Source organism: Gilvimarinus algae, from assembly GCF_030518215.1.
GTDB lineage: Bacteria > Pseudomonadota > Gammaproteobacteria > Pseudomonadales > Cellvibrionaceae > Gilvimarinus > Gilvimarinus algae.
Map to the genome: position 1 here is coordinate 1 of NZ_JAULRT010000060.1, position 115,343 is coordinate 115,343.

Genomic DNA, 115,343 nt, shown 5'->3' on the forward strand with positions numbered 1-115,343 from the left:
TATGTGCTTGACGGTGTCGGGCTCGATCCGGCCAAAGGGCTCTATAACTTTACCGGCGTGACCTTCAACGGCGACTTCAATTTCGCACCCGGCGCGGGGCAGGTGGGTGAGCTGTTTTTTGTTGCGGCTAACGCCACAGGCAGTGGCAGTGGCGCCAACCTGAATAACATCGCCAGTGTGGCGGCGGCACAAGCGCAGGCCACCTCCGGTGATCTGACCACCTTTGTGTTTATTAACGACGGCAATGCGGTGGACTTTACCGCTCTTGCCGGTAATACATTTACACTGAGCAACGGACAGGTAATTGCCGGGTTTGGCAATAGTGCGGAATACGGGTTGGTGGTGCCCGCCAATTTGATCGGCAACTTTGGCGATGTATCTTTTACCGATCCAACCGGTAATGGTGCAGCCACGCTGACCAGCACAGGTGCTCCAGCCATTACGCTCGCCGACGATAACTTGATTAGAGATGTTAGCATTGGTTCTGCCACCGTGAGCGGCAATGGCTTTACCGACCTGACCATTACCGGCATCACCGCCTCCGGCAATGCCACCCACTTGTTTGACTTTACCAACGCCGCCGGCACCATCAGCATCACAGACAGCACCTTTAATCTGACAGGTGGCTTGTTGAATGTTGATGGCGGCAACGCCAGTATTACCATTTCGCAGGGCACAGGTACTGCTCTGTCGGCTACCGGACTTGCGGTGGCCAACACCACCGGCGGCAACGTTACGATCAATGATTTTACCCGCGTAGCAGCGGCGGGCACGGCCTTTACTCTTGACGCCAACGCCGGCGCCGTGACCCTCAACAATCTCGTGGTGACTCGCCAGGCAGGCGATCTGGTGTTTGCGATCGATAGTACCGGCCCCAGTAGCGGCGACATCACGCTCACCGGAACGGCATCGGCTACCAGTGCCGACGGCGAACTGTTAAGTATCGGCGCGGGCGCGCGCGATATTGATCTCTCTGCTCTCGATTACACCGGTACGGTCAGCGGTAGCGATGTGCTGGTGGATATTGCTGGCCAGACTGGGGGCACTATTACCCTTGGTAATCTCACCAGCACCGGCAGTACGGGCGCAGGTCTTGTTCACTCCAGTGGTACCACCGGCGGCAGCCTGGTGCTGGGCGATATTACCGCCTCGGGCTTTGACAGCACCGGCAGTTGGTTGGTGGATCTGAACGATCACACCAATGTCACATTGGGTGCTCTGGATCTGGCGGCGCTGAATGGCGATGTACTCAGCGTTAATGGCAGCAACTTAACCACGGGCAATATTACCCAGTTGACCACACAAGGTGGTCAGGCGCTCAACCTGACGGATGTGGCTTTGGCCGGTAACTTTACTGTGGATTCGCTGACCAGTACCGATAGCACCAGCACTGGCATAACCCTAAACGGTGTTGGCGGCGCCAACTTGACCTTTACTTCTGCGAGCATCAGCGGTGCAGATGTGAGGAGTGTGAGCCTTGTCAACGCCAACGGAACGATTGATTTTGGAGGCCTCAGCAGTATTTTTGGTACCGGGGGAACCGCCTTGCACATTGACGGTGGCAATGTGGGCGTTACCTACAGCGGTGCGGTGACTCAAAATGGCGGCCGGCTACTGAATGTAGTGAATACCGTCGGTGGAAGCGTGACTCTGTCCACTGGCACCTTCTCCAACCCTGGCGGTACCGGTATTAACATTGCCAACTCCGCGGCCAGTGTTAATGTGTCGGGAGTGGTTACGCTCGGAACCGCGTCCATGCCTCTTTCCGATACGGCTATAACCATTAACAATTCATCCGGCGCTGTTACCGTAGCGGGCGCCAGTATTGAGTCTGGAGCGGGCGATACTGGCCTTAGTATCACCGGCGGCAGCGGTACAGTTACGGTTTCGGGCACCATGAATCACGATGACGGCGGCGCTTCGGTGACCATCAGTGGCGGCACACGGGCGGTTAATTTGTCGGGCCTGGCGATTACCAATACCAATACGGCCACAGGTAACGTCATTGACGTTGACGGCACAGCGTCCGGCGCGGTCGATTTCGGCACCGTGGCCATCACCGGTGCTTCTGGTACCGCGGCGGTGGATTTGACCAACAGTGGCGCCATTTCGTTTGATGATTTGGATATAAGCGGCAGCGGTCTCGTGGGGCTCAACGCCAGCACACTGGCGTCGCTCGCCATTGACGCCGGAACACTGAACATTACCAATGGCTTGGGTGTGGATATCAACGCAGCCGGTGCGGGCTCGGTTGTGGTGCTGGATTCAGTCACGGTGAATAATAGTGCCGGTGGTGCCATTGATCTGACCACCAATAGTGGCAGCTACACCTTTACCACGGTTGATCTCACCACCACAGGTGGTATTGGTTTTAATGCGAACAATGCCGGGCAATTAACCGTGGGCGGCGGTAGCGTATCTACGACCAATGCCCGCGGTGTGGACTTTAACGCTATGGCGGCAGGCTCCAACGTCACCTTCGGCTCTGTGACGGTGAATAACAATGCCGGCGGCGGTGTCGAGTTGACCAGTAATGCCGGTAATTATCAGTTTAATGGTCTCAGTATTACCAACACCAATGGCACGGGTTTTATTGCTGACAACAGCGGCAATGTGGGTATTGCCGGGGCAACCAGTTCCATCAATTCGACAACCGGTACCGCCTTGTTCGTTAACAACACCACAATTCTTGCTGGTGGACTTAACTTGCAGTCTCTCTCTTCAAGTAATACCAATCATGGTATTTACCTGAACAATACCGGCAGTGGTGGTTTAACGGTGAGTGGTACGGGCACCACCGTTGGCTCTGGCGGTACGATTGCCAATACCTCAGACAGTGGTATCGCCTTGATTGATGCCCGCAACATTAACCTTAATGGCATGATCATCAATACCACGGCCAATCACGGCATCAGTGGCAGCGGAGTGACCGCCGCCACTCCCGGCAGCAATGGCAATGCCTTCCGCTTTGCCAATGGTCGTATTCTCAATGCTGGTGATTCTCTGGAAGATAACGGCATTTATTTCGGAGAGGGCCTTGGAGCTAACAATATCGCTGACCAGTTCACGGTGGATACGGTGCTGTTTGATAATTACTTTGAGAACGGCATTTACTTGGAGAACGGGTCGACCAACACAGATGTCGACATTATCAATGCCCAGTTCCAAAATGCGGCCGATGCCGAGAATGATCAGGCGATTCTAATCAACAGTTTGTCCGGCTCCAGCGCGTCCTTTGATGTGTCGATCACCGGTTCTACCTTTGGCACGCCTGTGGGCAGTGGCACGGCGGGTATCTGCTGCTCGGGCCTTAATTTTAACGCCCAGGGATCGGGCACACACAATCTGGTGGCTCAGAACAATACCTTCCAGAATGTGTCTTTTGCCTCATCGGGCCAGGGTATCGTCGCCTCCACCGCGCAAACCGCCAGCATGACGGTCAATATTACGAATAACAATTTTATTGATCTGGATGCGGCAAACGTCGCCCTGAGTATCCTGGACAGCTCCGATATGAGCGGTGTGATCAACGACAACACCTTTACCGGCAATACCATTCACGGTAACGCCATCAGGATCGTGGGCGATGGCGGGCCTTCGCAAACTGGTGTGTTCAGTGGGGTGTTTACCATAGACAACAACACCATCAACGCCGATTCACGGGCCATTGTCGTATTGTCCCGCGATGCGACTGATGCAAATGCCAGAGTGCACGTGAATATCACCAATAACAACATAACAGGTGTGGCCAGTGGCGGAGAAGTGGTGGAGCTCGGTTCTCAGGATAATGCCAGCCTCTGCGGCAATATCACCGGCAACACCATTACAGAAACGAGCGGTAGTATTTTTGATGATATCGGCATCCTGCCCAACAGTACACAGAGCATTCAGATTGCTCAGGCAAGTGCGGCGGCAATCTCGGGCGCTAACAATGGGGCAACCGTATATGAAGGCTCAGGCGGTACCATTACTTATAACAGTTCATGTCTCACACCGTGATAACCACTCAAAGGAGAGAACTCAATGTCAGAACCGTTTTTAGCCGAAGTCCGAATGGTGGGCTTTAACTTTGCCCCAAGAGGGTGGGCGTTTTGCGATGGCCAGATATTGCCCATCAATCAGAATCAATCGCTGTATTCGCTGTTGGGGACGACTTACGGCGGTGACGGCAGGACATCGTTTGCGTTGCCGGACTTGAGAGGACGCACACCGATTCATGTGGGCCGAGCGGATAGCGGCACTGAACACAGGCTAGGTAACAAGTCAGGCGAGGAAACACACACACTGTCGGTTCCGGAGCTGCCTGAGCACCGCCATATCGCGATGGGCGCTGCTGCCGAGAGTACCGTGTCGAGTGTCTCCAGTCCTGGTGTGAATGTGATGGGCTTAACAGGCAATAACATATACGGCCCTGACGCGGGTGCACCAGTGTCTTTAAAGTCCGACACCATTGCGCACGTGGGCGGTAGTCAGGCGCATGACAACATGATGCCGTATCTGGCCGTGAACTTTTGCATCGCTATTCAGGGCTTGTTCCCGTCGCGAAACTAATAAGGAGAAATTAAAATGTCCGAACCCTTTGTTGGTGAAATTCGCATGTTCGCGGGTAACTTCGCCCCTCGCGGCTGGGCTTTCTGTGATGGCCAGTTACTGGCGGTGTCGCAAAATGATGCATTGTTTTCTTTGCTCGGTACGATTTATGGCGGTGATGGCCGCACCACCTTCGGTTTGCCGGATTTACGCGGCAGGATTCCTATCCATGCAGGGCACGGCCCGGGATTGTCGGAGCGCCGCTTGGGCGCAAAAAGCGGCGAAGAGAATGTGACGCTGACGACAAACCAGATTCCCTCTCACACCCATCAAATGCAGGCCAGCAACGAGCTTGCCACGGATAAATCGCCGCAAAATAATTTGGTGGCGAGGACTGCGCCGGCGGTGATCGATATTTATAACCCCGATGGTCCACCGGTTGCTCTCAAGCACGACGCTGTCACCTCTGTCGGCGGCAGCCGCTCGCACACGAACTTGCAGCCGTTTTTGTGCGTGCACTTTATTATCGCGCTTTTCGGCATTTACCCATCTCGTCATTAAGGAGCACCTCATGTCTGAACCATTTATTGCCGAAATCCGAATCTTTGCTGGTAACTTCGCTCCTCGTAGTTGGGCTTTTTGCAATGGGCAGTTGTTGCCGATTTCACAAAACACAGCGCTGTTTTCTCTGATTGGCACCACCTACGGTGGCGATGGCAGGACCACGACGGCGCTACCAAACATGGAGGGGCGTGCGCCCATGCAACCCGGTCGAGGCCCTGGGCTGACTGATCGCCGACTGGGGCAAAAAGGCGGTGTAGAAACCGTGACCCTCACCGAAGCGCAAATGCCCAACCACACGCACCAGTGGCAGGTTTCCCCACGAGAGGGTAACGACAACGATCCGGGGCCGAACCAGTATATCGGCGGGGGGTCGTCAGAGCAGAGTATTTACAGCCCTGATGCTAATCTGGTGCCCCTCGCGGAGAGAGCTATGCCCGCAGCTGGCGGCAGCCAGGCGCACAACAATATGCAGCCCTTTTTGGCCATGAACTTTATTATCGCGCTGCAGGGTTTATACCCTTCGCGCTCTTAAGGTGATGGACAAGGTTTCTCTGGCTGAAATGACTGACGCAGACCTGCCGTTTATGCGGCAGGTCTACGCCAGCACGCGCCAAGATGAAATGGCAATGACTGGCTGGCCGCAATCGAAAATCGATGAATTTTTGGCCATGCAGTTTATGGCGCAGCATCAGCACTACCAGCAGTACTACCCGCAGGCGAGTTTTGATGTGATTGTCTGGGCCGGCCAGCCGGTCGGGCGCCTCTACGTCGATCGCACCTTTGCCGATATCCGTATTGTCGATATCGCCCTCTTGCCTCCCTACCGGGGCAAGGGCATCGGCGGCTATCTTCTGGAGCAGCTGTTGAGTGAGGCTCGCGACCAAGGCCGTGCTCTTGCCATTCACGTCGAAAAAAACAATCCGGCCATGTCGCTTTACAAAAGGCTTGGCTTTGTCAAAACCGAGGACAAGGGCGTGTACGATTTTATGGAGCGCCCGCCCCAGCCATTGGAGGAATACAGTGAGTGAGTTAACCCACAGTGCGTTTAAACAGCATGAGAAAACCGCGTTCACCCTCAAAGGCGCGCCCAAAAGCACCGAGCTGCACCTGGACGAGGTAGCAGAGGCGCCCCACACACCCGAGGGTTATGAGAGCTTTTCTCTGGTGTTTGCGTGTAAAGATGGCTTTCTAGAGCAGGCCACCTACACCCTGGAACATCCCGAAATGAAAGAGATGGATGTGTTTCTCGTGCCCATTTCCCAAGACGGCGATACCGTCTATTACGAATCGGTGTTTAACATCCAGAAGTGACCCTCTCTGGCCCCAGCCGCTACTGGCCGGGGCTTTCCACTGTCCTTGCACCCCTAGCTAAAGATGAGCAAGTAAAGTTTCCTTGACATAATGAGCTGCTCCGCCTAAAGTAAAGTATACTTTACTTAATGACAAAGGAGATCGACAATGGCTTCAACGAAATCAACCCAGGCGGGGGTGTGTGATTCCTTCGCCTCGCGCATGCTGAAAACGACACTGGTGTTTCTGGTGTCCTGTTTTATCTGGACGGCATCCTTTGTTCTGGTGGATAAGGCCCATCTGGTGGGCTGGCTCGCTTCGGGTAGCACTTTGGCCATGGCGGCAATTGTGGGCTGCACGCTACTTGGGTGCGCCACTATTTTTACTTTTATGCGCCACTTGGCGGCCATGGATGAGCTGCAGCAAAAAGTGCAGTTGGCGGCCATGGGGTTTTCACTGGGCGTGACTCTGGTGGGCGCTTTTACCTACTCGCTGCTTATCACCACGGGCTTTGTTGGCGATCCCGATATTGAGACACTGATCCTGCTGTTGACGGGCAGCTATGTGTTCGCGGTTGTCGTTGGGCAGGTGAAGTATCGATGAAAAACCGGTTGAAAGTGTTACGCGCCGAGCGCGATTGGACCCAGGCTGATCTCGCGCAGGCGCTCGAAGTGTCCCGCCAGACGGTTAATGCCATCGAAAAGGGCAAGTTTGACCCCAGCCTGCCACTGGCGTTCAAGCTGGCCAGGTTGTTTAAGGCGCCAATCGAGTCCATTTTTTTCGAAGATTAGTCACCCCGGCGCCCGTCACTCTTTCAGCAGCGCGCTTTAGCCAAGTGCAACTGACAGGTTCACTATGCGCGCTTGCTTGAAAGTGGGACGCCGCCAAGCTTGCAAGCGGCTAGAGTAAAGTCCCCAACAATAACTAAGACCCAACAATAATCAAGAAAGGGACTGACCTATGAAAACCGTCTCTCATGTGCGTCGAGTGTTCAGCCGCTGCCTGCTGATCTTACTGGCTACTACGGGCTTGAGTGGCAAGGCCACCGCCGCCACCGTCGATCTTTTAGTGCTCTACGATAATTACTCTGCCAACTACTTTGGCGGCGATCCGCAAACGGCCATGAACAACTGGGTAGGCCAAATGAACGCGGCGCTGGCAGACAGTCAAATTGATGTTCAGCTGCGTTTGGTCGGTGTCCGTCTTAACCAACAGGGCGGAGCCAATCAGGGAGAGGTGCTGAACAACCTGCGTCTTAACCAAAACGCCATTAATTTGCGCAATCAACTGGGTGCGGATTTTGTGTCGCAAATGCACACTACGGGCGCCTGCGGCGTCGGCTACGTAGCCGTGGACGCCAACTGGACCTGGAACGTCGTCCACCCCGGCTGCGGCCCCATGGTTATGCTGCACGAGCTGGGCCACAACATGGGGATCAATCACTCGCGCAAGCAGGGCGATACCAGTGGTGCGCGCTTTCGCTATGGTGTGGGCTACGGTGTGCAAAACGTGTTTGTCGATATCATGGCCTACGAGGGCGTGTTTAACACCACCCGCGTGAACCGCTTCTCCAACCCCAACCTGAATTGCCGTGGCTACCCCTGCGGCATCCCGGTAGGCCAGGCCAACGAAGCCTACGCCGCCCTGGCGATTCACAATGTCCGTAATGAAATTGCCGGCTTTCGCGCCACGGCCGGTACCAGCGGCCCCGTGCAGCTGGCGCAGCACTGCGACTACGGCGGCTACCGGGTGGGCTTGACGCCCGGTCAGTACACCCTCGGCCAGTTGATGAGCAAGGGCGTGATCAATGATGATATCTCGTCACTGCGTGTGCAAAACGGTTACCGGGTCGAACTCTTCCAGCACGATAACTTCACCGGCAACATGCTCGTGCGCACCGCCGACGACAACTGCCTCGCCAACGAGGGCTTTAACGACGATGTCAGCTCGGTACGGGTGTCGGCGGTGGGTGGCTTTAACCGCACCATCCAGGCGGAAACCTACTTCGCCATGAACGGCGTGCAGTTGGAAAATACCACCGACGCCGGCGGTGGCCAGAATGTCGGCTGGATTGATAGCGGCGACTGGATGGCCTACAACGCCATTACCTTTCCCTCATCCGGCCAGTACACCGTTGAGTATCGCGTTGCCAGCCAAAGCGGCGGCGGGCGCTTGTCATTGGATCTCGATGGTGGCGCCACCTTGCTCGGTGAGTTGAACGTACCCGCCACCGGCGGCTGGCAGAACTGGACGACCATTTCTCACACTGTCAACGTCAACGCCGGTACCTACAACCTTGGCTTGTTTGCCCAGACCGGCGGCTGGAACCTCAACTGGATTCGCATTCGTCAGTAGCGCAAAAGCGGCCTTCGGGCCGCAACAGACCGCGCCGGTTTGTGGACCGAGCAAACCGGCGCTCATAATCATCAACGTGGTTTTCCCGCCGTGGTCACGCGGGAACGTATGAGTGAACACACTATGAAGTACCTCTACCCTGTGCTCGGCCTTGTGCTTTTGCTCCTGTGCCTCTGGCTTGATCAAGCGTCTGGGCCTGCGGCGCCCGCCAGCGCAATGGCCAGCAGCCCCTCGTCCGAAGCGGCTTCGCTCTCGTCCACAACCTCCGCCGCGGTGAGCGAGTCGGCGCAGCGCCAGTCAGCGAGCGCCTCAGACAGGGCGCAGGTGGAACTCAACCAACGCATCCAAACCATGCAGGCGCGTCGCCCGGGCGAGCGCTTTGATCCCGAACAGGTGCGCGACGCACTGGCGCGCGATACGGCCTGGCGCGAGCCGGACTCTGATATCAGTGCCGACATTCCGCTTTCCGAAGAAGAACTCTACGATGGCCGGCAGCTGATCCAGTTTGACCGCTTGAAACTCGAAACCCTGTTGCCAGGCGACACTCTGGATATTGAAATCAGCGATACCGGGCAGCGCTACACCGCCATCATTGAGCGGGTGCAGCAGCACGACTATCACAGCATCAGCTGGTATGGCCGTATCGAAGGCAGTGACGGTCAGTCCTACAGCGTGAACTTCACCCAGGGGGAAAACCTCACCCTCGGTGGCCTGGACACCCCCGATGGCAACTACCAGCTCCAGGCCCATGGCGACAGCGGCTGGATTGCCTCCAGCGGCGCGCTGTTCAAAATTCCCGAAGACGGCAGCACCGACGCCATTTACCCCAGTGACGTGACTGATCATCAGCATTGAGTCGCCTAACGGCGATAGAGTCGGTATTGAATCAAACAGCGGTATGGGCCTCTTTGAACAAGAGAGCGCCTCGGTCTCGAATAAATACTAAGAAAGCTCTCAACTCTTGAACAACAAAACTCTGATAATGCAACGGTTGAAATTTCCGGTGGCGCTAGGCTGCCTTTTTCTGATCAACGCGTGTGCCTATAAATTGGCTACTCAGCCAGACACAACCAATACAGCGTGTACGAAAACGATCACAAAAGTACTAACCATCAATAAAAACACCGAACTTCCTGAGGTTTGCAACAACAAGGCACTAATGGATGCTTGCTTAAAAATTCTAGGCTTTGAAGATCTTTCAAAAACCGCCATGTATTCAATAATGGTTGTCAATAATACGGTCCACCTTGTCAGAGCGTTTGGCTGCTCCATTGACTAGAATCTAGATTTTTGTTCGAGATCGGTGGGCTATTCTAGCGCTGATTTTCCGGCATTTTGGTTGAAGCTTCTAAAGGCTTTTGTTCGGTCGGATAGTCACTGTCAAGTTTTAATCTCTTAATGCCATTTGAATAAAATTAAACAAGGATATTAAATGAAGAGACTTTTCAGAATACTAAAATGGATGATCATAGCGGCAGTAACTTTGCCGGTTCTTACTTTGGGCTATATGGCCTACATTGTGCATTCGTTTGATGACGAAACATTGCCTGAGAACTATGGAAAAGTCGCCGTGAACCTCTTTATGGCTGAGAATGATAGTCAGCCTTTGATTGTTGGGTTGGGCGGTGCTGAAGGTGGAGATGGATGGGCTGGTCCTCACGGCGAAAAACAGCGAAGCATGCTGAAAGACAATGGTTACGCTTTTCTTTCTGTCGCCTACTTTGGAGCGGAGGGGACCCCTGACAGCCTTGATCGAATATCAGTCAACGGTGTCCACAACGCGGTAATGAAAGCAGCCGAAGACCCGCGTATCAATGAAAACTGTATTGCTGTTATGGGGGTTTCTCGTGGTGGTGAGCTCGCTTTGCTGTTGGGAAGTTACTACAAGGCGTATAAGGGGGTCGTTGGCATAGTGCCAGGCAGCTCTGTTTTTGCAGCAATGACACCGGCAATGACAACGCCGGGATTTTCCTATAACGAAAAATCGCTGCCTTTTGTCCCCGTTCCGTGGAGCGCAACCCCGGCTTTACTCTCGCGTGATTTGCGTGGTGCTTTTGAAATAATGATGAAAGATACGGAAGCCATGCAAGCCGCCGCTATTAACGTGGAGAATATAGCGGGTCCGGTACTGTTCATTTCAGGTAAGCATGATGAGCAGTGGCCCTCCATGGAAATGTCTAAAATGATGATGGAGCGGCTAAACTATTCTCAATTTCCTTACTACAAGCGGCACCTGGCCCTAGAGGGCGGGCACAGTGAACATCACGACCACTTCGGTGAAGTGATGGTCTTTCTCAATCAGCAGCTTCGAGCCCAGCCTGGCTGTGCCCGATCGCACTAGCTGAGTTTCATCCAGAGTCCCTATCATCGTTGTAGTCCGCCCTTGATTATCGGCCTGTGGCGAAGGGCTCTGCCCTGATGATTACAAGACCGGCGCGAGGCGTATAAACCAGTGTTGTAGCCCTGTGTTATGCCGTGAATTTGAGCGCTCGTACGCTTCGTCAATTTGGCAAGCGTGCATTTCGGTTTTCAATGTTCAGAAAAAACTTTATAGTCACCGACTTAACCAGTTGGAAGGCCGGTGAACAAAACTGACCCGTGCGCGAGGCCAATGCGCACGCACGCTTTGCATTCCCTTCCCAGAAGAAACAGTGGAAATAGCTAGTAAGCTCGGTGCTTGTGCAATGCCCTGCAGCGGTTTCAAGCAGTGATGTTGCGCATGAGCATAATTATTTGAATGTGGAAATAGGCGTTCCGAGAGGGTTGATGCGGCTTCTTTTAAGTTTAATTCTTGGTTTGCTCTGGTCGCAGAATGTCAGCGCCGATGATGTGCTTGGAAAGCTGAACCTGAAAGCAACCACTGGGGCGGCGCCAGGGTATGTGGATGATGCCGGCTGTGGCACTTGTCATAGCGATAAGTTTGAGAGCTATCAACATGTGGGCATGGCCCAGTCTCTCCGGCGACCTGAAATTGCCCGTCCCATGGAACGGTTTGGAGAGGTCTTCTATCACGCCCCATCACAACGCCATTACCAGATGGACAAAACCGCGGCCGGGCTTGTCTTTAAGCGCTGGCAGCAGGACGAAGACGGCAGTCGATTCAACGAGTTTTCGGTGGACGTAGACTGGATACTCGGTTCGGGGAACCGGGCGCGGTCGTATTTATTTCAGACCGACTGGGGCCAGTTGTATCAATTGCCGTTGGGCTGGTATTCCGAATCCGCTTCCTGGGGTATGTCGCCGGGTTTCGAGTCGGCTCAGCATCCCGGTGTGCAGCGTCAGGTCAAACGCCAGTGCCTGTTTTGCCACAATGCTTTTCCCGAGGTAGAGGCGGGCAGTGATCATGTGGCCAGACCCCACCGCTTCCCGGAACAAATGCCGCAAGGGACCGGTTGTCAGCGTTGCCACGGGCCCGGCGCTGCACACATCCGTACGGTGCTGAATGGCGGTGATCAGCAGGCGATTCGCCGCGCCATTACCAATCCGGCCAGATTGCCGCCGCTGGAGCGGGATTCGGTCTGCTTTCAATGCCATATGCTGCCGGCGGTTTCTCTGGCAGGATTGCGGCGGTTCGAACAACCGGATTACGCCTTTCGCCCGGGGCAGGCCCTATCCGAGTATCTGGTGCACATGGATATCATCGAGCCAAACAGGCCTGTCGAGGAGCGCTTTGAGATCAACCACCATGGCTATCGGTTATGGCGGAGTGATTGTTATCAGAAATCGGCAGGTGCCCTGGGTTGCGTATCCTGTCACGATCCGCACGTGAAGCCCGAGTCCGCTGCGTTTCGGGAGCAAGTTGGGGGCGTTTGTGCCGATTGCCATGCGCAGGAGCAATTGGACAGGGTTCATGGCGAGCGAAAAGCGGCCAATACCTGCGTCAGCTGCCATATGCCGACACGCCGTACTCAGGATGTGATCAATGTGACCATGACCGATCATCGCATTGCCCGCGGGCCGTTCGACCATGAAGCGCTGGTGGCCCCTGTGTTGCCGCATGAGCCGGAGATTGTGGATGCCCAGCCATTGTCCTTCGGGCATCCCCCACAAGGCTCCGAGGCCGCATTGTATCGGGCAGCCAGTACCGTGCGAACGCTGGCTTACCCGGATGCGGTATCCGCCTTGAAAAACATCTTGGTGCAACAGCAGCCAGAGCCCTTGGCGCCGTATCTGATATTGCTGGATGGCCAACTCCAAACCCAGCAATTCAAAGAAGCGGAAAAAACCGCGCACTTCGTTCGTGCCCAGGGACACAATGACCCGCTGGTAATGGAGCGACAGGCCGTGGCATTGATGGAGCAGGGGGAAATCGAGCCGGCTATCGCTTTGCTTAGACAGCGGCTGGCGCAGGAGGAGACCGACATGGCCCACTTCAATCTGGGCGTCGCATTGGTCGGCGCCGGTAAGCCAAAGGAGGCCAGAAAACATCTTGAAAAAGCCTTGGAACTGCAACCGATGCTGGCCAAGGCGTATAAATATCTGGGTTTAATTGCCCGTGCGCAACAGCATCATCAGCAGGCAGCTCAGCACTTTACCCAAGCGCTGACGATTGAGCCGGATAACCCGGATATTTATCAGGCGTTGCTGGCGGAACTGAGGAGTCTGCAAGAGCCCCAGTCCTATAATCTCTGGTTGCGGCGCGCTCAGCGTTTCAGCGCAGAGCCCGAGCGGTTTGCATCGCTCAAGCCCATGACAGAAGCTGAATAGCTTTGGCGTGAACCCCCGCTGAACGGAGAGCCTTAATACCCTGGTAAGTCCAAAACGCAAAAAAGTGCTCAATAAAATTATAAAAAAAGTAGACACGGTTTAGGATTCCAGCCTGGCGAATCGAGTACACTGACCTTTTAATTCCGCAGGCGGGGGTGCAGTCGGGTACGCGGTGTCGAGTCAGGAGTGGATGTGATTAGAAAGTTATTGTTTGCAGCTTTGGTGGGTGGTTTTGGGTTGGCAAGTGCTAAGGTAACAGCGCAGCCCCCAGATGTGCCTGCGCTCATCTCTCCGGTGGTCGCTAGAAATGGCAGCGAGTCCTCTATGCCGGTCGGCGTTCGGCCCATCGTCTACAACAGTGCTTTGGCCCGATCCTCCCTCCGCGTGGGCAGTTCGGTCCGCGTGCCTCTGCCGGACGGCGCCAACGTCATGCTCAATTTTGAAAAGAGTAAGCGCAACACCAGTGGGTCGGTAACCTGGGTGGGGCAGCTTGCGGGCTCATCAAAACCCTACAAAGCGATCATTACTGATGACGGCGAGCACGTCTTTGGGCGCATCGTCACCCCGGCGGGCGAGTACCTGATCCGCACAGTCAATGGTATTCAGCAATTGATAAGCCCGAGGGCGGCCGGGCTTGCGACTTTGCCTTTTGCGAATGACGAGGCTGTGCCGCCGGTGCGTACATCACTTTCAGCGGATCAGAGTGTGGAAAAGTCTACCGCGGTTGCCGAGAGCGCGGAGCCTACAGAGATGGCGACCGTCGACGTACTGCTGGCCTATTCAAGCGGGCTCGCGGACGAGCTGGGAAGCGGGCTGCAGACACGATTGGAGTACCTGATCGCGCTGACCAATCAAGCCTACGAGAACAGCGAGATACACCAACGTGTACGTGTTGTGCATACTGTTGAAGTCGATTACAGCGATACATTGACCTCCAACGGCGGAGCACTGAATGAGATTACATTCCCTTCAGGACCCCCGTTTGCAGCGGTACACGACTTGCGCGATACCTACGGGGCGGACCTTGTCGCTTTTATCAGGCAGTTTCATCGAGCTGAGCAGCAAAGCTGCGGCATTGCCTGGGTGCTGGGATCTGGCAACAGGGGTACGGTGAGTGGCTCGGCAGCCTACGGTTATTCGGTGGTTTCGGATGGTAGCGACGGCTTCTACTATTGTACCGATCTTACCCTGGCCCACGAGCTGGGTCACAACATGGGCAGCACGCACGATCGCGCCAATACAAGCACCTCTCCCGTTTTTCCCTATTCTTACGGCCACGGCTATTCAGAGTTGTTCGGTACAGTGATGAGCTACATCAACCCTGAGGTTGCGGTATTCTCCAACCCCGATCTCAATTGTGATGAACAGTTACCCTGCGGAATTGCGCACCCAGACCCGGAATCGGCCGACAACGCACGTTCGATTAACAATACGCGCTTTGACGTCGCGGCATTTCGGGAGACGGTGGTGCCCGAGCCATGCACGCCCGAAAACACACTCACGCTAGAGAATACCGTCGCCTCAGGAACGGTCACCGAAACCGCCTGCGCGATAGTGGCGGGGCCGAGCTATACGGTTGCCTCTGCGGCAGACGTGGTGTTTCAGGCCAACGAATCCATCACCCTTCGCTCAGGGTTCCGGGTAGAAATCGGCGGCCAGTTCGCGGCCACTGCGGCCCCGGGCTTGGCGCCGTGAGGGCGGCAAACTGCCGCATCAGCGCAAGGTTAATGGCCACTTAAGACCAAGCCAATGCAAACGGTTGTTGCCTTTTTTAAGCACTGAGTCGCCAGCCTAGAAAATAGTATTTACTCGGTCAAAGCCGCTTTTCATAGTGCATAGAGTGGATACAAGCGTCACTCCAAAATCACTTCTGATAAACCTCTGTAAAATCAGTAAGTTGGATAAAGCTTGTCCTGTGTGAAAATATCGAATAAAGTCAGAATTACACAGAATCAGGCTTGCTTTCCCCATGACAAGGAGATGTCGAAAATCACCTCTTTTCTTTTTAAAACAAGCGCCTACGTCAATTTCCTCAATTCGGTTCTAGGGGAGTTACATTGCCGCGGGGAATTTTACTTAGGCTTTTGAATTAGCTGTTAGATTCAATTCGGAGAAAACAATAGTATGAGGGAAAATATCGCTGCCAAAGCGATTGATGCAGGAGGAAAGCTAACTGTCAAAAGTGCGCTTAATCCGATCTTATGGCTTTGTGCTATTGTCTCAATCCCAGGTCTTGTCGCCATCCAATTTATTAATCCGGTCCCTGTCTGGCTAGTGGTCCTAGTTTGTGGTCCTGTGGTAACGGCAATGCTTGGGTTTTTAATTCTTCTGTTTTTAGATCGAGACAAACTTCAATCAGAAGAATACCAAATTAGAAAACAAACACTCGAGTATATGCAGCAAAAAGGTCAGGCATTGCCATTTCCAGTTAGTGATTCAGAGTTAATAACCCCTCCAGAGCTTGGCAAGACATTGGAGGATGAATCTAAATGAAATCGTTTATTCTAATTTACAATGGCGGTGCTGAAGAAAGAGAGAAACTTATCAAGATCATAGATGATATGCCTGAAATATATACTTGGCGCTATGACATGATCTCATGTATTTATCTTCTCTCTAATCACACAGCGCAAGAAATATATCATTCTCTTAAAAATCGATATCCTTCAATTGGCCGTCATATAATCACACAGTTTGGTAATGATTACTGGGGAGAACTTACAGGTGAAAGTTGGCATTTTTTAGAGAAATGTGAGCATGCCCCAGAATCTAACAAGTAAAGGCAATGGACACCAAAACCGCCGCTTCGCTTTGGTTTTGGCGCCACTGCTTTAGGCGTTATGTCAAAGCTAGAACTGTACTAAAGGTAGGAGATTTGTGTGAAAACATTTCAGGGAACGGCAGAGATTACTGACGAAGGTGTCAAGAAGCATTTTAAAAATTATGAACCTTCAAATGCAATCTTTGAATTAGTATGGAATGGCTTCGATGCTAACGCTTATTCTGTGGATGTTGTCACCAACTTTAATGATCTCGATGGCCTTGAGTCAATTGAAGTTATTGATGACGGAGACGGCATTGATTTAAACAACTTGAAGAATAGCTTTGAAAAATTCAATGAATCCACAAAGAAAGATGATGAAGATAAACATGGATCTCACGGGAAAGGTCGATTGGCGTTTCATCGCTTGTGCGCATCTGCTAGCTGGTTTACAAAGAGCTCGGGACATAATGCTAAAATCGATATCGAAGCAAGCGCAATAAGAGATTATACGGGAGAGTACCTACAGGAAGGTGAGCAACATGCATAGCTCGTACCTCTAAAGTCTGGAACATGCGTTATTCTGAAGAATTTTACATCAAATCAATTGCCAACTGATGAAGAACTAATTGAAAAACTTAGCAAGGAATTTGGTTGGTATCTTGCCCTGAATAACGATAGAAATATAAAACTAAATGGGGTTTTAGTGGAAATTCCTTCGCATGATATCCACCAAAAAACCGTAAGAATATTGGAGCAAGGTTTTACCATAAAGGTGATCAGATGGGATGATAAGCCTAGCTCAGAAAAATCATATAACTACCTTATAGCAAACAACAATAAAGTAATTACAAAAGAATTGAGCAAAGCCAACAATAAGGTTTCATTTCATACAAGCGCCTATGCATTCTCTGAATGGCTGGATGGATATGATCCAGATACCCTTGAGTTAGATCCACATCATGATGAATCAAAAAAGGTTATTCGAGAAACGTATCGAATAATGACGGAGTTCCAGCGAGAGATATACAAGAATTATCTTCGAAGATTTGTTGACGAAGAGATAACTAGATTTGAAAAGAGCGGATATTTTCCATCCTATACGGGGCTGGATCGTGAATACGCAGAATGGCGAAAAGAAAACACAAAAAAAATAGTGAAGGATATATATTTAGCAGATCCACAAGTTTTCAATAGGCTTAGTGCTAAACCGGCAAAAATACTTATCAGGCTATTAGATAAAGTTCTTGTTTCAAATGAAAATGATACGATTTATGAGGTGCTTGAAGGTGTTCTAGATCTAACCTCAGAAAGTGTAGAAAACTTAGCAAAACAGCTTAAGGAAACAACATTTGATAATATTATTAGCACGATTGAATCCTTGCAGAGAAGACAGAATGCGATTCATATGCTTAAAGAGGTAATGGATAATAGATTCTCAGAAGTATTAGAAACTCCTGATTTGCAAAAAATAATAGAAAATAATACTTGGCTATTTGGTCCTCAATATACAACTCTTGGGGCTGAGGAAAACACGTTTACCTCGGTTGCGAAGAATTTAAGGGGCAAAATAAAGGATATATATATCGTATCTGATAGCGATATTGAGGAAGGCGCAGATCTTGATGGCGCCAACAGGCAGGTTGATCTCTTTCTGGCTAGGAAAATTCCCACCTTTGACTCTGCGAACAAACCGATATTTAAATGCGTGATTGTAGAGATTAAGAGGCCCAGCATATCGCTAAATAAAAAGCATCTTCAGCAAGTGGATGATTACTGTGAAATAATATCTAAGCATCCAGCTTTTGCGAGTGACAAGATGAAATTTGAAGTGATTCTTATTGGCAGAAAAATATCCAAAGATGATTTTCAAATAGGGCAGAGAATGAATAACCTTAAGGATAAGTCTGAATTTGGTTTGGTCACGTACAACGACAAAATAAAGTGCTATGTTAAGGATTGGTATACCATATTTGATGAATTTGATCTTTCGAATAATTACCTTCTGAAAACATTGAATTCAAAGCTTGATGACCTTTCTGTTCGAGACACAACTGATATAGTTGTAGACCTTCAGAGTCGCAGGCCGCAAATGACATAACAATCGGCAGCACTCGGACGGCGCTACGCGCCGCCGGTGTGCCGGGCGTTATGCAGTTCAAGGAGCCGAACATTGGCACATCAATGCCCTAAGTGCAAAGCCAAAAATGTTTCCGAAGTAATGATGTTCCAATTTTCGACTTCGCAATGCCCAGATTGTGGATACGAGTACTATTTGAGTCTTTGGTATAGATTTTCAGTTCATGCTTTCGCCTGGTCTATTGGAATATTTGGCTTAGTGTTTACGTACTTAGTAGATGTGGATACCGCCTCCCACTGGCTTATCTATTTTTCACTATTTTTAATGCTCGCAGTCCCATTCTCTTACGCCTGCGTGGTTTACTATTTTCGTAGAGATGTATCGGCTGAAGTGGGTGTTCCTATTAGTCATGTTGTGGTCTTCTGGATGGCGACCTTAGCGACCTTTATTCCTGCCGCAATTTACACATACGGATAAATGCATAACAATCCAAGGCGGCGGGACATATTTTTGCTTCGCTGCGCTCAAAACGCAAAAATATGCCTCTGCTTGGGGGCGTTATACGAGAGAAGTATGATCTACGTACAGGATGATGATCTGAAATTACAGTTCAAGTTATTGGAGCACTTTGCTGGCAGTGATAGGTTTATCGTCGTGGCATGGCAATATCCTGAGGTCAATAAATCTCCTGTGCCTTTCTTTCCAACCAGCATCGCTCATAGAAACTATGAGCCTGTAACAAAATACGAATATGGTGTAATTGCCAAGCATACGGAGCCAGCCAAGGCAAAGCCATCTATGATGGCCTATCTGGGAAACTTTAGTAAGGAAATTAGAAGTGCGTTTGATTCTATTTGCCTATACAAGGTTGGTAGTAGAGAGTGGTTCGCTTGTACTATAGGTCACGAGGGGATGTGCTTTGTGAGAGATGACGCTTTTCTGCAGAAATTGCAAGGAAAAGGTTTCAATGCGTCAAGTAAACAGCCGGATTGGTGGTAGCGTAAACAAAGCCAGCCAGCATCGCCCACTACGTGGGCTGGACAGCTTACAATCCGAACCTTTTGTGTTTCGCTGTGCTCTTTTTTACTCAAAAGGTGCTCCTTGTAAGCTGCCGCTGCTGGCGGCGGTATGCAATCGGGAGGCTCAATTAAGTAGCATATGAGTATCGTGGAAATAGGGTTATGGATATTAGTTCCATTTTCTACAATGACTCTAGCGAGTCTGATTTTGAGAAAGAAACCTTGGTTTAAAGTAAAGCCGCTGTTTGTGGCGGCTCCAATTATTAGTTTTTTGTCTATATTGGCCGGTCCAACTCTTATATGCTCAGCCACCTGTAGTATATTTGTTGGTACAACATTATTTTCGTTGTTAGTAAGTGTCTTCGTATTACTTATATTATTGCTAATACAGTTACTAAAGCATCGATTTTCTTTAAGGCCTAGAAATGCATAACAAGTTTGTCAATTTCGACTTCGGCTGGACCTCGCTGACGCTCGGTCCATTACAAAGGCCTTAAATTATTCAGGGAGTTGAGATGATCAAAAATTATCTGGCCAAGAGAAGAATAAAGAAATTTCTGACTACAATGCCAAAGGTGTTAGCTAAGGATTATGGCGGCAATAGCGAATATAGCACTGGCCAGGTCGAAACTGCCTTTAAAAAACTTGGCTATAGCGAGGATGATTTGCACCAGGTTGCGATAGCTATATACTGTAACGAAGAGGCTGCAAAAGCATTTGGTATGAATGAGTCTCTTATTAAAAAGTACAAAGGCTATCCAGAAAGGCATAGAATAGCCTTCGATCATGCAACGGCGGGAAGTGGTTATGATCTTTCCGGTATTAATGACTAAATTTAACAAACGCAATCAGACGGAAATATTTTCCGTTGCTCGTTTTGCGCCGGTCGCTACGCTGACGCAAAACAATCCACTACAAATATTCGGGTGTTTCGGGTGTTATAGTTTTCTTCCATGAATCCAAAGTATCGTCGATATTTAAAATATGTAGTTTTAATCGTAGTTTTTGTAGTAGCTGCAGATCTTACACTAAGTCTTTGGCATGAACGAGATTCAGAGGCAAAAAATAGTCGGGAGTACTTGGCGGAAGAGCCTGCTATTCTTGCCAAAATTGGTGGTATCAACCAGGTGGAGTTCAAGCAAAAGTTAGTCTATCACGGCACTTCCACCGATCCTGGCTATATTCAATTTACATATTACTTGTCTAGCGTGCACGATGAAAATTATCTAGTACGAGTGCGGAAGTACAATAATACTTCGTATCAGGTGCATGAGCTACAGAAACTATAACAAGGCAAATCTGCAAGGGCCGCGAACTTCACCCACTAAGACGTACACCTCGATGTCGCCGAAAATTTGGTGCCTGAATTCAGATCAAACGAGTGGCCGTTGAGCTTTTCTGCGTTATCAGATCGGAGGGAAAGGCTTGAGGAGCTCGCTGTCAGAAGCGACAGCGAGCAAGCACTTACTTGCAGAATATTCCGTATTCCGGTGATCGTGCTGCACCTGCGTAGGGGCATGTACTGGTATAACCTAGATTTTGAAACTCCAAGCTACAGTGAGATCCGCATCTGGCTTGGTAGGTAGGGTTGTCAAGCATGCCGGGGTTTGACGAATTCGCACAAAATCCTCCGTGAACTTGCTGACCAGGCGTCTGGCAGGTCGGTTCTGGTGGGGGTGGTGGCGGTGTTGGTGTCACCTCTCTAAAAAAGCTAGGCGCTACCGGTTGAATACAGTCGCCCGTATAGAAAATGTTCTCTTCTGTTGTCAGGGTGCAGTTCTCGGTGTTGCCGTTGGAGTAACCGACAAACTCCTGAGTGGCCACTAAATCGCCGTTGGATTCCCGGCACTGTCTAACGATATTTCTGTACAAGTTACTGGGTGGTCCGTATGAGCTGATCACTGTCCAGCTACATGCAACAGGCTCAGCATCGGCTTTCGCACCGATACTTAAAAAGGCTAAGCAGCTAAAGAAAACTGCACCGGCTATTCTTGGTATTTTCATATGATCTCCTGAACTGTTATTGACGACTTCCGGTGTGAGTAGAAACCACGCAACCCACTAGCTAATCTGGCATTGAAGCCAGGTCTTTGGGTAAAGTAATGCATTTCACATTAGTTAAACCCAAATCCTTTTTGATCGGACGAGAGGTAGTACAACGCTTCGCCATGATCAATTTCGTTGTTAATAATAATTTGCGAGAAGTTTGCAGCTGCCAGCTCTTGAGTAAGAGCCATTGAAATTTCATTTGCATGGTCCTGGCTAACGACGCTGACCACTAGCTGACACTGGGTCGATTTGCACGTGGCTGACTTGAGAGCAATGTCAGAGAGGTTTTCATTGCTATAAAATAAGTTATGAATTCTATTTTCTTCTTCGATCGCCCATGTGAAGTCTTTCTCCTCGGCGTCGAAGCGTTTCCTCATTTCAGACCCTAAATCAAACCAAGGCTTATCTTCTTGTTGATCGGTTAACCAGGTTACGAATTCCTTAGATTTTTTTTCCAGCTCATGCCGAGTCTTTATAGATTCAATGTTTTCTTGACTGAGGCGTTGCTGCTCTAGAAGCTTTTCTTCCGTGCGTTCAGACGCTGTCGATTGTTTTTGGGCGGGGACTTTGGAGGTTTTCGATGGTTTTTCTTGGGGTATTGAATTTAAGTCGCTTGAGCTTGTTTCTGGAGCAGGCAGGGCTTGCTCATCAACCGCTGCAGGCCGGGAGGCGACAATGGAAGAGTCGGCTTGGTGTTTTCCCAGGGAATAACCAAGTAAACCGGAGGCTACCACCAAAAATAGCACTACTACTCTATGCATAAGGAAAATCCGTGTAAGGCTATCGTCCGGCCCTGAAAAAACATAAAGATACAAACAAACATTATTTAATGTACCAGAATGGTAATGTATAACATACGAATTTAGGCGCCAAATTGTGTGGGCGCGCAAAAACGCGGGTTACCGTACTGCCTTTTGAGATGCCCTATGTGGGTAGTTCACGACTCATTATTTTCGGTTGGTGTCTTCTATTTGTTGACCGTTACAACAGATCATTCATTAGCAGTAGTGACAGAGAGTTAGAGCTTGGGTGTCAGATGGGCGCTCATATACTTATATTGTTTTCGGGCGCCGAGCAATTGCGTCAGCCAAATCGGGTGAGCTATTGGGAGGTCAAGTCACATTTTGTGTGGCGGGAGCAGAGTAAAACTTAAAAGGAAGTCCGGAAGGCATGGATGCCTGACATTCATCCGAGGATGCGACTTTGTAAAAATGAGATGGCGCACCCGGCAGGGTGAGGCAAACGCTTGAAAAGCACCGCTTTGCGCGCAGCTGAACGCCCCCGAGCTGTGGTTTGCGGCAGGTACAAATTCGCAGGAGCAGATTTGAACTTCCGGAGGAAGCCCGAAGGGTGGAAGGCATGGATGCCTGACATTCATCCGAGGGTGCGACCTTATAAAAAGGAGATGGCGCACCCGGCAGGATTTGAACCTGCGACCAACGGCTTCGGAAACCGCTACTCTATCCTACTGAGCTACGGGTGCGTGATACTGGTTTATTAAACTGGTCCAGAACCAGCTTTAAGCTTTCCGTAGCGCTCCGCGCTACGGCTACTCCCTTCGCGGGGCTCAGGCCCGGTCTTTCAGCGCAGCTGAAAGCCGTTCGGCGGCACACAAAGCGGTGCTTTGTAGACGCTTGCCTCACCCTACTGAGCTACGGGTGCGTGATACTGGTTTATTAAACTGGTCCAGAACCAGCTTTAAGCTTTCCGTAGCGCTCCGCGCTACCGCTACTCCCTTCGCGGGGCTCAGGTCCTGCCTTCCGGCACAGCGCGGAAGGCTTTCGGCTGCGCGCAAAGCGGTGCTTTGCAAACGCTTGCCTCACCCTACTGAGCTAGGGGTGCGTGATACTTGGTTTATTAAACTGGTCCAGAGCCAGCTTTAAGCTTTCTATAGCGCTCTGCGCGCTACCGCTACTCCCTTCGCGATGCTCGGGTCCGGTCTTTCTGCACCGCTGAAAGTGGCTTTCTGCGCGCACAGTGCTGCTCGCCCGGCGAGGGCGCATTCTACTAGCCCGGGCGCCGATCGTCTACGTTGGGGGGCGTTGGCTGTGGATTGTTCACCTTGGTGGGGGTTTCTGGCTATAATGGCGCGCCTGATATTAGTGCGGCGTAAACGCCGCCAACCAACAGAGGAAAGGTCCGTGAGCCAAGCGAGAAGAGTATTCGGCCTGATGGTCGCACTGGGACTGGGGCTGGCTGCCTCCGGTTTTGCGTTCAGTCAATCATCGGCTGTCAAAGGGGAGATTTCCGAGCGTATCGCCCCCGCTGGCAGTGTGTGTATGTCTGGGGACGATTGCGCGGCAGCGCCTGTAGCCGCCGCCAGCAGTGGTCCGCGCTCCGGTGAGGAGGTTTACAATTCCTCCTGTAACACCTGCCATGGTGTCGGTGTGGCGGGCGCGCCCAAGTACGGCGATGTGGCCGACTGGGAACCGCGCATTGCCAAGGGTATGGACACGCTCTACACCCACGCGATCAGTGGCTTTAACGGTATGCCGGCGATGGGGCTGTGCGCTACCTGCTCGGAAGACGAGATTAAAGCCTCGGTGGATTATATGGTGGACAACAGCCAGTAGTCGCAACTGCCTTGCAGACAAAAAGCCCCGCACTGCGGGGCTTTTTTGTGGGTGGTGTCTAATCGAACATGCTCAGCAGGCTGGTCAGGGTCTGCTCGCCGGTCGCCTTGACCTGCTCGGCGGTGGCGGGGCTAAAGCCCTCGTAGGCAATGTCGTCCTGCGGCAGTTCGGCGATAAAGCGGCTCGGGGTGGTTTCCGAGACCTCGCCAAACTGCTTGCGCTTACCCGCCAGGGTGAGAGTGAGGGTGCGCTGGGCGCGGGTGATGCCCACATAGGCCAGGCGCCGCTCCTCTTCGATATTGTCGGTTTCAATGCTGTTGCGGTGTGGCAGCAGGTCTTCTTCCATCCCCACCAGGTACACATGGGGAAACTCCAAGCCCTTTGAGGCGTGCAGGGTCATAAGCTGTACCTGATCCAGGGTGTCCTCTTCTTCCTGGCGCTCGAGTAAATCCCGCAACACCAGTTTGCTGATGGCGTCTTCAATGGTGACTTTTTCGCCGTCATCGCCGCGCTCGAGCATGGTGCGAATGGAGTCCACCAGATAGCGGACGTTGTCCATGCGTTTTTCGGCCGCCTTGGCGCTGGCGGCGTTCTGGTGTAGCCAGGCCTCGTAGCCGATATCGTCCAGCATTTGTTCAATGGCGCCCACCGGGTCAGGGCCGTTGCATTTTTCCAGTACCCGGGCAATCCAGTTACTGAAAGTGCGCAGGCGTTCCAGGTTTTGCTTGGGGATGTGCCGCTGCAGGGCAATGTCATCGGTGGCCGCATAAAGGCTGATGTGCCGCTCGCTGGCAAAGCGCCCCAGCGCCTCGAGGGTGCTGGTGCCGATTTGCCGGCGCGGGGTGTTGATGATGCGCAAAAAGGCGTTGTCGTCGTCCGGGTTCACCAGCAGGCGCAGGTAGGACATCACGTCTTTGATTTCGGTTTTGCCAAAAAACGACGAGCCGCCGCTGATCTTGTAGGGCACCTGGTGCTGCTGCAGTTTGATCTCCATCAGCCGGCCCTGGTGGTTGCCCCGGTAGAGAATGGCGTAGTCGCTGAACTTGCCGCCGGTACGCAGCTTGTGGGCTAGAATTTCCGTGGCGACCCGCTCGGCCTCGGCGTCCTCGGAGGCGCATTTGACCACCCGTATCTCATCGCCCAGGCCCATCTCGCTCCACAGCGCTTTGTCGTACTCATGGGGGTTGTGGGCAATCAGGTGGTTGGCAACCCGCAAGATACGGCTGGTAGAGCGGTAGTTTTGCTCGAGCTTGATCAGGTGCAGGTTGGGGAAGTCCTCCTTGAGCAGCACCATGTTCTCCGGCCGCGCGCCGCGCCAGGCGTAGATGGACTGGTCGTCGTCGCCCACCACCGTCAGTGCGTTGCGCCCGCCCACTAGCTGTTTCACCAGCAGGTACTGGCTGGAGTTGGTGTCTTGGTATTCGTCCACCAGCAGATACTGGATTTTGCGCTGCCAGCGGGCGAGCACTTCTGGGTGACTGTTGAACAGGTGCACGGGCACCAGAATCAGATCGTCAAAGTCCACGGCGTTGTAGGCGCGCAGGGCCTGGTTGTAGCGTTCGTAAATGCGCACCATGGTCAGTTCGGCCGGGCTCTGCGCCAGCTCTTCGGCGGCCTCTGGGGTGGTCAGGTCGTTTTTCCAGTTGGAGATCTGGTGCTGTACCCGGTCCAGGTGGTCGCTGTCGAGCTCGCCGTCTTTGAGCATCAGCTCCTTGAGCAGGGCGCGGGCGTCCTCGGCATCGAAAATGGAAAAGCCCGGCTTAAAGCCCAGGGTTTTTGCCTCGCGGCGAATGATGTTGAGCCCCAGGTTATGGAAGGTGGATACGGTCAGCCCGCGGGCCGCTTGGCCGCGCACCAGCGAGCCGACCCGCTCTTTCATTTCCCGCGCGGCCTTGTTGGTAAAAGTGAGCGCGGCTATATGGCGCGCCGGCAGGTCGCACTGCTCGATCAGGTAGGCGATTTTGCGGGTAATCACCGAGGTCTTGCCGGAGCCGGCGCCGGCCAGCACCAGACAGGGGCCATCCACATAGAGCACGGCTTCGCGTTGGCGGGGGTTGAGTCGGGTCACAGGGCCTCTGGGTTACATCGAAAAGGGCGTGGCGAGCGTATAGTGAAGATGGGCATTGTAACAATGCCCGGGGCGCTAAGAAATGTCAGAGAGTGCTCCAAATTGCGTTAATTTTGTGCAATTGGTTCGCTGATGGTGTATGTTTGCTAAAGTAAGGGCATAGGTTGATTTAGGCGCAACTTCACAGTCTGGAATTTGCCCGGCGGACCAAGGGTATGGTCGCCACCATTGCGAGAGCGCGCCCATCGCAACGGCCTGAATGCGTTAGCCTCCAGCCGAGGCTGAACAGAGCACAGGCCGACCCAAAAGACGGAATTTGCATATTTTCAGGGACAAGGTAATGGCATCGAGCACCAGCGTTCTGCTGCTCAACGGTGGTAAAGAGTTGTCGGGTCAGATCAGTGGCTGGCTGGAGGATGTTGCGTCCGGGCAGTATCGGCTGGTACCCAGCGACTTGGTGGACGACGGGTTGGTCGCGCTGTTAAGCGGCGACTACGATGTGGGCATATTGTGCATTGATGACCCCAGCGAGGCCGCGCGCGATCTGCTCAGCTCGGTAAAAAATCAGTTTTGCCCGGTGCCCGTGGTGGTGCTCTCCACCCGCATGGACGAAGTGCTCGACCGCGAGGCGATTCCTGCGGGCGCGGCTGACTACCTGGCGCTGGACACGGTCAACGCCTACTGGCTGGAGCGCTCTTTGCGCTACGCCATTGAGCGCAAGCGCACCGAGCAGTATCTCGCCCGCCTGGCCCATCACGACCCGCTTACCGATATTCCGAATCGCGTGCTCTTTCGCGATCGCCTCGAAAACGCCATTCGCATTGCCACCCGCGACAAGATGCGCTTTGCGTTGATGTTTATCGATCTGGACGACTTTAAGAACGTCAACGACCGCTACGGCCACGATATTGGCGACGGCCTGATTCGCATGTGTGCCGAGCGTCTGCAAAAGCTCCTGCGCCGCAGCGACTCCATGGCCCGCATGGGCGGAGATGAGTTCACCTTGCTGTTGCTCAATGTCGAGAGCTCGTCCGATATCGCGCATCTGGCGGTCAAAATTATCGAACAGATTACCGCGCCCTACGACATTGGCGGCTATCAGCTGTCGGTGGGTTGCAGTGTGGGCATTGCCTCATACCCAGAGGCGGGCCACAGCGCCGATGCCCTGCTCAAAAGCGCCGATTTGGCCATGTATCAGGCCAAGCAGGTGGAGGGCAGCAACTTCCGCTTTTTTACCGAAGAGATGAACCGCGATGTGCGCTACCGCCTGAGTCTCGAGGAGGATTTGCGCCGTGCGGTGGAAAACCGCGAACTCTACCTGGAATACCAGCCGCGCTTTGCCGTGCGCAGTGGCAAGGTGGTCGTGCTTGAGGCACTGCTGCGCTGGAACCACCCGCAAAAGGGTATTCTCAGCGCCCACAATTTTATCTCCATTGCCGAGGATACCGGGCTAATTTTCGCCATCGGCTACTGGGCGATTCGCCGCGCCTGCGAGGACTTACAAAGGCTCAGGCGCGACTGCGGCATAGAGCTGAAAATGGCCATCAATCTCTCGGCGCGGCAGTTTCGCGATGAAGCCATGGTCCAGCAGGTGGCCAATATTTTCGCCGAAACCGGCGTCAACCCCAACCATATTGAGTTTGAGCTGACCGAAACCGCGCTCATGGAAAATATCGATATGGTCAGCCTCTGCATGCGGCCGTTGTCGTATTTTGGGGTGACGTTTGCACTGGATGATTTTGGCACCGGCAGCTCTTCATTTTTGCACCTGCAGCGCCTGCCCATTGCTGCACTGAAAATCGACTCGCAGTTTATGGCCGATTTGTTGCGCCGGCGCAGCGAGCGCCGGCTGGTAGCGGCCATGATCAACCTGGCGCACAACCTCGGCAAGGTCGTGGTGGCCGAGGGCGTCGAGTCGGCGAGCCAACAAAAATGGCTGGTCGAGGAGGGGTGTGATCAGATGCAGGGTTACTACCTCTGTGCGCCCCACGCCTACTCGCGGCTGAAAAAGGTCATCGGCGATCTTACTCTGGCGCCGATTCCCGACGACACCGAAACACCCTCGGAAGAATAGCCCCCCGGTTAAGCCCCGCTGTCATGGCCTGTCCAGCGCCCGAAAGCTCAGGGCCTCGGCCAGGTGTGCCTTTTGGATATCCGCTACCGCTTCCATGTCTGCCAAGGTGCGTGCGACCTTGAGCACCCGGTGGTAGGCGCGGGTCGAGAGCCCGAGCTTGGTCACTGCCTGCTCAAGGTAGTGGGTCTGTTCCTGGCCCAGCGAGCAGTGGGTATCAATTTCCGCCGGATTCAGTTCGCAGTTGGGTTTGCCCTGGCGTTGCAGGGCAGTGGCACGGGCGGCCACGACGCGGCGCTGGACGGTCTCGCTCGGTTCGCCCGGAGGCGCCTTGTGCAGCTCGGTGGGCGCGACGGCGGTCACCGGTACCTGCAGGTCAATGCGGTCGAGCAGCGGCCCGGAGATGCGGTTGCGGTAGCGCTGGATTTGTTCCGAGGTGCAGCGGCAGCGGTTGTCGCCACTGCCAAAGTAACCGCAGGGGCAGGGATTCATGGCGGCGATTAACTGAAAACGGGCCGGGTAGCGGGTCTGCGCCCGCGCCCGCGCAATGCGCACCTCGCCGCTCTCCAGTGGCTCGCGCAGCACCTCGAGCACCTGGCGCTGAAACTCCGGCAGTTCATCCAAAAAGAGTACGCCGCCGTGGGCCAGGGAGATCTCCCCCGGTCGAGGGTAGGTGCCGCCGCCCACCAGCGCCGGGGCGGAGGCGGTGTGGTGCGGTGCGCGAAAGGGGCGCTGGCGCCAGTGCCCGGTGCAGTCTTCACCAATCACCGAATAAATGGCGGCTACGTCCAGCGCATCGCGCGTTTCAATGGGTGGAAGTATGCCCGGCAGGCGGCTGGCGAGCATGGTTTTGCCGGTGCCGGGCGGGCCGAACATCAGCAGGTTGTGGCCGCCGCTGGCCGCGACTTCCAGGGCGCGCTTGGCCTGTTGCTGGCCGCGTACGTCGCTCAGCTCAGGGTGGTGGCGCTGGCCGTCACCGGCGGCCGGCTGCGGGCGGGGCAGGCGTTCGCGATTGTGCAGTGCCGCGCAGACGCGCAATAGGTTATCGGCGGTGCGCAGCTCGGCGCCGGTAATCGCCGCCTCGGGGCCATTGTCGGTGCCAAGAACCAGGGTGCGGCCTGCCCCGGCACAGGCGAGGGCGGCGGGCAGGGCGCCGGTGACCGGGCGCAGGGCACCGGACAGAGCCAGTTCGCCGATAAATTCCAGCCGGTTCAGCCGCTCGGCGGGAATCTGACCCGAGGCGGCGAGAATGCCAATGGCAATGGGCAGATCGTAGCGCCCACCCTCCTTGGGCAGATCGGCGGGGGCTAGATTGACGGTAATGCGGCGGGCGGGGAATTCCAGGTGACTGTTGAGAATGGCGCTGCGTACCCGGTCTTTGCTCTCTTTCACCGCCGTTTCCGGCAGCCCGACGATGGCGAGACTGGGCAGACCGTTGGACAGGTGAACCTCGACGCTGACCGGCGGCGCTTCAACACCGTGTTGGGCGCGGGTGTGAACAATAGCGAGTGACATGGGCAATCCTTTGCGTCGTGATGGTGTGTCTGCCGCTCCGGCGAGCGCGTTAGCCCGCTGCTTGGGAGGGGCGTGATCTAAAGCTAGCTGGCACTTGCCTGCGGGTCAATTCCGGCGGGTCTCAAGCTCGGTAACGCGCGCTTCAAGCGCCTCGAGCCGCGCGCGGGTGCGGGCGAGCACGGCCGCCTGGGCGTCGAATTCCTCGCGAGTGACCAAGTCCAGTTTGCGCAGGGCAGCCTGCAGCGCCGCTTGCAATTGCGGGCGCGGCAAAGCCTCGGCATTGGGCAGTCGCTGGCGCAGTTCGTCGAACACCTGTTGGGCGAAGTTCTGCATAGGGGGTCCCCGTCGGTTGAATGCCTCCTAATTGTACACGGCCAGGGTGGGCTTGTTTATCGACCTCTGACGTCAAAGGCGCCACTGCGCGTTAAAAGGCCGCATTCTGGTGCGCCGCAAGGCAACACCGGGGGGCGTATTGGGTCCGTCAATCGTTTTGGTGCACAAATGGTGCGCTGTATTTTTTCTGTGGCACGGTTTTGGTGCGTGTCGCCGGGCTCCAGCTCTGTATGACCCGCTGAAAATCCCCCGATATTTTCCTAGAGGCTTGTTTTTCTGGGCTTTTTTTTAATTGGCCTGCTCTGTGCAAAGTTGTGATCGAGTACACAGCAAAGGGCGTGGAGCCTCTTTATGGGTCTGCTCTCCTGTTTATGTCGCTGTTTTGCGGGGTGAACAGGCCGTCTTTCCAGTGTTTCCCGCACTCTCGGGTGCGGGTTTTTTTAGGAGCACAATAAATGAAATTGGTAACAGCGATTATCAAGCCGTTTAAGCTCGATGTGGTGCGCGAAGCGTTATCCGACATCGGTGTGCACGGTATGACAGTCACCGAAGTGAAAGGCTTTGGTCGACAGAAGGGCCATTCAGAACTGTACCGCGGCGCTGAATACGTCGTCGATTTTTTGCCCAAAACAAAGGTGGAAATTGCCGTCAAAGAGTCGGAGCTTGACTCCGTGGTCGAGGCCATCTCCAAAGCTGCCAACAGCGGCAAAATTGGGGACGGCAAAATTTTTGTATCCGCACTTGAGCAGGTACTCCGGATTCGCACCGGAGAGACCGGCGACCAAGCGCTTTAAAAACGACATTTACAACAAACGGGGATTAAGCAATGGAAAATAATATTTTTCATCTGCAGTACGCCATGGACACCTTTTATTTCTTGGTGTGTGGCGCACTGGTAATGTGGATGGCAGCGGGTTTTGCCATGCTCGAGTCTGGCCTGGTACGTGCCAAAAACACCACAGAGATTTTGACCAAGAACGTCGCTCTGTATTCCATTTCGTGCATCATGTACATGGTGTGCGGTTACGCCATTATGTACGGCGGTGACATCTTCCTGTCTGGTATCCAGAATGTCGATGTCGCTGGCACTTTGTCTGATTTTGCCGGCCGTGAAGATGGCTTCGAAGGCGGCTCTATCTACTCAGGCGCCTCTGACTTCTTCTTCCAGGTGGTGTTCGTGGCAACGGCGATGTCGATTGTCTCTGGTGCCGTGGCTGAGCGTATGAAGCTCTGGGCCTTCCTGCTGTTCGCGGTTGTTATGACTGGCTTCATCTACCCGATGGAAGGCAGCTGGACCTGGGGTGGCAACGACGTCTTCGGCATGTTCAATCTGGGCGAACTGGGCTTCCTCGACTTTGCCGGCTCTGGCATCGTACACATGGCCGGTGCTGCGGCTGCTCTGGCCGGTGTGATCCTGCTGGGTGCCCGTAAAGGTAAATACGGCCCCAACGGCGAAATCCACGCGATCACCGGTGCCAACCTGCCTCTGGCGACCCTGGGTACCTTTATCCTGTGGATGGGCTGGTTTGGTTTCAACGGCGGTTCTGTGCTTAAGCTGGGCGATATTTCCAACGCCAACGCTGTGGCTATGGTGTTCCTGAACACCAACGCGGCGGCGGCCGGTGGCCTGGTAGCAGCGCTGATTGTGGCTCGCATCCTGTTTGGCAAAGCTGACTTGACCATGGCCCTGAACGGCGCTCTGGCTGGTCTGGTGGCTATTACTGCCGGTCCGGACACCCCTTCTGCCCTGGCCGCAACTCTAATCGGTGCTGTGGGCGGTATCATCGTGGTCTTCTCCATCATCGCGCTGGACAAGCTGAAAATCGATGACCCGGTCGGTGCCATCTCTGTGCACGGTGTCGTGGGTCTGTTTGGCCTGCTGGTGGTTCCGGTTACCAACGGTGATGCCAGCTTTGTTGGCCAGATCGTCGGCGCGCTGACCATCTTTATCTGGGTCTTCGTTACCAGCCTGATCGTCTGGAGCATCATCAAAGTGATCCTTGGCCTGCGCGTTAGCGAAGAAGAAGAGTACGAGGGTGTGGACCTTGCCGAGTGTGGCATGGAAGCCTACCCCGAGTTCACTTCATCCAAGTAAGTCTCGGGCGTGACGGTCTGGCAGTTGCCGGGCCGTCGCACTGTAGGCCCCTCTCGCTTGGCGGGATTTTCCGGTGAGAATGGGTAGAGGATGATTTTCCCGCTTCTTGCGTGTATCTTTACCCTAACCTGAATCGGGCGGCGGCATCGCAGCCGGCTTGCCCTCCGCAAAGCTGAGACCAAGACGAAAAAGGAACCCATAATGAAACTGATTACTGCTGTCGTAAAACCGTTCAAGCTCGATGATGTTCGCACCGGGCTGTCTGAGGTCGGTGTTCAGGGTATGACCGTGACCGAAGTCAAAGGCTTTGGTCGGCAAAAGGGCCACACCGAGCTGTATCGCGGCGCGGAGTATGTGGTCGATTTTCTTCCCAAGGTAAAAATTGAGTTGGCGGTGGACGATTCCATGGTGGATCAAGCCGTTGAAGCCATCACCAAGGCGGCGCAAACCGGCAAAATTGGTGATGGAAAAATCTTTATTACGCCTCTGGAAGAAATTATTCGTATTCGCACCGGCGAAACCGGTTCGGAAGCGATTTAAGCCCGCCGGGCAATGCCCTCAGGCTAAAAAAAGCGCCCTACCGGGCGCTTTTTTTATGGGGTTTTGTTAGCGCTGGTTCTCAGGGAGCTCGTTGAGCGCCTTGCTGATCAGACGCTGGTAGCGCTTGTGCTGAAAATAGAAAAACGTTGGCAGTACGATCAAGAGCATAATCAGCGCGGCCGTATCTCTGGTTAATGAGAGCAAAGGGGCGAGCCAGGCCATAAACACCGCAGAGACGGCGAACATTATGCCAAAGTGCAGCAAGTTGCCGCGCCAGCGCTCAAGCTTGTGGTCTGTGCCAAACGCCCTGGCTTTGGCCTCAGTCAGCCTGCGTTGCTGCTCTGGCTCGGGTAAGCCCTGAAGTTGGGGGAACTGGCGAACTTCTCTTTGTGAGCCCATAAAAAGCACCGGAAAAAACGCGAAGTCTACCCTCAGCGCTGCCACTAGGCAAAAAATTCTTAGCAGGGTTTTGTAAATAACTAAATTGAAAGCCCCTATCTCGGCTAATAAAAAACTGACCTAAAAAAGGCAAAAAAAACCTGTGACCTGGGGTTTTTGTTGCGCTATAAAGACACAAAAATAAGGCAAGAAATAAAGGGGGTTGCGCGGCCTTTTGGGGGTCAGACACCTTCGATGTTTATGCTGGCGAGTTTGTAACAACCGTTCTGTGAGAGGTGTTATTATGGCGAGTCAATATGAGCTGGATGAAGATCGCGATCTGGATCAGGATGATGATATCGAAGTGAGCGATGAAGAGGTTAGTGCGGCCGATGACAGTAAGGCTCAGCCGTTGGAAGACTTCAGTATCGCCTCGCGCGAGAAACTGCGCACCGAGTTGTCTCAACAAATAGAGGCGTACCTGGCCCGCGGAGGCAAAATCAACGAGGTGCCCAATCGCGCCGCGAGCGATAGGCCGAGTAAACCTGCCAGCGAATACACCGGCAGCTTGATGTAATGAATGTGTCACAAGAGCCCGGCATTGCCGGGCTTTTTCATTATTGGCGGCGCTGCTTTACTGCCGGTGCTTCGTAAAGCTTGGCCGGCTCGCTTAACCGAACAACAAAAAGCCCGCGCCCACGGTCGACAGCAGCACGCCAATGATCATCAAGAGTCCGTCGCGGGCGACCAGTGCCAGCGCCAGCAGCACTAAAATCCCCGATGGGATAGCGGCGGCAAAGGGAATAGGCCCCAGCGGTATCAGGGAAATAGCCAGCGCAATGGACAGCACAGCAATGCAGCGTGCGCCCACTTTACCGGTCATAAAACGGTAGCGCGGTTGCACTACTTTATCGATTCGTTTTGTCACCGGTCGGGAGGATTCCAGCAGGCTGACAAATTTTTCACGGCTAACGTCCACCCGCGCCAGTCGGCGAGGTATCCAGGGCGCGCTTTTCCCCCAGAGCATTTGCAAACTGAAAAACAGAATCAGTATGGCGCAGACGACCGGGACACCCGGGATGCCGCCGGTGGGCAGGAAAGTGATCAGCGCCGGCAGCAGTAGCAGCGGACCAAAGCCGCGATCTTTAAAGGCCTCAATCAGGTTGCCGACGTGCAGCCGCTCACCCTGTTCGGCCTGTTCAATCAAGTCTATGGTTTGTGTCAGGTTTTGCCGGCGCGACTCTTCCATGGCTGGGCCCCTTACTGCTCGTGGTTAACCGACCAGACATTGACCTCGTGCTCGGCCGCTTCTTTGCTCAGGCCATAGCGCTCGCGAATGGCACCCACGAGCTTATCGCGTTTGCCCAGTACCTTTTCGATGTCGTCATCGGTCAGCCGGCCCCATTGCTCGCGGGCGCGACCTTTGAGCATTTGCCAGTTGCCTTCAATTTGTTCAGCGTTCATACGGGTCTCCTGCGTACGTGAGTGAATGCCAAAGGCCATGTGCAAGGAATGAACCAGTTACAAAGGCGAGTGCAGCCCCCGTGTTTACTGGGGGTGGGTGTCTGTCGGAGGGGGCGGCTTGTTAGAAAATTTACAAGGGCATTGTCAATCGCGCGGTTGGCGCAGCAGCACGGCGGCGCGATAGGTGTGGGTACCGTAGCCCAGCAAGGTGGGCAGTTTGGCCAGCGGTATGGGCATATGGACATTGTCGATGGCGCTGCGCAGCTCGGCACTGTCCACGTCCGGGTCGTTGATATAGGCGAAGCGATCGTCCATGGCCACCAGCCAGACCCAGTGGGGGGCCTTATTGCGGTTGAGTTGGTAGGTGCTGATCAGCAGCAGTATTTCATAGCCTTCGGCCATGCACTGGCGCAATTGGCGCGAGTCGATGGTCGTGACCTCCTGGTCGATGGCATTGCGGCCGAGCGACTCGACAAAGTGGTTGTGAATCAGTTCGATGACCTGCTTTTTTTCGGGGTTGCGCACACTGTCAATAAAGGGAATGCGATCGCTCGATTGCAGCAGGCGAACATCAAAGCCCCGGTTGCTCAGTGCCAGGGCCAGCCCTTGCGGCGAGCAGCCGCCGTGCCCGCGCGTCATAAACACGGTGGTGGCTTCGCGCCAGAGGTCGATCTCGTCGATGCGGCTGAACTGACGGCCTGGCTCAAGGTGGGACATGGCCATAATGGCCGCCGCCGGGCCGCAGGTAAACTCCGTGGTCTGGGCGTAAAAACTACTGCGCTTGCTTTTTGCCAGATCCCGGGCGAGGCGCTTTTCCAAACGCAGGGCATCGCCGCCATCTTCGTAATACTCTTCGATCCGCTTGATGGGCCGATAGCCCAGCGATTCGTAGAGGGCGATGGCGCTCTGGTTGTGAATAGCCACCTCCAGTCGCAGAAACAGGGCGTCGCGATTCATGGCCACGGTTTCGGCTTCGGTCATCAGCTGGCGGGCCAGCCCCTGCCCGCGGCAGGAGGGGTCCACCGCCAGAGAGTAAATACGCGCCAAAGATGTGCCGCGGCGAAACAACAGCAGCACGTAGGCGAGCGGCGTGTCGCCGATCACCAGAATCTGGTTTTGCTCGGTTTCGAGAAAGTGGCGAAAGCTGCGACGACTGATACGATCGGACGTAAAACAGCGATTTTCCAGCGCTACCAGAGCGTCGAGATCGGCGCGGGTAGCCGGACGAATTGCCATAACCATAAAGGCCTTAAAAAAGCTTGCGAATCTCTACGATTTTGCCACACTGGCGCATTCACGCAAGCGCCGATTTAGGCTCACCTCGGGGTTACGGAGGGCAAGAACGCCAATGACCCAACTGAAAATCATCGTTGAAAAAATGTCCGACTGGGCGGGTTTCTACCCTTCAGCCGACGTGGTGCTGGCCAGTGATTACCTGGCCGATGTGAACTCCCCGGAGCGCTGTCGGGTGATCAATCTGTGTCGCCAGTACGACTATTTGTCGACGGGTTACTACTGCTCGCTGCTTGCCGAGGCGCGTGGCCAGCAGGTTCTGCCCTCTGTGAAAACCGTGCGGGATTTGTCTCGCCGCCAGTGGCTGGGGGTGTTGGCGCTGAACCCGTCGACCGATAAACACCTGACTGAGTTGGCCGGCAGCGCCAGCGAATTTAGCCTGGTGATTTGTTTTGGGCAGTGCGCCCACGAGGCGCTGGCCGATTTGGCCCGGGGCCTGTTTGAGCAGATTGCCATGCCGGTCATGCGCGCGCAGTTTGTGAAAAAGGGCACTTGGCGTTTACAGTCGCTGGAATCGGTTGCCATCCCTCAGCTCAATGAAGATGATCAGACCTTGTTTGCCAACGCTCTGGACGGCTACAGCCGGCTGATCTGGCGCAAACCGCGCGGGCGCAAGCAATACAAATATGACTTGGCGATACTGCTCGATCCGGAAGAGAAATTTCCGCCCAGCAACTCGGTGGCGATCAAACGTTTTATTAAGGCCGCGGCCAAGCATGGCATTTTGGCCGAGCCCATCGGCCGCAAGGACTTTTCCCGTTTGGTGGAATACGATGCACTGTTTATTCGCACCACCACCTCGGTAAACCACTATACCTACCGCTTTGCCCGCCGCGCTCAGGCCGAAGGGCTGGTGGTGATGGATGATCCGGATTCCATTTTACGCTGCACCAACAAAGTCTACCTAACCCAGTTGCTCAGCACTCACAAGTTGCCCATGCCGCCCACGCGTATCCTCACCAAGGCGGATTTGGGGAAAGAGCAGGCGCTGATCGACGAGCTGGGTTTGCCCGTGGTATTGAAGATTCCCGATGGCTCTTTTTCGGTGGGTGTTAAAAAAGCCAACACTTTAGAAGAGTTAAAAACCACAATGCGCGAAATGTTTCAGGGCAGCGCCCTGTTGTTGGCGCAGGGTTTCTTGTACACCGAGTTTGACTGGCGCATCGGTGTGCTCAATGGCCAGCCGCTTTATGCCTGTCGCTATTACATGGCAAAAAATCACTGGCAGATTTACAACCACTCGGCCAAGGGGTCGGCCTCGGGCGGCTTTGATGCCATGGCGACCTTTGAAGTGCCCAAGCCGGTGCTCAAGGCGGCAGTCAATGCCTGCAAATTGATTGGTGACGGCTTCTACGGGGTGGACGTCAAGCAAGACGGGAAAAACGTCTACATCATCGAAGTCAACGACAACCCGTCAGTGGAGTCGGCCGTGGAAGACAAATACCTCGGCCTGGAGCTCTACGAAGCGATTATGGGCGAGTTCAAGCGTCGGCTGGATGCCATGGGCTAGCACAAGATGAGGCAGGTGTTGTGCTGAGCTGGTGGATGATCGCCCCGGCCTCGGCGGTGATCGGGGCGCTTTGCGGATTTATCTCCCGCTCGGTGCTAAGCGGTATCCTCGCTGCCGCCATTCCCTGGTTGGCGCTGCTCGTCGCCTTGGTGTACTCGGTATACTTTGTGCCCTATGGCGGCGGTGGTGCAGTCTTCTGGCCTCTCGCTCAGCTGTTTGGCGGCTCGCTTGCGGCCGCCTCAGGCTACGCCGGTTTTACCCTGCTAAAGTGGTTGAAACGGTGATTATGGGGTAGTATCGAGCCATAATTATCGATAACAACCGAGCCGGAACCCAGTGGATGAAAGAGCGCAAACCCACGTCCTTTGATATTGCCTATCGCGCCGGGGTGTCGCAGGCCACCGTTTCCCGCGCCCTGAGCGACAGCCCGCTGGTGAATGAAGAGACCCGCCGCCGGGTGAAGGACATTGCTCGCGAGCTCAACTACAAAGTCGACAAAAACGCGCGCAACCTGCGCTCGCAGAAAACCAAAACCATCGCCCTGCTACTGAATGAAGATCATGGTACCGGCGACTCTCTGATCAACCCGTTTTTCCTGTCTATGGTGGCGAGTATTATTCGCGCCAGCGCCAACCGCAATTACGATTTATTGGTGTCTTTCCAGCAATTCAGTGATGACTGGCACGCTGACTATGAAGACGCCAACCGGGCCGATGGCATTATCTTTCTCGGCTATGGCGACTACACCACCTACGTGAAAAAACTCACTCATCTGGATGAGCAGGACGCTCACTACATTACCTGGGGACCGGTGCTTCCGGGCCAGCCGGGGGTGTCCATTGGCTGTGATAACTTCAACGGCGCGCGCAAAGCCGTGGAGCATTTGCTGACGCTGGGACACAAACGGATCGCCTTTGTCGGCGGCATTTCCGACGGTAGCCCGGAGTTTAAGCGCCGCTACGAGGGTTACAGCGAGGCGCTTAGGGCTGCAGGTATCGAGGTGGACCCGGCTCTGCAGATGGACGCCGAAACCTCGGAGGATGCCGGGTATCAGGCCGCCCTCGTTTTGCGCGAGCGCGGCGCTGCCTTTGATGCGGTGCTCGGGGCAAGTGACTTGATTGCCATTGGCGTCATGAAGGCCTTGGAAGAAGCGGGCGTGCACATCCCGAACGATGTAGCGGTGATGGGCTTTGATGACATTCCGATATCCGCCTACACCTACCCACCCTTGTCGACGGTGCAGCAAAACACCCGTCAAGCCGGCGAGCTTTTGGTGGAGAATCTGCTGAAACTCATGGAAGGCGAAAAAGTAGAGTCTTTTCTCATTCCCGCGGATTTGGTGATCCGCGGCTCCTGCGGGGGAAGGCCCCTCTCGCAACATTAAAAGTCCCTTACGGAACACTAATTGCTGATACCCCGAGAGTCACTTCTCTAGGAGTACAGCGTATGTTGAACAGTGGTAGGGCAATAGGCGGCTGGGCCCGGGCGGGCTATGCCGCGCGAGGACTGGTGTATCTGCTGGTCGGTGGGCTGGCGCTGCTGACGCTGTTTGGTGTTGGCGGGCGTACCACCGACAGTCGCGGGGCTTTGCAAACTTTAGCCGACGAGCCCTTCGGCAGTGTAACTCTTACCATTGTTGCCATCAGCTTGGTGGGCTACGCGCTCTGGCGCAGTATTCAGGCCTTCGCCGATGCCGATCAGCACGGCAGCGATATGAAAGGTATAGGGATTCGCGCGAGCTTATTCATCAGCGCCATTATTCACGTCGCTTTAGCGGTGTTTGTGGCGAAGCTGCTGTTGGGTTCCGGCAGTGACGAGGGGCAGGGCTCACAGGGTATGGCCCAATGGGTAATGCAGCAGCCGTTCGGGCAGAGCTTACTCGCGGTGACGGGGGCTTTGATTATGGTCGCTGGCGTTGCCCATACCATCAAAGGCTGGCGTGAGCAGTTTGCCAAGCACCTGAATATGCGCGACTCGCTCAAAACCAAACTCTACCCGGTGTGCCGCTTTGGTCTTATCAGCCGGGGTGTGGTGTTGGCTATTATCGGCAGCTTTTTTATCTGGGCCGCACTGCAGGCCGATGCCTCCGAAGCCCAGGGCGTCGCCGGGGTGATGGAGTTTCTGCGCCAGCAAGTCTTTGGTCAGGTGTTGCTCGGTGCCATGGCCCTAGGACTCATGGCGTTCGGCTGCTACAGCCTCATTTTGAGTCGCTACCGCCGGCTGGGCATTCGGGGGGCTTAGCATGAGTCAGTCGTTTGCCAGTGCCCGGGCGAAAAAGTGGTTCGACCGGGTCAGTCAGTCCCCGCACATGTTGTGGTTGATTGGCGTTCTTTCGTTTCTCGAAACCATCATCATCCCCATACCCATCGAGCTGGTACTGATTCCTTTGATGGCGGCCAACAAACACCGAATTTGGCGCATTGCCACCGCTACCACCGCCGGTTGTCTGCTGGCTTCACTGATTGGTTATGGCGTGGGCGCTGCGCTCTTTCAGTCGGTCGGTCAGTGGGCGGTGGACACCATGGGTTGGCAGAGCGCCTTTGATGACTTTCAACGTTTTTTCGACACGCACGGCTTTGGCGCTGTGTTGTTGGTAGGCATACTGCCTATTCCTTTTCAGGTCGCGATGATCACCGCAGGAATGACCGGCTACCCCATTGCCCTGTTTGTCCTGGCGGCCTTGTTGGCCCGGGGCATTCGCTATTATGGCCTTGCCTTTCTGGTTAAACGCTACGGTAACGCGGTTGTCGACATGTGGCAGAAGCGGGCTCTCACAACCAGCCTAATCGCGGCCGCGGTGGTGGCATGTCTGTATCTATTGTTACAGTTTTTGGCAGGTAAAGTACTTTAGCACTCACCGGGTGTAGAGGGTAGCTGTGCTTTACGCCATAGCCACCGCTGCCTACACTAAAGCTTTACCATAGTAGCCTGGCGGTGTTTGCCCGGTTTTGGTGGGTTTAACTGTTACCTTTCCCAGAGACGCGCTCGCGCGGGCAAAGGGCACTACCGAGGCTTTAAAGGATGCAGCTTGCCAACGCCAAGAGAAAAGGGATGTCGATTCGCTCGAAAATTGCTCTGGCGAGTCTGGTGGCGGTGACCTTGGTATGGACGGTATTGGCGGCGCTCAGTTATACCGCTACGGGGATACTGCTTGATGTCACCAGCCGCGCGCTCTTTTCCGCCGCCACCAATGAAATCTCCCTGCAAATCGAATCCAGCTACCAGCCGGTGCAGAACACGACAGTGTTGTTGGCTGATAGCCGGCTGGTAGCGGCCACCGATCTCAACGAGCGGCTTGAGAGCTTGCCGCTGCTGGTGGGCATGCTGCAACAGCATCACGAGGCCCTGGCGATACAGGTTGGCTATGACAATGGCGATTATTTTATCGTGCGCAAGCTGCTTGAGCCGACGCTGCGCGAGCGATTGGGGGCGCCGCCGGAGGCAGGATACACCGTTGATCATTTTCGTGGTGATAGAGCCAGTGAGCCACTTCGGTCGTTTTACAGCAACGCCTTGGCGCGCCTGGGTGAAATGCCTTTGACCGGGGACGGCTACGACCCGAGAGTGAGACCCTGGTACCGCGATGCCCAGGCGAGCCATTCAGTGACCACTACCGCGCCCTATGTGTTTTACTTTATGCGCGAGATTGGCGTCACCATCGGTAAGCGCTCTGCCGATGGCCGGGCCGTGGTGGCCACGGATCTGGCGTTAAATTCTATTTCCCGCTACCTCTCGCGTCAGCGAGTTACACCCGGCACCGAAGTGCTGCTTCGCGGTGGCAATGGCATTATTGCCTGGAGCGGTGACGATGTCTTACTGGAAACCGGTGACGAGCTACGCCAGCGCCGTCTCAGTGATTTTGACCGACCGCTGTTCAAAGCTCTGTCCGCCGGACAGTCGCTGCCGGGTTGGCTTATTCATCGCGAGCCCATTGCCTTTGCCGGAGCAGAGGCGCTGGAGCTGGTGATTGCGGTCCCCGAGCATGAGTTGATGGCGGAGTTTTCCGGTATTCGTCGTCAGGTTCTGTTGTATGCTTTTGTTTTGCTGATTCCGCTGGTGCCGTTTGCCTGGTGGCTAGCGAGCCGGCTTACCCGCTCCATTCGCGAGTTGCACGCCGCCGTCGAGGCCGTGGACCGGGAGAGCTTCGAGCTGACCTTGCCACCGGTGCGCGGCAACGACGAAGTCGGAGCGTTAAATCTGGCATTGGGCGCCATGAGCGACGCACTCAGGCATTATATTGCGGACCTGGAAGTGGCGACTCAGGCGCGGCAAAAGCTCGAAAGTGAATTGGATATTGCCCGGCGTATTCAAATGGATCTGGTTCCCGGCGGCGGCGAGCTCGCCGCCAGCATCGGCCGCGACCAGCTCTATGCCTGCTTGCGACCGGCACGCGCCGTCGGCGGTGATTTGTATGAGATGCAGGCGCTGGACGACGGCCGTTATTTTTTGGCGGTAGGTGACGTGTCGGATAAGGGCATGCCGGCCGCGCTGTTTATGTCGCGGGCCGTGGCACTGGCAAAAATGTTGGCGCCTGCAGCGGGCTCGGCTGCCGCTTTGCTTGAGGCTTTGAACACCGAGCTGGTCAAAGGCAACGAGTCGTGCATGTTTATTACCCTTTTCTGCGGTTTCTATGAGCCGGAAACCGGGACACTGCAGTTCTCTTGCGCCGGCCACAACCCGCCGGTGTATATCGGCGACGACGGACCGCAGTTGCTCGAGCTGGATTCCGGCACGGCGCTCGGTGTATTCGAAGGGGTGATCTACCACGATCAGCAAATGACGCTCGCCTCTGGTGAAGAGCTGTGTGTCTACACCGATGGTATCACCGAGGCGTTCAATACTCGCCGTGAGGAGTTTTCCGAGCAGCGGCTGTTGGGCGTGTTGAGCAGCGCCGAGAGCGAACAAGGTTCCGCGCGCGGTCACGGCGAGAGCATCCTGCAGGCGGTCACCGCTTTTGCCGCCGGAGCGGCGCAGTCAGACGATATTACATTGATGATATTGCGGAGGCACTGATGCGAGAACAAATCCAGTCACTGACCCTGCAGCGAACCGACGAGCTGGATGGCCTAATGCATCAACTGCGTACTTTGGCAGCGCGGGATAAGTTGCCTGAGCCACTCATTACCGACATTATGGTCATCGCGGATGAAATCCTCAGTAACTTGCTCAAGTATGGCGGCGGCGACCGGCTCGAGCTGAATTTGTACCGACGCCCCGGCGATATTGAACTGCTGTGCATCGACAATGGCACAGCGTTTAACCCTCTGCTGGCAGACAGGCCAGACCTGGATTTACCTATTGAGAAGCGCGAGATAGGCGGCCTTGGTCTTGAGCTAGTGCTCGCGATGACGGACACGCAAGATTATCGCCGCGAAGCGAATCAGAATTTTTTAACACTTACATTACCCTTGCCTTAGCAGAGTTGGGAGAACCTCATGAGTCTTGACGTTACTGTGCTGGAACAAACGGATACTTGCTTGCGGCTATCGCTACAGGGCTCGCTCGACAGCGACACCTATCCACTTCTGGAAAATCGTTTGGATGAGCTGATGACTGAGCGGATTCAACTGGTGGCGTTTGATCTGCAGGCGCTCGATTTCATCAGTTCGGCCGGCCTTAGGGTGTTTTTCGCCACGGTGAAAAAGATGAAGGCTCGCGGTGGTCGCGTAGCGGTGTCGCACATGCAGCCGGGTGTGAGAAAAGTCTTTGATATTGTTAAAGCCTTGCCCGATTTGAGCGTCTTTGCCAGTGTTGAAGAGATGGATGAATATCTCGCTAGTTTTCAAAAATAACATACGCTGTATTGTTTTGTTACAGGGAGGCATTATGACCACAGTTTTTAAGACCAGAACATTTTTGACAAGCGCATTTACGATCGGGCTATTGAGGTTGTGGGCGCTAAGCGCATTTATTGGATTATCGTTTGGTGTGCAGGCACAAGTTTATCCATCGTCCCAGCCCCCGGGGATCAGTGTTACCGGTGAGGCCGAGATTCAGGTAATGCCCGATGAGGTGATCATCACCTTGGGGGTGGAGTCAAAATCGGCTCAGCTGCAAAACGCGAAAAGCGAAAACGACCAGCGAGTCAACGCCGTTATCGCTGCACTGAAAAAGACAGGCGTTAAAGAAAGCGCAATTCAAACGGATTTTTTCAGCGTCAATCCCGAGTACAGAAGCGCTGATACCACCCAGCCTGAAAGCTACACCGTAAGAAAGCGGATGATGGTGACCTTAAGCGATATTGATGCGTTTGAAAGAGTGATCAGTGGTGCGCTCAGTGCTGGAGCCAATGTGATTCAGGGCATTGACTTTCGCACCAGTGCCCTGCGCGAGCACCGGGACAAAGCGCGCTCGCTCGCATTGAAGGCCGCGCAGGAAAAAGCCAGCGCTATGGCTGTTGAGCTCGGGCAAACCATTGGCCGGCCGCTGCAGATTATTGAGCAGCGCGGTGGTTATTGGTCTTACTACTCCGGCGGTTGGTGGGGTGGGCACAACTACGGCGGCATGTCGCAAAATGTGATGCAATCGGCTGGCGGAAGTGCCGAGGGAGCGGGCACTCTGGCGCCGGGGAAAATCAAAATTTCCGCGTCTGTCTCCGCCACCTTTGAGCTGTTGCAAAGCGGCAATTAGTGTTAACAGGCCCTAGAGAGTGTAACCCCCCGCGAGGGCCGAGTGTTAGTCGCCCTGGTCTTCAACCCTGAGCGTAAAGCCGGCCGCCAACACAAAACACACACCGCCGAGCACCAGGGCGTAGATGCTGTTACCGTCGAAAAGTTTGCCGACGATCAGCCCCAGTACACTGGCTGCGAGGATTTGCGGAATCACAATAAAGAAATTAAAGATACCCATGTACACGCCCATTTTGTGGCCGGGCAGGGCGCAGGAGAGCATGGCGTAGGGCATGGAAATAATCGAGGCCCAGGCAAAGCCGACACCGGCCATGGAGGCGAGCAGCCATACCGGGTCACGCACCAGCACGAACGAGATAAACCCCCCCGCGCCCAGCAGCAGGTTGATGCTGTGGGTGAGCTTGCGCCCGAGCCGGCGTGCCATGATGGGTATGGCAAAGGCCGCGAGCATGGCGTACCCGTTGTAAGAGCCTTGCAGCACGCCCGCCCAGTCTGCGCCCTGATTGTATTGGGCTGAACTGGCATCCAGAGCGCCATAGTGATGACCGGCTACGGCCGGCGTGATGTAGATCCACATGGCAAAAAGGGCAAACCAGGAGAAAAACTGCACCACCGCCAACTGCACCATGGTGCGCGGCATGTGAAAAAGATCATGAGTAATCTGGTAAATGCCGTGTTCGGTGGCACCGCGCTTTTGCAAAAAGCCAGCAATCAATTGCAGCAGGGCAAAGCCCCCGAGACTGCCGGCCAGTATGTAGAGCTCGGCCTCGAGTGAAAAGAGAAAAATAATCGCCGCAGTCAAGACCGCGCCGCCCAGCCAGGCGACGCCGCTTTTGTGGTAATAGCCGGCGGGTTTGAGGGTAGCAGTTTCATGAGTGTCCACTTGTCCCTCGGCAGCATTAAAGGCCGCCAGTTCCTCGGGGGAGTATTCGCGGGTAGTAAAAATCGTCCAGCCCATGGCCAGCAACAAGACGATCCCCCCGAGGCTAAAAGACCAAATGACCGAGTCGGGCACCACACCCGGCGCTGCGGTGTTGCTGATACCTGCCCAGTTGGTCATGAGCCAGGGCAGGCACGAGGCGATCACTGAGCCCACACCGATAAAAAACGCCTGCATAACAAACCCCAGCGTGCGCTGGCGCTGGGGGAGCATGTCGCCGACAAAAGCGCGGAAGGGCTCCATGGAAATGTTAATCGAGGCATCCATGATCCAGAGCATGCCGGCGGCGATCCACAAGCTCGGTGAGTGGGGCATAAACAACAGCGCCGCGCTGGTGGCCAGGGCGCCCACCAGAAAGTAGGGCCGGCGGCGGCCAAAGCGGTTCCAGGTTTTATCGCTGAAATAACCGACGATGGGCTGCACCAGCAGCCCGGTGAGCGGCGCCGCGACCCAGAGAATCGGCAGCTCATCAATGGCCGCGCCCAGGGTTTGGAAAATCCGGCTGACGTTGGCGTTTTGCAGGGCAAAACCGAACTGAATACCGATAAACCCGAAGCACATGTTCCAGATTTGCCAGAAACTGAGCTCGGGGCGCTGCTTGATGGTGTGTGTCATGCGTTGCTCTTTTTGTTATTGCTGTTGACCGTGACGTTCAGTCCCGGTAGCGCTCGCCCACTGGTGGGTAGTAATCCCAGACGGCGCCGTCGTGTACCGAACGCAGCAGCTTAATGTACTCGGCGTGGGTCCAAGCCAGGGGCGTGGCCGAGTTGGTGCCCTCACCCGGCGCATAGCCGTAGGTCTGATTACTGCCGACGCCGTCCCACACCTGCTCGGGGAGCATCAGCCCCTCGTTAGCAAAGTACTCCATGGCCGCCACATAGCGGGCTATGAGCAGCGCCCGGTCGAGAGTACCCTCGGTGTTGGCTCGGGCCAGCTCGTAGTGGCCGCGTTCGCCGGTCAAAAAGGGCCAGACCCGGCCGCGCTGGTCGCCGTGCATTGTGCCACCTTTGCCATAGCCGCTGCCATCGCCGGTGCGCTCGCCATAGCCATCGCCACCGTAGCGACGCCAGCCAGCAAAAGTTTGTCCGTCCCGAGTAAATTCATATTTTACCCGTAGGTAATCGGGTACATCGATGTTGTCCACTTCGGCGAGTGAGGCTCTTACGCTGTCTGCCGCGGCCGATTGCACACCGTAGCGGACCAGTTCGAGAAAGCCCGGGTCGACGATTTCGCTCTCATTGAGTGCGCCCTGGCCGTTGCGCTCGATCAGGCGGCCCTGATCGTTCGGGTTGTCGTTGCGATTGACCCGCAGGTAGTAGCGGCCGTCCCCGGGGAATACCCCTTGGGTGGTGAAAGTGCGCGATTCGAGCTGTGCCCGGTATTTATCGGCTTTTGCGCGATAGTGCTGTGCGCTGTCACTGTCTTGCGAGTGTTCGGCAATCTCGGCCGCCGTGATCAGGCCGGCAATAACGGCAGCGGTGGTAGAGGGGGAGTGACCCTCTTGCTCTTCCCAGCGCTCCTGCTGCGTGTAGGGCGGGTGAATCTCGGTATTGTTCCAGCCGAGCTCGAAGGCGCCGCCGTCGGCGAGAAAATCCGCCGCCGGGCGCAACATATTTTGGTACCACTGACGTATTTCATCATCGCTTAACACGCCCTGCTGCCAGAGCTGCCAGCCGAGCATGATCGGCATGGCCGTTTGGTCCAGTTGCACCGAGTACCATTCAAGGGTGCCGTCGACGTGGGTTTTTTGCAAAAACCAACCGGGCGTGCCGCTAAAGCCGGGGGTCTGTTCGCCGACCTGAACCTTTTGCAAGTAGCGAAAGGCCACCAGCGGTGTTTCGCTATCGCCCATGGCGAGAAAGGCCATGGCCACCTGGTAGAAATCCCGTGGCCAGACTGCCTTGTAACCGGTGGAAGACTCGGTGGCAGGGACTATGTCGCCCCAGGGGTTGGACAGCGAGGCAATCAGCGCGCCGGCGTGGGTTTTGTCTTCTTGTGCCTTGAGCACCAGTGCACTTGTGTAGCTAAGGGCACCGCCGTCGGCGGCCGTTTCGGCAAGATCCGGCAGGGCCTCAAGGCTTGCCAGATAATCCTCCCAGCCCAGATGTTCGCCCTCGCCGTTGTAGTGCGCCAGTACCTCGGCAAAACCGCGGTTGAGACTGGTAGCCGCCTCGGCTCGGGCGGCCTCCGGGCTTTTGCCGAACCCGAGGGCAAAATCCCACTGGGCGCTTTCATTGGACAGGGTTGGCAGGCTGAGCGTCAGGCTGACATTGCCCGTTTGCTCGCCGGTGGTTTGAAACTGCCAATCCTGGGTGCCGTCCGCCAAGTCGGCAAGCAGGTCGGAACGGCCGACAAAGCCGACCGAGCCGGCCACACTCGCGCTGCTGATCAGGGCGAGGCTGGTGCCGCCTTCGCGGCTGTAAGCTGTTTGGCCATCGATCCAGGCACTGTCGCGGGTGCCGGTATTGGCCATATGGGGGTTCACCACGAGATGGGGCGTGATGTCTTTGCCGTGGGCGGTGAAGATCACCCGCTGCAATAGGGTCTGCTGATCCGGGTCAGTGAGCAGATGCTTTTCAATGGTGTAGCGACCCTCGCGATCGGTATTGGTGATTTTGTAGGCGAGGGACAGGGGCCGGCCCGCGGCATCGGTGTGCAGATACTCGATGCGGCTGTTGGTGTCGCGCGCTTCGGTATCGACAAAGTCCGGCCCTTCAATCACAAACTGCATGTCTTTGATTTGCGCTTCGTGAATCAGGCCGTACATGGTTTCGGTGACCACGCCCTCGGCAACGGAAAACCATACCTTGGAGACAGCGCCAGTGGCGGCGTCGTCGCTGTAGTGACCCTCGACGTACTGCTCGTAACTGGTGCCGATACCGGTTTTACCGGAGTAGGCCCAGGTGGGCGTCGCGCCGGGAGCGCCCGGGGCGATTGGCCGCTGAGCACTGGCTTGAACGGGTTGATCTTGTTCCTGCTGTTGCTGGCAGGCAGACAGGCTGAGTGTGCAAAGGCAGGCGAAAACGCTCGCCGGCAGTCGAATATTCATGGTTATTCTTCTCGCGTTACTGTGCAGGCAAAATGTCAGTCGTCGTCACAATAATAGACCCCCTGGGGGCCGGCAACTGATTACATACGTATTCAATGGCGCCGGCTCATGCATACGTATGCAGTCTATTGCGTGGTCTTACACCGCTGCACTAACCTTTCGGTCATATAAACATTGTGACAATAACAAGCTCGCTCGTGTGCCGTCCGGCCGCGATTGATCGAGGAATTTCTATGCAGCAGCAACCCTGGTGGCGCGGCGCCATTATTTATCAGGTTTATCCCCGCTCTTTGATGGACAGCAACGGCGATGGCATCGGTGATATTCCCGGCATCATCGACAAGCTTGACTATATTGGCAGTCTGGGAGTGGACGCTATTTGGGTGTCGCCATTTTTTCGTTCGCCGATGAAAGATTTTGGCTACGACATCAGTGACTATCGCGATGTGGACCCCTTGTTTGGCACACTGGATGACATCGACCGCTTGATCGCCGGTGCTCATGAACGCGGGCTTAAGATCATCATTGATCAGGTGCTCAGTCACACCTCGGATCAGCACGCCTGGTTTCAGCAAAGCCGCAGCAGCCGTGATAATGAAAAATCGGACTGGTACGTGTGGGCCGATCCCAAGGACGATGGTACCGCGCCGAATAACTGGCTCGCCATTTTTGGCGGCAGTGCCTGGGAGTGGGAGCCGCGTCGGGGCCAGTACTATCTGCACAATTTTCTGAAAAGCCAACCGGACTTGAATTACCACAACGCCGCAGTGCAGCAGCAAATGTTGGACGAGGTTGAATTCTGGCTTAAGCGCGGCGTGGATGGCCTGCGTCTGGATGCGATAAATTTTTGCTTTCACGATAAGCAGCTGCGCTCCAATCCGGCCAAGCCCGTTAGCGAACGCAAGGGGCGCGGCTTCAGTGAGGACAACCCCTACGCCTTTCAGCGTCACCTGTACGACAACACCCAGCCGGAAAATCTCGGCTTTCTGAAACGCTTGCGCGCGTTGCTAGATCGCTACCAGGGCACTGTGAGCCTCGGGGAAATTTCCTCTGAAGATTCATTGAAAACCATGGCCGAGTACACCCAGGGCCAAGAGCGCCTGCACATGGCTTACAGCTTTGAACTGCTGACAGAGGACTTTTCGGCCGACTATGTCAAGCGTACGGTGCAGACCTTGGAAAACGGCATTGGTGAAGGCTGGCCCTGCTGGGCGGTGGGCAATCACGATGTGGCCCGGGTGTTGAGCCGCTGGGGGGGTGAGCATGCCTGCGAGGAGCTGGCCAAAATGCTCAATGCCATGCTTTTTTCGCTGCGCGGCAGCGTCTGCTCTTATCAAGGCGAAGAGCTGGGGCTTACCGAGGTGGACCTGCCTCTGGAACAGCTGCAGGACCCATACGGTATTGCCTTCTGGCCCATGTTTAAGGGGCGCGATGGTTGCCGCACGCCTATGCCCTGGACCTCTGAGCCCGGTGGCGGCTTTTCTGCAGCCGCCCACTCCTGGTTGCCCGTCGCTTGCGAGCACAGACGACGCAGTGTTGCCGAGCAAGAGATCCACTCAGACTCGACGCTCAATGCCTATCGTCAGTTTGTGCGCTGGCGCAAAGATCAGCGTGCGCTGCGCTACGGCGAGATTGAATTTCTTGAGCTGCACAAGCAAGCCCTGAGCTTTTTTCGGTGCGATGGCGAACAGAGCCTGCTGTGCTGTTTTAACTTCAGCAGTGAGACTTTACAGCTGAGTTTGCCGGAGGGCGGTTGGACACAGGCCACAGGCCATGGATTTGTCAGTGAATGCAGTGATCGCACGGTGATTTTGCCGAGATACGGTGCTGCCTTTTTTAATGCCTGAATGTGAACGATTGAAAGAGGCGGTCATCATGGCGATACGCGCGCGTGTTCTGATTTTTCTGGGTCTCTGGTTGCTTACTTCCGGTGTGTTCGCCGCTCCGGATCTTCGGGTTGAGCCGCCCAATTGGTGGGTGGGCATGGTATCGCCCAATCTACAGTTGATGGTGCATGGCGAGGAAATTGGTCAGAGCACGCAAGTACTGGTCAACAGCGATGATGTCCGCGTCGCCGAGGTTCATCGGGCCGAGAGTGACAACTATCTGTTTGTGGATCTGGAGTTGCAAGCTAAAGCGGCGCCTCAGACCGTTGAGCTGCAGTTTCAAAAAAATGGCAAAACCCTGGCGCGTCACTCCTATGAATTGAAAGAGCGGGCTCAAGGATCACCAAGCCGACAGGGCTTTTCTCCCGCGGATGTGATCTACCTGATTACCCCCGATCGGTTCGCCAACGCTGATTCGGGTAACGACCAAATCGATGGCCTGAGTGAAGGGCTCAATCGCAGTGAGCCCGGTGGTCGTCACGGCGGCGATATCGCCGGGGTGATAGAGCACCTCGATTACCTTGAGTCGATGGGCTTTACCCAGCTGTGGCTTAACCCCGTATTGGAAAACGCACAGCCCGACTACTCCTATCACGGCTACGCGACCACGGATTTTTATGCAGTGGATGCGCGCATGGGCAGTAATCAACTTTACCGGGAGCTGTCCCTCGATGCGCAGGCTCGCGGTATCGGCCTGATTAAGGATGTGATTTTAAACCATTGTGGCTCGGGCCACTGGTGGATGGACGACTTACCCTTTGCCGACTGGATTAATTTCTCCGGAACCTTTTCCCCGACGTCACACCGGCGCGAAACATTGCGCGACCCACACGTCGCCGCCGTGGATCAAAAAGCGTTTAGTGACGGCTGGTTTGTGCCCACTATGCCCGATCTTAATCAGCGCAATCCGTTTATGGCCGAGTATTTAGTTCAGAATACCGTGTGGTGGATTGAGTTTGCCGGCCTGTCCGGCGTGCGTGTGGATACCTATTCCTACCCCGATAAAACCTTTCTCAATAAGTGGAGCCAACGGGTGATGCTGGAGTACCCCAATTTCAATATCGTTGGCGAGGAATGGTCGGAAAATCCGGCGGTGGTCGCCTATTGGCAGGCGGGGAAAAACAATGCTGATGGTTACCGCTCTTTCACACCGAGCATGATGGATTTTCCCTGGCAAAAAGCCATGGTTGAGGCACTGAACAACCCCGAGGCTTGGGGTTCGGGGTTGGTGCAATTGTACGAAGCCCTGAGCAATGACTTTCTCTATCCCGATCCCTATCAGTTGGTGATTTTTCCGGACAATCACGACATGAGCAGGATTTACACCCAGCTCGATGAACAGGATGCGCACTGGCAGATGGCCATGGTGCTGACATTAACCATGCGCGGTATCCCGCAAATGTATTATGGCACCGAGATTTTAATGACCAACCCGGGTACGGACGACCACGGTGTGATCCGTACGGACTTTCCCGGCGGTTGGCAGGGCGATGACGTCAACGCGTTTACCGGTGCGGGTTTGTCAAAAAAAGCGAAAGGCGCACAGCGCTTTTTGCGCCAGTTACTGCAGTGGCGCAAAGGCAACGAAGCCATTCATCACGGAAAATTGATGCACTATGTGCCACGCGACGGCGTCTATGTGTATTTTCGCTATCTGGACCGCTCGGCGGTAATGGTTGTGATTAACCACAGCGATGAGGCGCGTTCCCTGGAGCCGGCTATTTTCTCTGAGAGAACCGCAGGCTTTGAGGTCGCGAAAAATGTGTTGACCGGTGTTTCAGTGACCTTGTCCGAGGCGCTTTCACCCATGGGTAAAAGTGTTGCTGTCTATGAATTGCAACCTGAATAGAGGCCGTTTCGTGCAATGAATACGTATGTAACCGCCGGTGCATAACCCATTGAATACGTATGCATTGTATTGTTCACCCAAGGGGCCACAACTAGTATTACAGACAGATGATGTTGGGTTAATTACATAAGACAACCGGCATATGTCACATCGTTTCCGACAAGAATAATTTAATATCCTGGCGAGAGGATTCCTTCATGATAAAACGTACATTCAATCCCGCACTGGCGCTGCTGTCGACTGTGACCCTGGCCGCTGGTTCCATGACTGTCTATGCCCGAGAAGATGGCGCATTAATTGAAGAGGTTGTCGTCCAGGGCTTTCGCTCTGTGATCGAGCGGTCTCAGGAAATCAAACGCGAATCCACCTCGGTCACCGAAGCGCTGACCGCCGAGGATATTGGTAAGCTGCCCGATACCAGTATTGCCGAATCGCTGGCCCGCCTGCCGGGTCTGGCCGGTGAGCGTCGCGATGGTCGCACCAGTGGTTTGTCGGTGCGCGGCTTTAATGAAAACTACGTGGGCACGACGCTCAACGGTCGCGAACTCTTGGGTATGGGGGATAACCGCGGTGTGGAGTACGATCTCTATCCCGCAGAGATTATCAACCAGGTGGTGGTTTACAAAACACCCGATGCCAGTCTGATGACCCAGGGCGTGGGCGGCACCGTGGACATGCGCACTATTCGCCCGCTCGACAACGACCGTATTATTGCGTTTAACGCCAACTACGAACAAAACGGCATGGAGTCTGCTAACCCGGACTTTGATGACAACGGCCACCGACTGGCGTTTACCTACTCCGATGCCTTTGCCGATAACACCTTGGGTGTGTCGGTGTCTCTGGCTTCCATGGAGTCTCCCAGTCAGGAGGAATACTTCCGCGGTTGGGGCTATGCCAATGTCAATCCGGATAACGCCAGCCTGGGCGAAGGCATCAGCCTGTCCGGTGATGAAGTGATACTCGGCGGTCACGATTCGTTTGTTCGCTCCGCCATGATGGAGCGCGACTCCATCGCCGGTGTGGTCCAGTATGAACCCAACGAGCGCTTGAGCATTACCGTGGATGCGCTCTACATTGATTTTCGCGAAGACAAAGTGTTCCGTGGTTTGGAAGAGGGCGGTGCCGAGTGGGGTACCCCCAACTACACCGTCACTGGTATTGAGGACGGCCTGGTCACCAGCGGTTACTACGATGGTTTTTACAGTGTTATCCGCAATGACGCCGAGCGCAAAGACGCCGAGCTGACCACCTACGGTATCAATGTTAATTACCAGCTGACCGACACCTGGGCGCTGGGCTTTGACGCCTCTATTGGCGATGTCAGTAAAACCATTACCAATATTGAAAGTTACTCAGGCGTAGGGCGTGCACAATCTCCGACTCAGGGGCCAGCCACACCGCGCGCCTGGACCATGACCGACACCGGCGTGATGTACAGCGAGCATCCGAGCATTAGTACGCCGGATTTGTCCGATCGCGATCTGGTTCGCCTGGCCGGCCCCCAGGCCTGGGGCGGTTCTCTGGCGCCGGTGGAGCAGTTTCAGGCGAGCGAAGGTCAGCCGTTGGGTTACGCCACCGCGCAGGATGGTTTTGTCAACAACCCGGATTTCGATGAAACCCTCGACAGTTTCCGCCTGACCCTGAACGGCGAAGTTGACTGGGGCTTGATCAGCGGTTTGGAAGTGGGTGTAAATTACTCGGATCGCTCCAAAACCAAAATCAACCGCGGTGCCTATCTGACCGCACCCACTTGGCCCAGCGATGGCCCCATCCCGACAGAGTACGATGTGGGTAATGCCGACCTGAGCTTTATCGGTTTGGGGCAGATGGTCGCCTACGACAGTATTGCGCTCTATCAAAGCGGTTTTTACACCGAAACTGCCGCTGAGGATCTCGAAACAGGTCGCAAGGGGGACACCTACACCGTGGATGAAGAAATCACCACTTTCTACGCCATGGCGGACTTGATGGCCTCGCTCGGCAGTGTTGAGTTAACGGGTAATATCGGTGTGCAGTACGTGGATACCGAGCAGCAGTCCACGGGCTTTGGCTCTTTCACGGGTCCGGATCTGTATGTGCTGGCGACCCCGGTCAGCGGTGGGGCGAGCTACGGTGAGTGGCTGCCGAGCCTGAACCTGAACTTCCGTCTGAGTGAAGATCACACCTTGCGTTTTGCGGCCTCGAAAACCATCAGCCGCCCGCGTATGGACGATATGCGGCCGAACAACACCGTGGGCTTTTCGTTCAACGACGCGCAGATTCTTGAGCCGTCCGACATCGACAACAGCCCGTGGAGCGGCAGCTCGGGTAATCCAGAGCTACGTCCTTTGGAAGCCAACCAGTACGACCTGTCTTACGAGTGGTACTTTGCCGCTGACGGTATGTTGGGCGCGGCCGTGTTCTACAAAGATTTGGTGAACTGGCACCGCGAGGGTGAAACCGTTGCCGACTTTACCCCTTACTACATTCCCGGTTATCACCAGAGTGCCAATACCGGTGAACCGCCGATTTTGTTTGAGGGCATTGTCACCAACCGCGAAGACGGTTTGACCGGTGAAGTCAGCGGGATTGAGTTGCAGGCCAGTCTGCCTTTCCACCTGTTCAGTGAAACCCTCGACGGTTTTGGTCTGCTCGCCAGCGCCACTTTTAACGACGGTGAGCTGGACGATGATACCGACGTGCCCGGCTTGTCCGATGAGATCTACCAGTTGACGGCTTACTACGAGCGCGGTGGTTTTGAGTTCCGGATCAGTGGGCGCAAGCGCTCGGAGTATCTCACCGAGACGCGCGGAATCAGCCTGTCGCTGACCGATACTCGCAGTCAGGGTGCGGAGCTGTGGGATGCACAGGTCGGCTACGATTTCAGCCACTCAGGTATCGACGCGTTGGATGGCCTGACTGTGACCTTGCAGGCGCAAAACCTGACGGACGAGGATACCGTACAGTTCAACGAGGAAGACCCACGCCAGATTACCCAGTACCAAAGCTTTGGTGCCAACTATCTGCTTGGGGTTAACTACAAGTTCTGATGGAGTGACCGGGCTGCCTGCCGGCAGCCCCTTGTGAGTCAACCCTGCTATGCTGTAATGGCTGGCAGGGTTTTTTTGTTTCTGTTGATGCATTAACCAATGGGCTTGAGGTCAAGAGCGTGGATAACACCATAAAAAAAATCGTCATTGTCGGCGGCGGTACCGCCGGTTGGATGAGCGCGGCGCTGTTGAAAAAAGTATTGGGGCCGGTGGTGCAAATCACCCTGGTGGAGTCCGAGCAGATCGCCACCGTAGGTGTCGGCGAGGCGAGCATTCCGCCGATACAACACGTGAACAAAGTGCTGGGTATCGACGAGGCCGAGTTTCTGCGCGAGACCCGGGCGACAATGAAGTTGGCCATTCGTTTTGAAAACTGGTACCGCGACGGCGAAGGTTACTTTCATACGTTTGGCGCGGCTGGGCAAAGCAGTGCTTTTTGCCAGTTTCATCACTATTGGGTGCGTGCGCGGCAGGCCGGCCTGAGTGAGTCGCTCTGGCATTACGATCTGAACTATCGCGCCGCTTGCGAAGGCCGCTTTGCCAAACTTGCTACAGCCGATACGCGCCTGGAAATGCCTTACGCCTATCATTTTGATGCGGGCCTCTACGGTGCTTATCTGAGAAAAGTGAGTGAGGCCTTGGGAGTTGAGCGTGTTGAAGGCTTGGTGGAAAAGGTGCAGCTTAACAGCGATACAGGCGTTGTCGAGTCTCTGCACCTTGCCGGTGGCAAGTGCCTGGAGGGCGATTTTTTTATCGATTGCTCCGGGTTTCGCGGCCTGTTGATTCAGCAGGCGCTGGGCGTGGGTTTTGATGACTGGAGCCACTGGCTGCCCTGCGACCGGGCCGTGGCCGTGCCTTCAGAGCGCTTTGTCAAAACCCTGCCCTACACCCGTGCTATTGCCAGGCCCAATGGTTGGCAGTGGCGCATACCTTTGCAGCACCGCAACGGCAATGGCCTGGTGTACAGCAGTCGGTTTTTATCGGATGATGAAGCCGCCGCGCAATTGCTGGCGAACCTCGAGAGTGAACCTTTGGCCGAGCCCCGGATCACTCGGTTTCGCACAGGTCGTGCCCGTGCTCCTTGGCGGGGTAATGTCGTCGCCGTCGGCCTTGCCAGCGGATTTCTCGAGCCGTTGGAATCCACCAGTATTCATCTGATTCAGTCGGCGATTGTACGCCTGCTCAAGTATTTCCCACATGGGGGTATTCACCCTCAAGTGGTGGCGCAGTACAACCATCAGTCGCGCCTGGAATATGAGCAGGTGCGTGATTTTTTGATTCTTCACTACCGCTTGAACCGGAGGGACGACAGCGACTTTTGGCGGCAGCTGGCGCAGATGTCTATCCCTCATTCGCTGGAGCATAAACTCTCGCTTTTCGCCGAGCAGGGCGTGTTGCTGCGCGAAAACAATGACTTGTTTGCCGAGTCTTCCTGGCTGCAAGTGATGCTGGGTCAAGGCATTGAACCGGCAGATTATCATCCGCAGGCCAAGGCTATGAGCGACGGGCAGCTGCGCGACTTTTTGGCGCACACCGAGCAGATGAAAATGGCACCCCTCGCGCAGATGCCGGAGCACGACGCCTTTTTGCACCTTTACACCGGAGGCTGAATACGTATGCAGCCCATGAATACGTATGTAGCGGCTTGAGTAGGCCGCCACTGGCGGCTAGTGTATAGGGGTGAATGGGCGTGTGAGCTCTACCGGTAGCGGCTCGATGGGGCATCGGCGCACAAGCTGCCGGGTATGACGCCTGACTCCTTTGTTATTATTGTCTTGTAAGCGCGGCCTGGCCGCGCTTTTTTTATTCTTTCTCGGAATCGTCTTTGCGCTTTTGCGCCCGCGGGTGGGCGCTGTCGTAAACGCGCGCCAAATGCTGAAAATCCAAGTGGGTGTAGATCTGCGTGGTGGAAATATTGGCGTGGCCCAGCAGCTCCTGCACCAGCCGCAAATCCGAACTGGATTCGAGCATATGGCTGGCAAAGGAGTGGCGCAGCATATGTGGGTTGATCGCTTGCCCCATACCCTGGCGCAGGCTCAGGGCCTTTAAGCGCGACTGCACATTCCTCGGGCTGATGCGCTTACCCGTGCGGCTGACAAACAGCGCCTGCTGCCCGGCGGGTGCGTGTTGCAAACGCAGCTTTAGGTAGCTTTGCAGGGCGGCGATGGCGTGCCGGCCTACCGGAAGGCGTCGCTGTTTGTTGCCCTTACCGGTTACCAGCAGGCTCTGATCGCGCAGATCCAGATGGGGCATATCGATACCCACCAGCTCTGCCAAGCGCAGGCCGGACGAATAAAACAGCTCTACCATGGCGCGGTCGCGGCAACTGATAAAGTCATCGCCGCTGAGGTCCACATACTGCCCGGCCTGATCTACATCGAGGGTTTTGGGCAGCTTGCGGGCGGCCTTGGGGGCTTGCAGGCCGTCGGCCGGGTTGGCGTCCAGCCAGCCGCGGCGTACACCGTAGCGAAAAAAGCTGCGCAGTCCAGAGAGCCAGCGCTGCAGGGATTTACTGCCCAAGCCCTCGCGGTGCAGCTCAGCCAGCAATAGGCGAATGTCCTGAGTGTGCAACTTGCGCAGCTCGTCTATCTCGCGCTTGCGGCAAAAGCGCTGGAGCTTGTCGATGTCCCGGCGGTAGGCTTCGAGGGTTTTCGCGGAGAGTTGCTTTTCGCTGGTCAGGTAGCGGCAAAAAGTGTCGAGTTGCTCACCAAAGGGCAGGGGTTGCTCTGAGCTCATGGCCCTAGCCCGGCAGGTAGCGCGGCAACAGGCGGTTGAGCACCTCGGCGATATAGGCGAGAAACAGGGTGCCCATGCTTGAGCGGTAGTACTTGGGATCGCGGTTGCCAATAGCCAGTAGGCCAAAGGTGTTGCCGTGCACCAGAGGCACGGTGGCGGCCGAGCCGATTTCCGCGGCCGCTTTGCCAAAAATAAACCGTTTTTCGGTATCGCCCAGATGGCCGCAGAAGGCGCGGTTGGTTTTCATCAGGGCCCCTATGTTCTCTTTGGCGGCGTGTATGCTGACTACCTGCGCCTGAGAGCCGCCGATTTTCTGCGCATCGCCAAACAACAGCGTGCGGGTAAAGTGAATGTTGAATTCTTTGTCAAAGCTGTGGTGCAGCGCGTCGATGATGTCGCCCAGATCCTGGCCCTCCAGTAGATCGAGCACCAGGCGTTTGGTTTTGTCGAACAGTCGGTCGTTGTCGCGGGCGTTGTCGAGCAGGTGACTCAGGCGATGGCGCATGTCCATGTTGCGATCGCGCAGAACAGCGACTTGCCGCTCCACCAGCGAAATTGCCGAGCCACTGTCGTGGGGCAGCTCCAGCTCGGCGAGCAGCGCCGGGTTCTCGACAAAGAATTCCGGGTGGCTCGAGAGGTAGCGCACTACGTCGGTCGCGCTCAGGGCGTCGGTTATATCGCTGCTGTCGGTCATATCAAAGTTTGACTTGTCCGTGAAACACATTGGTGGCCGGGCCCTTCATGATAACCGGCTCGCCATCACCGGCCCAGCGGATCTCCAGCTTGCCGCCGGGCAGGTGCACGCTGACCCTCTCATCCAGCAAGCCGCGAATGCGCCCGGTGACCACTGCCGCGCAGGCACCCGTGCCGCAGGCGAGGGTTTCGCCCACGCCGCGCTCAAACACTCGCAAGCGCACCTCCGTGGGGCTGACAATCTGCATAAACCCGGCGTTGACCCGCGCGGGAAATCGCGGATGCGCCTCAACCATGGGGCCGAGAACCTCCACCGGGGCGCTGTCGATATCCTCTACCAGAGTCACGGCATGGGGGTTACCCATGGACACGGCGCTGATCTCAAGCTGGCGCGATTCCAGCTCCAGCGGGTAGGTCTCGGCCTGCGCCGGTGCGGTAAACGGGATGTGCTCGGGCGCGAGAACCGGCACGCCCATATTCACGCTGACGTCGTCGTCTTCGTGCACCGTCAGGGTCATGAGACCGCCGGCGGTCTGTACCCGGATATCGGTTTTACCGGTCAGGCGACGATCGCGCACAAAGCGGGCAAAACAGCGAGCGCCATTGCCGCAGTTTTCCACCTCACTGCCGTCGGCATTGAAAATTCGGTAGCGAAAGTCCACCTCGGGTGAATCGGGCACCTCGACGACCAGCACCTGGTCACAGCCGATGCCGAAGTGACGGTCGGACAGCTTGCGCACTTTGTCGGGCGTCAGCCGCACTTTTTGGCTGATGCCGTCGATGACAACAAAGTCGTTGCCAAGACCGTGCATTTTGGTAAAGCGCAATCGCATAGTGCCGTCCGCTTGTTGCGTCTGTGGTTGCCTGGTGTCACTGGCGCCGGACAAAGCTGCCGACCCCCGTTCCGCTCTGGATAGATAGTATCTCAATTGGCTGCGTCTGTCCGGTCAGTGCTCGATCACATGCTCGCCGCGAATCAGGTCGACGAAGCTCTCCCGTTCGCGAATCACGTGCACCTGATCGCCATCCACCAGCAGCTCGCAGGCGCGCGGGCGGGTGTTGTAGTTGGAACTCATGGTAAAGCCGTAGGCGCCGGCGGACATCACCGCCAGGGCATCGCCCTCGGCCAACGCCAGCTCGCGGTCCTTGCCGAGAAAGTCGCCGGTCTCGCACACCGGGCCCACCAGATCCCAGCGCTTGGGGCTGCCGGCGCGGCGTTTAAGGGGGCGAATATCCTGCCAAGCCTGGTAGAGCGCCGGGCGGATGTTGTCGTTCATGGCCGCGTCGATAATGGCAAAATTGTGCGCTTCGGTAGGCTTTAAGTAGAGCACGCGGGTCAGCAGCACGCCGGCGTTAGCGGCGATGGAGCGCCCGGGCTCAAACATCAGTGCCAGGCGGCGCTCGCCGAGGCGCTGTTTGATCGCCTCCATATACTCGCTCACCTGCGGGGGCTGCTCGTCCCGGTAGGTGACACCGAGGCCGCCTCCGAGGTCCATATGGGAGATGGCGATGCCCTCCTCGGCCAGAGTGTCGATCAGCAACAGCAGGCGATCCAGTGCATCGAGAAAAGGGGCCAGCTCGGTCAGCTGGGAGCCGATGTGGCAGTCCACGCCCTGGATATCGATGTTGGGCAGCTCGGCCGCCCGGCGGTAGACACTGGGGGCGCGCGCGATGTCGATGCCGAACTTGTTCTCTTTCAGACCGGTGGAAATATAGGGGTGGGTCTTGGCGTCCACGTCGGGGTTGACCCGCAGCGAGACGCGCGCCGTCAGTCCCTCGGCGGCGGCAACCTGACTGAGCAGCTCCAGCTCTGACTCCGATTCCACGTTAAAGCAGTGGATGCCCACCTTGAGCGCCTTGGCCATCTCGGCTGCGGTTTTGCCGACGCCGGAGAAAACGATGCGTTTGGGATCGCCGCCGGCGGTCAGGACCCGCTCCATCTCGCCGCCCGAGACAATGTCAAAGCCCGCGCCCAGACGCGCCAACAAATTCAGCAGGGCGATGTTGGAATTGGCTTTGACGGCGTAGCAAATCATGCCGGGGTGCTGGCCCAGCGCCTGGGCGTAGGCCAGGTAGTGCTGGGTAAAGGCGGCGCGGCTGTAGACGTAAGCCGGTGTGCCGTAGCGCTCGGCGATATCGCTCAGGCGAACATCTTCGACGAACAGCTCACCACTGCGCTCGGTAAAAAAGGACATAGCAATCTCACTTGTCGGCAGAATCCGGCCCGCTTTCGGCTGGTTCCTCGGGGGGTAGGTACAGCGGGCCTGTCTGGCCGCAACCGGTGCAGAGGCAGAGAAGTGTAAGGCTGCAAACCAGTGCAAATCGCATCATGAGGCCTGAAATCGCTGTTGCAAGAAAAACGCGCAGTATAGCGTTCAGGCGGGCGCTGGACAATTGCGGCCATCCGGGGCTTGACGCAAAGGCTCTGGGGGGCGACACTATATAAATGTAATCGGTTTCATTGCGAGCGAATGCTGGGCGCTTTGAAGGCCTGATGCCCGTCATTGAACCTGGCCTAGACTGTAATCGGTTACCCCTGTTTTTGTCTGCATGAGGTTGTTGGGGCGCCCTGGGCGCCCGTTTTTTTATTTCTACACCTTTGTATATTGCTGTGAAGTTATCTTTGCACTTCCTTTCTTGATAAGCTCCCGACCCAGGTTGTAAAAAGGACTGCCTCGCGACAGGGCTCTGGCGAAACAAAATAAAAGCGCTTGCCCTTGCCGAGTAGCCGACAGGATGACAGTGTGACCAAGACCATTATTGAGCTGGATCAGCTTCGCAAGGAATATCGCAGTGGCGAAATTGTCGTAGCGGCCTTGCAGGGTGTAAGCCTCAGCATCGCAGAGAATGAGTTTATCGCCATCATGGGCCCCTCGGGCTCTGGCAAATCCACCCTGATGAATATTCTCGGTTGCCTCGATCAGCCCAGCGGGGGGCGCTACTTGCTCGGTGGCCGGGAAGTCAGCGCCATGAGCGACGATGAACTGGCGGCGGTGCGCAACCGGGATATCGGCTTTGTGTTTCAATCCTTCCATCTGTTGCCGCGCCTGAACATTGTGCGCAATGTCATGCTGCCTTTGCGCTATAGCGATATCGAACCCGAGGAGGCGCGGGCACGAGCGGTCGACATGCTCGGGCGGGTCAACCTGGAAAACCGTCTGGAACATGTGCCCAATGAGTTGTCCGGCGGGCAGCGCCAGCGGGTGGCGATTGCCCGGGCCCTGGTCAACCGCCCGAAAATTATTTTTGCCGATGAGCCCACAGGCAACCTCGACAGCAAAACCTCCGTGGAAATCATGGAGCTCTTCTGTGAGCTGCACCGGGCGGGACAGACGATTATTCTCGTCACCCACGAGCCCGAAATTGCCGAGTACGCGCAAAAAGTCATTCATATGCGCGATGGGCGTATTGAAAAGGTGGAGCACAATGCCGCGCCTGCTCTTTAGTGTGTTGTTGCTGCTGGCGATAAACGCCGCCGCCGAGCCTTTGCTGCTGACCGGTGAGGTCGCTGCGCGCAACTCCCAAGTGTTTGTTGCGCCCCAGGCCGATAGCTGGATGGTACAGATTGCCTGGATGGTGGAAGAGGGCGAGCGGGTGGAGCCGGGCGATGCCGTTGTGCAGTACGACACCGCCAGTATCTCGGCCAATCTCGAGCAGCTGGAGGCCACGTTGCGCAAGGTGCGAGCGGAGAGCCGGCGCAATGATCTGGTGCAGGACCTGGCCCTGCGCGAAGCGCAACATGCGCTGCAAATTGCCGAGCTGACTTTGAAAAAAGCGCGTCTGGATGCCGGTATCCCCCGCGAGCTGCTCAGTGAATTGCAGTACGAGCAGTACCAATTGGCACTGACCCGCGCGCTCAATGGCGAGGTCGAGGCCAAAAAAGCCCTGGCGGTGAAAGAGAAAGACGTCGCCGCCGAAAAGCAGCGTAATCAGGTGTTGATTGCCGGTGCTGAAAACGAGCTGCGGCGCGTGCAGGTCATGCTGGATAACATGACTCAGCGCACCGATCGCGCGGGTACTGCCATGTATGTGGATCACCCCTGGACACGGCAAAAAATTCGCGAGGGCGATTCGGTGCAGCGCGGCTTCAGCGTGCTGGAAATTCCCTCCACCGATGATTTGCACATCAGGGCCTGGCTGAACGAGGTGGACATAGCCCGTATTGCCGATCAACAACCCGTGACCATTCGCTTCGATGCCATGCCCTCTGTGACACTGGCCGGGCGAGTGGAGCGCATCGGCAACCAAGCCGAGCCCAAGCAGCATTGGGGGGGCTCGGGTTACATTGATGTCAGTATTCGCTTTGCCGATGAGCCCGAGCAGACCCTCTTGCCCGGCATGAGTGTGCAGGTGGAAGTTGCGGAGGAATCCCCATGAGCTGGCGCGGATGGATCGCGGCACTCAGCGCCCTGCTGCTGGTGGCGTGTGACGGTCAAGAGCAGACGCTCTTGTTGGTGAAAAAAGGTGAGATTCCACTGGCCATTCGCACCACTGGCGAGTTGACCTCGGCGCAGACGGTTGAGTTGGGTCCGCCAACGGTAAAATACACCTGGCAGCACAAATTGTCCTACTTGATCCCCGAAGGCACCTGGGTGAGCGAGGGGCAGAAAGTGATGGCCTTTGACGCGCAGCAGCAGCACACTCGTCTGCGAGATTTGCAAAACAATCTCGCCACCGAGCGCCAGCGCCTGGAAAGTCAGACGTTGAACACCGAGCAGGAGACTGAACAGCTGGAGTTGGATTTGGCCCAGGCAAAAATGGAGCTGGACAAAGCGACGTTAAAATCCAGTAACGTGGATAACTTAATGGCCCGGCTGGAGGTGGAAAAGCTGCGCATCGAACGCGATATCGCCGAGCTAAACTACGCTATGGCCAAGGTGCGCCAGAGCAACCGCATTGCCCAGATGGCGGTGGATCGCGAGATCACCGAATCGGAAGTAGAGCGTTTGAGCTCCGAGGTCAATGAGCAGCGCAACGCCATTGCCGCTATGGAAGTCAAAGCCCCGCGCGATGGCATTGTGGTTTACATTCCCAATAATGAAGGCAACAAACCCGCTGAGGGCGATCAGTTTTCGCTGATACAAAAAATTCTCGAGTTGCCGGATTTGAATAGCCTGATCATTGAGACCACGGTGGATGAACCCATTGCCTATAAAGTCTCGGCGGGTGATCGGGTGGACATTCGTCTGGATGCCATTCCCGAGCGCACCTTTACCGGTAAAGTGCAGTCGCTGGGAAAAATTGTCCGGTTAAAGTCACGGCGTGAACCGAGCAAGGTGTTCGACGCGATGGTCACTATCGATAACCCGGATACGTCGGTCATGCGCCCCGGTATGGCAGCGCGCCTTTCCATTGTCGAACGCGTTGAAACCGATGCAGTGGCGATTCCCCAGCATGCCATCATCTATCGCGATGACAAAGCCTATGTACGGGTGAAAACCCTCGCCGGCGAGCGCGAGCAAGCGATCACGATTGTGGCCCGGCAGGGCGGCGAGGCCATAGTGACCGATGGTCTGGAACAGGGCGACGAGGTGATACTGTGATGGGCAAGCTGGTGTTGTGCGTCGCCGCGAGCGCTCTGTTGGGTTTGACCGGCTGTGGTGATGCGCCTGCCAACAAGACACTGACCATGGTGGTTGAGGAGCAAGCCTTTGAGTTTTCGGTGCCCGCCAAAGGCGAGCTGATCTCGGCAGAAGAGCTGCCGGTCAATGCGCCCTCGGGCAATCGTGGCCAGCTGACTCTGGCGTGGATGGCGGAGGAGAACAGCCGCGTTCGCGCCGGAGATATCGTCGCGCGTTTCGATGGCACCGATCACGAGCTGGGTAAGCAGCGCGCCGAGCTGGAACTGGAAAAAAATCAGCTGACCCGCACCATCACCACTCGCGAGTTGCAGCAGAGCCAGTTTGCCATTAACCAGCAGGCGAATGAGGTGGGGCAGGAAAAGGCCATGGTCGAGCGCTTTAGTGTGGACGATCTGACGGTCTACTCCAAAAATGAAATCATCGACCAGCTGCTGAGTAAAGAGTATCTGACCGCGCAACAGCTTTATCTCGCCTGGCGCCAGGTCAGTCAACAAACCCAGGGCGAAGCCCAGCTGGAGTTGTTGAGCCTGGAGGGGAAAAACCACCGTGACGCCATAGCCCTGAACAGCGCCGCGCTGGAAAATCTTGAAGTGGCCGCGCCGGCCGATGGCATTTTTATTCACGCCAAGAACTGGCGCGGTGAGAAAGTGCGCGAGGGGCAGAGCCTCTGGCCCGGCTCCAAGCTTGGCTATATCCCCAGTCTGGAAAAGTTGCAGGCCAAACTCTATGTGCTGGAAACCGAAGCGGCCGGTATTGAAATCGGCCAGCGCGCGCAGATCCGGCTCGATGCCTACGCCGACCGCCCGATTGGTGGTCAGGTAACGGCTTTGGCGAACATCGCCGCGCCGCGAGATACCCGCAGCCCCACCAAATACTTTGAAGTGACCGTGACCCTGGACCAATCCGACCCCTCGTTTATGCGTCCGGGGCAAAAGCTGGAAGGCCGGGTGTTGGTGGCCGAAAAAGCAGCGGCCCTGGCCATTCCCAATCAGGCCGTGTTCAAAGACAAGCAGCAAAGCTGGGTCTATGTGGCCGCAGGCGGCGGATTCAAAAAGCGCAGTATTCGTACCGGGCTGCGCAGCCTGACGAAAACCGAAGTGATTGAGGGGCTGGCGCCCGGCGATCGGGTGGCCCTGCTGGAGCCGACAGGAGAATCGCTGTGAACAAAATAAAAAGCAGCTTGCTGGAGGCGCTGGAGCAGTTGTGGTTTCACCGGCTGCGCACGTTTTTAACACTGCTTGGGATGATCTTTGGTGTCGGTGCTGTGATTGCCATGGTCAGCGTGGGTGAGGGCGCCGAGAAAGAAGCCCTTGAGTTGATTGAGTCCATGGGGCTGCGCAACGTCCTGGTGGAAGAAAAAGAGGTGTGGGGCGAGCGCTTGCGCGAGGTGCGCAAGCACTCAGTGGGCCTCTCGCTGCAGGATGTGCAGGCGAGCATGGAAACCCTGCCTTTTGCCAGCGCCTACAGCGCCGAAAAGCGCATTGAAGTCTATGCGCTGTTCAGCCGCAACAGCAGCAGCGACAGCGACGTACTGGGAGTAACCCCGAGCCTGTTGGAGCTTGCCAGCCTCAAGGTAGAGCGAGGCCGCTGGTTGACCGAGGAGGACGATCGCTACTACCGGCAGGTCGCGGTGATCGGCACCGCGGTGGCGAGCCAACTGTTCCCTAGGGGCGATGCCGTGGGGCAGCGCATTAAAGTCAATCACTTGTGGCTCGAGGTCGTTGGTGTGCTCGAGAGCAAGAACCTGAGCAAAGACAGCTTCCAGGGCGTGCAGCTATCGGGCGAGAACAACCGCATTTACCTGCCCTTGCAAACGGCGCTCAAGCGCTTCGAGTTTCGCGATATGGCTTCGGAAATAGACGCTTTCCGATTGCAGCTCGACGGCGACGTCAGCCCGCAGGTGGCGGCGGATAACCTCGGCCATTTGCTCGACCGGCGCCACGGCCAAGAGGATGACTACAACATTATTGTGCCCGCCCAGCTGCTCAACCAGCACGAACAAACTCAGCGCATTTTCAATATCATCATGTCCTGTGTGGCCGGTATCTCCCTATTGGTGGGTGGCATAGGTATCATGAACATTATGCTCGCCACGGTTCTGGAACGCACCAATGAAATCGGCTTGCTGCGGGCCATTGGCGCCACCCAGAAAAACGTGCGCGATCAGTTTATTGTCGAGAGCGTCACCATCGCTGGCATCGGCGGATTACTGGGCATAGTGCTGGGCTTTACCCTGGCAGCGGTGATTTCAACGTTTGCCGGTTGGCCGGTGGCCTGGTCGCTGAATGCGGTGGTGGTGGCTGTGCTCTTTTGTACCGCAACGGGTTTGGTGTTTGGTATCTACCCGGCGATCAAGGCGTCCAAGCTCGACCCCATCACCGCCCTGCAGCACGATTGATCCCGCGTTGCAATTTCTCCCACGCCGGGGTCGTTTTTACACCCCGGCGATCGCGCGCCTGAGGCGAGCGGCCCCAATACCCGGAAAGGGCGCGGTGCGTATCGCCGCTCACGCTGGAGCCATTCTTGCTTCCTCCTCATTTTGGGCTTAGCGTTAACGCAGTTTGACCGGGCGAGCGCCCGGCGCTATTGGGGGAGAAGTGTCCGTTCATGTCGTACCTTAAAAATGTTCTAAATCGTTTGGGTGGTCGGGAGCTGACCGTTGTCGCCGTCCTGTTTGCCATTCTCGCCAGTATCTGGTGCTTTGCCGAGCTCGCCGATGAGGTGCTTGAGGGCAGCACCGAATCTTTTGATCAAACGCTCCTGCTGGCCATGCGCTCGCAGGCTGATCCCGCCGATCCACTGGGGCCCGGCTGGGTGGAAGAAATCGGCCGCGACCTGACCGCGCTTGGGGGCAATGTCGTTCTGAGTCTGGTCACTCTGATTGTGATGGGCTATCTGGTGCTGATTCACCACCGCCGTTTGGCCCTGGTGGTACTGATTGCCTCGCTCGGTTCGCTCGGCGTCAATACCGCGCTAAAAAACAGTTTTGAGCGGGAGAGGCCGAGCTTAGTGCCCCATGGTGCACAGGTCTATACCGCCAGTTTTCCCAGCGGTCACTCCATGGTGGCGGCCAGTACCTATCTGACTCTGGCGCTGCTGTTGGGGCGCGCGGAGCGCCGCCGGCGCCTCAAGGCCTACTGGCTGTTGGCGGCGCTGGTGGTGACGGCGCTGGTGGGCGTTAGCCGGGTCTATCTGGGCGTGCACTGGCCCACGGATGTACTCGCCGGCTGGACGGCCGGCGCTGGCTGGGCCATGCTCTGTGGCTTACTGGCCGTTTGGCTGCAGCGCCACGGTCAGTTGGACAGGCCCACTGCCGGAGAAGTCGTCGATGAGCAATGAGACCATTAAGCGGGCCCTGTTGATCGTCAACCCCAAGGCACGTAATGGTGCCCAGGCCAAGCTGGACGAGGGTCTGGCGCTGCTGCAACACAGTGGCATAGAGGTGGAGTACTATGAGTCCACCAGCGCCGAGCAGACCCGCGAGGCCATTACACAGCGCCACGAGCATTTGGATCTGGTGATTATCGGCGGTGGCGATGGCACCATCAGTTCGGCGGCGGGGCTGTTGCACCGCTATCATCTGGCGCTCGCGGTCCTGCCCCTGGGTACAGCCAATGATCTCGCCCGCTCGCTGTGTTTGCCCGAGGACTTAGAAGAGGTGTTTGAGATCATTGCCAAAGGCTACTGCCAGAGCATCGATCTGGGCAAGGTCAATGGCAAGTACTTTTTCAATGTGGCCAACATGGGGCTCGGGGTTAAAGTGACCGAGGAGCTCACCCCCGAGGTGAAAAAACAGTGGGGTGTGTTCAGTTACCTCAAGGCATTCCTGGCAGCACTGGTGCGAATCCGCCAGTTTCGAGTCCGTCTGCAGGTGGATGGTGTGTCCTACAAGCTGCGCTCGATTCAATTGGCGGTGGGTAATGGGCGCTACTATGGGGGTGGCAATGTGGTGGATGAGCGCAATCGTATTAACGATGGCCAGCTGTCTTTGTACAGCATCAAACCGCAAACGGTATGGGAATTTTTAACTCTGGCACCCCTGCTGCGCGATGGTAAGCAACGCCAGGCGAAGCGCGTGTTCCAGCAGCGCGGCAAGCGTATTGATATAGTTACCCGCCCGGCGGGCATGGCGATTCACGCCGATGGTGAACCCATTGATCGCACGCCGGCGAGCTTTATACTGATACCCAAGGCACTTAGAGTGATTGTGCCGCAAGAGCAATGGGAGGAGAGCCCGTGAGTGTCCTGAGAAACGATGTACAGGTGGCGCTGAATGATGTGCATGTGGCGTTTATGGAGAGCGCGGACCACTATCGCGATGCCGCCGATTTTCTCAATAAAGCGTCTGTCAGCCGCGGGCTAATCGCCATCGCCGAGCAGCGTGACCAGCTGGTGGGTGATATTGAAAAAGCCATCCGCGACAGCGGCGATCTGCCTTCAGTCCCGGATACCGACCGTGAGACGGGCGAGCAGCTGATTCAGCATTTGACCGCGATGTTTTCGGCAGACGAAACCCAGGGCGTGCTGCAACAGCGACGCGAGGACGAGCAGTGGCTGCAAGAGTTGCTCGACTCCCCAGAGCTGGCTTGCCTGGCAAAAGATTACCAGGCTATTGTCAGCCGGTGCAGAGACAATATCGAGTGGGCGCTGGAAAAGCTCGATAGCCTGAGCTGAGGGCAGCTCAGCCTTTGCGCCTTAGCATCACCCTCGGCCTTGCCGAATCCGCCTGGGCCGATGAAATGTTCACGAGTGGTCGCTCGCGCGCAGCACCCAGTGGAGCACGCCTTGCTGCTCAAGAAAGGCACGGGCATTGGCTCCCTGCAGCATCGCCAGGGTGGACAGAGAGCCTGCCTCCACGCAGGTTTGCGCCACCACACTGACCGACAGGGGGGCCTCTTCCACCGGTCTGCCCGATCGTGGGTCGAGTATGTGCCCGTAGCGCTTTCCCCCTTGTTTGAAATAGCGTTTGGTGGTGCCGCTGGTGGCGATGGCGCCCTCGACAAGGGTGACGCCGTTGTCATTGTTGGGCGGCTCGCAGACGGACTCAATGGCGATGCGCCAAGGCTTGGTGACACTGGCGCGGCAGCGACAGTCCCCGCCGAAGTTGACAAGGTAATCGGCGCTGCCGTGCTGTTCAATGATCTGCGCGGCCCGGTCCACGGCATACTCTTTGGCGATGCCGCCAAAATCCAGTTGCATGCCGGCGGGCAGGCGCAGCCAGGGCTTCTGCCAGTGCACACGCGCCAGTCCCACCAGCTCAAGCGCGGCGTCTATGGCAGCTGCCGCGGGCGCCTGCCGTTGAGCCGCATCAAATACCCACAGGTGTCTGAGGCTACCCGAGCTGATATCGAACTGGCCGTCACTCAGGTGATAGAGCTGCAGTGCGTATTCGAATAGTCGAGCATACTCGTCGTCCAGTGCAGTGGCCTGTCCCCCGCTGTGATTGATTCTGTAAAGGGGGTTGTCCTGGCGATAGCGGCTGAAGTGTTGCTCAATGCGCTGCGCCTCTGAGGCGGCCCGCTCAATAAGCTCGCAGGCATCGCTTTGTTTGGGCAAGCGGACAAACAGCTCGCAGGGGCTTGCCATGCAAAAAAAACGTCCACGCCACCCATCCGACTGTGGGCTAAGGGATATCCGGGCCGACTCAGAACGCATAGCTGATGGACAACAAAGTGGCGTCGACATCGGGTGTCAAATCCACAGTGTTGAGATAGCCGGGCAGGGCGTCGGGGTTTTGCTCGGGACTCATCTGGTAATACGCCAGGCGCAGGGAGAGGTACTGATTCTTTCCGAGCTGGTAGTCGGCATTGATCCCGTAAGTGATATTGGTCGTGGGTGCGAGCCGGTAATCGGCGCTAAAAAATGGGGTCTGATTATCGCGCAAAGCCTGGGAGAAAAAATCCGCGGCTTCTTGCTGATACCAGCGTAACTGAGGTTCCACTCGCCAGTTCGACCCCAACTCAAACTGCACACCCGCTGACAATGTATGAGAGCGCACGCCCCAGTTGTCGGTATAGAAGCGAAAGCCCGTATCCAGTACCCGGCCGCCGGCAAAATGCCAGAGCAGCCTCGCGAAGGCGCTGTGTCGCTGGCGCTGTTCGGGGCGAACTTCATAGCGGTTGTAGAGAGAATCGCCGGCGGCGTCAATGACAGACACCATTTTTTGTGAGTCGTTGTGATAGCCGCGCGAATGACTGTATTGGTAACTCACCTGAGCCAGGGCGTTACGGCTGATAATCTGATTTACCGCGGCATTGATTGAGGTCGTGTTGCGCGCTTTGTGCGTTTCGCTGTGCAGCTGCTGCCACTGTTGCTCGAAGGCCTCTTCACTGGCGAAATCGGCTCGACTGATCACGCGCGCACCGGCGAGAGCGGCGCCGCCGTAGGGCCGAATGCTGGCGTCCTCGTAGTTGAGTGAAAGGGTCCACTGGGTGTTCTTGTTGTTTGAGTAGTAGCTGTTGCCAAGTCCAACGCTGCGGGAAATGTAGGTGGCCTCGGTGGAGTAGCGGCCACTGAGGCTGACGCTGTAGTAGCGATTCAGATTTTGGCTGAAACCCAACGACACTTCCTGACGCGGGTGGCGATCAATGGTGTAGCTCGGGCGCTCGTTCGCGGCGGTCTGCTCGTCTACGACGCCAGACGGACTGGTAAAGGTCTGAGGCTCGGCGGTGGGTACAGCGCCGTTTTCCGACGCCCCGGACACCACGTCGTAGCCAAGCTTGACGTTAATCGTGTTCTCGCTGCTTGCGCCCTCCACCTGAATCAGCCCTTGATTCACCGAGATACGGCCATTCTCCGAGTAGGACAATACCGCCGTCTGCGTGCTCCACTGCCGGCTGTTGGCGGACTGGCTATCGTCGCTCGCCAGCAGTGCGGAACTGGCCAGCGCAATGACGGTCGCGGCCTTGGTGCTGCTGTGCCTGGTCAATTGCATCCGCACCCCCCGCCTTCAAGATCGCTGCCGCCAGTGGAAGACTCCCGCGCGTTGTAGATATGTGCATCAAAGGCACTTTGCAGCCGCGCGTGCTCCAGCGCCATGGAGTCCTTCGCCAAAATGCCTTTTTGCCAGGGTTTAACACCCAGAGAGGAGCAGCCGCCGAGCGTTGGCAGAACCAACAGCAGTGCGACACACACACAAAATCGCTGCGCCATGGTTCAAGGGGCCTCGTTGTGCAGCAGCGCTTCTACGCTCGCCTCATAGGCCGGAATTTTGTCGCTGAAAAAACCGGTGTGCTGCTCGATAATCACGCCGTCGGCGTTAACGAGATAGGAGCTTGGCATACCGTCGACCTGAAATTGTTCCGCCAGCGCTCCGGCCGAATCGTAGACGATGTCAAACTGAATATTTTTGCCCGCGAGAAACTTCTGGGCATCAGCTCTGTCTTCGTCGAGATTAACGGCGATAATGGTCAGTTCTGGGTAGGTGGTTTTCAGTTGGTTCATCCACGGAAAAGATTCCTGGCAGGGGCCGCACCAGGAGGCCCAAAAATCAATCAGCACTGGGCCTGAGGTTTGTTCAAGTCCAGGCACTTTGGGCGCTGGTTTGCCGACCATACCCGTTTCTGACCAGCTGGGCAGACAAATGAGCAACGAAGCGGCCAATAACCACGGGGACATTTTCATAAGGTGACTCCAGTGAGTTCAGGGGTGAACGTTGGCGGCGAGTTCAGCTGATGTGCTTGCTTCGCCGGGAAAGCTTGCCTCGAGCACGCCAGTCAAATGGGAGGCCAGCGCCGGTGCTTTGATTTCACTGCGGATGTGATACTGCGACAGGGCTACTCCTTGAGCATCGAAGAACAGCAAGCTTGGCGGACCAAACAGGTTGTAGCGTTCCAGTAGCTCACTGCTGTCGGTGACATCGGCCTGAATGAGATAAAACTTTTCAAGCTTTTCGGCGACCGAGGGTTTGGGGAAGACGCTGTGCTCCATCACTTTGCACGAGGCGCACCAGTCGGCGTAAAAATCTAAAACCACGGGCAAGTTCTGTTCGCGTGCCAGCGCCAGATGCCTGTCCAACTGTTCGGCAGAGACTACGGTTTTAAACGCCGTCGCGCTCGGTTGGGTGAGTTCAGTGCTGTGGCTTGCGACCAATGCCGTGAGCGGTTGCAAAGGGTTTTGGCTGCCGGCTGCTGCACCGATCCACAACAGTGAGCCGTAGAGAACCGAGAGAAAACCGAGCGTTTTGCGAAATTGTGCCCAGCCGCTTTTGCTGCTGAAATCCAGCCCACCCAGATAGACTCCGCAGCCGAGCACCAGGGCCCCGAGCAGGGCGAGGGTCACTGTCGGCGGCACGATCCGATCGAGAAACCAGATGGCTACACCCAGGAGCATGACCCCGAAAAACGCTTTAACGCCGTTCATCCAGGCGCCGGCCTGAGGAATCAAATGGGTGCCGCCCGTGCCAATGATCAGCAGCGGTGTGCCCATCCCCATGGCCAGGGAAAAGAGCGCGGTGCCGCCGAGCAGGGCACCGCCATCGGTGGTGCTGATGTACACCAAAGCGCCCGCCAGCGGCGCGGAAACACAGGGCGAGACCACCAGCGCCGAGAGAATACCCATAAGCATAGTACCCGCCAGAGTGCCGCCGCGCTGTTGACCGGTGATCCGGTTTAGCCGGCTCTGTAGTCCCTGGGGCAATTGCAGTTCATAGAGGCCGAACATCGACAACGACAAGAGCACAAACAGGAGCGCAAAACTGCTGATAACCCAAGGGTTTTGCAAATAGGCCATGATGTTGGTACCGGCGACACCCAGAATGATCCCGAGAAGGCTGTAGGTGATGGCCATGCCCAGCACATAGCTCAGCGACAGGGAAAAGCTCTCTGTTTTTTTCAGATCGCGTTTTTGCCCGACGATAATGCTGGACAAAATAGGAATCATCGGCAGCACGCAGGGCGTAAAAGTCAGAGCCAGTCCACCAATAAAAAACACACCGATGATGGTCAGATAGTGGCCTTCACTGAGCAGCGAGGTAATGCGGTGCTCTTCTGTTGCCGGCGCGCTTTGGGTGTCGGGTTCTGGCGGCGCTGCCGTTGTGGTGGGTGTTAGTAAAAAGCTGACTTTCTTTGGCGGATAGCAGATGCCTTTATCGGCGCATCCCTGATATTTAACGAGCAGGGTAATCGGAGTGAGAGCGCTGTTGTACAGCGCCATGGGAATGGACACCTGATTGCGATACACCTCCTGAGTGCCAAAGTACTTGTCGTCTTTGATTTCACCGGCTGGCCACTGCGGATCACCTAGGGTTGCATGGGGCGTCTTTGCTAAAGCAAAGCTCATTTTGCTCTGGTAGAGGTAGTGCCCTTCGGCAATGCGCCAGTGGATAGTGATCTGGTGTTGGTCATCCAGCTCGGCAGATGCTTGAAACGCCTCCGCCGAGCTGAGTGAATCAGCGGTGACTGGCAGACAAAACAAGCCGAGCAATAAGCTCAACACGAGAAAAACGCGGCGGTATCCGATTGCGGTCTGCATGGTAGTAGCCCGGTTATTTTTTTATGGTGATTGATTTTTTTATTCTTGTTCGCCGGCGCGAAGGCACGCGGTCTTGCTCACTGTTGCTGGCGAATTTGAGTCAGCGCGTAGAGGAGTCAGGCGGCAAACAGGGGCGAGATTGTAATTTGCAAAAAAATGTTAAAAAAGTGGTAAAAAATAACAAGATGGCTGTCGGCAGGCGCTAAGTGCTAAGGGCGGTTGGCGGTGATTTATGCTGCTGTCGCCTTCTGGCAGGGGCTTTCGAGAATAGCAAATGATTAATGCGCCATTTTTTTATTTTTTATCGAAATTAAAACTATTCATTTAAATGAAGAAAAAAGCTAAATCCGGGGGCGAATTTAGGCACCTAGGGCGGTGCCAAAGGTCGCAGATGGCCACTAGTGAAGGCGCTAGCGGCGAAACGCGCTGACCGTTTCGATGCGGCCGTTCTCGCGATGCTGCAGCGGCATCATCTTGATATTACGCAGATGCGTCTTCCCGCCAGAGAGCTCAGTGTCGTGGTAAAACAGGTACCACTGGCCGTCAAATTCGGTGATGGAGTGGTGGTTGGTCCATCCCAGTACCGGCTCCAGAATGACGCCCTGGTAAGTAAAAGGCCCGTAGGGCGAGCTGCCCGTGGCGTAGACAATCTTGTGAGTGTCGCCGGTCGAGTAGGAGAAGTAGTAGGTACCCTGGTACTTGTGTACCCAGGCGGCTTCGAAAAAACGCTTTTCATTGTCTCCCGCGACGATGGGCGAACCGTCAGGGTAGAGCAGCTCTACCGCTTTGGGTGGGTGAGCCAGGCTTTTCATGTCAGCGGACAGGCGAGCCACTTGTGGCATCAGGGCCGGCTGGTCGTCCGCGGGGTAGCGGTCCTCGGCGCTGTAGCGGCCGTCTTGCCAGCGCTGCAGCTGACCGCCCCAGATGCCGCCGAAATAGAGGTAGTAGTCGCCCTCATCTTCGAACACCGCCGGGTCTATGCTGAAGCTGCCGTCGATGGGGTCGGGTTCAGGGGTAAAGGGGCCCGTGGGCGAGTCGCTGTGGGCAACGCCGAGACGGAAGATGCCCTGACTGTCTTTGGCTGGAAAGTAGAGGTAGTAATCATCGCCTTTTTTCGCGGCGTCCGGCGCCCACATTTGCCGCTCGGCCCAGGGTACCTCGTCGATATCCAGAGCAACGCCGTGGTCGGTCACCGCTCCGCCCGCTTGTGCCAGCGAAAACACATGGTAGTCGCGCATGACAAAGCGCCCACCTTCATCGGGATAGGGGGCGTCGGTGGGGATATCGTGTGACGGGTAGATATACAGGCGGCCATTCCAGGCGTGAGCCGAGGGGTCCGCGGTGTAGCGGTGATCCACCAGCGGCGGATCTTTAAACTCGGGCGTGGCGCTGCAACCGCTCAGAAGCAGCAGGGCGACAGGCAATAGGGCGGTGCGCAGAGTCATAGGCTTACCAGTGCCAGAGTGTGCCGTCCTCCAGCCGGTTGACCGGCAGGCAGGCACGTTGATAGGGGTACTTGGCTGCCAGGGCTTCGTCGATATCGACGCCGTGGCCGGGCGTTTCGCCGGGGGTAAAATAGCCGTCACGGTATTCATAGGCGCGCTTAAACACCGATTCCATCAGTTCGCTATGAGGCATATGCTCCTGGATACCAAAGTTGGGGACCCAGTAGTCAAAATGCAGCGCCGCGCCCATGCACACTGGCGAGAGGTCGGTGGCGCCGTGGAAGCCGGTGCGCACATGATAGAGCGAGGCCAGATCCGCGATGCGGCGCAGCTGGGTGATGCCGCCGCCGTGGACGATGGTGGTGCGGATGTAGTCGATCAGCTGTTGCTCGATCAGCTCGCGGCAGTCGTGAATGCTGTTAAACACCTCGCCGACGGCCAGCGGTGTGGTGGTGTGCTGGCGGATCAGCCTGAAGCTCTCCTGATTTTCCGCCGCCACCGCGTCCTCAAGCCAAAACAGGTGGAAGGGTTCCAGCTCTTTGCCAAGCCGTGCCGCTTCAATGGGGGTCAGGCGGTGATGCACGTCGTGTAGCAAGTGGATGTCATCGCCGAACTCTTCGCGCACCGCCCGGAACAGCTTGGGGGTGAAGTTCAGGTACTTTTCGGTGGACCAGACAGACTCGCTCGGCAAATTGCTGTCGGCCGGTTCGTAGGCCTTGCCCTCTTTGGCGACGCCATAGGTGCTGGCGACACCGGGAATGCCGCACTGAACGCGAATGGCCTTGTAGCCGGCCTCCTGGGCGCGGGCTACCGCCTCCAGGGTAGAGGGTATGTCCTTGCCGTTAGCGTGGGTGTAGACCATGATGCGATCGCGGCTGCGCCCACCCAAGAGCTGATAGAGCGGCATGCCGGCCAGTTTGGCCTTGATGTCCCACAGTGCCGTGTCCACACCGGCCAATGCCGTCATACCCACCGGACCGCGCCGCCAGTAAGCGCCGCGGTAAAAAAATTGCCAGATGTCCTCTATCTGTTGCGGGTCGCGCCCGATCAGCGCCGGCAGTACGTAGTCTTCAAGGTAGGAGACGACGGATTTTTCCCGGCCGTTAAGCGTGGCATCTCCAATGCCATAAACGCCTTCATCGGTGGTGATTTTGACGGTGACAAAGTTGCGGCCTGGGCAGCAGACAATCACCTTGGCTGCGGTAATCTTCACGCAGGGATACTCCTCATGCACTGGGCGAATGGATGCCCGATAATCTTATAGTCATTAAAACCATAAGATTATCGGGAAATGGGTCGAACTACAAGCGCTGGCGCGGATTTGGGTGGGTTAACCAGCACCCACCATGCAGTTGCGCCCTTGTTGCTTGGCGCGGTAGAGGCGCTGATCCACCTGGTGAATAAAGCCTTTGATCGAGTCCGAATGGCCCGGCACTATGGTGCCCAGCCCCTGACTGATGGTCAGCACTTTGCTCGTTTCCGAGTTGTCGTGGGGGATCTGCTCTTTAAAGATCAGGCTGCGGCAGCGCTCGGCCACCTTGCGGGCCGACTCGGCGTCGGTTTCCGGCAGTATCAGGATGAACTCCTCGCCGCCGTAGCGGGCAAAGAAGTCCCGCGAGCGGGTGGCAGCCTGACTCAAAACGCGGGCCACCTTTTTCAGGCAGTCGTCGCCCTTGATATGACCGTAGAGGTCGTTGTACTGCTTGAAATAATCGATATCGAACAGAATCATCGACAGCGGCTGCTGGGAGCGTCTGGCATTGGTCCACTCCACTTCAATCACCGAGTCAAACATGCGCCGGTTGGCAACGCCGGTGAGGCCGTCCTTGAATGACAGGTCCTCCAGTTCTTTTTGCAGGTCGAAGAGCTTGTCCTCGATCTTCTTGCGCTCGCTGATATCGAACATAAAACCCACCAGCGACGTGACCTCGCCGGACTCATCGCGGATGACGTGGATCACGTCGCGTATCCACAGGTATTTACCGTCTTTGGTCAAGGCGCGGTAGTCGGCCTCGTGATCGGTGCCGGCTTTCGACTGGGAGACACAGTAGTCTACAGCCCAGTCCCGGTCGTCGGGGTGCATGCGGGTGGCCCAGTCCTCAACGCTGACCCATGAGTCGGCGCTCCAGCCGAGCAGCTCCTCGATTTGCGGGCCAATGTAGGTGAACTGCAGGGTTTTCCAGTCGATCATCCAGGGGATGGCTTTGGTGGATTCCAGCAGTGTGCGATAAAAAGCGGTGTCCAGCTCTGGGTTGAGCGGGCTTACGTTGTCCGTGTCTGTCATGTTGAGCGTCCCGGGTTGTGGCTCGCAAATGGGGCGGGCATTGCCCCTGCGCTGTTAAGTATAGTAGGACTCAATAGAGCATCAATAGTAAGCACGCCGTCCTGCGCTGTAAAGGGTGGCATTGCGCGCCACCCTCAATGTTGCTCAGCCCTTGGCGCGTTGGTAAAGCTTAAGCAGCTGGTCGGGCTCGTCGTAGACGATGCGCTCGCCGGCGCGCAGGTCACGCCGCATCAGCCGCACCATTTGCTGGAGGTCGGCCTCGGCAAAGCTGTCGGCGCTCTGGCCGGTCACCTCTGCCAGGCGCCCGGCAATCACCGCGGGGTCGCTGACCACCGGGCAAATGCGATAGCCGTAGGTGCCTCCAATGGCCTCGGGCACCAGATCCTGAAAGCGATCGGGGCGCTGGCGGAAAAAGCTGAGCGGCAGGCGATAGGCGTTGCGTCCGAGAATCGGCAGGTCCTCGGGAACCTGCTCGTCTTCGTCCAGCCGCTGCAGGCAGGTGGCCAATGGCAGCAACTGACCTAACTGATAGCGGCTCATGTTCGGGTTGTCGAGCCTGACCAAATTCGCAATCAGCTCGCCCAGCGAGGCGTGGCCAATAATCGCCGCGCGCTTGGGCAGGCCGCCCCAGGCGCCGTCCGCGCCGTTGAGCAAAGCTTCCAGCACCGAGGCGTTTTCAAAGCCGCCGCCAGAGTGCATGTGCACCAGGATTTTCAGCGGGCGTGGCATGAGCTCGCGCGCGGCGGCGACAAAGGCGCCGACCTGAAAGGGCAGGTAGGTGCCGCGATCGTCCTCCATGCTGAGCCCTTCAATGGGTTGAGTGGCCAGCAGTTGCAGTATCTCAAAAGTGGCCGCCGGGTTCTCAGCAAAGGCGTCGCAGCCGTCTACCACATTGATAAAAATTTTCGGTGCGCCGCCACTGTCGCCTTGTATGTGTTCATGCAGCCAGGCAATGCTGGCCGGCAGACTGCGCTTTAGCGTCTCCAGGTCGTACTGACCGGCCATACCGTCTTTGCTCAAGTAGATCTCGTGTAGGGTGTTGGGTACCTTGTAGTCGCGCAGTTTGATCATGGACGGCGATGGAGTGAACGTACCTTGCGCGTCGCAAAGGCCAATATCAGTGAAGGCGTAGCAGCCGGTCATGTCGTAGTGGTTATCGCGCAGGTGCATCATAAAGTCATCGTCGACTTCAAGCTCCTCGGGCATAGAGTAATCCAGCGTGCCCAGCAGAATATGGTCAAAACCGAATTCGCGCACCTTGGGCAGAATGTCCAGCTTGTCGGCCAGTGTCTGGCCAACGCGAGCGCCAACAGGATTTTCCCGTAGGGACAGGTCGATAAAAAATGGGTCGACTTGCTGTAGTTGCTGAATTTTTTGTCGGGCTTGATCGAGCAGTGCCTGTGCTTTATCGGCGGCGTTGGACATCGTCTTCTCCTTTATTGTTGTCCGCAGTGGGATCAAAGAATAACAGAGAAACTATGGCAGTCGGATGAATACTGTCAGGCGGGCTGTGTCGCGCTGGCCAGTCGCGGGCGCAGCTCGGCAGGTAGCCGCGCCACCAGGTGGGCAAGCTTTTCCGGGTTGCGAACCACGTAGACGGTATCAATGGCGCCGTGGGCGGCCTCAATGGCGAGGGTCTGCAAGTGGCCATCGGCTTCCAGGGTCAATACACCGGGCAGGCCGTTAATGGTGACCCGCTCTTGCCAAAGTGGGTCGCGCGGGCCGAGTTTTCGCGCCAGACCGGCAAATAACCGACAGATTTTTTCACGGCCAAAAATGGTTCTCAGGGCGGCCGAGCGCTTGCCGCCGCCATCGCTGTGAAAGCGGGCACCGCTGGCGAGCAGACTTTGCAGCTGTTGGGTATCGCCGCTGCGTGAAGCCTGAAAAAAAGCCTGGCACAGTGAGCGCGCCTCTTGCGGGGCTGGCGCAAAGCGCGATTGCTGTTCTTTTACACGCGCTCGCGCCCGGCTGCACAATTGTCGGCAGCTGGCTTCTGAGCGCTCTAGAGCGGCGGCGACTTGCGGATAATCCAGATCAAACAGGTCGTGCAGGATAAATGCGGCCCGCTCCGGCGGACTCAACCGCTCCAGTGCCAGTAGCAACGCGTAGGAGGCCTCTTCGGCCAATTGCTGTGCGCTGTCGGCCTCGGCTTCCACCAGCGGCTCGGGCAGCCAGGGGCCGACGTAAACCTCCCGCTTGCGGTGCGCGAGTTTGAGTTGGTCGAGGCACAACCGGGTGGTTATTCGGGATAAATAAGCCCGGGGGTTGTCGATCTCGGCGCTATGCGTTTGATGCCAGCGCAGGAAAGCCTCTTGAACCGCATCCTCGGCCTCACTCACTGAGCCGAGCATGCGATAGGCCAGAGCGCCAAGATAGCTTCGGTGACGCTCAAACTCTTCGGCACAGGTATCTTTAGCCATTGGCGGCCCAGGGCAAATCGTCTTTCGCGACCGGGTGTGCGACCCTGAAGCCGACGGCCAGCCGGTTCCAGGTATTAATGGCGCCAATCAGGAAGGTCAATTCGACCATTTCTTTGGCTGAGAAATGCCGGCCGAGTGCCTCGTAATCTTGCTGCGGAGCCTGGGTTTGGGCCAGCAGTGTCAGCGCCTCTGTCCAGGCGAGGGCGGCGCGCTCACGCTCGCTAAACAGTGGCGATTCTCGCCAGGCGCTGAGCAGGTAAAGGCGCGCTTCGCTCTCGCCGGCGGCGCGGGCATCGCGCGTGTGCATGTGCACACAAAAAGCGCAGCCGTTGATCTGGGAGGCGCGGGTTTTCACCAGCTCAATAAGAGAGTATTCCAGGCCGCAGTGGCGCAGGTGCTGCTCGAACTCCTGCATGGCTCTGACAGTATCCGGCGCCGCCTCGAAAGGGGTTAGTCGTTCTTGCATTATGGGTCTCCTGCCTGTTGGGTTTGACAGTAAGACGAGCTGGCACTGGCGTCTGTGACAGGCGCGGCTCAATTTATTGGCACGCCGGACTTTACAACTGTGCTACTGGGTGTTGCTGACAAAGGCGATGTAGCGTCCGTCGGGTGAAAAACTGGGCACATTAAGTGTGCCCTGGCCACCATAGACGTAGGCAATAATGCGCGGGTCACCGCCGTCCACCGGCATCTGACGCAGATAAACATGGCGGTAGAAGGGGTGGTCGCCCGAATCGATATCGGCCATGTAAGACAGAAACACCAGTTGTTTGCCGTCCGGCGAGACATGGGGAAACCAGTCGTTGTATGCGTCAAAGGTCAGCTGCACTTGGCCCGTGCCATCGGGGTTCATCCGCCACAGCTGCATGGTGCCGGTGCGGTTGGAGTTAAAGTAAATGTAGCGCCCGTCGGGGCTGTACTCTGAGCCGTCGTCCAGCGTTGGCGTATCGGTCAGCTGTGTCTCTTCGCCGCTGGCGATGTCTACCGAGTAAATGTCGTACTGTCCGCCGCGCTCGCCGGTAAAAATCATGGAGCTCGCGTCTGGGGAAAAGCCGTGTAAATAGGAGTGTCCGACACCCGGGCGGGTAACCTGGCGCGGCTGGTCGCTGCCGGCCAGGGGCAGAGTGTAGAGTGTGGATCGGCCATCCTCGCTCTCAGCGTGATGGCTGATGCCAATTTGCCGCCCATCAAAGCTAAGGACATGATCATTGTTGTTGTTATTGGCGAACCCGGTGTTAATCTCGCTGACCTTGGCGCTTTGTAAGTCGAAGCGGTATAGCAGCCCCTTTGAGTTAAAAATCAGCGCCTTCCCATCGAGTGTCCAGTTGGGCGCCTGAATGGACTCGCCAGTGCGATAGACAATTTGTCGATGTTGAGTCTCAAGGTCCAAGATTTCCAGGTTGCTGCCGATATAGTCCTGGTAGGGGACAAAGGCCGCCGGTGCGGGGCGGATGATTCTCAGGTTCCAGAACTCTGCCCGCTCGACCACTTCGGGGTTGTGAGCGCTGAGTGCCAGCCCGAGATAGACCTGCTCCGGGAGGCGAAGATGGGAGACAGAGGTCACCTGAAACGGCTCACCTTCACGAGCTGCCGACATGATAAAGCGATCGCCGCGCCGCTCGAGCTGAATAACCTGCGGTGATTTGACATTGAGACGGTACTCTTCGGTGGGGGCGCCGTGCTTGGGGCGAAACTGCAAGGCGGTGAGGCCGTCACCATGGGTGGTCGCGGTGACTTGGGCTGATTGCGGGTCCAGCGAGGTACGCAGGTGCCAGCCCATTTTGCGGTGGGGGTCCACGCCCTCACCGATAAACGCCATGTGGGTGCGAACAATAAAGTCGCCTTTTATGGGCGCCCAGGCGAAATGCAGCTCGTCGGTATCGAACCACATGTTGGCGCCCGAGGCGGACATTTGGTAGCTTTGTTGTTCGGCGTTGTAGCTGAACTGGCCGGGGTGCTTAACCGCGCCGATATCGGCGTGATCGGCAAACTGACCGAGATGTTGAGCGTAACTGGGCATAATGGTGAACAGAGCACAGGCGACAATGGATATCGCACTTGCGCGCAGGGCCGCTGTCTTCATGGTGCCTCCTTTGCTGGTTATTGTCTGGCCAGCATGCCGCAGCTGATGTGCAGCGACCAGTTTATTTTTGTGAAGGTGACATGGAGTTTTCACAAATGAATGATAATAAATCGCGTTTTATGGCGTGAGAGGCTACATTATAGTGACGAAGGTTGCTGGACACGTTAGAACGGATTAGGGAGTGCAGTGGGACGCCATGGGGACACCGCTTAAAGTACTGTTTGTCGAAGATTCCGAGGTAGACACTGAACTCACCCTGGCAGAGCTTGAGCGCGGCGGTTTTGTGCCCGAATCCCTGCGGGTGCAGACTTACGAGGAAATGAATGCCGCCCTTGTGGGCGATCAATGGGACCTGATTATCTGCGATTACCGCATGCCGCGTTTCAGTGCCGAGCAGGCCCTGAGCACGCTCAAAGACAGCGGTAAAGACCTCCCCTTTATTATCACCTCTGGCGCCGTGACCGCGGACGATGTCGTCAACCTGCTCAAGCAGGGCGCCCACGATTTTATGGACAAGGGCGCCCTGGCGCGTCTGGTGCCGGCGGTAGAGCGCGAAATCCGCGAAGCACAAGTGCGCCAGCACAGGCGCGAGGCCGAGCAGCGCGTGCGAATTCTCTCCCGCGCCATCGAGCAAAGCCCGGTGTCGGTGATTATCACCAACCCCGAGGGCATCATCGAGTACGTCAACCCACGCTTTGAGGAAAGCTCCGGCTACCGGTCCAGCGATGCCGTCGGCAAGCACATGGGTTTTACCTTTCAGGAGGATCAGTCGGCCAGCTCGCTGGCGCAACTGTGGTCCACCGCCAGTGGTGGTCAGGAGTGGCGCGGAGAGTTTGCCAGCTGTACCAAGTCCGGCCAGCTGATTTGGGAGTACGTGAATGTCTCGCCCCTGACCGAATCGAATGGAGAACTCACCCACTACATCGTCGTCAAAGAAGACATTACCGTTAGGCGCAGCTATGAAGAGCAGCTGCTGCGCCAGGCCCATTACGATGAGCTTACCGGGCTTGCCAATCGCGTACTGCTGATGGACCGACTGCACCTGGCGCTGGAAAATTCAAACCGCAGCGGTGCAAAAACGGCGCTGCTGGGCATCGACTTGGATCATTTTAAGAACGTCAACGACAGTCTCGGCCACAGCATTGGGGATACCCTGCTCAAAGAAGCCGCCGAGCGCTTAACCCGCTGCATTCGCGGTGGCGATACCCTGGCACGGATGGGCGGCGATGAATTCGTTGTGGTCTTGCCCGAGGTGTCGGAGGTGCGCGATGCACAGAAAGTGGCCGATAAAATTCTGCGCCAGTTCGAGACGCCTTTTGTGATTTTTGGCCGGGATTATTTTGTCACCTCCAGCGTTGGTATAGCCCTTTACCCGGACGATGGCGGTAACCCCCATTTGCTGCTGCGCAATGCCGATCTGGCGATGTATAAAGCAAAAGAGCAAGGGCGCAATCGCTGCCATTATTTTACCGAGGACATCAACGAAGCTCTGCTTGAGCGGCTCGAACTTGAGGCAAACCTGCGCTATGTAATTGTGCGCAATCAGTTGATTTTGCATTATCAGCCCATTTACAGTTTGGGTACGGGCGACATGATTGGCTTTGAGGCGCTGGTGCGCTGGCGCCAGCGCGACGGCAGTTTGCGTATGCCCGGCAGTTTTATTCCACTCGCCGAAGAAATTGGTATTATCGAAGACATTGACAGCTGGGTGTTGGCGACCGCTTGCCAAGAGGTCGCCAACACGCTAAACGAGCGTCGCGGCGAGTTGCGCCTGGCGTTGAACATCTCCCCCAAACAACTGGAATCGCCCGGTTATGCGGAGTTTGTTCGCGAGCAGTTGTCCCGCAATCAGTTATCGCCCGCGCAGCTTGAGCTTGAGATTACCGAGAGGGTACTGGTGGAAGACACCCAGACGACGCGCGAAAACCTCGAAGCTTTAGGCGAGATGGGTGTGAGGTTGTCTATCGATGATTTTGGCACTGGTTACTCGTCGTTGGGGTACTTGCAAAAATACCCCTTTCAGACGCTGAAAATAGATCGCAGCTTTGTCTGCAACATCAGTGGCGGGGAGAGCGCCCAGCGTTTGATTGAAACGATTATTACTCTGGCTCATGGCCTGGGAATGGAAGTGGTTGCAGAGGGCATAGAGCTTGAGCAAGAACGGGAATTTCTTGCGAGCAGTGGCTGTGATCAGGGGCAGGGCTTTATGCTCGCCAAACCGGCGCGATTATCTCAAGTGTTGGCGCTGCTCGGGGCGCCGGCGGGCGAATAAAAAGCTCCCGCCGAAGCGGGAGCAGGGGTTGGGCCGCCGAGGCTGCCCGTTGCGGCGTCAGTGCGGTGCCAACACTGGCCAGCCGTGCTGCCGGGCGTGCACCTCCAGCGCCCGCCCACCGGCAATCACTCTTGGATAACCCACCAGTGACAGCATGGGTAGATCGGACACATCATCACCATAGGCATAGCACTCGCTCAAATTCACCGGTATTGCTTGAATGAACGCGCGTATAGCTTCGGCCTTGCCCTCGCCAATGGTTTGCGGTGGCAGTATCTCACCCGTGTAACACCCCGAAGCCGCTTCCATTTGAATGGCCAGGGTGTGATCTACTTGAAGCTCCTCCGCAATGGGGTGTAAGAGCGCCGGGAAGGACCCCGACACAAAGACCGTGATGTCGCCTCGGGCCTGATGCCAGCGCAGCTGATTGACCACGCTCTGGTGATAGAACGCCGGATTTTTGCGCTCGCGGGTAAACCATTGACGGCCCAGCTGTTCTACCTCCGTGACACGCCTTCCGGCAAAGTGACGGTAGTAAAGCCGGTTGAGTGTCGACCAGCAGGCGCCCTCGTGCAGGTGATTGGTGAGGTCTTGTCGGTAGCGCTGTTCCGCCTCCGGATCACGGTAGGTCTGGTACCAGAAGTCCTGAAAGCTGAGCATGCTTTTGACGGATATTAAGGTGTCGTCCACGTCGAAAAACGCATAGCGTGGCGACCGGGATAGAGGTTGCAATTGTCGGTTCATGGCTCATTCCTCGGTTCAGTGAATGGGGGTTAATGACACAGGCTCGTCGAGTTCTGCCTCTGTGGCAGCAAAGAACTGCATATGATGTTGTTGCGCTTTTTGAGCCTGACGATTTTCCTGGCGATGAATGCGTTCCTTGTCCATCGCGGCGATGGCAAAGGTCAAGGATGAAACGCAGGCGCCGCACTGCACCACGTCTGCCTCCATTGAAAAGCTCAACCTGCGCGGGTTATCGAGAGATTTATCGACAACCCGGCAGGTGATGGTGGCGGGCACGGGAAAGGAAAAGTTGTTGTATTTAACGGACATGTCATTGAGGACGAAAGCGTAGTCAATGCCGGTGGTCTGGATGTAGTAAGACTCGGTAATGGCGACGGTTGCCTGACGCACCGCTTCGATCAGCAGCATTCCCTGAACGTGCTGCCCGCTTTGATGATCATGCATCAGCTCGCCCTCCTCATCGATCATCAGGTGCAACTCATAGACATCTTCACTCAGTTGCCGCGGCTCGGAAATTAACCGGTTTTCCTCGCGATGTTTGTGCGTCAGAGCCTGAGAAGCGCGCTTGGGCAGTTGATGCCAGAGGCTGAAATCAAAATGCTCCCGATTGGGAGAGTGCGTTGCCTCGCCCAGCAGCTTGGCGATACACTGGTCGCCCATGCCTTGCCCGGGAATCAGCTTGATACGGCCCTGTCCGGGAAGAAACTGTGCCGGGAAGGATAAGAGCCCGCGGAGCTGAGAAACGGTAATGGCATCTTTGCCTTGAGCGTAGGATGCAAATTTGTCACCGACTACTAACATAATACGACTGTTCATAACTAAGTACCTGTATTAACAAAATGAATGGTGATACATTTGCCTTGAATCCATGTTTCAGCGAAACAAGACGCGAGTGCGTCTGCGGGCTTTCCAGCGCCTGTGGCAGGAGCGGGAAGCTCCGAGAGGCACTCTTCTTTATATACTGGCTGTATGGAATCCTTACCAGAAAAGAAGTGAAACATTCGGCAAGCGAGTAGGTCGTCGGTGCGGCGAACTAGTGGTATGGGCGATCCGATGATGAATAATAAGGAGACCGAATGCGCTGTAAAAATACCTGCCGATGGCGGAGTCTTCTGAGTGGCTTGCTGCTGTGCCTGACTTTGCCGGTGTCCGCTGCTGAGCGCGAGCTGACATTTATCACCATCGAGGTCTCGCCCTGGGCCACTAAGCACGGTGACAGCGGTGAAATGAAGGGAGCCTTTATCGAGTTGGTGCGTGAGATAGAGAGACGCACAGGCATTGCCACGTCGGTGTCTTTAACCCCTTTTGCCCGAGTGGATCGCGAGCTTGAATCCGGCGGTCACGACTGCACCATCCTTATCCCTCGCAGTGAGGACGCTGTGGTTATTGGCGCTTTGGTGGCTTACCACGATATCGGTGTGATTCCCCGCCGCGGCATAACCCTGAGCACCTACGAGCATCTCGAACCACTGACGATCTCCCTGTTGCGCGGCTCGAGCATTACTCAGCGCTTTGACGGTGATGACTCACTGACCAAGGTGTTTGACACCGACTATTTGATTTCACTACGCAAGCTGTCCCGCTCGCGGGTGGACGCCGTAGCCGGAGCTATCTCCACCATTCGCTATCTCGCCGATCACAATCAGTTGTCTCAATATCTCGGTGAGCCTCTGGTGCTCGATGATGTGCCGCTCAAGTTTCAGTGCTCGAAGAAATCCGACAAACTGGATTTGATGGCGGAGGTAAATCAGGCCATAGAGGCGATGAAAGCCGACGGCGTGGTCGAGAGGATCAAGAGTGAGTACTACTTCTGACCTGCGTCCGGCAGGGCCTATAGTCTCCGCCTGGAAACAGATAGGGCAGATTCTCAGGCGCCAAGGTATTGGTCAGCGCCTGCTGTTTTACATTATTTTGTTTAGCTCGTTAGTCACTTTGCTGGCCACCGCGGTCCAGTTGTACACTGATTACCAGCGCGATGTCGGCCAGATAAAGAGCCGGCTGGCCGATATTGAAAGCAGCTATATGGCCAGTATTGGCGCCAGTTTGTGGAACCTTGATGTCAATCAATTGCGCCTTCAGCTCGACGGTATCCTACATTTGCCAGACATTGATGCCGTGGCGGTCTACGAGCTTTCCGAGGGCGTTGACAGGCCACTGAGCATTGTACTCGGCGAATTTAAGAAAAATCAGGCCATTGTGCGCGAGTACGCTATTAGCCGAGATTTTTCCGGTGAGATGCAACAGGTGGGTCTGCTTAAGGTGCAGGCCTCTTTGCAAGCGGTCTATGCCCGTTTGTGGGATAAAGCCATTGTTATATTGCTGAGTCAGGGGATTAAAACCTTTCTCGTCTCACTGTTTATTCTCTACGTGTTTTATCGTTTGGTGACAGTTCATTTAGGCGCCATCGCTCGACATTTGGCAGGTTACCAGGTGGTGGAGCCGGGGCCGGCACTGGCATTGCAACGAAAATCGCGCCAGCCTAAAGACGAGTTGGATCAGGTAGTGGACGCGTTTAATCAGTTGACGGGTAATCTCGAAGACGCCTACCAACACATGCGCGAAATCAACACCGCGCTGGCCGACGATATCATTGCCCGGCGCGAGGCCGAGGAAGAGGTGAAGCGTCTCAACGCTGTTCTTGAGGAAAGGGTCATTCAGCGCACAGCGCAGCTTGAGGCGGCCAATCGAGAACTCGCCAGTTTTTGCTATTCGGTGTCTCATGATCTGCGCGCGCCTCTGCGGCGTATTGAGGGCTTCCGGCGGATACTGGCCGAGCAGTTGAGTGCACAGGGGGCGGCGGAGCGTTCCGGTCATTACTTGAGCCGCATAGAAACCGGCACCCAGGAAATGAACGATATGATCGACAGCTTCCTGCAACTGTCGCGCAGTACCCAGTGTGAATTGCAAGTGGTGAGCGTCGATTTGTCAGCGATTGCCGAGTCTGTTTTGCAGGAGCTGCAACAGCATGAGCCGCAGCGCCGCGCGCGCTTTGACGTCAAGCCACAGGTACGGGTCGACGGAGACCGCAGTCTAATGACCTTGCTGCTGCGCAATCTTTTGCATAACGCCTGGAAGTACTCCGGAAAAAAAGACATGGCCCATATTGCATTTGGCTTTACTCAGGCTGACAATGGAAGCAGAACATATTACGTCAGTGATCAGGGCGATGGCTTTGATATGGCGTACGCTGACCGTCTTTTTTCTCCGTTTAACCGGCTGCATACCTCCGAGGAATTCGAGGGCACCGGTATTGGCTTGGCGACAGTGCAGCGCATAGTTGCGCGCCATGGCGGTAGAATTTGGGCCGAGGCGGAGCCGGGCAAAGGTGCCCGGTTTTACTTTACCTTATGGGACAGGAACAGGGATGACAAACAGGGAAACGATATTGCTGGTGGAGGACAATCCGGATGAGGCCGAACTGGCACGTCTGGCCTTTGGCCGCATTGAGGGCGATTACGACCTTCATATTGTCAATACCGGCGAGGAGGCCATGCGCGTTTTGTTTGCCTATGGCCAATGCGAAGAGTCGGCATTGGGCTGCAAGCCGGCACTGATACTGCTGGATATTGACTTGCCCAGGCTCAGTGGCTTTGAGTTATTGCGCCAGTTGCGCGCTTCGGCCGATTACCAGCACACACCGGTGGTGTTTCTCACCACCTCTGATGAATCCCGGGACGTTGCGCGTGGCTATAGCCTCGGGGTTAACAGTTATCTCCTCAAGCCTCTCGATTTTGAGCGGTTTACGGAGTTATTGCAGAGCGTGAGCAATTACTGGTTGAAGTACAACACCCGGGTCCACTGAGGTTCCCGGGTGTCTGGATTTACTGCTCGGCGTCGCGCAGTGCCTTTTGCCGCTTGATGGCCTCCTCGTGCGCGGCGAAGGCGGCGCTCCGGTCGTCAAATTCGTAAATGTGCTTCAGCGTACATTTATCGCCGCCGGTTCGCATGCTGTCCATGCCGCCACCACAGACCTCACCGAAGCGCTCGTGAAACAGTGCTCGGGGTGATAGAGCCAAGTCATTGCAGCCTGGCATCACGGTCGCCAGGTAATACTTCTGCCGGGCGTCGATCGAGATTACATCTTTTTCCAGTACACCAAAACCATTGATATCGCTGGCGTCAATGCAGGCGCGTCCGTTTTGGCCTGTGCGGTCAAGCAACACGGTATCAATGGTGGGCACAGAGTTCATGCTGCTACAGGCGGTGAGCGCCGCACCGCCCAAGGTCACCAGGCAAGCTCCGCGGATAGCGCTAAGCGTATTCATAGATCACCTCACGTGAGTGGTAGAGTGTCTGTTGTTAGTCTAGTGCCTATCCCAAAAAGTTCGCAATACTACTAACTTGACAATTAAGATGCTCATCCTGAGCATCTTAATTGTCGCCCTGTAAAATCTGCGGAATTTGCGAAATCCCTTGATTTTACAGGGCTCGCGCTCGCCTTCGTCGGCGCACCCTGCCCCGCTACTACCCCGACAATCATAATTGCCGGTTGCTAGGTGCCATTTCAAGCGCAAAAAAACCCCGGCGGATTGCTCCAACCGGGGAAAGCTTCCTGAGGTTGCTCCAGGGTTCGGTTTACCGGTGCTGGCTCTCTGGTGGGCCGAGATAGCTGGGGCGCAAGCCGCCCGTATCAATGATCAGTTTTTGCAAAGTAACGCCCGGGTCCACGGCGTAGATTCTCAGCTTGTGCTGCCCAGGCTCGTCGATGGTGTGGGTGCTCTGGGTTTCGCGCACGCCCTTGCGCACAGCCTCCTGCCAGGCGCCGTGAGAGTTGTCGGCGAGAAGATCGATAATTTGTGGCGGCTCGTTATTGAAGGCGATGGCGTAGCGCAGGCCGCGACCGGGGACAAAATTCAAGCTGGGTGCAAACAGCCCTTTGACCGTTACCTCGCCACTGCTGAATAGGTAAACGTCGTACTCCACCCAAGGGGCTTCGGCAAGCTCGAGAAAGCTTTTATCCGTCACCGGGAAGACTGAAATAGAGGCGTCCGTATGGCCGTGCTGCTCGATTTTTTCCCAGGCCAAATCACCGGCCGTTTGCTGACGGGAATAGTGGGCGGCCTGGATCGAGAGGTGACCATCGTGTTCGACAAAGCCACGGATGCGCTCGCGCGTGTCGTCCCCGGGTAGATGGGCCTGGACCTTGACCGATGCTCCGCCCCAGCCAGTGCCTTTGATAAACACGCTGCCGTTGAGCTTGCCTGCCGGCATCTTATCCCAGTCAATGGAGACATAGAGTCGCTCGCCGAGCTCGACTGTTCCCTCCGTTTTGTCGACGCTGATCCACTCGTCAATGGGGGTTGCGGTAAACGCAAAGGGCTCTGTGCCGCGGTTGAAGATGTCGATGTAATGCCGGGTGGGGCCATAGGGGCTAAAGCTGGGCAGCGACAGCTGGCTACCGTCGTAGGGCCAGGGCAGCGGGTCACCTTCGACGGCAACGCCCATATCCGCGCGAGCGTGAGGCCGGTATTGGTAGGTCACCGGCATGGTGTTCGCTGGCGGGTTGTTCCAGTGGGTATAACCAATGCGCGTTTGCGCCATAAAGTGATTCCACTTGCCGTTGTTCAGGCTGTGGTACTGATCCGCCAGCGCCTGGTCTGCGGCAAACATGGCCTCGGCGCGCTCGGCATAATCTCCGGCGCTGGCTCTGCCCTGGTGGGCATAAAGACGGTTTTTGGCAGTGGCGTTGTAAAGTTCATTGATAAGGTAAGTCGCCTTAACCGGATGCAGCACCAGCTGGAAAAAGGCGTCGCGTTGGCGCAGATCCATGATGTTGTAGAGCGCCTCGGCCGAGTCGAGCAGTTCTGCGAGCTCGGCGCTGACCCTATCGGCCTCGTTGTAATTCAACTGACTGTAGGTATCAGGGCTCATCAGCTCGGGCTTTCTGCGCCCGTTATGGCGTGTGTAGCCTGTGATCAACCGTTCGATCTCGGCAGCGTGCTCGGGGCCAAATTCGCGGGTGGCCCACAGCCTGCCAAACTCTTGCAGGCGCTCTTTGGGCCAGTCCTCCGGATTCCAGGCCAGGCGCAGGAAGAATTCAGTCGGAAACTCCTGGGGTTTCAGGTCGCCGACATTGACGATCCAGATACGTTTGGCGTCGTAGGCGTATGCGAGGTTCATCTGCTCCCAGACTTTGGCGATGGGGGTGACGTTCATCCAGCGATAGGAACGGGGGCCGCCAACGTAGTCAAAGTGGTAGTAGACCCCGGCGCCGCCTTCTCGGTCGCGCTCTTGCGGTGTCGGTAGGCGACGGATATTGCCCCAGTTGTCATCGGCCCAGAGTAAGGTCACATCGTCGGGTACGCGCATACCGCTCTCATAGTAACCCTGCACTTCTTTGTAGAGCGCCCAAACCTGGGGAACGTCGGTCAGGTCACGCTCGAACACCTTGTCGAGAATGTCGCGCTGATCGGCGACGATTTTTTCCAAAAGGCCGATGTTTTGTTCATCGCTCATTGGCGTATCAGCCTGGCCGCGCATGCCCATGGTGTAAATGCTGTCGTAGGGCTTGTTGCGCCGCGCCCCGGCTTCCCAGAATTTGTAGAGCTTTTCAGGGTTGCGCTCGTAATCCCAGGGGCCCTCGCCGTAGCGGTTCCACTCTTTGTCGGCGCGCATCATGGGCTCGTGATGGGAAGTGCCCATGACGATACCGCGCTGGTGGGCGAGCACCATATTGCGCGGATCGTCATCGGCAAAAGCGTTGTTCCACATGGCGGGCCAGAGATAGTTGGCCTTCAGGCGCATCAGCAACTCGAAAACCTTAGCGTAAAATTCGCTGTTGTAGTTGCCGTAGTTTTCATGCACCCAGCCGGTGAGTGCGGGGGCTTCGTCGTTGAGGAAAATCCCGCGATATTTGATTTTCGGCGCATCGACAACGCGGGTATTGCTGCGGATGTAAAGGCCGTCGCGCCGCTTGACCGGAACATCAGCCCACCAGTACCAAGGGGACACGCCAATCTGTTCGCTGATGTCGTAGAGCCCGTAGGCGGCGCCGCGCCTGTCGGTGCCGGCGACCACCAGCGCTTTTTTCACGCCGGCAAAGGGTTGGTCCAACACCTGGATCAGATAGCCTTCCCACTGGCCCGCGATCTCATCGACCGTCAGCTTGCCCTGGGCAATCAACTCGTCGATAAGTGGGTGCTTGCCGATCTCGCCGACGATCAGGCTGAACTCGCTGAGCGCGTCGGTCTTGCTCGTTATCCGTGGCTGTTTGCCGGTGACCCGCTCAATGTCGCGCTGCAGATCTTTCAGCGCAAACTGAATGGCCGTGTCGGCATTTTCGCTGAGGTAAAGGGTGGCAGTGTGGTTGCCGTCGACCAGATTAAAGGTTGAGTCGCTGGGTCGCTCGCTCAGATAAGAGGGCTCGCCCAGCGCCAATGCCGGGGTGCTGAATAGGGCGCAGGCGAATACCGATGCCAGCCATAACCAAGGTTTCAAATTACTCACAGGGTGTCTCACCGTTATTGTTCGTGTTATTCAATCGGGGCCTGCCGATGCTGCTGCCAGCGACCTCCGTCCGAGGGCGTTTCCCGCAGTCTTCTTCACTCGGGTATCGCAAACGTCCTCAGAGTTTTAAAAAGATGATGCCGCCGTCGCACCGGGTGATGTGATAGTGGCGAATCACAAAGGGTCGATCTTGGCTGGTTCGAGAAGCGCGAGATAACCCCTGCCTGACTTTCCTTGCTCTGTGTTGTGGCGATATTGATCTAACCGGGCGTTGGCGAGCCGAGCAACCCTCCGCTTCGGCAGAAAGAGCCCGTCAAGTGACCGACATTGCGACAGACAGATCGGCCGTGACGCCCTTGTTATAGTCACTTAAACCATAAGATAGTCGATAAAAAGCAAAACTACAAGCCCGGCGCGCAGCCGGGCTGGGTGAATCGTTTCGGGCAAGGTATTGGGGGTTAAATCTCGAAGGCGAAGCCTTTCTCTGTGAGGGCGTCGTAGGCCTGCTCATCAAACCGGTAGAGCTTGGCGGCGCGGTGTGCCACTCCCTGTTGTTTTTCTTCGCAGCTGGCCAGTAGGTTCATTTTCATGATCTTGCGACGGAAGTTTGGCTTGTCGAGTTTGGTGTCCAGAATGCCTTCGTAGAGTTCCTGCAGCTGCAGCAGGGTGAATTTTTCCGGCAACAGGTTAAAGCCGATGGGGCGGCGGCGCACTTGCTGTTGCAGGTGCTTGATGCCAAATTCGACGATTTCTTTGTGATCGAAAATTAAATCGGGCAGCTCGTGAATGCCAAACCAGCTGGCATCGCTGGCGTTATTACCGGCAACAGCGGGGTAGTCCTCGGCGCTGACGAGGGCGTAGTAAGCAACGGTGACCACGCGCTCGTTGGGGAAGCGGTCCACTCGACCAAAGGTTTTCAGTTGCTCGAGATACAAGTCCTGGACCCCGGTCAGTTCATGAAGGTGGCGGGTGGCGGCGTCGCGCAGGTTTTCATCATAGCGAATCCAGCCGCCGGGCAGCGCCCAGCGTCCTTTGCTGATGCCCGAGCGGTGCTTGATCAGCAATATATCCAGCTTGTTGTGGTCCAGGCCAAAAATCAGGTTGTCAATGGACAGGGCCTTGATGACGTTGTCTGGAGTGATCGAAGGTTCAACGTGGCTGTTGTATGGGTGCGCGCTGTCTGACACTGTAGTTTCCGTTTGCCGAGTTCATAGTTATGGGTGCTGGGCATGGTTGTATTAAATATGGTAATTATTTTATATTTAAATTCTTTTAGTCAATTGTACCATATTGCCCGACTCTCAATGGCCGGCACGGTAATTTGTACGAATCCGGTTTAAAATTCAAGCGAAAGTCTTGTGGTCAAAAAGACAATAAGCTAATATGGCCCCATTGCCCGCTCTGTATGGGCGTCGCCAATGCTCTCAGTTTGTGGGTGTGGCGCAAATGATCGCGCAAGGCTAGCGCTGGCGGGCTCTGGGTTAAGCACAATTACATTAAAAAGTGGATAGTCATGGTTTTTCTTGGTCTCGATATAGGCAGCTCTTCTACCAAGCTGGCCGTCATTGACGGCGAGTCCGGCCGCACCTTGGCGGCGGTGTCCCACCCGGAGCGCGAGCTCGATATTCTCAGTCCGCATGCGGGTTTTGCAGAGCAAGACCCAATGGTGTGGTTGGACTGTGTCCGGCAAGGACTTGCCAAGATCGCCGCCAAGGGCGTGGATCTGTCGCGTATTCAGGCCATCGGCATTTCCTACCAGATGCACGGCTTGGTGCTGGTCGACGAAAACCACGAAGTCCTGCGTCCTGCGATTATCTGGTGTGACAGCCGCGCCGTGCCCTACGGTCAGGCAGCGCTGGACGCTTTGGGCGCCGATTACTGCTTTGATCATTTGCTCAATTCTCCCGGTAATTTTACCGCCGCTAAATTGCGCTGGGTTCAGGAGAATGAACCGGCGGTGTTTGCCCAGGTGCATAAAGCCATGTTGCCGGGCGACTTTATTGCCATGAAGCTCTCCGGGGAGATCAATACCACCGCCTCCGGTCTTTCGGAAGGCACTTTTTGGGATTATACCCAGCGCGGTCCGGCGCTCGATTTACTCAAGCACTGGGGTATGCCGGGAGCGCTCTTGCCGCCTGTGGTCCCCAATATTGGCGAGCAGTCGGTGGTCAGTGACGCTGTCGCCGAGCAGCTGGGCCTGTCCCGCGGGGTCAAGATCAGCTACCGGGCGGGCGATCAGCCCAATAACGCCTTTAGTCTTAACGTCCTGCAGCCCGGTGAAGTGGCTGCCACCGCCGGCACTTCCGGTGTGATTTACGGCGTTACCGATCAGCAGGTCGCTGACCGGCAGTCGCGGGTCAATACCTTTGTTCACGTGACGGATACCGAGTCGGCCAGACGCAATGGTGTGTTGGTGTGCGTCAATGGAACCGGCAGGCTCTACAGCTGGTTGCGCCAATTGCTGGCCACTGGTGGCGAGGTGAGCTACCCGCTGCTCAATGATCTCGCCGCGCAAGTGCCCGTTGGCAGTGACGGGTTGATCTTTCACCCATTTGGCAATGGCGCTGAACGAATTTTCCAAAACCGAAACTTGGGCGCACATATCCGTCATATTGATTTTAACCGGCACGGACTGGGGCATATGGTGCGTGCGGCGCAGGAGGGCATTGTTTTCGCGCTCAACCAAGGCTTCGATGTGCTTAAAAGCCTTGGCGGCAGCTGCGAGGTGATCAAGGTTGCCAGGGGCAATATGTTTCTGAGTGATGTGTTTACCCGCGCCTTTGCCAACACCACTCAGGCCGCAGTGGAGTTGTACGACACCGACGGGGCGGCGGGTGCGGCTCGCGGTGCGGCTCTCGGTGCGGGCTATTACGCATCACCCGATGAAGCTTTTGCCGGCCTAGAGCGTCTGGCGGTCATTGAGCCGGATGCCTCGGCAGCGGCTGAGTATCAAGACGCCTATCAAACCTGGCAGCGCGATCTGCCCGGCGCGGAATAAGCGGGCAGTTTCTGGTGCCCTCTTCTGCGTTTGAACTGACAGCCGGTGAGGCGTCACTGTCGCTGGTGCCCGGTTGTGGCGGGTTGATTCACGCCTTGGTTTTGCCCACGGCTGTCGGGCCGCGTAATGTCATTGCCGGAGTGGATCCGTCCGAGTGGCAGGACAACCCAGGGTATCGCGGTTCTGTATTGTTTCCGTTTCCCAATCGTCTGCGCGATGGTCGCTACCGGTTTGCGGGTCGCGAATATCAATTTTTGGTCAACGAGCAGGCGACTGGGACGGCGTTGCACGGTTTTCTCTATCGCACGCCTGCCGAAGTGTTGAGGGGCGGGGGAGATGACGAGGCGCAGACGGTAACACTGGTCTACGCTTGTGATGCCACCGAGCCTGGCTATCCGTTTTCGGCGCGAGTGAGCATGACCTACACCCTCTGCGCCTCGGGGGGATTGTCGGTTGAGATGAGTGTTGAGAATCGCGACTCGCGCGCCATCCCTGTCGGCATGGGCTGGCACCCCTACTACACTTTGGGGGTGAGGCTGGACGCCTGCAGACTTGAGTTGCCGCCTGTCGAGCGGGTCCTGGTGGATAAGCGAATGCTGCCCACTGGCGAGCGGGTGAGTGACACACGCTTTGCTGGCGGTGGCGCTTTGCAAGAGGTGGTTCTGGATGATTGTTTCGACCTTGGCAGTGAGCCTGGGCGCGCCGCCGCCGTTTTTACCAGCCGGACGGCTGGCTTTGGGCTTGAGCTCTGGCAGGAAACCGGGCCCGGAGCTTTGAATTTTATGCAGTTGTACACGCCGCCCGATCGTCAGTCGCTGGCAGTCGAGCCTATGAGCTGCGGTATAGATGCATTGAATACTGGTGACGGGTTGAGAATACTGGAGCCCGGCCAGAGCGTTAGCGGCACGTTTGGTGTCCGTGTAATTGGGTGTTGAGCCCGTCGAATTTACGTCAATTGGCAGTGGCCTGCGGGTACGCTGTGGTTTAAGCAAAGGTGATTAGTTATGAGTGTGCTCATTGGAGATAAAGAATACTTTAAGGGCGTAGGCAAAATTGCCTACGAGGGGCCGGAATCCGATAACCCGCTGGCGTTTAAGTGGTACGACGAGAACCGTGTGGTGGCGGGCAAAACCATGAAAGACCACCTGCGGTTTGCCACCTGCTATTGGCACACCTTTTGTGGTGCCGGACACGATCCTTTTGGGCCGGGGCCATTTCATTTTCCGTGGAGCGAAGGCAAAGACTCCGAAACGCGCGCGCGTATGAAGCTCGATGCCGCGTTTGAATTTTTCACCAAAATCGGTACGCCTTTTTACTGCTTCCACGATGTGGATGTGATTGAAGAGGGTGACAGCCGTGCGCAAACGTCTGAGCGTTTGTCGCAGTGGGTTGAGTGGGCAAAAGAGAAGCAAAAAGCCTCTGGTATGAAGCTTCTTTGGGGTACGTCCAACCTGTTCAGCAACCCACGCTTTATGAACGGCGCATCGACCAACCCGGACTTTAACGTGGTGGCCTACGCTGGTGCCCAATTGAAAGACGCCATTGATGCGACCATTGCTCTTGACGGAGAAAACTATGTGTTCTGGGGCGGCCGTGAAGGTTACATGAGCCTGCTGAACTCCGACATCGGTCGCGAGCAGGAGCACATGGCGCGCTTTTTGACTATGGCCCGTGACTACGGTCGCGCCAATGGCTTTAAAGGCAGCTTCCTGATTGAGCCCAAGCCGATGGAACCGTCCAAGCACCAGTACGATTTCGACAGCGAAACTGTTATCGGTTTCTTGCGTCATCACGGCCTGGATAAAGACTTTAAACTGAACATTGAAACCAACCACGCGACTCTGGCCAGCCATACCATGGACCATGAAATGCAAGTGGCGGCCAACGCCGGCATGTTGGGTTCTATCGATGCCAACCGCGGCGACTACCAAAACCAGTGGGATACCGACCAGTTCCCCTACAACATCAACGAAACTGTTGAGATGATGCTGGTTGTGCTGCGCGCCGGTGGCTGGGCTGGCGGCGGTGTCAACTTTGACGCCAAGCGTCGTCGTAATTCCACCGATCTGGTCGATACCTTCCACGGTCACATTGGCGGTATGGATGTCTTCGCGCGTGCCCTTGTCATTGCCGATGATATCTTGCAAAACTCTCCGCTGGAGAAGTTGCGTAAAGAGCGTTACGCCACTTTTGATTTAGGTGATGGCGCCAAGTTTGAAGCCGGCGAGCTGAGCCTTGAAGCTCTGGCCGCTATCGGTAACGCCAATGGTGAACCGCCGCAAACCAGTGGTCAGCAAGAGCTTTACGAGAACATCATCAACCGTTATATCCGCTAGCTCCTCATTGGCTGGCAGGGCCCCGGTAGCGCAGGCTGCCGGGGCTTTTTTTATGGTCGACGCGTTATCGTTAACATTAATTTTCTGTGTTTAGGCGCCACTCCTTCGCTCTCGGCTACCATTTTTCTGTATTTTTACTGATAGCGTTAACATTTCCTGGATTTTGACGGGTTGTCGGACTGTTTTGGCTGTCGATGGCTTTGGGGTATGCCTCTATTCGGTTTGATGTTTGCGCGAGTTCGGCAAGCGGGCTAGCGCTAAGCGGACTAATGAATATATTTAGGCGGCAGCGCCACAGCGTGTGCCTTGGCAGGGGTCAATAGGGCCTTTAAGTATAAGGCTTTCAATTAATTTTCAACTATCTAATAGTCTCCTTGACTATTTATGGTTTTTGTCTTATAAATAGTTAAAGCGCCAGCTGTAGATCGCCGCCAGAATGGCTGCCGATGAAAAATTTTGGTTTGATTTATGGTTATTTATCGCGCATTATTTGCAGTGGGTGAAGCGGGTTACTTAGCTGTTAGCGCTAACAGTCTTGCCCAGACTGAATAGTGATTTAAGCATCGCCCAGCCACAAAGCTCATGTACTTACATAAATATAAAGAGATCATGCTATGACAACTCGTACCCATAGGCCCGGCGCCAAGTCCGGGACCAACACGCTCGCCTTCCCGTTGCTCGGCCTCGCCAGTGACTCAGCTTTTCCCCAAAAAAACGCTCTGGGTGAAGGTTTGCTTGAGGCATCTGAAGAATAAGTCCGTTGGATTCCAGTTCACGGTGGTAAGCACGCTATTTAGCTTTCCGCCAAAGTAGGGCTGCTCAAGCAAAAACAGAATAATTTAAGCGAAAGACTAGAATAATAGAGGGTCTCGTTATGATACAAAAATTGCTGATCGCGTTATGCGTAACCTGCGCGCTCTCTGCCTGCGGCGGAGACATAGATTTGGGGCCGAATCAGGCACCACCGCCGGACACGGGTGGTGGTGACGGCGGCGATGGTGGCGACGGCGGTGGCGGCGGTGGCGATTTCGAGCCCGGCGAGCCGCAAATCTTTACTTACATTCCTTTTAATGAACAAGCGCAAGCGGATGCTTGGGCAGGCCGGTGTGTGGACGGTTGTAATGCCACTGCCTCTGTCAGCTGGAACGGTGCTGAGGAAGTTCTGGCAGCCGAGCCGGTATGGGCCAGCGATAGCGATATGTTGGATGTCTATGGCGCCGTCGATGAAGTCGACGATATGGAGGGTTCAGCAGCCAGCATTTGGGTGTTCGTTACCGATGAATACGCCAACGACGGCAATATGAGCATGCACCTGCTGCTGGGTAACGCAGAAGGGCTGAAGGGCGTAAGCCGCGCCTACCCACCCAAGGCCGGCTGGAACCGCATTGAGATGTGGGAGCTGGCCGCCGGCACTGGCGAAGTTGTTGAAATTGAGGGCGAAGAGTACATCGATTACGGCACCTTTGCCTGGCACGATGAAGGCTTCTCTCTGCGTGACATCAACGAAGTCGGTGTGCGTTTTGTCGCCAACGGCAAGGCCCCAGAAGTTGGCGGTCAGCTTTGGTTTGACAATGTCACCATGACGCCGGCTTCAGGCTCCGGCCCGCTTATTGTCGGGGCGGATGATCCGGCCTGGACCGTTATGGATGCCACCGATGGCGTGACTGTGCAGCGCGACGATTCCGGCGTTTACTACGAGCCCACTGCCGCTGATCAGAAGCTGGTTTACCTCCTCGAAGGCCCGGTTGATCTGGTGGGCCGCAGTTTCGATATGACCTTTACGGTCGATCAGGCTTTCAAAGACTCAGGCGCCGATGTGCAGCCGATTATTCAGCTGAATTTTGGCAGCTACACTGGCGAGTTCAGTTGTTACGTCGGCAACGGCTCGCTGACGGCGGGTGAGCCCTACGAAGTGAACTGTGCCACAGAAAACGAAGCCTTTATTGCCGAGGAAGGACAGAACATCCGCGTCGGCTTGCAGGTTAAGAACGAGGTTGCTGGCCGCGTCACCATTAATAGTATGCAAATCAACATCAATGCTGGCGGCGGCGATACCGGTCCTTTCGAGCTGGTCGCCACTCAGGAAAATGTTGATGCCGGCACTTGGGGCAATGACAACTGGCAGGGCCTAAACGGTGCGCCGGATCTGTCTTACGACGCCGCGGAAGATGCGCTGCATATTGATCCGAACTGGGAGGCAACCGACAGCGACGAGCGCACCATCATGTACGTCGCCGCTGAAGATGAGCTTCCCGACCTCGAAGGTGCCACCGTCGGCGTTGAGCTCTACCTGAGCGACTACTACGTCACAGAGAACCCGGGCATGGCCGTGCAGATCTACATCCAGCAAAACAGCGACAGCTACGCTGGCAACTACGGCAGTAACTTCGCCATCAGTGCAGGGGAAGATCTCGGTGACGGCTGGTATCGGTTTGAGCGTGTCATGGAAGGTGTTCCAACCGAGCCGTCGGCGCTGCGTGTGGGTATCAAGCTTCAGGGGGCTGGATTATCGGCTCGGGAAGAAGCGGCCGACCCCATCTTGCTGCGGAGAATCACCATCGAGTAATTCTTATGTGATTCAAGCCCGGCCCGTTTTAAGGGGCTGGGCTTGTCGGGCCAGGGCTCGACTCTTTCAGAGGATCACAGCGGTTAGAGTGTAAAAAGTATACAGAGAACTGGTTTGTAAAAGGCTGTGCACAAGTGAAAAGCTTACCGGCCTAACCGAAACCAGGAAAGTTCACTAGGTGAGTGTTGACAGGCAGTATCTGCCAAGAGTGAAAGAACCGCTACCGGTCAATGCTGTGTTAGAAGATAACAACCTTAGATAATAACAACGGGGTAAAGCGCTATGATTTATCGCGACAACACCAAGAAAGTTGTCCCTTTCAAAAAGTCCATGCTCGCAATCTGTGTCATGGCTATGGGGTCGCCCGCGCTTGCGCAGGATACATCCGAAAACGTAGAGGCTCTGGAAGAGATTGTCGTTAGCGGCACGCGCCAGAACCTACAGAATGCGCAGGACATCAAACGTGATGCAGACACTTTTGTGGATGCAATTTCAGCTGAAGACATCGGCTCATTGCCGGATCGCAGTGTGCTCGAAGCCATGCAGCGCATGCCTGGGGTGTCGATCGAGCGCTTCGCGGCCCCGGAAGACCCGGATCACTTCGGGGTTGAAGGCAGTGGCGCCGTTATTCGTGGTATGAGTGCCACACGAAGCGAATTTAACGGCCGAGATTCATTCACGGCGAACTCTGGCCGGGGCTTGAACTTTCAGGACGTGCCGCCTGAGCTGATGTCTGGGGTGGATCTCTACAAAAACCAGACAGCCGACATGATTGAGGGTGGCATTGGTGGCACCGTAAGCCTGAAGACCCGCAAGCCTTTCAATCAGGATGGCCAGATGATCGCCTTTACCGGCGATGTCTCCTACGGTGATATCGCCGAAGAAACCTCCCCGACCTTTTCTGGTCTCTACAGCAACCGCTGGGACACCGAAAGCTTGGGTGAATTTGGTTTCCTGATCAACGCATCTTACTCCGAGTTGATCGGTGAGTCCCACGGTATTCAAAGTGACGCCTTTGTGAAGTACAACGCCGACACCTTGGGCGCTCCCTCGAGCGTGGCCGATGCCGAAAATCAGGTGTGGATGACTAACGGCTCGAACTTCTTTACCAAAGAAGATGATCGTGTGCGTAAAGGGCTGGCGGCTTCTTTCCAGTGGGCGAGTCCTGACGACACCCTCGAGGCTACTGCCGAGTTTATTCGCTCCGACGCTCGACTGAGCTGGAAGGAAAACGCCATCAAGTATCAAGGTGGCTACGGTGATGAAAACGACGATGGCTCTGTCAGCGAAACCCGTCGCGCACGCCCCTACCCGGGTACCGAGTTTCTTTTTGATGATCGCGGCATATTCCAGGCCGGTTACATCACCGATGGTGGTGGTTGGCGCGGCGGTGAGGGTCGTGTACCGCGCTCTTGGTCCGGGGAGGGCGATGTGCCCGAGGATTACGTCACCCAGAACGACTACTTTGGTCAAAAGTACCAGGCCGATACGCGCTTTAAAGACACCCATACCATTGTGGACGACGCAAGCTTCAACCTGAAGTGGATGCCCAATGATGCCTGGGAGTTGGAAGGCGACTTCCAGTATGTGAAAGCCACAACAGAAGATGATGACCTGCAAATTGCCAATGGTATCTATGGTCTGCAGCAGTTCGACATGCGCGGAGACACGCCAAAGTTGACTGTGATCGAGCCCTGGGACGGTCGTCGTGATGCCAACCCCGAGTACTACGCCGAAGAGTTTCCCGGTTTCTCCGGTGATCCTGCTGGCGACAGTAACTACTTCCAAGACCCGGACTCCTACTGGTGGCGTTCGGCGATGGACCATTACGAGCGTTCAGAAGGCGAGTCAAAAGCGGTGCGTTTCGACGCTACCCGCTACTTTGACAATGTGAACTTCTTCCGCTCGGTGAAAGCGGGTGTGCGTTTTGCTGATCGCAATCAAATCGTCCGGACTACACCCTACAACTGGGGTCACATTGGTGCAGAGTGGGCGCCAGGTGGTGGCGAGGGCGCGCTTTGGCTTTCCGAGACCGAGGAGCTTAGTGGCGACTACGAATACATCGATTGGTCTGACTTCCACCGCGGCGGTGTTGCGAATGTGCCGGGCAATGGCTTTTTGTTCGCCACTGAAGACTTCCTGAAAGAAGTGATTGATGGTCGTACCGTGCCGCAGAACAACCCCGGCGCTGAAGGCGTTTGGGAGCCTGCTAATCTGCGCCCGGAAGTCGGCGGCAACGGTACTTACTTCTCGGATGCGGAAATCTACGATACAACCGAGACCAACAAGGCCGCATATGTCCGTTTGGACTTTGGCTCTGATGAAACCGCGCTACGCTTCTCCGGTAATATCGGTCTGCGTTATGTTGAGCTTGATCGCGATGCCATCGGCTCGATTCAGTACCCCGATATGATCGGTCAGGCGTACCCCGATGGCGCTCCCACGGATCTTACCGATAGCGGCGCCATTCGCAAGTGGGCGGAAGAGCAGGTGGGTCCTTTCGACCCAGGTTTGTTTGCCAGCGAGCAGGATTGGTTGGACGAAGTCAATGACCTGATGTCCTACTCCCGCGATGCCAATAACTGGTTGAGTCAGACTGAGCAGGACTTTGGCAACAATGTCGATGAAGCTCAGGAAGACAGCGCCTCATGGGATGGTTTCCTGCCGAGCTTCAACTTGAAGCTGGAGTTAACCGACGACCTGATTGCTCGCTTTGCGGTCGCCAAAGCGATTGCGCTGCCGGATATGTCCGAGGTTCGCAACCAGGCGGTGCTGGGGGCTCAACAGCTGGTGGTGACCCGCGAAACCGATACCAGTGAAATCTCAGAGCCGGGTCCGGTCGATGACGGTGTGAACATTCTCGAGGTCGATGATGTGCAGTGGACCGGCAGCGGTGGCAACCCAGGGCTACAGCCCATGGAGTCCATTCAGTACGACGCCTCTGTGGAGTGGTACTTTGCGCCGGTCGGCTCGCTGACGGTCAGCTTGTTCTATAAAGACCTGAGCAACTTCTTTATCGAAGGGGCGATTCCCCGGACCTTTACCAACCCGTCCACTGGCGTTAGCCAAACGGTTGACTTCACCACCACGCGTAACGGTGAAGAGGGCAAAATGCAGGGCTTCGAGATTGCTTACCAGCAGTTCTACGATATGCTGCCCGAGCCTTTTGATGGTTTTGGTATTCAGGCGAACTACACCTTTATTGATTCCGAAGGTGTGCCCAACTTCACCAGTGACGCTCAGGCAACCACTGAGGACGATCTGGATGACAGCGGCCCGGATACTCCGCAGCCCGGTCTGGAAGTGGTGGACCTGAGCTTGTTGGAAGGCTTGCCACTTCGCGGTCAGTCGGAGCACACGGCTAACCTAGTACTGATGTATGAGAAGAACGACTGGTCGGCTCGTCTGGCCTATAACTGGCGTTCGAAGTATCTGGTAACCACCCGGGACGTGATCAGCGGCCAGCCCATCTGGAACGATGATGCCGGCTTCCTGGATGGTTCGGTTCAGTACACCGTGAACGACTACTTCACGGTTGGGCTGCAGGCTACCAACCTGCTGGATACCCAGACCGAAACGTTGATGACTCTGGATGAAAATGGTCGCGAGACCGGCCGCTCCTGGTTCATTAACGACCGTCGTCTGGCCTTCACGATGAAGTTTGTCTACTAAGATAGCTTGATCTGAAACGAAAAAGGCGCAACTTTCGAGTTGCGCCTTTTTTTATGGGTACCCTGATGAACGGTTTTGTGGGACGATAACTGTTATGTGCGCTCTAGCCTGTATTCTTCTAAAGCCCAACTCCTGAGGTCAGATCTTTGAGCCAGAGAGTTGTCATTGTCGGCGGTGGTACAGCCGGTTGGATGTCGGCGGCGGCTTTCGCACGCCTGCTCCCCTCGAGTTGTTCAATTACATTGGTTGAGTCCGAACAGATCGGTACCGTCGGCGTGGGAGAGGCAACCATCCCGCACATTCGCTACTTTAATCAATTGTTGGGTATTGAGGAACGGGAGTTTCTTGCCGCGACTCAGGCGACCTACAAGCTGGCGATTGAATTCGTTGGCTGGGGAGACAGATCGAGCCGCTACCTGCATCCTTTCAGTGCTTTTGGCAGTGATATCGAGGGGGTGGATTTTCATCACTATTGGCTCGCAGCAAAAGAGCGTCTCCCTCACTTGAATCTCGACGCGTTTTCCCTAGCGTCACAGCTTGCCACTAGCGATCGGTTTGCGCCACCACCGCCCTACGCAGACCTGGGCTACGGCTATGCGTATCACCTGGATGCATCGCGCTATGCGCTGTTTCTGCGCCGCTACGCAGAACAGCGCGGCGTGGCGCGCTGTGAAGGGAAAGTTGAACGGGTAGAGCAAGCCCACGATGATGGCCGGATCACGGCGGTGACGCTCGAGTCCGGAGCGCGGCTTGAGGGCGATCTGTTTATCGATTGTAGCGGCTTTCGCTCGTTATTGCTTGGTAAGACCCTGGGCGTTACCTTTGAAAGCTGGCGGCATTGGCTGCCGTGCGATCGCGCCGTGGCCATGGCCAGCGATCCCTTGGATCATCTGCCCTCCTATACCCGTTCGACGGCGACCCTGTCAGGCTGGCAATGGCGCATTCCACTGCAGCACCGAACGGGCAATGGGCAGGTTTACGCCAGCGATTGCGTGAGTGATGATGAAGCCAGTTATCAGCTCGCTCAAGCGCTCAACAGCCAGTCGTTAGGCGAGCCCAACTTTATCCGCTTTGAGGCGGGGCGCCGCGCACACAGCTGGGAAAAAAATTGCGTGGCGGTGGGCTTGTCCAGTGGCTTTCTCGAGCCGCTCGAATCCACCAGTATTTACTTGATACAAATGGCTATTATCAAGTGCATCGAGTTTTTTCCGTTTGCGGGCGATTTCACAATGAGCCGCAAAGCATTTAATCGCTGGATGGAACTTGAGTACGATCGCGTGCGGGATTTTCTGATCCTGCATTATCATTTGAACCGACGAAAGGACAGTGAATTTTGGCGAAGCTGTGCCGCGATGTCCATTCCCGACAGCCTGCGCGAAAAAATAGCACTGTTTCGCGAGTCCGCGATCATCCAACATTACGATCACGGGTTGTTTGCGCAGCCGAGCTGGCTGGCTGTCTACCTGGGCCAGGGATTGCGCCCGGATAGTGTGGATTCCCGGGCGCTGGCTTATTCACCGAGTGTGATGGTGTCTTCCTTAGAGTCTATGGCTGCGCGTCTCAGGCACCTGGCTAAGGCGGCGCCCTTGCATAGAGAAGTCATGGGTCGTGGTGGTCTGGCCCGCGAGCTCCCAGCAGCGATGAGTTTGTATGGTGGTGGCCGTGGATAGTGCGCCCAATGCTTTAAGGCAATTGGTGGTGGTGGGTCGCGGTTTGATTGGCGCCACCGCTGCGATAACCCTGGCTAAGTTTTTAGCGCCCAGCGGCTGCAAAGTAACCTGGTTGATACCGCAAGCTTTGCATGAGTGCGACGATCAAGATGTTGAGATGGCCGATCCCGCCCTGAGTCGCTGGCTGGCTATGGTGGGGTGCCCGGAGCGCGAGTTAATTGATGCTTGCCACGGCCTTTATTCCCTTGGTGTGGAGTACCAATCTGAGACAGACGATTTCTTTTTTCCCTATGGTACTCACGGTATAACGCCGTCGCCGGCCCCCCTGGAGCATGAGTTTTTCAAGTGTTTTAACGGTGCAGAACAAGCGTCATTTACGCAATGCTTCCTGGCCACTCGCGCTGCGAAAAAAGGGCGGTTTGATTTTCCGGTTGATGATCCCCGCTCGGTAAAGTCCACCTTAAGATACGGTTTGCATCTCGATCGGGCGGCTTTGGTGGACTACTTGCAAAAGTTTGCAGGTTCGCTGGCAGTGCAGTGTGTTTCTTGCGATACCTTGCAGGTAGAAGGGAATGAGAAAGAAGGCATTGCCAGCCTTGTTCTGGAAGATGGTACCCGGATTGCTGGCGATTTTTACGTGGATGCAACCGGGGCGCGGGCACAGCTACTGCGCGAAGCACTCGCTACTCCTTTTAGAGTGGGTTCTGATTCCCTCTGGCGCTACCGCTTGAGTTATCGCGAACCGCAAAGCTCTCCCTGGCGGCCGTATGCGCGTATGACACGCGAACGATATGGATGGCGTCGCGAGGCAGGGCTGCAAAACGCTACGGGCGTCACTGCTTGGTTGCAGAGTCCATCTGAGCTAAACGCTCTTGAGCAGCAACTGAAAGAATGTGGCACGCGTTATTGGGTTCAACCGCTAGAGACGGGGCGCTGCAGCCAGGCATGGCGCAGCAATTGTCTCGCATTGGGCCAGGCGGCAGCCCAGCCAGGGGAGCTGCTGTTGTCGGAGTGGTTCTGGGCGTCGCACTGCCTGCTGTTGTGGCTGGAGTTACTGCCGGATAGAGCGAATCAGCCACGAATTCGGGCTGAATACAATCGGCGCTGGGAAACCGCTTACGAGCGGTTAATCGAGTTACACTGGTTGCATGCAGGGCGCGCTGAGTGCGATAAAGCTGAGCTTCCGGAGGCGCTGCAGTGGCGTTTGAATGTCCTGCGCTCGTTTGGGCGTCTGTGGCGCCGTGACGATGAGTTGATGACTGATGAATCCTGGGTTGCGCTGGCCCTGGGCCTTGGCTGGCATGCAGAGGGATACGATCCAACCCTGGCGGACATTGGTGTAGAGCCCCTGATGGATAAGCATAGAAAAATATTGCAAGCGCTGGACAAAGTGGCGGAGAAAATGCCGAGCTTGTCAGCGGTTATCAAACGGCATTAAAACAGCGTATAGAACATCGGCACACCGATCAGATAAGAGGTTCATAGAGACTAATGACAGACCAGCGTATTCGCAAACTGCTGATTGTTGGGGGCGGAACAGCCGGCTGGATGGCCGCCGCCGCTATGGCACGGGTGCTAAAAAATCAGTACTGCGAGATCCAGCTTATTGAATCCGACAATATTGGCACGGTCGGGGTGGGTGAAGCCACTATTCCTCAAATCCAGCTGTTCAACCAAATGCTCGGCTTGGACGAAAACGAGTTTCTTCGTAAAACGCATGGAACTTTCAAACTCGGTATTCAGTTTGTCAATTGGGGGCACATTGGAGAAAAGTACCTCCACGCATTCGGTGGCGTCGGCAAAGATATGGAAGGCGTGTCCTTTTACCACTATTGGCTAAAAATGTATCAGGCCGGGAAGGCGCCGGATATTGACCAATATACCCTCAATTGCCTGGCCGCCGAACAGGGCCGTTTTATGCGCCCCGTGGATGCGGGTAACTCACCTCTGTCTGACATCGCTTATGCGTTTCATTTTGACGCAACCCTCTACGCTATGTTCTTGCGTGACTACGCAACTCAGCGTGGAGTGCGTCGGCGCGAGGGAAAAATAGTCGACGTAACGCTGAACCCCGACAGTGGCTTTATAGATTCTGTCTCTCTGGATGACGGCGACACCATTGACGCCGACTTGTTTATCGATTGCTCCGGTTTTAGAGGCCTTCTCATCGAGCAGGCACTCAACACAGGCTACGAGGACTGGACCCACTGGCTACCTTGCGACCGTGCTGTGGCTGTGCCCTGTGCCAAAGCGGGTGATCCGGTTCCCTATACCCGGTCAACCGCACACAAAGCGGGCTGGCAGTGGCGCATCCCTCTGCAGCATCGCACGGGCAATGGGCATGTGTACTCCAGCCAGTACATCAGTGATGACGAGGCTACCGCCGTGCTTTTGGACAATATTGATGGCGAGCCTCTGGCCGAGCCGAAATTGTTGAGCTTTACCACCGGCAAGCGAAAGCGTTTCTGGAATAAAAACTGTGTTGCTCTCGGGCTGGCAGGTGGGTTTATGGAGCCACTGGAGTCTACCAGTATCCACTTGGTGCAATCGGGAATAGCGAAGCTCATGAGCTTGTTTCCCAATCGCCACTTTGACCGCGAAGACATCGATGAGTACAACCGGCAGGTAAATTTCGAGTACGATCGTATAAGGGATTTTCTGATCGCCCACTATTGCATTACAAGGCGGGACGATTCACCCTTCTGGAACTATTGCAGGACTATGGACATTCCGAAGACATTGACGCAAAAAATCGAGCAGTTCAAAAAGAACGGGCGCATTTTTCGCACCAACGAAGAATTGTTTAACGATCTAAGCTGGCTTGAGGTCATGCACGGCCAGGGGCTGCGCCCCCGTGGCTATCACCCCATCGTGGATACGCTTTCACCGCAGGACATCGCCCAGCGCCTTGAAGGCATTCGGCAAGTTATTCAGCGTTCTGTAGAGTATATGCCCATGCATCAAGCGTTTATCGATGAACATTGCAAGATGGATGCTTAGGGCGGCGACGCCGCCCTAAGGCTTTACAAGCCGCAAGGCGAGGGTAGAGCAGGGCTCGTTGCGGGAACCCGGTCGATAAAATATTGCCTGTCGGCCCTGAGTGCATCAACTGCTTCGTTCACCTGTTGTGTACTCAAGGCAACGCCAGCGTGATGGTAAACCCAGTCTATGTCTTCCTGGTATTCGCGAAGCTCTGGTGAGTCAACCGGCCCCTGGGACCCGTCGGCACCCTCGGGCATAAACCAGAGATTAAAATTGATGGACATCGGTGATTCAGGGTAGACCTTGTCGGAGTGCTCTGAGAAAAACTCGCCGTCGACGTAGTAGCGAACTCGGTTGTCTTTTACGGTAAACACCAGTGTGCGCCAGCCTGCGTAGCTGCCCTCGACCCGTGTGTATTCGTTGACCTTGGTCCAGGGCTCCAGTTGGAATGTCTCCCACGTGGTGGTCCACATGGCCGGTTTGTCTGGTGAGCCCCAGCCGCCATTGGGTAGGTACTCAAAATCCGTCTCGCTGTAATTTTTGTCCATTGGCGCCTCCAGCGGACTGATAGCGTAGAAGGTTTCAATCACTTCATCGCCGTCGGGGCCAAAGCTGGGTTCATCGCGAAAAAAGATACGCGCGGCATAGGTGCCTTCGCGGTACTTGCGAGCGTGGCAAATCTGGGTGTGGCGAGTATTGGCTGCCGTGCCGTCGGTTACAGAACTCATTCTGATCACGCCATTATCGGCTCCGGCGATATCCTCAGGAAAAGACAGGCCAATCGCCGACCAGCTGGCCCCGGCAATCCCAGGGTGACCGGTTTCGGTTCGTGCCTTCCAGCCGTTTTGATAAAACGCGCCGAGTGTCTGATAGTGAAAATCGTCAAAGAAAACGGGCGTGTGAGTGTCGGCCGATGCGGATAAGCCGGTCGCAGCCATAAGCAAGGCTGAGCTTGTCAGGAGAGATTTTTTTATCATTGTAACCTCAAGGGTTATGAAAATTGTGAGCCTATTGTCGGAATGATTTGACAACGTTGTCAAACGAAATACCTTAGTTTAACCGACACTAACAAAGATTTACTCTTGCGGCCTGCGGTCATTTTTCTGGATGCGCCACATGGTCAAAAGGACTTTTTAATCGATGCCATTATTCGAACAAGCAAAGCTTCACCGGTTGGCCCGGGTGAGACAAGCCACAAAGTCGCTCCCCTCAGGCCACGCTGGGCTTTGTAAGATTGGCTAGGTGAGGGCGCGGAGCTGTTGGTTGAGCCTGTCTTCGATGCGGCGCTTTTCCTGTAAGTAGTGAATCAACTGTAGACCCGTTTCCGGGGCGATAACATCGGCGCAGGCGGTCAGGTCGAGGTCGCTGATATGACAGTGGTAGTGCTCACGTGAAGCTCGTTGGCTGTGAATGTATCTGGCAGCAGCGGTGAACGGATCGCCGTTGTCGGGGTGATACATTTTTTCGTCGCAGTAAAGGGTGTAGCGAATGGCGAAGCTGACATCGGGCTCGGCAATTACTTTAATGTCAGTCTGATCAAAAAAGCGAGGCTCGGGAAGCTGCTGATGCGGCTCGGCGAGGTAGCCTTTTGCACTTTTGATCAACTTGCTGACTTTTAATGTAGTGCTGCCGGTCAGTGTGTTGTAGTGACCAAGTGCGAAGGCTTCACCCTGAGAAGAGAGTCTGGCATTAACCGCTTCAATAAAATGCACAATGCTGGCCGGAAATGCACTGGCGCTTAGGTGTTGGGCGCGCAACTGAACGATAGCGCCACTGACATCCACGTAGGTGTATATGACTTCACCATTGAGGTGTTCGTAAAATAAATGATTGCTCTGGCCGCTGGCGTATTCAATGATTGTGCGCAGGGCGCTGTTTGGCAGCGCGCGCGAGTCGAGCACTAGGGGCCTATCGAGCCGCTGCGGCGTCTCCAGATAATTCATCAGTGCCGCTTCGTCTTCCAATCGGGTCATCTGCGGGGAGCCTTGCTGAAACTGCAGTATGTAGTATTGTCGGTGGGTTTCAATCAGATAGCGCGCGTTAGCATTGCTCTGCTCGCCATAAAAGCACTGGCAAATGTTGTCAAAGAGCTCCTTCAAACGACCTTCAATCAGGCTGCCAAACTGCTGATCGGGGCAGACAATGCTCAGCTCGGGCGGTGTGTCGATCAGGTGTGGCGGAGCGAAGCGCAGATAACCCAATAGCAGTTCCACCAGTGCATTTTTTTGCAGGTGCCGAACAATCAGCTCGTGCCAGGTATTCATATAGGCCATATCGGCCAGTTGAATAAGGTTGTCGTGTAGACCGCTGTAACTCAGCGCATCGGATTGTTCGCTAAGAAGTTGCAGCCCCTGCTGATCGAGGTCGTCATAGGGTTTGAGGGCTAGATTAATAACCAACAGTACCCGGTTGACGCGGGCCGGCTGCAAAAAATCCTCGTGGCCTGGTGCTTCCGCTGGATCGGGCAGCCACTGCCGGGTTTTTGCGATCAGTTGGCGCTTCTCCGACTCCGCTGGCTCTCCCGTCATGATCATATCCAGCTGGCTGTGTGGCTCCAATACTGAATTAAAAATTGACCAGAGCAGTAAATCAAACAGAAACGCGGATTGCCGGAGCAGTTGATCGCTGGTGGTAATGCCTGCCTGTGTGCGGCGACAGCGCAGTAGCTGCCAGCTTTGGCGCTGGTCGTCCGGCGCTCGAATGGTGAGAAAGGCTTCGCTGACATCCGAGGAAATACCCGGATTAATGCGTTCAATCTTACCGGATTTTTTCTCAAAGGCCGCGTGCAGCTTGCGCCCGAGAATGCTCAGCTCCTCAGAGCTGATGCTGGCATCCTGAAAGGATCGGTGTGAGAGGCCGCCGAGTAATCGATAACTTTTGCTCAGTTCTCGAATCAGACGTTCGCGCTCGCCAATCACCTGATTGGCTTTCCAGAGTGTGTGCGCGTCGAGTCGCAAAAGGTAGCTGTTGTCCCAGCCCCACATCTCTACCAGTTCTTCCAACAGCCTTCTCTGCCAGGATTTTCCTCGCCCTCCAGGTGGGCGTGTCAGCGGTTTTGCGACTTTAAAATAGAGGCAGCGGCGCGCCAGTTCAAGCCGCTCCGGAGCCTGGCGTTGCTCGAGGTAGCGTTCGATGCGCCGGTAGATCAGTAGGTAGCTGTCCTGCCGGTCAGGATCAGCGCCCTGTGTTTGCACCAGCTCCTTAAAATCCAGTGCCAAGGGCCTGGGGTTTTCCTCCAGGGCGTAGGATTCGAGCAGCATCAATTTGAGTACAGACTTATGCGGTGCGTTAATGCCTTTGTACAATTGCCAGATGCCCGCACCCAAATATTCCTCCATGGGAATATGGGTGATCGGGCCAAAGTCGACGATGTCCTGGCGGCGTACAAAACGCTTGTGCAGTAGCTGTGAGGTGAAGCTATCGTAATGCGGCTCTTCGTGTGCCGGCACCAGCCACCACAGGGGCGTTTTGCCGGCCAACCAGATGGCGCTGCGATAGAACTCATCGAGCAGTAAATGTTGCTGGGCGCTGCCGCTACTCTCGGCGTTGAGTGAATTGCGATGGTCGCTGCTATCGCCTTCACCGCAGACCAGAAAGCAGTGGGCTTCCAGATTCAGTTCTCGCTCGGCCCACTGGCTGATGCCTTCGCATTTTTGTTCCAGCTGCCGCAGACGCTTTGAGTCGATGCCGCTCTTGTGACACACCCAGACATCAAAGTCGCTGCGCTCACTGTGAGCGATAGTGCCGACACTACCCATTAGAAACACCGCGTCAATATTCAGCTCGCGTTGGTGGTAGTCCTTCTTTAGCTCAAAGCTGCGCGCGATCATTTTGGCAGCGCTCAGCTCCAGGGTGTTGGGTTTAAAGTAAGCAATACCGGCAGGCGTTTCTGCACCGTTGTAACCCGGCAGCATTGGGTGGTTGGTGTGCAGCAGTAGCGGCAAAACATCGAGAAACAACTGCTGGCGTATACTGATGGCGGCGCGGGTTCGCTCGAGGCGTGTGGCGTTCAGCTGCAGAAAACGCTGCTTGAGCTGTTTCAGCTGCTTGCGATCGACACCTTCATCGGGATGAAATCTGGATAAGTCAGACATCAGAGGGTTGCGGAATTGTGCGGCCACCCATCAGGTCAGAGAGCGTTTGGTAAAGTTCCACCGGTTTGATGGGCTTGCTGATGTACTCGTTCATGCCGGCATCCAGGCAGCTCTGACGATCGCCGGACATGGCTTGTGCCGTAACGGCGACAATGGGCAGTGCGGAAAATTCCTCCATGGCGCGTATCTGGCGTGTTGCAGCAATACCGTCGAGCACCGGCATTTCGATGTCCATCAGCACAGCATCAAAGCGCGTATGGCCGCTGCGTAAAATGTCCAGCGCCTGTTCACCGTTTTCGGCACTGGTGACAATAATGCCTTTTTTCCGCATCATGCCGCGAGCCACCTGCTGATTGACAATATTGTCCTCCACCAGGAGCACATGTGCGCCTTTGAGATTGGCAAAATCGTTGGAGCTTGGTGTGTCGTCGGAGAGACACTCTGGCAGCGCCCGGCAAATGGCGTCAAACAGGCGCGACTCACTCACTGGCTTGCTGAGAAAATCATCCACATAGCGCGAGTCCTGATGATCTGAAAAAATTTCATCGCGCTGGAAGGAGGACACCAGAAAAATCTTTGGCTTGTGCTCAAGATCAGAGGCCGTCTTAATCTCTCGCGCGGCCTCGAGCCCACTCTTAAGCGGCATCTTGTAGTCGAGCAGCAGCAAATCGTAGGGGCGTGCCTGCTGCTCGGCCTGACGGATTTTCGCCAGCGCGCTGTGAGCATCGCGCGCTGTGTCAACATGGTCAATCAGTTTGCCGGCGGACTTTGCCAGAATGTCCAGTGCCAGTTGATTGTCGTCCACTACCAGCAGTCGCAGGGAGCGACAGCTGTGGTTACAGCTTTTGATGCGCTGTGCGCCAATTTGGCTGGTTTCCACTTCGGCGGTAAAGGCAAAGGTCGCGCCCTTGCCAGGCTCGCTGTCGATGCTTAGGTGGCCGTTCATCAGCCCCACCAGCAGCTTGCAAATTTGCAGGCCAAAGCCCGACGCGCTTCTGCCGCCGGTGTGCGGTTTGCGCGACAGGTCACTGCGCAGGGTGGCCAGTGCTTCGGGCGACAGTCCGCGGCCAAAATCAATTATGCTGAATTGCAGCGTCAGCCGCTCGCTGCGTTTTTTTAAAGTGCTGGCTTTGACGACGACTTCATCGCTCTGCGAGTACTGCAATGCGTTAGTGACCAAGTGGCTGATGATATGACTGAGGCGGGTAGCATCACCGCGCATGAACCGCGGCACATCGTCGGCAATGTCAAAGATAATACTGACGGGCTTGTGCAGCGAACTGCTCTCAAACATACGCGAGAGCCGTTCGAACAACTGCTCGAGGTCAAAGTGACTGCGCTCGAGAATAATATTGCCGCTTTCGAGCTTGGCGTAATCGAACACTTGATTGACAGTCTGCAGCAGTGAGTTGGCGGCGCTGTGAATGCTGTTCAGGTAACTCTGTTGCAAATCGTCCAGCGCCGTGTCCTGCAGCAGGTGGCTGAGCCCGATAATGGCGTTCATGGGGGTGCGAATCTCGTGGCTCATACTCGCGAGAAACTTGCTTTTGGTTTGGCTGGCGGCCTCGGCTTCGGCTCTGGCGTCTTCCAGTGCCGCCTTGTTGCGCACTGACTCGGTAATGTCGGTGTTGGTGCCGACACAGCGTGTGGGCCGGCCCTGTTCGTCGCGCTCGACGAAAATGCAGCGGCAATAGGTCCAGACCACCTGGCCATCGCGGTGGATCAGGCGGTGCTCCAGCGACAAGTGATCGCGCTCATTGGCGATGGCTCCGGCAAACTCGGTCATGACCTCTTGCAGGTCGTCGGGGTGAATAAAGTAGTGCTTGAGGGTGTCGAGGGTGCCGGGCAGGCGCTCGTAGTCGTAGCCGAGCATGCGCAGGTAGCCGCGACTGAAATAGATTTTGTCCTGGTTGAGATTCCAGTCCCAGAGCCCGTCGCGGGAGGCTTCCATGGCGTAGCGGAAGCGGCGGTCGCGCTCGCGCAGCTGGTGCAGCAGGGCGCCGCGTTCATAGGCCTCCCACATGAGAGCGCTGGCCCGCCGGGCAAGACTTGTGAGCTCTCCCTCGGGCGCCGGGCCGGCGGCAATCAGCAACACAGCGCTGGTGCGCCCGCGCACGGCAACCGGAATGAGAGTGCGTCCGTCCGCCAGGGTCAGGCTCTGGCCGGCCAGCAGCGCCGAACGTTGGCGTTCATCGGTCGCGGGCGGGTCTATATCGTCGGTAGCGGCAATGGGCGACCAGTGCTCGACACTGGCGTCGGTGGACCAGAGGCCGAGCGAGGGGCAGCCCAGCTGAGTGGCCAGCAGTTGCAGGCTGGTAAGAATGTCTTCCGGGCACGCCTCCCCGAGCAGCAGCTCAAAGTGCCCCTGCAGGGCGTTCTCGCTTACGGTAATCGGAGGCGCAGTTGAGCCGGAACGCTTGGCGGATGCTGCAAGCGCCTGTTCCAATTCTCTGATACGCGCCTCTAGTGCGGCTGTATCCTTAGCCTGATTCGCCATTGCGTTACTGCTCCTGAGGGCGGAGTAGCCGGGGTTTTCCTATCATAGTAGAAACTGGCGACAAATCCAGTAGCTAGCGCGAAACAAAGCGGATTTAGCGGGAGGGAGAGCGAGCCCCGCAGGCCGGGGCTCAATAGAGGCATTAAAGCTGTAGGCGGGCGCGGTTGACGGCGGCTTTTACCTGCTCGGGGGCGGTGCCGCCTATGTGGTTGCGTGCGGCGACCGAGCCTTCCAGAGTGAGTACGTCAAAGACGTCGTCGCCAATGGTATCGGAGAACTGCTGCAACTCGCCAAGGCTCATCTCGGAGAGGTCTTTACCGGTCTGAATGCCGTAGGCCACAGACTTACCCACCACCTCGTGGGCGTCGCGAAACGGCATGCCCTTGCGCACCAAATAGTCCGCCAGATCGGTGGCGGTGGAAAAGCCGCGCCGCGCCGCTTCGTACATGCTGTCTTTGCGGGCCGTAATGGCCGGCACCATGTCGGCAAAGGCACGCAGGCAGTCTTTGACGGTATCGATGGCGTCAAACAGCGGCTCTTTATCCTCCTGATTGTCTTTGTTGTAGGCCAAAGGCTGGGATTTCATCAGCGTTAACAGGCTGATCAGGTGGCCGTTAACGCGGCCGGTTTTGCCGCGCACCAGCTCCGGCACATCCGGGTTTTTCTTCTGCGGCATAATCGATGAGCCGGTGCAGAAGCGATCGGGTAGGTCGATAAAGTTGAACTGGGCGCTGGTCCAGAGCACCAGCTCTTCACTGGCGCGCGACAGGTG

The 115,343-nt window shown here is 56.0% G+C and carries 96 protein-coding genes and 1 tRNA gene (1 of these 97 running past the window's edge); 60 read left to right on the forward strand and 37 right to left on the reverse strand.

Features of this window, described 5'->3' with window-relative positions; all coding sequences use genetic code 11:
* From QWI16_RS12655 to QWI16_RS12745, 19 genes are all read left to right on the forward strand, one after another.
* Positions 1–3,999, forward strand: a 3,999-nt coding sequence (locus QWI16_RS12655) for a beta strand repeat-containing protein (RefSeq protein WP_302713682.1), incomplete at its 5' end; no start/stop codon positions are given.
* Between the two features lie 24 nt (positions 4,000–4,023).
* A complete protein-coding gene (locus QWI16_RS12660; protein ID WP_302713683.1) occupies positions 4,024–4,551 on the forward strand; it encodes a phage tail protein in 528 nt (175 codons plus the stop codon).
* A gap of 15 nt (positions 4,552–4,566) precedes the next feature.
* Positions 4,567–5,091, forward strand: a complete 525-nt coding sequence (locus QWI16_RS12665; RefSeq protein ID WP_302713684.1) for a phage tail protein — start codon at positions 4,567–4,569, stop codon at positions 5,089–5,091.
* A 10-nt stretch (positions 5,092–5,101) separates the two neighbouring features.
* Positions 5,102–5,626, forward strand: coding sequence for a phage tail protein (locus tag QWI16_RS12670; RefSeq protein ID WP_302713686.1), 525 nt, complete (start codon positions 5,102–5,104; stop codon positions 5,624–5,626).
* Between the two features lie 28 nt (positions 5,627–5,654).
* Complete coding sequence (locus QWI16_RS12675; RefSeq protein WP_302713687.1) at positions 5,655–6,122, forward strand: GNAT family N-acetyltransferase; 468 nt, start codon at positions 5,655–5,657, stop codon at positions 6,120–6,122.
* Positions 6,115–6,405, forward strand: a complete 291-nt coding sequence (locus tag QWI16_RS12680) for a DUF6916 family protein (RefSeq protein ID WP_302713688.1) — start codon at positions 6,115–6,117, stop codon at positions 6,403–6,405. Before QWI16_RS12675 ends, QWI16_RS12680 begins: the two co-directional genes overlap by 8 nt.
* Positions 6,406–6,552: 147 nt before the next feature.
* Positions 6,553–6,987, forward strand: coding sequence for a hypothetical protein (locus tag QWI16_RS12685; RefSeq protein ID WP_302713689.1), 435 nt, complete (start codon positions 6,553–6,555; stop codon positions 6,985–6,987).
* The gene (locus tag QWI16_RS12690) at positions 6,984–7,175 is read left to right on the forward strand and encodes a helix-turn-helix transcriptional regulator (protein ID WP_302713691.1); all 192 of its coding nucleotides are present in this window, start codon (positions 6,984–6,986) and stop codon (positions 7,173–7,175) included. Before QWI16_RS12685 ends, QWI16_RS12690 begins: the two co-directional genes overlap by 4 nt.
* A 169-nt stretch (positions 7,176–7,344) precedes the next feature.
* Positions 7,345–8,739, forward strand: coding sequence for a carbohydrate-binding protein (locus QWI16_RS12695; RefSeq protein WP_302713693.1), 1,395 nt, complete (start codon positions 7,345–7,347; stop codon positions 8,737–8,739).
* 108 nt (positions 8,740–8,847) lie between these two features.
* Positions 8,848–9,594: a protease inhibitor BamI-like protein gene (locus tag QWI16_RS12700; protein WP_302713695.1), complete on the forward strand. Its 747-nt coding sequence runs from the start codon at positions 8,848–8,850 to the stop codon at positions 9,592–9,594.
* A 577-nt stretch (positions 9,595–10,171) separates the two neighbouring features.
* Entirely contained in the window at positions 10,172–11,080 is a 909-nt protein-coding gene (locus tag QWI16_RS12705; RefSeq protein ID WP_302713697.1) for an acyl-CoA thioester hydrolase/BAAT C-terminal domain-containing protein, read from the forward strand.
* 425 nt (positions 11,081–11,505) lie between these two features.
* Positions 11,506–13,446 (forward strand): tetratricopeptide repeat protein, encoded by a 1,941-nt coding sequence (locus tag QWI16_RS12710; protein ID WP_302713699.1) that lies wholly within the window; start codon positions 11,506–11,508, stop codon positions 13,444–13,446.
* Between the two features lie 192 nt (positions 13,447–13,638).
* Positions 13,639–15,141, forward strand: coding sequence for a reprolysin-like metallopeptidase (locus QWI16_RS12715; RefSeq protein ID WP_302713701.1), 1,503 nt, complete (start codon positions 13,639–13,641; stop codon positions 15,139–15,141).
* Between the two features lie 429 nt (positions 15,142–15,570).
* Positions 15,571–15,939: a hypothetical protein gene (locus QWI16_RS12720; RefSeq protein ID WP_302713703.1), complete on the forward strand. Its 369-nt coding sequence runs from the start codon at positions 15,571–15,573 to the stop codon at positions 15,937–15,939.
* Complete coding sequence (locus tag QWI16_RS12725; RefSeq protein WP_302713705.1) at positions 15,936–16,226, forward strand: hypothetical protein; 291 nt, start codon at positions 15,936–15,938, stop codon at positions 16,224–16,226. The genes QWI16_RS12720 and QWI16_RS12725 overlap by 4 nt, the downstream gene beginning before the upstream one ends.
* 99 nt (positions 16,227–16,325) lie before the next feature.
* On the forward strand, positions 16,326–16,757 hold the full coding sequence (locus QWI16_RS12730) for an ATP-binding protein (protein WP_302713707.1): 432 nt from the start codon (positions 16,326–16,328) through the stop codon (positions 16,755–16,757).
* Between the two features lie 57 nt (positions 16,758–16,814).
* Complete coding sequence (locus QWI16_RS12735) at positions 16,815–18,308, forward strand: DNA mismatch repair protein (protein ID WP_302713709.1); 1,494 nt, start codon at positions 16,815–16,817, stop codon at positions 18,306–18,308.
* Between the two features lie 552 nt (positions 18,309–18,860).
* Positions 18,861–19,286 carry a hypothetical protein gene (locus tag QWI16_RS12740; protein WP_302713712.1) on the forward strand — a complete coding sequence of 142 codons (426 nt, stop codon included), beginning with the start codon at positions 18,861–18,863 and terminating at the stop codon, positions 19,284–19,286.
* A 535-nt stretch (positions 19,287–19,821) separates the two neighbouring features.
* Complete coding sequence (locus tag QWI16_RS12745) at positions 19,822–20,139, forward strand: DUF6559 family protein (RefSeq protein WP_302713714.1); 318 nt, start codon at positions 19,822–19,824, stop codon at positions 20,137–20,139.
* Positions 20,140–21,420: 1,281 nt separating this feature from the next.
* Here QWI16_RS12745 and QWI16_RS12750 read toward each other — a convergent pair.
* The gene (locus tag QWI16_RS12750) at positions 21,421–22,116 is read right to left on the reverse strand and encodes a hypothetical protein (RefSeq protein WP_302713719.1); all 696 of its coding nucleotides are present in this window, start codon (positions 22,114–22,116) and stop codon (positions 21,421–21,423) included.
* A gap of 645 nt (positions 22,117–22,761) precedes the next feature.
* Positions 22,762–22,838: transfer RNA gene (locus tag QWI16_RS12755), tRNA-Arg, on the reverse strand.
* Positions 22,839–23,496: 658 nt separating this feature from the next.
* Between QWI16_RS12755 and QWI16_RS12760 the strand changes: the two genes are divergently transcribed.
* A complete protein-coding gene (locus QWI16_RS12760) occupies positions 23,497–23,928 on the forward strand; it encodes a c-type cytochrome (protein WP_370659933.1) in 432 nt (143 codons plus the stop codon).
* Between the two features lie 58 nt (positions 23,929–23,986).
* On the opposite strand, the gene rep is transcribed toward QWI16_RS12760, so the two are convergent.
* A complete protein-coding gene (rep, locus tag QWI16_RS12765; RefSeq protein ID WP_302713723.1) occupies positions 23,987–25,996 on the reverse strand; it encodes a DNA helicase Rep in 2,010 nt (669 codons plus the stop codon).
* 340 nt (positions 25,997–26,336) lie between these two features.
* Here rep and QWI16_RS12770 point away from each other — a divergent pair, with 340 nt between their 5' ends.
* Positions 26,337–28,070 carry an EAL domain-containing protein gene (locus QWI16_RS12770; RefSeq protein ID WP_302713726.1) on the forward strand — a complete coding sequence of 578 codons (1,734 nt, stop codon included), beginning with the start codon at positions 26,337–26,339 and terminating at the stop codon, positions 28,068–28,070.
* A 21-nt stretch (positions 28,071–28,091) separates the two neighbouring features.
* On the opposite strand, the gene QWI16_RS12775 is transcribed toward QWI16_RS12770, so the two are convergent.
* Positions 28,092–29,582, reverse strand: coding sequence for a YifB family Mg chelatase-like AAA ATPase (locus tag QWI16_RS12775; RefSeq protein ID WP_302713728.1), 1,491 nt, complete (start codon positions 29,580–29,582; stop codon positions 28,092–28,094).
* A gap of 105 nt (positions 29,583–29,687) precedes the next feature.
* The gene (locus tag QWI16_RS12780; RefSeq protein ID WP_302713730.1) at positions 29,688–29,915 is read right to left on the reverse strand and encodes an accessory factor UbiK family protein; all 228 of its coding nucleotides are present in this window, start codon (positions 29,913–29,915) and stop codon (positions 29,688–29,690) included.
* Between the two features lie 455 nt (positions 29,916–30,370).
* On the opposite strand from QWI16_RS12780, the gene QWI16_RS12785 reads away from it, so the two are divergent.
* The 3 genes from QWI16_RS12785 to QWI16_RS12795 all read left to right on the forward strand — a co-directional run bounded on the left by QWI16_RS12785 (position 30,371) and on the right by QWI16_RS12795 (position 32,550).
* Positions 30,371–30,709: a P-II family nitrogen regulator gene (locus tag QWI16_RS12785; protein WP_020210978.1), complete on the forward strand. Its 339-nt coding sequence runs from the start codon at positions 30,371–30,373 to the stop codon at positions 30,707–30,709.
* Between the two features lie 32 nt (positions 30,710–30,741).
* Entirely contained in the window at positions 30,742–32,010 is a 1,269-nt protein-coding gene (locus QWI16_RS12790) for an ammonium transporter AmtB (protein WP_302713734.1), read from the forward strand.
* A gap of 201 nt (positions 32,011–32,211) precedes the next feature.
* On the forward strand, positions 32,212–32,550 hold the full coding sequence (locus tag QWI16_RS12795; protein WP_020210976.1) for a P-II family nitrogen regulator: 339 nt from the start codon (positions 32,212–32,214) through the stop codon (positions 32,548–32,550).
* Between the two features lie 66 nt (positions 32,551–32,616).
* On the opposite strand, the gene QWI16_RS12800 is transcribed toward QWI16_RS12795, so the two are convergent.
* Positions 32,617–32,949 carry a hypothetical protein gene (locus tag QWI16_RS12800; protein WP_302713737.1) on the reverse strand — a complete coding sequence of 111 codons (333 nt, stop codon included), beginning with the start codon at positions 32,947–32,949 and terminating at the stop codon, positions 32,617–32,619.
* Positions 32,950–33,232: 283 nt separating this feature from the next.
* On the opposite strand from QWI16_RS12800, the gene QWI16_RS12805 reads away from it, so the two are divergent.
* Positions 33,233–33,505: a hypothetical protein gene (locus QWI16_RS12805; protein WP_302713739.1), complete on the forward strand. Its 273-nt coding sequence runs from the start codon at positions 33,233–33,235 to the stop codon at positions 33,503–33,505.
* 93 nt (positions 33,506–33,598) lie between these two features.
* Here the strand turns inward: QWI16_RS12805 and QWI16_RS12810 are convergent, their stop codons facing one another.
* From QWI16_RS12810 to QWI16_RS12820, 3 genes are all read right to left on the reverse strand, one after another.
* Positions 33,599–34,177, reverse strand: a complete 579-nt coding sequence (locus tag QWI16_RS12810) for an exopolysaccharide biosynthesis protein (protein WP_302713741.1) — start codon at positions 34,175–34,177, stop codon at positions 33,599–33,601.
* Between the two features lie 11 nt (positions 34,178–34,188).
* Positions 34,189–34,392 (reverse strand): CsbD family protein, encoded by a 204-nt coding sequence (locus tag QWI16_RS12815; protein WP_302713743.1) that lies wholly within the window; start codon positions 34,390–34,392, stop codon positions 34,189–34,191.
* A gap of 144 nt (positions 34,393–34,536) precedes the next feature.
* Positions 34,537–35,628: a GNAT family N-acetyltransferase/peptidase C39 family protein gene (locus QWI16_RS12820; RefSeq protein ID WP_302713745.1), complete on the reverse strand. Its 1,092-nt coding sequence runs from the start codon at positions 35,626–35,628 to the stop codon at positions 34,537–34,539.
* A 112-nt stretch (positions 35,629–35,740) separates the two neighbouring features.
* Here QWI16_RS12820 and QWI16_RS12825 point away from each other — a divergent pair, with 112 nt between their 5' ends.
* The 9 genes from QWI16_RS12825 (at position 35,741) to QWI16_RS12865 (ending at position 43,825) form a co-directional block, all read left to right on the forward strand.
* Entirely contained in the window at positions 35,741–37,195 is a 1,455-nt protein-coding gene (locus QWI16_RS12825) for a RimK family ATP-grasp domain-containing protein (protein ID WP_302713746.1), read from the forward strand.
* A 20-nt stretch (positions 37,196–37,215) separates the two neighbouring features.
* Complete coding sequence (locus QWI16_RS12830; RefSeq protein WP_302713747.1) at positions 37,216–37,479, forward strand: hypothetical protein; 264 nt, start codon at positions 37,216–37,218, stop codon at positions 37,477–37,479.
* A gap of 56 nt (positions 37,480–37,535) precedes the next feature.
* Positions 37,536–38,579, forward strand: coding sequence for a LacI family DNA-binding transcriptional regulator (locus QWI16_RS12835; protein ID WP_302713749.1), 1,044 nt, complete (start codon positions 37,536–37,538; stop codon positions 38,577–38,579).
* 62 nt (positions 38,580–38,641) lie between these two features.
* Positions 38,642–39,436, forward strand: a complete 795-nt coding sequence (locus tag QWI16_RS12840; RefSeq protein ID WP_302713751.1) for a DUF1206 domain-containing protein — start codon at positions 38,642–38,644, stop codon at positions 39,434–39,436.
* Between the two features lies 1 nt (position 39,437).
* Positions 39,438–40,046, forward strand: coding sequence for a YqaA family protein (locus tag QWI16_RS12845; RefSeq protein WP_302713753.1), 609 nt, complete (start codon positions 39,438–39,440; stop codon positions 40,044–40,046).
* 200 nt (positions 40,047–40,246) lie between these two features.
* The gene (locus tag QWI16_RS12850) at positions 40,247–42,208 is read left to right on the forward strand and encodes a SpoIIE family protein phosphatase (protein WP_302713755.1); all 1,962 of its coding nucleotides are present in this window, start codon (positions 40,247–40,249) and stop codon (positions 42,206–42,208) included.
* Positions 42,208–42,612, forward strand: a complete 405-nt coding sequence (locus QWI16_RS12855; protein ID WP_302713757.1) for an ATP-binding protein — start codon at positions 42,208–42,210, stop codon at positions 42,610–42,612. The genes QWI16_RS12850 and QWI16_RS12855 overlap by 1 nt, the downstream gene beginning before the upstream one ends.
* An 18-nt stretch (positions 42,613–42,630) precedes the next feature.
* Positions 42,631–42,987, forward strand: a complete 357-nt coding sequence (locus tag QWI16_RS12860; RefSeq protein WP_302713759.1) for an STAS domain-containing protein — start codon at positions 42,631–42,633, stop codon at positions 42,985–42,987.
* A 136-nt stretch (positions 42,988–43,123) separates the two neighbouring features.
* The gene (locus tag QWI16_RS12865; protein ID WP_302713761.1) at positions 43,124–43,825 is read left to right on the forward strand and encodes an SIMPL domain-containing protein; all 702 of its coding nucleotides are present in this window, start codon (positions 43,124–43,126) and stop codon (positions 43,823–43,825) included.
* Between the two features lie 45 nt (positions 43,826–43,870).
* Here the strand turns inward: QWI16_RS12865 and QWI16_RS12870 are convergent, their stop codons facing one another.
* Together QWI16_RS12870 and QWI16_RS12875 are read right to left on the reverse strand one after the other, a co-directional pair.
* Positions 43,871–45,379, reverse strand: a complete 1,509-nt coding sequence (locus tag QWI16_RS12870) for an MFS transporter (protein ID WP_302713763.1) — start codon at positions 45,377–45,379, stop codon at positions 43,871–43,873.
* 37 nt (positions 45,380–45,416) lie between these two features.
* Positions 45,417–47,813 carry a glucan 1,4-alpha-glucosidase gene (locus QWI16_RS12875; RefSeq protein WP_302713765.1) on the reverse strand — a complete coding sequence of 799 codons (2,397 nt, stop codon included), beginning with the start codon at positions 47,811–47,813 and terminating at the stop codon, positions 45,417–45,419.
* Between the two features lie 233 nt (positions 47,814–48,046).
* Between QWI16_RS12875 and QWI16_RS12880 the strand changes: the two genes are divergently transcribed.
* The 4 genes from QWI16_RS12880 to QWI16_RS12895 all read left to right on the forward strand — a co-directional run bounded on the left by QWI16_RS12880 (position 48,047) and on the right by QWI16_RS12895 (position 56,190).
* On the forward strand, positions 48,047–49,660 hold the full coding sequence (locus QWI16_RS12880) for an alpha-glucosidase (RefSeq protein WP_302713767.1): 1,614 nt from the start codon (positions 48,047–48,049) through the stop codon (positions 49,658–49,660).
* Positions 49,661–49,688: 28 nt separating this feature from the next.
* Positions 49,689–51,548 carry a glycoside hydrolase family 13 protein gene (locus QWI16_RS12885; protein WP_302713769.1) on the forward strand — a complete coding sequence of 620 codons (1,860 nt, stop codon included), beginning with the start codon at positions 49,689–49,691 and terminating at the stop codon, positions 51,546–51,548.
* Positions 51,549–51,745: 197 nt separating this feature from the next.
* Positions 51,746–54,580 carry a TonB-dependent receptor gene (locus QWI16_RS12890; RefSeq protein ID WP_302713771.1) on the forward strand — a complete coding sequence of 945 codons (2,835 nt, stop codon included), beginning with the start codon at positions 51,746–51,748 and terminating at the stop codon, positions 54,578–54,580.
* A gap of 119 nt (positions 54,581–54,699) precedes the next feature.
* Complete coding sequence (locus tag QWI16_RS12895) at positions 54,700–56,190, forward strand: tryptophan halogenase family protein (protein ID WP_302713773.1); 1,491 nt, start codon at positions 54,700–54,702, stop codon at positions 56,188–56,190.
* Between the two features lie 193 nt (positions 56,191–56,383).
* On the opposite strand, the gene xerC is transcribed toward QWI16_RS12895, so the two are convergent.
* The 5 genes from xerC to lptM all read right to left on the reverse strand — a co-directional run bounded on the left by xerC (position 56,384) and on the right by lptM (position 60,514).
* Entirely contained in the window at positions 56,384–57,316 is a 933-nt protein-coding gene (xerC, locus tag QWI16_RS12900) for a tyrosine recombinase XerC (RefSeq protein ID WP_302713775.1), read from the reverse strand.
* Between the two features lie 4 nt (positions 57,317–57,320).
* The gene (locus tag QWI16_RS12905; RefSeq protein ID WP_302713777.1) at positions 57,321–58,010 is read right to left on the reverse strand and encodes a DUF484 family protein; all 690 of its coding nucleotides are present in this window, start codon (positions 58,008–58,010) and stop codon (positions 57,321–57,323) included.
* A 1-nt stretch (position 58,011) separates the two neighbouring features.
* Entirely contained in the window at positions 58,012–58,842 is an 831-nt protein-coding gene (gene dapF / locus QWI16_RS12910; RefSeq protein ID WP_302713779.1) for a diaminopimelate epimerase, read from the reverse strand.
* 114 nt (positions 58,843–58,956) lie between these two features.
* Positions 58,957–60,204 carry a diaminopimelate decarboxylase gene (gene lysA, locus QWI16_RS12915; protein ID WP_302713780.1) on the reverse strand — a complete coding sequence of 416 codons (1,248 nt, stop codon included), beginning with the start codon at positions 60,202–60,204 and terminating at the stop codon, positions 58,957–58,959.
* 7 nt (positions 60,205–60,211) lie between these two features.
* On the reverse strand, positions 60,212–60,514 hold the full coding sequence (gene lptM, locus QWI16_RS18790; protein ID WP_441294564.1) for an LPS translocon maturation chaperone LptM: 303 nt from the start codon (positions 60,512–60,514) through the stop codon (positions 60,212–60,214).
* 239 nt (positions 60,515–60,753) lie between these two features.
* Between lptM and QWI16_RS12920 the strand changes: the two genes are divergently transcribed.
* The 8 genes from QWI16_RS12920 (at position 60,754) to QWI16_RS12955 (ending at position 68,265) form a co-directional block, all read left to right on the forward strand.
* Positions 60,754–61,455 carry an ABC transporter ATP-binding protein gene (locus QWI16_RS12920; protein ID WP_302713781.1) on the forward strand — a complete coding sequence of 234 codons (702 nt, stop codon included), beginning with the start codon at positions 60,754–60,756 and terminating at the stop codon, positions 61,453–61,455.
* Positions 61,436–62,386: an HlyD family secretion protein gene (locus QWI16_RS12925; protein ID WP_302713783.1), complete on the forward strand. Its 951-nt coding sequence runs from the start codon at positions 61,436–61,438 to the stop codon at positions 62,384–62,386. Before QWI16_RS12920 ends, QWI16_RS12925 begins: the two co-directional genes overlap by 20 nt.
* Positions 62,383–63,552: an efflux RND transporter periplasmic adaptor subunit gene (locus QWI16_RS12930; protein ID WP_302713784.1), complete on the forward strand. Its 1,170-nt coding sequence runs from the start codon at positions 62,383–62,385 to the stop codon at positions 63,550–63,552. The genes QWI16_RS12925 and QWI16_RS12930 overlap by 4 nt, the downstream gene beginning before the upstream one ends.
* On the forward strand, positions 63,552–64,754 hold the full coding sequence (locus QWI16_RS12935) for an efflux RND transporter periplasmic adaptor subunit (protein ID WP_302714201.1): 1,203 nt from the start codon (positions 63,552–63,554) through the stop codon (positions 64,752–64,754). Before QWI16_RS12930 ends, QWI16_RS12935 begins: the two co-directional genes overlap by 1 nt.
* Positions 64,751–65,989 carry an ABC transporter permease gene (locus QWI16_RS12940; RefSeq protein WP_302713785.1) on the forward strand — a complete coding sequence of 413 codons (1,239 nt, stop codon included), beginning with the start codon at positions 64,751–64,753 and terminating at the stop codon, positions 65,987–65,989. Before QWI16_RS12935 ends, QWI16_RS12940 begins: the two co-directional genes overlap by 4 nt.
* 209 nt (positions 65,990–66,198) lie before the next feature.
* Positions 66,199–66,930 carry a phosphatase PAP2 family protein gene (locus tag QWI16_RS12945; protein ID WP_302713786.1) on the forward strand — a complete coding sequence of 244 codons (732 nt, stop codon included), beginning with the start codon at positions 66,199–66,201 and terminating at the stop codon, positions 66,928–66,930.
* A complete protein-coding gene (locus QWI16_RS12950; RefSeq protein ID WP_302713787.1) occupies positions 66,920–67,831 on the forward strand; it encodes a lipid kinase in 912 nt (303 codons plus the stop codon). The genes QWI16_RS12945 and QWI16_RS12950 overlap by 11 nt, the downstream gene beginning before the upstream one ends.
* Positions 67,828–68,265: a hypothetical protein gene (locus QWI16_RS12955; RefSeq protein ID WP_302713788.1), complete on the forward strand. Its 438-nt coding sequence runs from the start codon at positions 67,828–67,830 to the stop codon at positions 68,263–68,265. The genes QWI16_RS12950 and QWI16_RS12955 overlap by 4 nt, the downstream gene beginning before the upstream one ends.
* Positions 68,266–68,334: 69 nt before the next feature.
* On the opposite strand, the gene QWI16_RS12960 is transcribed toward QWI16_RS12955, so the two are convergent.
* From QWI16_RS12960 to dsbD, 5 genes are read right to left on the reverse strand one after another with little or no spacing between them, the layout of a single operon-like run.
* Positions 68,335–69,177, reverse strand: coding sequence for an FAD:protein FMN transferase (locus QWI16_RS12960; protein WP_302713789.1), 843 nt, complete (start codon positions 69,175–69,177; stop codon positions 68,335–68,337).
* Positions 69,178–69,235: 58 nt separating this feature from the next.
* Positions 69,236–70,525 (reverse strand): DUF3570 domain-containing protein, encoded by a 1,290-nt coding sequence (locus tag QWI16_RS12965; RefSeq protein ID WP_302713790.1) that lies wholly within the window; start codon positions 70,523–70,525, stop codon positions 69,236–69,238.
* Positions 70,516–70,743, reverse strand: coding sequence for a DUF4266 domain-containing protein (locus tag QWI16_RS12970; protein WP_302713791.1), 228 nt, complete (start codon positions 70,741–70,743; stop codon positions 70,516–70,518). The genes QWI16_RS12965 and QWI16_RS12970 overlap by 10 nt, the downstream gene beginning before the upstream one ends.
* Before the next feature lie 3 nt (positions 70,744–70,746).
* Positions 70,747–71,214 carry a TlpA family protein disulfide reductase gene (locus tag QWI16_RS12975; RefSeq protein ID WP_302713792.1) on the reverse strand — a complete coding sequence of 156 codons (468 nt, stop codon included), beginning with the start codon at positions 71,212–71,214 and terminating at the stop codon, positions 70,747–70,749.
* An 18-nt stretch (positions 71,215–71,232) separates the two neighbouring features.
* Positions 71,233–73,062, reverse strand: a complete 1,830-nt coding sequence (dsbD, locus tag QWI16_RS12980) for a protein-disulfide reductase DsbD (protein WP_302713793.1) — start codon at positions 73,060–73,062, stop codon at positions 71,233–71,235.
* A 23-nt stretch (positions 73,063–73,085) separates the two neighbouring features.
* Between dsbD and QWI16_RS12985 the strand changes: the two genes are divergently transcribed.
* A complete protein-coding gene (locus tag QWI16_RS12985; protein WP_302713794.1) occupies positions 73,086–73,268 on the forward strand; it encodes a hypothetical protein in 183 nt (60 codons plus the stop codon).
* A 204-nt stretch (positions 73,269–73,472) separates the two neighbouring features.
* Here the strand turns inward: QWI16_RS12985 and QWI16_RS12990 are convergent, their stop codons facing one another.
* From QWI16_RS12990 to QWI16_RS13020, 7 genes are all read right to left on the reverse strand, one after another.
* Entirely contained in the window at positions 73,473–74,507 is a 1,035-nt protein-coding gene (locus QWI16_RS12990; protein ID WP_302713795.1) for a glycoside hydrolase family 43 protein, read from the reverse strand.
* A 4-nt stretch (positions 74,508–74,511) separates the two neighbouring features.
* Positions 74,512–75,720: a D-mannonate dehydratase ManD gene (manD, locus tag QWI16_RS12995; protein ID WP_302713796.1), complete on the reverse strand. Its 1,209-nt coding sequence runs from the start codon at positions 75,718–75,720 to the stop codon at positions 74,512–74,514.
* A 117-nt stretch (positions 75,721–75,837) separates the two neighbouring features.
* A complete protein-coding gene (locus tag QWI16_RS13000; protein WP_302713797.1) occupies positions 75,838–76,791 on the reverse strand; it encodes a GGDEF domain-containing protein in 954 nt (317 codons plus the stop codon).
* Between the two features lie 144 nt (positions 76,792–76,935).
* Positions 76,936–78,216 carry a beta/alpha barrel domain-containing protein gene (locus tag QWI16_RS13005; RefSeq protein ID WP_302713798.1) on the reverse strand — a complete coding sequence of 427 codons (1,281 nt, stop codon included), beginning with the start codon at positions 78,214–78,216 and terminating at the stop codon, positions 76,936–76,938.
* 74 nt (positions 78,217–78,290) lie between these two features.
* A complete protein-coding gene (locus tag QWI16_RS13010) occupies positions 78,291–79,211 on the reverse strand; it encodes a sigma-70 family RNA polymerase sigma factor (protein WP_302713799.1) in 921 nt (306 codons plus the stop codon).
* Positions 79,204–79,677, reverse strand: a complete 474-nt coding sequence (locus QWI16_RS13015; RefSeq protein ID WP_302713801.1) for a carboxymuconolactone decarboxylase family protein — start codon at positions 79,675–79,677, stop codon at positions 79,204–79,206. Before QWI16_RS13015 ends, QWI16_RS13010 begins: the two co-directional genes overlap by 8 nt.
* Positions 79,678–79,779: 102 nt before the next feature.
* Positions 79,780–81,294 carry a TolB family protein gene (locus tag QWI16_RS13020; protein ID WP_302713802.1) on the reverse strand — a complete coding sequence of 505 codons (1,515 nt, stop codon included), beginning with the start codon at positions 81,292–81,294 and terminating at the stop codon, positions 79,780–79,782.
* A 181-nt stretch (positions 81,295–81,475) separates the two neighbouring features.
* Here QWI16_RS13020 and QWI16_RS13025 point away from each other — a divergent pair, with 181 nt between their 5' ends.
* Positions 81,476–83,566 carry a putative bifunctional diguanylate cyclase/phosphodiesterase gene (locus QWI16_RS13025; RefSeq protein WP_302713804.1) on the forward strand — a complete coding sequence of 697 codons (2,091 nt, stop codon included), beginning with the start codon at positions 81,476–81,478 and terminating at the stop codon, positions 83,564–83,566.
* 57 nt (positions 83,567–83,623) lie between these two features.
* On the opposite strand, the gene QWI16_RS13030 is transcribed toward QWI16_RS13025, so the two are convergent.
* Both QWI16_RS13030 and QWI16_RS13035 read right to left on the reverse strand, forming a co-directional pair.
* Positions 83,624–84,310: an HAD family hydrolase gene (locus tag QWI16_RS13030; RefSeq protein ID WP_302713806.1), complete on the reverse strand. Its 687-nt coding sequence runs from the start codon at positions 84,308–84,310 to the stop codon at positions 83,624–83,626.
* A gap of 15 nt (positions 84,311–84,325) precedes the next feature.
* On the reverse strand, positions 84,326–85,126 hold the full coding sequence (locus QWI16_RS13035) for an AfsA-related hotdog domain-containing protein (protein ID WP_302713807.1): 801 nt from the start codon (positions 85,124–85,126) through the stop codon (positions 84,326–84,328).
* A 260-nt stretch (positions 85,127–85,386) separates the two neighbouring features.
* On the opposite strand from QWI16_RS13035, the gene QWI16_RS13040 reads away from it, so the two are divergent.
* From QWI16_RS13040 to QWI16_RS13050, 3 genes are read left to right on the forward strand one after another with little or no spacing between them, the layout of a single operon-like run.
* A complete protein-coding gene (locus QWI16_RS13040) occupies positions 85,387–86,124 on the forward strand; it encodes a substrate-binding periplasmic protein (RefSeq protein WP_302713808.1) in 738 nt (245 codons plus the stop codon).
* Complete coding sequence (locus QWI16_RS13045; RefSeq protein WP_302713809.1) at positions 86,108–87,721, forward strand: sensor histidine kinase; 1,614 nt, start codon at positions 86,108–86,110, stop codon at positions 87,719–87,721. The genes QWI16_RS13040 and QWI16_RS13045 overlap by 17 nt, the downstream gene beginning before the upstream one ends.
* Positions 87,675–88,112 (forward strand): response regulator, encoded by a 438-nt coding sequence (locus QWI16_RS13050; protein ID WP_302713810.1) that lies wholly within the window; start codon positions 87,675–87,677, stop codon positions 88,110–88,112. The genes QWI16_RS13045 and QWI16_RS13050 overlap by 47 nt, the downstream gene beginning before the upstream one ends.
* A 19-nt stretch (positions 88,113–88,131) precedes the next feature.
* On the opposite strand, the gene QWI16_RS13055 is transcribed toward QWI16_RS13050, so the two are convergent.
* From QWI16_RS13055 to QWI16_RS13065, 3 genes are all read right to left on the reverse strand, one after another.
* On the reverse strand, positions 88,132–88,575 hold the full coding sequence (locus QWI16_RS13055; protein ID WP_302713811.1) for a DUF6491 family protein: 444 nt from the start codon (positions 88,573–88,575) through the stop codon (positions 88,132–88,134).
* A 310-nt stretch (positions 88,576–88,885) separates the two neighbouring features.
* Positions 88,886–91,756, reverse strand: coding sequence for a glycosyl hydrolase 115 family protein (locus tag QWI16_RS13060; protein WP_302713812.1), 2,871 nt, complete (start codon positions 91,754–91,756; stop codon positions 88,886–88,888).
* A 458-nt stretch (positions 91,757–92,214) separates the two neighbouring features.
* Positions 92,215–92,898: an NUDIX hydrolase gene (locus tag QWI16_RS13065; protein ID WP_370659935.1), complete on the reverse strand. Its 684-nt coding sequence runs from the start codon at positions 92,896–92,898 to the stop codon at positions 92,215–92,217.
* Between the two features lie 371 nt (positions 92,899–93,269).
* On the opposite strand from QWI16_RS13065, the gene QWI16_RS13070 reads away from it, so the two are divergent.
* The 9 genes from QWI16_RS13070 to QWI16_RS13110 all read left to right on the forward strand — a co-directional run bounded on the left by QWI16_RS13070 (position 93,270) and on the right by QWI16_RS13110 (position 107,998).
* A complete protein-coding gene (locus QWI16_RS13070) occupies positions 93,270–94,754 on the forward strand; it encodes a xylulokinase (protein ID WP_302713814.1) in 1,485 nt (494 codons plus the stop codon).
* A 14-nt stretch (positions 94,755–94,768) separates the two neighbouring features.
* Positions 94,769–95,689: an aldose 1-epimerase gene (locus tag QWI16_RS13075; protein ID WP_302713815.1), complete on the forward strand. Its 921-nt coding sequence runs from the start codon at positions 94,769–94,771 to the stop codon at positions 95,687–95,689.
* 69 nt (positions 95,690–95,758) lie between these two features.
* A complete protein-coding gene (gene xylA / locus QWI16_RS13080; protein ID WP_302713816.1) occupies positions 95,759–97,090 on the forward strand; it encodes a xylose isomerase in 1,332 nt (443 codons plus the stop codon).
* Between the two features lie 614 nt (positions 97,091–97,704).
* Entirely contained in the window at positions 97,705–97,845 is a 141-nt protein-coding gene (locus QWI16_RS13085; protein ID WP_302713817.1) for a hypothetical protein, read from the forward strand.
* Positions 97,846–98,033: 188 nt separating this feature from the next.
* Positions 98,034–99,656, forward strand: coding sequence for a family 15 carbohydrate-binding domain-containing protein (locus tag QWI16_RS13090; protein WP_302713818.1), 1,623 nt, complete (start codon positions 98,034–98,036; stop codon positions 99,654–99,656).
* 282 nt (positions 99,657–99,938) lie between these two features.
* On the forward strand, positions 99,939–103,328 hold the full coding sequence (locus QWI16_RS13095; RefSeq protein ID WP_302713819.1) for a TonB-dependent receptor: 3,390 nt from the start codon (positions 99,939–99,941) through the stop codon (positions 103,326–103,328).
* 146 nt (positions 103,329–103,474) lie between these two features.
* The gene (locus tag QWI16_RS13100) at positions 103,475–104,998 is read left to right on the forward strand and encodes a tryptophan halogenase family protein (protein ID WP_302713820.1); all 1,524 of its coding nucleotides are present in this window, start codon (positions 103,475–103,477) and stop codon (positions 104,996–104,998) included.
* Positions 104,991–106,436 (forward strand): tryptophan 7-halogenase, encoded by a 1,446-nt coding sequence (locus tag QWI16_RS13105; protein ID WP_302713821.1) that lies wholly within the window; start codon positions 104,991–104,993, stop codon positions 106,434–106,436. Before QWI16_RS13100 ends, QWI16_RS13105 begins: the two co-directional genes overlap by 8 nt.
* 53 nt (positions 106,437–106,489) lie before the next feature.
* Positions 106,490–107,998, forward strand: coding sequence for a tryptophan halogenase family protein (locus QWI16_RS13110; RefSeq protein ID WP_302713823.1), 1,509 nt, complete (start codon positions 106,490–106,492; stop codon positions 107,996–107,998).
* Between the two features lie 23 nt (positions 107,999–108,021).
* Here the strand turns inward: QWI16_RS13110 and QWI16_RS13115 are convergent, their stop codons facing one another.
* From QWI16_RS13115 to argH, 4 genes are all read right to left on the reverse strand, one after another.
* The gene (locus tag QWI16_RS13115) at positions 108,022–108,957 is read right to left on the reverse strand and encodes a glycoside hydrolase family 16 protein (RefSeq protein WP_302713825.1); all 936 of its coding nucleotides are present in this window, start codon (positions 108,955–108,957) and stop codon (positions 108,022–108,024) included.
* Positions 108,958–109,218: 261 nt separating this feature from the next.
* Positions 109,219–112,074, reverse strand: a complete 2,856-nt coding sequence (locus QWI16_RS13120; RefSeq protein ID WP_302713827.1) for a class I adenylate cyclase — start codon at positions 112,072–112,074, stop codon at positions 109,219–109,221.
* On the reverse strand, positions 112,067–114,571 hold the full coding sequence (locus tag QWI16_RS13125; protein ID WP_302713829.1) for a PAS domain-containing hybrid sensor histidine kinase/response regulator: 2,505 nt from the start codon (positions 114,569–114,571) through the stop codon (positions 112,067–112,069). Before QWI16_RS13125 ends, QWI16_RS13120 begins: the two co-directional genes overlap by 8 nt.
* A gap of 142 nt (positions 114,572–114,713) precedes the next feature.
* Positions 114,714–115,343 carry the final stretch of an argininosuccinate lyase gene (argH, locus tag QWI16_RS13130; RefSeq protein ID WP_302713831.1) on the reverse strand. 759 nt of this gene lie beyond the right edge of the window, so the window shows 630 of its 1,389 coding nt (coding positions 760–1,389); its start codon lies off the right edge, out of view — the gene reads right to left on this strand; it ends in the stop codon at positions 114,714–114,716.

Excerpts from the sequence above, each read along its gene's own strand:
- QWI16_RS12660 (WP_302713683.1), top strand. The coding sequence starts at position 4,024 with ATGTCAGAACCGTTTTTAGCCGAAGTCCGAATGGTGGGCTTTAACTTT.
- QWI16_RS12665 (WP_302713684.1), top strand. The coding sequence starts at position 4,567 with ATGTCCGAACCCTTTGTTGGTGAAATTCGCATGTTCGCGGGTAACTTC.
- QWI16_RS12670 (WP_302713686.1), top strand. The coding sequence starts at position 5,102 with ATGTCTGAACCATTTATTGCCGAAATCCGAATCTTTGCTGGTAACTTC.
- QWI16_RS12675 (WP_302713687.1), top strand. The coding sequence starts at position 5,655 with ATGACTGACGCAGACCTGCCGTTTATGCGGCAGGTCTACGCCAGCACG.
- QWI16_RS12685 (WP_302713689.1), top strand. The coding sequence starts at position 6,553 with ATGGCTTCAACGAAATCAACCCAGGCGGGGGTGTGTGATTCCTTCGCC.
- QWI16_RS12690 (WP_302713691.1), top strand. The coding sequence starts at position 6,984 with ATGAAAAACCGGTTGAAAGTGTTACGCGCCGAGCGCGATTGGACCCAG.
- QWI16_RS12695 (WP_302713693.1), top strand. The coding sequence starts at position 7,345 with ATGAAAACCGTCTCTCATGTGCGTCGAGTGTTCAGCCGCTGCCTGCTG.
- QWI16_RS12700 (WP_302713695.1), top strand. The coding sequence starts at position 8,848 with ATGAGTGAACACACTATGAAGTACCTCTACCCTGTGCTCGGCCTTGTG.
- QWI16_RS12705 (WP_302713697.1), top strand. The coding sequence starts at position 10,172 with ATGAAGAGACTTTTCAGAATACTAAAATGGATGATCATAGCGGCAGTA.
- QWI16_RS12710 (WP_302713699.1), top strand. The coding sequence starts at position 11,506 with ATGCGGCTTCTTTTAAGTTTAATTCTTGGTTTGCTCTGGTCGCAGAAT.
- QWI16_RS12720 (WP_302713703.1), top strand. The coding sequence starts at position 15,571 with ATGAGGGAAAATATCGCTGCCAAAGCGATTGATGCAGGAGGAAAGCTA.
- QWI16_RS12725 (WP_302713705.1), top strand. The coding sequence starts at position 15,936 with ATGAAATCGTTTATTCTAATTTACAATGGCGGTGCTGAAGAAAGAGAG.
- QWI16_RS12740 (WP_302713712.1), top strand. The coding sequence starts at position 18,861 with ATGATCTACGTACAGGATGATGATCTGAAATTACAGTTCAAGTTATTG.
- QWI16_RS12745 (WP_302713714.1), top strand. The coding sequence starts at position 19,822 with ATGATCAAAAATTATCTGGCCAAGAGAAGAATAAAGAAATTTCTGACT.
- QWI16_RS12750 (WP_302713719.1), bottom strand. The coding sequence starts at position 22,116 with ATGCATAGAGTAGTAGTGCTATTTTTGGTGGTAGCCTCCGGTTTACTT.
- QWI16_RS12770 (WP_302713726.1), top strand. The coding sequence starts at position 26,337 with ATGGCATCGAGCACCAGCGTTCTGCTGCTCAACGGTGGTAAAGAGTTG.
- QWI16_RS12775 (WP_302713728.1), bottom strand. The coding sequence starts at position 29,582 with ATGTCACTCGCTATTGTTCACACCCGCGCCCAACACGGTGTTGAAGCG.
- QWI16_RS12780 (WP_302713730.1), bottom strand. The coding sequence starts at position 29,915 with ATGCAGAACTTCGCCCAACAGGTGTTCGACGAACTGCGCCAGCGACTG.
- QWI16_RS12785 (WP_020210978.1), top strand. The coding sequence starts at position 30,371 with ATGAAATTGGTAACAGCGATTATCAAGCCGTTTAAGCTCGATGTGGTG.
- QWI16_RS12790 (WP_302713734.1), top strand. The coding sequence starts at position 30,742 with ATGGAAAATAATATTTTTCATCTGCAGTACGCCATGGACACCTTTTAT.
- QWI16_RS12795 (WP_020210976.1), top strand. The coding sequence starts at position 32,212 with ATGAAACTGATTACTGCTGTCGTAAAACCGTTCAAGCTCGATGATGTT.
- QWI16_RS12800 (WP_302713737.1), bottom strand. The coding sequence starts at position 32,949 with ATGGGCTCACAAAGAGAAGTTCGCCAGTTCCCCCAACTTCAGGGCTTA.
- QWI16_RS12805 (WP_302713739.1), top strand. The coding sequence starts at position 33,233 with ATGGCGAGTCAATATGAGCTGGATGAAGATCGCGATCTGGATCAGGAT.
- QWI16_RS12810 (WP_302713741.1), bottom strand. The coding sequence starts at position 34,177 with ATGGAAGAGTCGCGCCGGCAAAACCTGACACAAACCATAGACTTGATT.
- QWI16_RS12815 (WP_302713743.1), bottom strand. The coding sequence starts at position 34,392 with ATGAACGCTGAACAAATTGAAGGCAACTGGCAAATGCTCAAAGGTCGC.
- QWI16_RS12820 (WP_302713745.1), bottom strand. The coding sequence starts at position 35,628 with ATGGCAATTCGTCCGGCTACCCGCGCCGATCTCGACGCTCTGGTAGCG.
- QWI16_RS12825 (WP_302713746.1), top strand. The coding sequence starts at position 35,741 with ATGACCCAACTGAAAATCATCGTTGAAAAAATGTCCGACTGGGCGGGT.
- QWI16_RS12835 (WP_302713749.1), top strand. The coding sequence starts at position 37,536 with ATGAAAGAGCGCAAACCCACGTCCTTTGATATTGCCTATCGCGCCGGG.
- QWI16_RS12840 (WP_302713751.1), top strand. The coding sequence starts at position 38,642 with ATGTTGAACAGTGGTAGGGCAATAGGCGGCTGGGCCCGGGCGGGCTAT.
- QWI16_RS12845 (WP_302713753.1), top strand. The coding sequence starts at position 39,438 with ATGAGTCAGTCGTTTGCCAGTGCCCGGGCGAAAAAGTGGTTCGACCGG.
- QWI16_RS12850 (WP_302713755.1), top strand. The coding sequence starts at position 40,247 with ATGTCGATTCGCTCGAAAATTGCTCTGGCGAGTCTGGTGGCGGTGACC.
- QWI16_RS12855 (WP_302713757.1), top strand. The coding sequence starts at position 42,208 with ATGCGAGAACAAATCCAGTCACTGACCCTGCAGCGAACCGACGAGCTG.
- QWI16_RS12860 (WP_302713759.1), top strand. The coding sequence starts at position 42,631 with ATGAGTCTTGACGTTACTGTGCTGGAACAAACGGATACTTGCTTGCGG.
- QWI16_RS12870 (WP_302713763.1), bottom strand. The coding sequence starts at position 45,379 with ATGACACACACCATCAAGCAGCGCCCCGAGCTCAGTTTCTGGCAAATC.
- QWI16_RS12875 (WP_302713765.1), bottom strand. The coding sequence starts at position 47,813 with ATGAATATTCGACTGCCGGCGAGCGTTTTCGCCTGCCTTTGCACACTC.
- QWI16_RS12880 (WP_302713767.1), top strand. The coding sequence starts at position 48,047 with ATGCAGCAGCAACCCTGGTGGCGCGGCGCCATTATTTATCAGGTTTAT.
- QWI16_RS12885 (WP_302713769.1), top strand. The coding sequence starts at position 49,689 with ATGGCGATACGCGCGCGTGTTCTGATTTTTCTGGGTCTCTGGTTGCTT.
- QWI16_RS12890 (WP_302713771.1), top strand. The coding sequence starts at position 51,746 with ATGATAAAACGTACATTCAATCCCGCACTGGCGCTGCTGTCGACTGTG.
- xerC (WP_302713775.1), bottom strand. The coding sequence starts at position 57,316 with ATGAGCTCAGAGCAACCCCTGCCCTTTGGTGAGCAACTCGACACTTTT.
- QWI16_RS12905 (WP_302713777.1), bottom strand. The coding sequence starts at position 58,010 with ATGACCGACAGCAGCGATATAACCGACGCCCTGAGCGCGACCGACGTA.
- dapF (WP_302713779.1), bottom strand. The coding sequence starts at position 58,842 with ATGCGATTGCGCTTTACCAAAATGCACGGTCTTGGCAACGACTTTGTT.
- lysA (WP_302713780.1), bottom strand. The coding sequence starts at position 60,204 with ATGTCCTTTTTTACCGAGCGCAGTGGTGAGCTGTTCGTCGAAGATGTT.
- lptM (WP_441294564.1), bottom strand. The coding sequence starts at position 60,514 with ATGACGGGCATCAGGCCTTCAAAGCGCCCAGCATTCGCTCGCAATGAA.
- QWI16_RS12925 (WP_302713783.1), top strand. The coding sequence starts at position 61,436 with ATGCCGCGCCTGCTCTTTAGTGTGTTGTTGCTGCTGGCGATAAACGCC.
- QWI16_RS12930 (WP_302713784.1), top strand. The coding sequence starts at position 62,383 with ATGAGCTGGCGCGGATGGATCGCGGCACTCAGCGCCCTGCTGCTGGTG.
- QWI16_RS12935 (WP_302714201.1), top strand. The coding sequence starts at position 63,552 with ATGGGCAAGCTGGTGTTGTGCGTCGCCGCGAGCGCTCTGTTGGGTTTG.
- QWI16_RS12945 (WP_302713786.1), top strand. The coding sequence starts at position 66,199 with ATGTCGTACCTTAAAAATGTTCTAAATCGTTTGGGTGGTCGGGAGCTG.
- QWI16_RS12950 (WP_302713787.1), top strand. The coding sequence starts at position 66,920 with ATGAGCAATGAGACCATTAAGCGGGCCCTGTTGATCGTCAACCCCAAG.
- QWI16_RS12960 (WP_302713789.1), bottom strand. The coding sequence starts at position 69,177 with ATGGCAAGCCCCTGCGAGCTGTTTGTCCGCTTGCCCAAACAAAGCGAT.
- QWI16_RS12965 (WP_302713790.1), bottom strand. The coding sequence starts at position 70,525 with ATGCAATTGACCAGGCACAGCAGCACCAAGGCCGCGACCGTCATTGCG.
- QWI16_RS12970 (WP_302713791.1), bottom strand. The coding sequence starts at position 70,743 with ATGGCGCAGCGATTTTGTGTGTGTGTCGCACTGCTGTTGGTTCTGCCA.
- QWI16_RS12975 (WP_302713792.1), bottom strand. The coding sequence starts at position 71,214 with ATGAAAATGTCCCCGTGGTTATTGGCCGCTTCGTTGCTCATTTGTCTG.
- dsbD (WP_302713793.1), bottom strand. The coding sequence starts at position 73,062 with ATGCAGACCGCAATCGGATACCGCCGCGTTTTTCTCGTGTTGAGCTTA.
- QWI16_RS12985 (WP_302713794.1), top strand. The coding sequence starts at position 73,086 with ATGGTGATTGATTTTTTTATTCTTGTTCGCCGGCGCGAAGGCACGCGG.
- QWI16_RS12990 (WP_302713795.1), bottom strand. The coding sequence starts at position 74,507 with ATGACTCTGCGCACCGCCCTATTGCCTGTCGCCCTGCTGCTTCTGAGC.
- QWI16_RS13000 (WP_302713797.1), bottom strand. The coding sequence starts at position 76,791 with ATGACAGACACGGACAACGTAAGCCCGCTCAACCCAGAGCTGGACACC.
- QWI16_RS13005 (WP_302713798.1), bottom strand. The coding sequence starts at position 78,216 with ATGTCCAACGCCGCCGATAAAGCACAGGCACTGCTCGATCAAGCCCGA.
- QWI16_RS13010 (WP_302713799.1), bottom strand. The coding sequence starts at position 79,211 with ATGGCTAAAGATACCTGTGCCGAAGAGTTTGAGCGTCACCGAAGCTAT.
- QWI16_RS13015 (WP_302713801.1), bottom strand. The coding sequence starts at position 79,677 with ATGCAAGAACGACTAACCCCTTTCGAGGCGGCGCCGGATACTGTCAGA.
- QWI16_RS13020 (WP_302713802.1), bottom strand. The coding sequence starts at position 81,294 with ATGAAGACAGCGGCCCTGCGCGCAAGTGCGATATCCATTGTCGCCTGT.
- QWI16_RS13030 (WP_302713806.1), bottom strand. The coding sequence starts at position 84,310 with ATGAACCGACAATTGCAACCTCTATCCCGGTCGCCACGCTATGCGTTT.
- QWI16_RS13035 (WP_302713807.1), bottom strand. The coding sequence starts at position 85,126 with ATGAACAGTCGTATTATGTTAGTAGTCGGTGACAAATTTGCATCCTAC.
- QWI16_RS13040 (WP_302713808.1), top strand. The coding sequence starts at position 85,387 with ATGCGCTGTAAAAATACCTGCCGATGGCGGAGTCTTCTGAGTGGCTTG.
- QWI16_RS13050 (WP_302713810.1), top strand. The coding sequence starts at position 87,675 with ATGACAAACAGGGAAACGATATTGCTGGTGGAGGACAATCCGGATGAG.
- QWI16_RS13055 (WP_302713811.1), bottom strand. The coding sequence starts at position 88,575 with ATGAATACGCTTAGCGCTATCCGCGGAGCTTGCCTGGTGACCTTGGGC.
- QWI16_RS13070 (WP_302713814.1), top strand. The coding sequence starts at position 93,270 with ATGGTTTTTCTTGGTCTCGATATAGGCAGCTCTTCTACCAAGCTGGCC.
- xylA (WP_302713816.1), top strand. The coding sequence starts at position 95,759 with ATGAGTGTGCTCATTGGAGATAAAGAATACTTTAAGGGCGTAGGCAAA.
- QWI16_RS13085 (WP_302713817.1), top strand. The coding sequence starts at position 97,705 with ATGACAACTCGTACCCATAGGCCCGGCGCCAAGTCCGGGACCAACACG.
- QWI16_RS13095 (WP_302713819.1), top strand. The coding sequence starts at position 99,939 with ATGATTTATCGCGACAACACCAAGAAAGTTGTCCCTTTCAAAAAGTCC.
- QWI16_RS13110 (WP_302713823.1), top strand. The coding sequence starts at position 106,490 with ATGACAGACCAGCGTATTCGCAAACTGCTGATTGTTGGGGGCGGAACA.
- QWI16_RS13115 (WP_302713825.1), bottom strand. The coding sequence starts at position 108,957 with ATGATAAAAAAATCTCTCCTGACAAGCTCAGCCTTGCTTATGGCTGCG.
- QWI16_RS13120 (WP_302713827.1), bottom strand. The coding sequence starts at position 112,074 with ATGTCTGACTTATCCAGATTTCATCCCGATGAAGGTGTCGATCGCAAG.
- QWI16_RS13125 (WP_302713829.1), bottom strand. The coding sequence starts at position 114,571 with ATGGCGAATCAGGCTAAGGATACAGCCGCACTAGAGGCGCGTATCAGA.